A 115,343-nucleotide genomic window follows, 5' to 3' on the forward strand; every position below is an offset into this window, starting at 1 on the left:
TGTATAGGGCCAAACTCATAGTAGCAAGCAATGCATTGTGGTACCCACAATACTCAAAGGCCGATTTCCGCTTCAACGGAAACCGGCCTTTTGCTTGTTGGTGGCAGCGCCCCCAACCCCCTTTGATCGCACAATAAATTGTGCGGCTACGCGTCCTGCGGACGCTTCCGGGAGCATGGAAAGCTCAACGCTGCCCATGCTCTTTTTCTTTCTCCGCTTCGCGCCTGCCGGTACCAAGTAGATGATCAACGTTTGCTTTCACGGTCAAAATCTCTTTCATCTCATCGCGAGCCTTGCGATAATCGGCGTAGGTCACCTTTTTCTCTGCCAGAAGCGCCGCGTATTCAGCCTGCAAGCTCTTGACAGTGGGAAGTTTTTTCACGCCCAGCTCGTCAAATACTTTCTTCGCCGCCTTATGCAAAAGAATGTCGCCCTCATGTCCTGCTAGGAACTTTTTTGAATACCCCGCCTTGCGGTAGGCGACGTAGGTGTCGCGGGTTTTGGCGTAATTAATAATCTGCGTTTTCAGAACGGCGATTGCGGCCAGCCGTTTTTCAGCCGCTTTGATTTGTGCGGAAAGCTCATTGTACCGGGCGGTTGCCGAAGCCGCTTTAGCGACCAGTGCATTGTACTCCAGTAGATTGTGCTCGGTCAGATAGTTCAATGTCTGCGCCATCTGTTTGAGGTTAAACACCTTGGCCCAGCGTTCATAACCGACGCCTTTTCTGGCGCGGATCTTGGCCTGAATATCCACCAACAGATTGACCTTTTTATCCGGCGCGGGCCAGACTATTTTTTTGCGCGGCTGATGTGCCTTTTCACCGGAAAGAACGGCCCGAAGTTCTGCTTCACTGTAGCCGTTGCCCAGCGTATCCAGCCGGATAAACCGCTTTTGATTCTTCCCGCGCAGTGCGGGAATTTTCCCCGGTTTGATTTCATATCCGGCATCCTGCAAGAGTTTCAGGAGCGCGTCAAAATAGGCGGGCTTTTGAGCTAAAGCCGTGTCTATTGCCACACGCAAAAGTTCCCGGTTTGAGGGCTTTACCCGATCACCCAGCCACTTATTATAGCTCTTGCCATGGTACTTCGGATTTTCCACGATGGACAAACCGTTCTCGATGCACAGCGTATCGTTCAGCCGCCGCACGGCTCTGGTGTTTCCCCAAAAGTTTCGGAACTTTCGGGTGCAGTCAAGGGACATGGAATTCCAGATGATATGATTATGAATGTGGTATTTGTCAATGTGAGTGCAGGCAATGAAAGCGTGGTTCCCGTCCGTAAAGCGTTTGGCAAGCTCACAGCCGATCCGGTTTGCTTCCTCCGGCGTGACCTCGCCGGGGACAAAGGACTGCCGGAGATGGTAGGCGATTACATCGTCCGCGCCGCGCGTCCTGCCGGTGAGCGCGGCATACTGCCGTTTGGAAAAAAGGGATTCGGCGTCGGCTGTCCGGCTATCGCATTCATAGCCCTGCCCTACGGACACTGAAAAGGGTAACCTATCCATGAGTAAAATTACCAATAAAAAAGTGTAGAAAAAACATAGCCAAGCCCTAAAATATAAGTTGAATTTACCGAAACAAACTTATAGAAAAGGAGAACTTGACCATGCTAAACAATCAAGAATATATTACTGCAGAATTAGAAAAAATACTATATGAAATTTTACCTATAACAAGTAAAAGATTGAAAAATCTAGTTTATATAATTATAGGGATAATATTATCAGAATCAATTGTAATCTCAGATATATCTAAGAAATTGAAAGATGATTTCACAGATGCAACTGAAGAAAGTAAAATAAAAAGAATAGATAGATTTTTTAGATCTTCACCAGTAAATCCAGACTACCTGTATTCCTTCTTCATTGAAGAGGTACTAAAAAAATATGTAAAACGAAGTAACAATAATAAGGTAGTTATAATATTTGATCATACAACAATTTAAAGTGGACCCCTTTGTCAAGACAATTTTTTAGTATATTTATAGTTAGGTCAATAAACGTGTATTCTAGTAAATTGTCTAATAATATTTAAGATTACTTTCCTTTAGATATTCTCAACTTGTAGATAAATATTTTCATACTTAACGCTCCGCCATAATCTTTCAATAAAAATATTATCATATGCACGTCCGCGATGATCCATACCGATTTTGGAACCTGCATTAAGAAACAAATTTGTATATTTGGAGCTTGTAAAATGGCTTCCTTGGTCACTATTCATGATTTCTGGAGATGTCCGTTTTAAAGCATTTTTACATGTTTCTAACACAAAATAAATTTCGAGGTTATCATCTACTTCCCAGTCTATAACAAAGCGCGAACACCAGTCAATAATTGCAACTAGATAAAGCCAGCTTCTATGTATGGGAAGTAGGATAAGCAATGGGTGTGGCCAATTAGATGACTTTCCCCAGTACTCTCCTCCGAACCACACGTACACCTCTCAATGTATGTGGCTCTCCACAAATCATATTCCTTAAGATTAAGGCTGCTCAATATTATTATTGGATTTCTCAATGCCTCACGCACCCTTCCTAAATATATTGAACATGAATTGCTGTTTTCCTTCGCCATGTAAGAGGTTTTCCCTCTCCCGGACTACTATGAAAACTCCGTTACCTTATTATGAAAAATTCCATAACTTAGGTAATCCCCATTTAGAATCGTAAAAACAAGCTTATTGGGGTAAAAGGAGCATCCGTGTCATGTACTGAAAAGTAAATGTTATAATATGGAATTGCTATTTATGAGAACATAAAAACTATGTAATATCAGTGAATATGTCCATGAACAAATCAACTAAACTATGGTAATTAATATAACAAAAAGACGCATCAGCGATTGATACGTTTTTTAAGAAAATTACGTACTAAATTATACATTAATCATTATCCATGATATGCTTTATCTACTTGTTTTTACCATATCAGTAGCAAGTGATAAGCCCGCTTACTTCTTTGCTTATTATACTCACTTTATTAAAACTAAATAGTTATATAGATACAATATTTATTGATGCTAGTTTGCTGCTACTTGATTCTTCTTTAGTTTACTATTAAAAATAATATATAGTATTACTCCAGTTAAAAAGGTAATTATTTCTGTAATGGTCATAGACCATATAACACCATGCAATCCAAAAAAATTATTCAATACTATTATGACAGGAATAAAAAGAATTCCCTGTGTAATTGACATAATTGTTGATGGTGTTCCTTGACCTGATGCTTGAAAAATTCCTATAAATAATGTTGTAAATCCATTGAAAAATGCGGAAATAAGCATGGCAGCCATGATATAAACCCCAACACTTAATACTGCTGCATCATTAGAAAACAGATGAATAATTACATTTCTAAAAATATAAACTAAAGTAACAACTCCGCCTGATAATCCCAAAATCCATAAAGCTGATTGTTTTATACTGTCTTTTAATCTCTTAAAGTTTTCATTAGAAAAATTATATGCAATTAAAGGAATAATTCCTAGCGCGAGCCCCATTGCAATAAATTCTGGTACTTGTACAATTCTCAAAGCAATCCCAAAACTAGCTACTACACTTTCTCCATATCTAATTGAATAATTATTCAAAAGAAGAGTTGTAATAATTAGAAAACCAGCTAGGAACAATTCAGAAACCCCAATTTTGTATATCTCTATTTTATCTTTAAGAGAAATATTAAAATTCTTAATAAATCCTTTTAAATTGTCACTTTTTGTTTCCAAGTAGTAAACATAGTAAATAGATGAAGCTATATTAGCTAAAATCATTGATAATGCTACCCCTACAACATTAAATTTAAATAATAGTATAAATAATGGATCAAAGATAAGACTAAAAATTGTACTTACAACCATTCCGAACATTGATTCTTTTGATGCTCCTTCTGCTCTCACAACTTGCTCCAATGCAAAGTTCATTACAATTGCAAAACCACCAATAAACATAGTTAAAGAATAACTTTTTGTATAATTAATAATAGCAGAAGTATCTGCCCCCATAATCTTAACAATAGGAGTAAGTGCTATTGTTAAGATTATTCCAAGCAAAATTCCTATGATAATACTACTATAAAAAGTATATCCTGCTATCTTCTTAGCTTTCTCTATATTTTGTTTTGCAACAAGACGAGTTATAAATGTTCCGCCTCCAGCTCCTAACATATTTCCAAAAGCCATCAATATAGTGAAGATTGGTAGTCCTAAAGTAACAGCAGTTAACATATCTGTATTGTTTAATAGTCCAATAAAAAAAGCATTAATAACGTTATATATTGTACCTACTGACATACCAATCATCATAGGAATAGATAAATGTGCAATTGCCTTAGTAATTGGTGCATTTTCTAAATAATATTCGTTTGACAATTTTTGTTTCACAATTTCATCCTCCACAATAAGTATTCTTAGAATTCATATTCTTAGAATTCTAAGTTTTTAGGTATAAGTTATTATATTAATAACTTATAAATTTCTATCTACTTTCAATAGCAAAGCTAACAACGTCCCTTTTTCTTGATCCGTCAAGCTTTCAATAATATTTTCCTCTGTCTCAACCACTGATTTGTTAAAATCTTCTATTAATTCAGCACCTTTAGGCAATACATATATATATTTTTGTCTCTCATTCTCTTTAGGAATTCTTCTTTCTATATATCCTTTTTTCTCTAACCCTTGAAGCATACTTGTAATGCTTGCTTCTGTACGTTGAAATGCTCGTGCCAAATCTTTTTGAATAATACCACTGTCTTGATGTTCATAAATATAACCTATCATACGTCCTTGTTGAGAATTTAATCCTAACTTTTTTACTTTTTCATCAGAACTGAGTTTCATTTTTATCGCAATACTTCTTATTAATTGTGAATATGGCGTTTGTATAGAGTATCTAGAATTAGTCATTCAAATTCCTCCTAAAATTCACTTAGAATTCTAACTGTTTATAGTTTAACAATTATAATTCAAAGTGTCAATATTTATTTTATATTTATAATATTTCTTTCATTAATTATATACAAATTTTTATATTTATAGGATTTGTCATCAACTTTCTTAATATAAACAAAATAAAAAGGCGAACCTCCTCCAGTTTCACCTAGACTTGATTCTCCTCCTTACTTAGATGCATTATTAAGTTATCATTGTAATCTAAAATGTTATTTTTAGGGTTATTAACTTCTTTCTAAAGCACTTTTGCTCCTATTCTTGAATAGTTTAACTTTATATTCTTTATTTGTGATATGGTTCAACACTCATAATTCTAATTTATTTATATGGTTAATTCGCATTAATTTACAATTCTAAATTAGAAGAAGGATTATCACGGCTTCAATGTGAACTTGTTGCTGGAAGAAACAATATAAACACAGAGAATATTTCTTGGTTTCAGTATGATTTATTAGAATCTCTATATCATACAAATGGAAGCCGTCCTGCAGAATTAAGTAATACAATAAGTGATATTCTTAATCTCTCAATTGATGAGACTTTAGAAGTTTTTATTGATAAGGCGCTAAAAAAAATATTATATACTATTTCTGAAGTAAACTTAGGTTATATTAAACTTGGGCAATCTCTTGACACTCTGTCGGGTGGAGAACTTCAGAGACTAAAAATAGCTGTAACTCTTTTAAATAATACTGGTGAAATTTATATATTAGATCAACCAATCACAGGTTTACATGAGTCAGATATAAAAAAATTGATACAACTATTTCACAAATTAATTAATAAAGAAAAAACTGTTATTATACTAGAACATAATTTAAGTATAATGTGCCATGCTGACTGGATTATTGATTTAGGTTCATTAGGTGGATTTAATGGCGGAGACCTTATATATATGGGATATCCCAATGGTATTACAAAATGTTCTTCATCTTTTACTGGAAAAAGATTATTAGAATATATATCTTAAAAATGTATTAGATGAACTTTATGACTAATCTACTTCTTTCTGACTAATAGGGCTAATACCAGCAGCTGTGTCATGTACTGAAAAGCATATACCATATAAAGGCAATTTCTAAGTGTAGTAGCTATATGTATAAAAATAGGCCATATACTGGAATTAATATCCTGATGTGGCCTTAGTTAGTAGTCGACTAAGTCAGAGGGATTACTCCCTCTTTCTCGTCTAAGAACCGTACATGTCCCTTACAAGACATACGGCTCAAGCCATCTTTTTATCTCAAACAAGTTGATATTTAAATTTCACAAACTCCTTTTTCATCAATTTGTATCCTTCTTCGCTGTTGGGCTCTACTTGATTATTCTTGAAATGGTTGACGATTCTTGGTAAGTCTTTTCCTTCCCCATATTTCTCAAGTAGTTTTAGATGTCGCCGATAACAACTTTGATGTAACAATTCTAAGTTGTCATAACATTCAACTCCGCCTAATACACTGGGCACAATTTGATTAATCTTTAAAGGCTCTACTTCACCATCAACACCAGCTGTTTTTTTACCTTTGTTAATTTGGGTTATTCTCTTTATTGAAAGTAGTAAATTAGCTTTACTTCTTATCATTAGTCTTTGGAGTTTTCTTACTTTCCTTCTCTGTCCCAACTGTTCGGCACGAAAAATCCGTTGGCGAAGTTTCTTCACATATTCATTTATTTTCTTCCAGCCAATTAGCGACCAATCCTGCATATGTGGAGAAACAGCCGACGTATTAAATTTATTAATAGTTTTCATAACATGTTTCTCCTTAAAAAAGTTACCTCTTTACGTTTTCTTTCGTGTTGATGACCATGTGGAAGTCAACTCTCTTTCGAGTGAGTTATAAAACCCTATCCAACAGGTTATTCTTTCCCCTGGACTTTCGTCCTATTGGCATTCGCTTTCTCCACAATCCTTTACCCTCTGGTATTGTAGCTTTCTTTCGATTGCCCTACCTCTTTCGAGGAACACAAAGGGCTTACCAAGTTTCACTAACATTAGATTCAAATGGTTAAGCATCCTTCTCTACTCCGATGGATATATGGGTTACTGCACGACTGGATTGTTATTCAGTCTTTCCTATCCACATTAAGCTTGCTACTCCGCAGTACGCTTATCTTCTTTAACGAAGATTACAAAGGTTCAACTCTCGTTTATGCTTTCCATTCTTCCCCTAACCCTGCACCGCTCCTGCGTAAAGCAGTGACATTAGGTACTTAACTCTCATGCAACCTACAATCCAATTACTCAGAATGCAGTTTTGAGCGGGGATGCGCTTAGTAACTACCGCAGTTTCTTACGAAACACTAATAATTAGCGACTTCTTGTCACACAACAATATATGAAGAATGCGTACTAATAATTATACCTATTAACTTTAGTCATTGCATCTTCTCCACTTTAAGCCATTTTATTGAATTGAGTTCATAAGCTTAAAGAAATATTTTGACTCTTTGGTTTTATAAAGATTGTACCAGGAATCTAAGGTTTGCGGTAAGAATACATCTAGAATTTTCAATACATGCAACGCAAATTCAAGGGGAGCTATTCCAGAAGCAGTAATCAAACTTCCATCAGTTACTACACATTCCTGCTTATAATACTTTTCTCCATCATAGCTTGGGCAGACCATTTTAAGATACCCCAAGTCATTGCTTGTATGAGCTCGCTTATTCAATACTCCCCCCATAGCAAGTCCTATTGTAGCACCACAAATTGCCCCTACAACAATACCTTTCTCTAAATATTTTTCAGCCATTCTTATAATGGGAGCATGAATTGCTTCTGTCCATGTATTCCCACCAGGTAGAATCAAAGCAGCAGTATCTTTAACACTACACTCCTTAAGTTCAATTTCTGGCAATATTTTCAGACCTCCCATTGTAGTAATAGGGGTCTTGGTAATTCCTACAGTTACTACTTTTAGCGGCATTAATCCCTTTTTGTAGTACCTTCCCGAATTGATTTCAGTGCTTAAATAACCTATTTCCCAGTCTGCCATTGTATCAAATACGTAAAGATATACTGTATTCTTCATTTTCTATTCCTCCACATTCATTTTATTGTTGCTATTTGTTACAGGATGGTCTCAAACTCCATCTCGATCTATTATATATTATCTTCACTGACGAATTCAGTCAGTGAAGATAATGGGCCATCAAATCTCTAAGAATTGCTGCCATAGCATCTTTAAAACTATTTGGTTCAAGCACCTTTATTGATTTACCATATTGAAGTAGAATATGAGGAACATAGGTATGTATTGAGTCTTCATCCATTAAAAAATTAGCTCTGCATTCAGTTCGTTCTATCAGATGATATCCTAAAAACCAATGTGCACAAAGGTCATTCAATGCTTCTGATTTGCCCTCAATTACTAAAGTGCAAAGTCCTAATTTGCTTTCCACATTGGATAATAAGTTTTTTGTAAAAACTCACGTGCCGAAAAAGCTTCAGGACGCTTAAATGAATTTTTAGTGCTTATAATATTTACTATTCTATCTACCTTAAAACTGCGAATTTCATTCCTAAGATGGCAAAATGCAACAGTATACCATTTATTGTTCCAGTAAAGCATCCCATAGGGGTCAACAACCCTGCGCTTAGGATGCCCTTCATAACCTGTACAGTATTCAATTTCCACAGAGCATTCATTAGCAACAGCCTGCTTCCATTGCAAAAGTGATTTTTTCTCTTCAAGGTCAAAAAACAGGGGTGTTCGGATAAAATTGTTAAGCAAACTATATCCGCCGTTATGACCAGGCTCCGATATTATTGGCACTCCACTAACACATACCCTCTATTACTTCTTATACAATAATATAGCCCTTTATTTCTTATATTTACTTGTTATATTAAATGTTATATATACTATATACTTATTATACATTACATATTATAGATAACATTATTAAGCACATCCTTTCTTAAACATTATATAAAAAGAAAGATGACACCTGTATGTCATCATAGAAAAATTGACACACTAAAATTATTATGATAATATATCTTTTAGATACATATCTAAAAGATATATTAAGGGAGATTAATTATGAAAAGACAAAGTATTAGAAAATTAACTTTAATAACTGCAATGTTACTTTTTCCAATAACTATTTACTACTTTTCACCAGCTTTAATTATCATGGGAGCAATGGAAAGAATAATTAACGGGAGTTTTATTGTATTTCTAGTAATGATAATAGGTTCTATATTTTTGGGAAGACTATTTTGTGCTTATTTATGCCCTATGGGTGGAATGCAAGAATGTGCCATGCTTGTTAATAGCAAAAATCCAAAGCAGGGGTGGAAAAATAATATAAAGTACGTAATTTGGCTAGTATGGATAATAACTATAATTACTTGTTTTATATTTAAGAAGCAAGAATTAACAGTGAACTTTTTCTATATGACAGACCATGGAATATCCATAGCAAATATATATGATTATGTTATATACTATATAGTAGTATTTTTGGTTTTTATTCCTTCTGTTATATTTGGTAAAAGAATTTTTTGTCACTACTTTTGCTGGATAGCACCATTCATGGTGCTAGGAATGAAACTTGGAGATGTACTTCATATTAAAAGGGTTAGGCTACATGCAAATAAAGATATGTGCATAAACTGTCATCTATGTGACAAAAGCTGCCCCATGGGTCTCAATGTATCTGAGAAAGTTCGAACAGAAATAATGAATGATAGGGAATGCATACTATGTGGAGCATGTGTTGATAATTGTCCTAAAAAAGTAATTTCTTATACGTTAGGTAAAAAAGGGGAAAAAATAAATGAAAAAAACAAGATATGTGCTGCTGGGGCTTCTTCAGGAGGAAGAACTAAGCGGATATGAAATGAAAAGAGCCATAGATATACGAATGTCCTTCTTCTGGCAGGAAAGTTTTGGGCAGATATATCCAGAACTTAACAAAATGATTAAAGAAGGACTAATTGATTTTTCTAACAACACCTCAACTGAAAAAACAAAACGTGAAAAAATAAGATACAAAATAACTTCTAAAGGTGAAAGTGAATTAAAGAAATGGATGGAAGCAGAAAATGAAAAAGACACTGTTAGAAGTGAGTTCCTTCTAAAAATGTTTTTATCAACTGACAAAAATGCGGAGGAAATGCAAAAACATGTAATTAAGTTTAAAGAACAATCACAGCAAAAATTGGATCTGTTCAATTTATTTGAAAAACAGTTAAATCAATATATAGGTGTGCATAACAATCACAGACAAATACTATCTGTATTAAATTTAGGCATTCGTCAAGCAAAATTATATATTGAATGGAGTAATGAAATGTTAGAACAACTAGATAAATAGAAAAATTTTCCATTAAATACTATCCATAGTATAAACCAGTTTCTAAGGAATCAGTCAATAATCAATTCACAAAATAATGATATAATTATATTATTATTTTGTGATAAGCGAGGTATAGTATGCTGGAGATATTTATTTGTGACGACAATAAATCTTATAGAGATAAAATTAGACAAATCATTGAGAACACTATTTTGAGGGAATCTTTAGATTTGAATATACCCCTCTGCACTAACAGCCCAATAGAACTATTAAAATATTTAGGAGATCATGCATCAACTGGAATTTACTTTCTGGATGTTGATTTAAAAAGTAATATGAATGGAATAAAGCTTGGTGAAAAGATAAGAGACTTAGATCCCTTTGGATTCATAATATTTACAACTATCCATATGGAAATGAGCTATCTCGTATTTAAATACAAAGTTGAAGCAATGGACTATGTTGCTAAGGACGAAGATGACTTTAAAGCACGGGTAACAAGTTGTCTTATGAAGGCCTATAGCATTTATACTAGAGAAAATCTTAGTGAAGGATATATTAAAGTAAATGAAGATTCCAGAATAATAAATATAAAATTATCTGATATCTTGTTTATTGAGACAAGCAGTACCCCACACAAGATAAGAGTCCACGAAGAAAATAGGCAAATAGAGTTTTATGGAAATCTTAAAGACATGGAGCAAAAACTCACTCCAAACTTTTACAGATGTCATAAATCCTATATTGTAAATAAAGACAAGATTGACGAAATAGATTTGAAAAATAATAAAATCATCATGATAAATGGAGAAGACTGTCTTGTTTCTTTTAGATATAAGAGAGGTCTTATAAAATGATCATTAAAAAATTTCCCATAAGCAAACTTTTTACAGACGTGCTCTTCCCTTCACTGCAAATTAGCTTATTATGTTGTATTTCAATATACATATTATTTAAAGATAAAGTTACCTTAAATGTAATGAAAAAGTACTTTGTCATATCCTTTGTAGTTGGAGTGGTGCTTCAAACTGGTTCATACATCTTAATACTCCCTATCTTTACGATCCTAATAATATTTTTATTAAAAAATAGTAAAGACATAAAAAGTACCATAGAAATACTCATAACCATTTTTACAATATACTTTATTAACATCATGTATAACGGAATTTTAAAATTAGATGTTTATAAAACAATCTCTTTTAAAAATTACATTACTGAACTCATAATTATACTATTTTTTACACTTTTAATATATGCAATAAAAAAACATATTCCTCATAAATTTGAGAATTTCAAAAAAGTTTCACTGCAGCAAATAAGATATAGGATGATTCTCAGTATAAGTATTCCTATATCTTTGAGTATATTTTTAATTTATCCTCTGACAAACTTGACAAGTTACACTGGAATATTTTTTATAATTGAATGCTATCTTCCACTTGGAATTCCTCTTATTTCAATAATACTCATACTTATAATAATTTATAATTATGACAGGAGTTTAAAAATTGAAATGAATTTAAAAAGAGAAACTGAAGAAAAAGACAGAATAGAGGAATATTCACATGTGATTGAAGAAATGTACAACGAAACGAGAAAATTCAAGCATGACTATATAAATATGCTCCTTCCTCTTAAGGAATACATAGATACTTCCAATGTCAATGATCTCAAGGATTTCTTTTATGACAATGTGCTCAATATAGACAAAGATATAAAGTGGAATAACACAAATATAGATAAGTTAAAACATATTAAGATACTGCCTTTAAAGGCCCTGATTTCTACAAAACTAATAAAAGCATTATCTTCAAGGATAAATATAAAATTAGAAGTAGTTGAAGATATATCTCAAATATCTATGAATATAATGGATTTATGCAGAATAATTGGAATACTTTTGGATAATGCAATAGAAGCATCAATAAAGTGTGATTTGCCTAAACTATATTTCTGCATTTGTGTAAAAAAGGATTATGTAGTTATAGCACTTCACAATAACTTCGGGAATACAAAACCAGTAATACACAAAATATATGAAAAAGGTTTTTCAACTAAAGGAGACGGAAGAGGCCTTGGCTTATATATCTTAAAAGATATTATAGATACAAAATACAATAATGTATTTATAGACACCTCTGTGGAAAACAATATGTTTATACAAGAATTATGGATTAAGAATATACATGGGGCATCCTAACTAGGGTGTCCTTTTCTTTAACGTAAATTTTTTAATCTTAACCGTATCAGCTTCTGCTACTTATGAATTCAGGACATCCTCTTTGGACTAATACATAAAATATCCACTAATACCTGTTAATATGTAGTAGAAGTTCTGGTTTGCAAACAAAAATTAATCTTTGAAGAAAGGATAAAAAATGGAACCAATTTTAGAAGTAAAAAATTTAAGTAAGTACTATAAAAGTAAAAAAGTAATTGACAGCATCAATATGAAGGTATTCAAAGGAGACATCTATGGTTTTATAGGTCCAAATGGAGCTGGCAAAACAACAACTATAAAAACTATTTTGCGTCTACTAAAACCTTCAAGTGGTGACGTCTTCATAGGTGGCAAAAATGTATTTAAAAATGGAGAAAACAATCCTTCAGATATAGGAGCCATGATAGACTATCCTAGCTTTTACAACAACTTATCTGGATATAAAAACTTAATGCTATATGCAAATGTCTTGAATCTCAGCAAAAAGAGAGTTTATGAAGTTTTAGAATTAGTAAAATTGATGGAGGATAAAGATAAAAAAGTAAGTAATTATTCTATGGGAATGAAGCAGAGGCTTGCAGTGGCAAGAGCATTTTTATCAAAGCCCAAAATTGTAATATTAGACGAGCCAACTAATGGTCTGGACCCAGAGGGAGTAAGAGATATGAGAGATTTAATTAAAAAATTAGCTAGAGAAAATGGTACAACTTTCATATATTGCTCTCACATTTTAAATGAAGTACAAAACATATGTAATAGAGTAGCAATGATAAATAAAGGCAGGATAATCATTGAAGACTCTATGGAAAATATGCTTAAAAGTGCTAATTCTCTAGAAGATTATTTTATGAAAGCAGTGGGACTTTGATATGATTAAAAATGAATTTATAAAATTTTTTACTCCTTTAAAAATATCAATATATGGAGGTATCATACTTATATTCATCTTATTGAATGATGTACTATTTGCAGATAAAGCCTCCGCCATAGTTACTTTTCATACTTTGCTTTATAACGATATATCTTCACTTATATTTATGCTTCCAATAATTTTATCACCGATAGTTTCAGATATGATTACACGTGATTATGAATGTGGCTGCATGAAATTTTTTATAATTTATAAAAGCAAATCAAAAGTACTTTTATGCAAAATAATTTCTCTTATCCTAATAACAGGCATTATGATAATTTTTACATTTACTATTTTGAATGTGATTTATATTTTCAAAGATTCAGTGCAAATTGATATATTTTTAGATATAAAAATGGGATTGCTATTTTTAACTGCACTTATGCCAGTACTACTTATATATGTTTTAATTTCTATACTAACTAAAAACAGCACTATAATATCATTGCTTGTGTTTCTTCTAATTGTAATGTCAGACTTTATTCCCAAGACAATTGGGAATATAACTCCACGAAGATTTTTATGGGAATGCCTTTTAAAGAATCAAATTGATAAATTTTCTATAATCTTATTTTCAATATACACTATAGTTCTTGTATTTTTGAACTTTAAGTTATTCAACAAAAAGGAGCTGATACATTGATACTTAAACTTTTTAAAAATGAAATCATAAAAATGCTGCATTCTAAAAAGTTATATGTACTTATGGTATTTGTCATATTCATGATTGCAGCAATATGTTATATGATATATTTAGATAGAGGGCATATAATGAATAATGCACCTATAGCACGTAACTACAGCAATCAGCTTAAAATGGATATATTAAATATGAATAGTGTAATATTTTTAAAACAATTCAGCACAGAATTTATATTTAGGACAGTAGTACCCTACTTTGCATTCTTTATGACTGTATTTTCAGTTAGCATATTTGGTGAAGATTTTTTTAGTGGGAACATGAAATACTTTGCAAGATTAACTAAAGATCATGTTAATGTATTTAAAGCCAAAGTACTTAGTATCATTTTTTATTCAGCACTAGTAGTTATTTTGACATTGATATTAGGATTTACAATAAGTTCCTTTGTTTTTAAATTGAGTTTTGATGGTTTAGGAAAAATTGTATTAATTTATTTATCTGCAATAATTCCAGTTGCTTCATTTGGATTAATCATAGGAATAATATCTTTGTTTTTTAAAAACACGACAATTAGCATAGCTATAGGTATTGTAAGTTCAATATTTTTAACTGTTTCAGACAGACTTACAATCACAAGTAACTTTTCACCTATAGGAGTACTTGGTCTTATGGAGAAGTTCAGAGCTAACAATATATCGTTGATCTCTTTGCTGATAGTAAATGGAGTATCAGTCATCCATTTGCTAGTTGCTTATTTCATAGGAAAAAAACTGTTCAAAAATAAGGAATTTGTCTGAAATTTTCCCAATCATTTTTGATCTTCCTTCATGGAGTTTATTTCTTCAAATCTTTTCTCTGCTGCGTTTATTGCCTCTACACCTGCTTTACATAAGACATTAATACCCTTAACAATAGTTACAATCACAAATGCTTCTACTAATTCTTCCATAGTCAAGCCTGCTTCTATGGCAGCAACGGCATGTGACTTTGCACCACTTACTTCATCATCTAAACTATCTAATATGGTAAAAATTAATTCTCTTGTTTTTTTAGGTAAATGTCCTTCTTGAACTGATTCACGCATGGTTAAATAACCCTTTAATCCATCAGGACAATATTTAGATAGAGCTTTAGCAAAAGGCGGGTCCCATTTTAATTCATTCTTATAATAATCAAGTATACTTTCTAAATCTTTCACAATTAATTCCCCCATTTTCATAATATATTATTTATTCCTTTATTCTACATTTTCATTATAGTATAAAAGATATTTTAAATATAGGGTTTTCTAACTTAAAAATCAACTTATACGCAGGCATACTTTTATTGTGATACTTCTTTTTTGTGTATCTAAAATTCAAAAAGCTGCTGACAAAATATTTTATCAACAGCCCTACTAGTACAAAATACTATATTGTTTAATTTTTAATTAATTTTATCACCATGATACTGCATTCCATAACCAGGCATGTTAATGGTAATGCCTGTAATTTGTCCATTTGAATTTTTATCAAATGTAGTATCCCCATATAAAGTTCTCATAAAGAATTTATCCTGAGATTCAGCAAAAAGCTCATATTTTTGATTTGCTCCATCTGCTAAATAATAAAGGTGCCCATCTTCATTTGTTATTGAAATATTTCCCATATCCTTAGATTTATATTTACCTGTATATTTATTTAATACACTATTATGAAGTTTTATAACATTCTTTGCCTTAGGCATACTATAGCTATTTCCAAGTGCTATATTTGAAAGCGTATATGTAAGTGGATTTATAGTATAGTATCCTGAATTTGTAAGTATGATTATACTTAAACCTTTATCTGTATACCTTGCTATATTGCTTGTAAATCCAAGTATATTTCCACCATGAAAAACTTCATGACCATTATCTCCATCAGCTATCATCCAGCCATACCCATAGTAGATGCCGCTTCCTTTTGCCATTTCAACATACTTTGAAAACATTTTGTCCATAGTTTTCTTGCTTACAAGCTTTTCTGTATCAAGTGCCATATTCCATCTATATAAGTCTTCTGTAGTAGAATATAAATTACCTGCTCCATGTACACCATCAACTATAATTTCATCGCTTATTGGTGTTACATCCAAATATCCTTGATATCCACTTGAATTATACATTTTTTCTTTTCCTATATAGCCAATTCCTGTATCATTCATATTTAGTGGTTTAAATATATTCTTATTTAAATAACTTTCATAATTCATTCCACTTACTTTTTCAACTATATATCCAAGCAATAGATATCCTGAATTAGAATACTCAAATTGAGTACCTGGTTTAAAATCAAGAGGCTGATTCTTAAAAAAGTTAATTGCAGTATTTATATTTTGCAAGTCCTCAGGCTTCATATTCAAAAATCCAGGTATCTCATTTAAACTTTTAATACCGGATGTATGAGTAAGTAAATTATAGATAGTTATTTCATCTCCATGGGGAAAATCAGGTACATACTTTGAAAGTTTATCTTGTTCACTTAAGAGTCCCTTTTGTTCAAGCTGCATTATTGCCATTGCCGTAAATTGTTTTGTCATTGAACCTATCAAGAATCTAGTTTGAGATGTATTTTTGATGTTTTGTTCAAAGTTTGCCATACCATACCCTCTATTTAAGAGTATATTTCCATCTTTAGCAACTAAAACACTTCCATGAAAGTTATCTGATTTTTGTAAGGCAGTTAAATAATCATTCAACTTTGCAGCAATTATTTTATCATTTGTATAAACTAATTGCTTATTGAAGCTATCTTCAGTATTTTTTTTCATATCAGATATTTTGACTATCTGAGTAGTACTGTCCCAATCAACTAATTCATTAAATGCTTCACTAAAAAACTCAAGTGGTACAAAAACTTGTCCATAATTTATTATTGGAATTGTGGAAAGCGTAATAGCCTTACCATTAGCAGTTACTTTCTCATCTCCACTTTTAAATGTAACATTTAAATTAGAACCTTTTATTGTAATATTACCGTCTTTAACCTGTAAGACAGCATCACTTCTGATTTGTTTAAGTATTGGAATAAGTGGCATCATAACTTTTGAATTTGAATTTACGTATGGTTTTGGATCTAATATAATTGCTTTATCATTTATCTTTACTACAATTGAACTAGTTTTAGATTCAGTTATAGCTGTTCCGGTCCCAGCAATTACTTGTGCACTTACAGGCGTTACAGCTGAATAAGTGACAAGAGTAAGCGATACAAGAAGACCTGATATACACTTTTTAATCATTCACACATTCATCCTTTCAAATTTTTGATTGAGGGATTGCATTTTACAAATCTGACTTACCTTCAATAAAACTCCCCTCTTATCAATATATCATTAAATGATACATTATAAATAAAATATATCATTTAATGATATATATGTCAATGTATAGCTTTATTTCCTATATGCCTAAATTATACCGTGATTTCGATAAGTAATATTAAAGAAAGTCTTAAGAAAAACTTAAGATTAATTCCCCCATTTTTGATATGTATCCTCTAACTTAAAAATCAACTTATACTTCGATATTTTTAATTATTAAAAATATCCCAAGTATAAGTTGATTTTTCTTTGGAAACTCTATAAATTTTACTTAGAAAATATTAAAGGTTTTTTTCTTTCTGGTGGAGTCAATTTAGTTTTCATATATCCCATGCTCATGGTAGAAACCAATTCATACTTTTCAGGTACCCCATGTTTTTCTTTAAATTCTTTTGTATTTAATAGAGCCTCTGCAAATCCAATCCAGCAAGTTCCAATTCCCATGCTGTGAGCTGCAAGCATAATATTTCCTGCTGCAAGACTGCAGTCATAAACATGCCAGTGAGATTCTTTATTTCCGTAAATAACTAGTACTGTACCTGCATTATTAAATATATTATATTTAGGATTCTTCAACCAACTTTCATATTGACTTAAGTAGGGATATTTTTCAATATTGTTCAATAAATACTGTTTCGTAGTTTCAGATAAAGAATCTATTTCACCTTTGTCCTGAATAACTACAAATCCCCATGGTTCAAGACCTGATCCAGTTGAAGCTTTTGTTCCAAGCTCTATAAGATTAGTTATAGTTTCTTTAGATATTACTTCATCTGTATATGCTCGAACACTCCTTTTACCGTTAATGCATTCTAAAACTTCCATTTTATTACCCCTTTCAACACATGTTTTATAAATCTTTTAATAACCAATATTCTATGTTTCTAATTTGTTTATAGTTTATTTTTCTTTTATTGTCAATAAAAAACACAAGAAAATTTATAGGAATAATTTTTATATATGATTCAAATAATTAAATTAATAACTATTTTTCAATAAAAAGTGAAGGTGATATTAACAATGGGTTATTATGGATATGGAATGATGGGATACGGCTGGGGACTTCTTATGATGATATGTATGATTGCCTTAACAATTTTAGCTGCTGTGGCTCTTATACGCTACCTTCATCAATCAAGCAAGCCAAATAACCAAACATCTGGAAACAATAATGCCTTAAACATACTTAATGAAAGGTATGCCAGAGGAGAACTAACTGAAGAAGAATATAGAAATAAGAAAACACAAATTCAATCATAACATTATGTAAAAAATACCAGTAAGAATCACCTGGTATTTTTTAATTTCATCCGTATTATTTCTCTTTCATCTTTTCTGCAAAAATAGCATCAAGCTGTTCTAAGAAATTGATTATATCTGAAAATATTACTGACTTTTTGGATGACTGCACATTTAAATCATTAATCTCGTCTTTTACAATTTTTGAAGAGCTAATTATTTTTCTTATATCATTTGATATTTCTTCAGCTTCCCTTTTATTACTGCTTATAGAACTATTGATTTCTCCCGATTTTTCTTTTACTTCCTCGGATGAATTAAGAATTTCCGTAAAAACTTGTTCTGTACTTTCCGCCGAGGATATTCCTTCCTTTAAAGCTGATCTTGAATTTTCTACAGATCCAGATAAATCTCCCACATTTCCATTCATATCTGCCATCTTTTTATTTATACCTTCTACCAGCTCCTTAGTTGAATCTGCAAGCTTTCCAACTTCTTCAGCAACAACTGCAAATCCTTTTCCTGCTTCTCCTGCTCTTGCCGCTTCAATATTAGCATTTAAAGCCAAAAGATTCGTCTCATTAGCTATATCATTTATACTGCTTGACAGCTCTCCTATGTCATTGAAGGAATTTTTAAGTACTGTAAATGTATCTGCAAATTCCTTCATGCTGTTTTCTATATTATTCATTTTATCTTTTAAATCACCAATGATAACTTTCGCATCGTCTAAAGACTTTATAGAGTTATCTGCAGCAGAATTTATATTATTTGAACTTTCCGCAAAATAATTAAAGTTATCATTGAAGTTATTTAGCACATCTCCAATTTTACTTATACTTTGAGAAACGTGATTAAATGTATTTGAAACATCATATACAGCCTTTGATATAGTAATTTCACTGTCCATAAGGTTGGACATTCTTTCTTGTACATAACTTAAACTATAATTAATATATTTATTCTCATCAACATCATCAATTGACTTAATTTCTCTTTCTTCACTGCAGCAATTACTATCTACCATATCCAATTCTTCATTTTTTTTAAATATTCTAAGCATACATGTTCTCCCTTGTATTTATTCAAAAACACCAACTACCATAGTTTGATTAAAATGATAATCTCCTATTTGTTCACCATAGCTTGCAAATCCTACATAATCTCCAAGTTCACCTAATTGTTTTGCAAACTTCTCTGCGAAACCTTCCTTTTGAAAAAGCATGGTTCTCGCAATACAATTGATCACAATGGCACATGAGATATGATCAAAATCATTGTTTATTTTAGCTATGGTGGATTTTAATATTTCTTTATAATTATCAGGCTCAAGTAAAACCACACTGGTATTTTTATATATTCTGCTGTAATAGGAAATTGCCTTATCATCAATTAGATTCTTATTCGCTGAAATGTATAGATCATTACCTACAACTCTTCCCAATGGATGGGTTGAAAATAGTTGTTCAAGTCTATTTACAGGAACATTTAATCTTTCAGCAATAACTTCAGCACAGGGTCTTTCATTGAGTTCATACACAATTCTTTTTTTTGGATCTACTTTAGTAGCTACAAAAGAATGCTTTGTTTTTTTAAATATATTTTCCTTATATATTTTTATTTTTCCACTCAAGTTTCTGATTAACACAAATACACAGTTATTACTATATACCTTTCCATTTAATCCTACATAAGTAGTTTGAAATTCCCCATCATCTGCTGAAGTTCCTCCAAATAAAGGTATTTCATATACTTCTAACAAAGAATTAATAGTTGACAAGATCTTTTCTTCACTATTAGTTGTCCCAACACAAAATTCAAGACATACTGTATTATCTGTATCCTTTAATTTACTGATGGACTCTTGTACCCTCTGAATATACTTCACTGGATACTTATCTATATCTTCAATTACACCGGCAAAACATTCTATGCCATCTTCAAAACTCATGGCAAGCAGTGCACCACTCGTAAGTCCATACCTGCAAATTTCTTTGTATGCAGAAGAACCAATTAATATGGAATTGGGAAATTTGTCATGTAGTAATTTGCTAAATTGTTCAAATCGACCCTTACTCGTAAAGTAAACTATCAACTTAGGATTAGCAAAATCTTGAGTAGCTTCTTCTAATGCTGACTGGAGATTATTAGATTTTCCTATTCCAACTTTCGTCTTAATCATCTTTAAATTTCTCCTTTTTCTCAAAGTATATATTTATCAAGTGATTCTTAGGTTCAGATGGAGTTTGCTTATAAAGATGACTTTCTCCAGCTGAACCTTATTAACAGTATTCTTAGTGTCTTTAGCACTTAGAATACGTTATTCTTTAGGGGAAGAACTTATCCAGGGACATAGCTGCTCTTTACTCCCACTTAGAGAAGTGGGAGTATTAAAGTAGGTAGTCATCGGATAAAATAAGTTACATTTTTTATAGTATAATTGTAATCCTTTACTCTCTAAATTTCTACATTTTTTGATAATAAAAAAAGATTACCTTTTTAACTATATACAAATCATTAAAAAGTAATCTTTTCATTAGATTTCTTTTACATATCTTTCTTACCATATACTTTTACGGATATAGAATAGGAAACTACCATAACTAAAATTGTTATTAAAAATAACATAATAGGCAAGTACTGCAAAATAATGTGCATATATTGTACAGCTAAAGGAGAAAGTTTTAATTTCGCAAATTTGGATCTGACAATAATTTCGCCAGCAGGTGCTAAAAAAATTAAAAGCATGAGAATACGTGACTTCTCCACTCCAAATTTATAAATAACAGGTAACATAACACTTATAAACAAAAAACCGCCTGCCATGGCTACTCCATTGACTGTAAATATTTCTATGACATCTAAATTATGTTTATTAATTCCCTGGGCAAATCCCAGAGCTGTTGCTAGTAATGCCCCAATAAAAATTACAATAATGGAAACCAGATATTTTGAGAGGACTACATCTCTTCTTGTAACCGGCATGATAAGTGCATATTTATCCCACTTTGCTGTATTGTCGTATGACATGGTATTTATAACAAGTATACTTCCAATAAGTATTATAAATACATTCCAAACCTCCATATTAGTGCCCCATAAAAAATTTAATAAGCTAAAGACCACAATTCCAATATACAAAGATTTTCCACTACTTTTTAAGTTATACAAATCCTTTAAAATCAACCCATTCATTATTTATCACCTCTCGTATAAAATAGCCTGATATTCGTCTGCCATAAGACTTGTTACATATCCTTTAAAATCATATTAATATGTAAAAATGGATAAATAAACATTTTACATATCCTTATTACCATATACTTTTACAGATATGCAGTAAGAAGCAATCATAATTAAAATTGTCATTATCAGCATAATAAAAGGGAGGTACTGTAAAACAATATCCATATACTGTTTCACCAAAGGAGAAAAACTTAATTTTGCGAGTTTAGATCTGGAAATACCTGTGATACCAGCAAATGCTAAAAAAAATACTAAAAATATAACAATACGTGATTTTTCTACTCCAAATTTATAAATGACAGGTAATACAATGCTTATAAACAAAAATCCAACTGCCAGAACGAGTCCAGTGGCTTCAAATATCTCCACCATATCTAAGTTATGCTTATAAATTCCCTGGGCAAAACACAGAGCTACTGCGATCCCTGCCCCAATAAGACTTAAAATAGTGGAAACCAGATATTTTGAAAGTACTACATCTCTCCTTGTAACTGGCATAGTCAGTGCATATTTATCCCATTTTACCATATTGTCATATGTTATAGTATTTGTAACAAGCATGCTTGCTAAAATTACTACAAATCCATCTAAAAAAGCCATATTATTTTGTTGAAAAAATAAAACTCCAAAGCCTACAATCCAAATGATTAAAAATTTACTAGTTTTTTTTAAATTATATAAATCTTTTAAAATTAAACCCCTCATTATTTATCACCCCTAATATAAAATAGCATGATATCTTCTATGGAAGTATTGTCCACCACAAGTTTTGGATGCTTATTTATAAAATCATATTTGTCATTTATTAAAACCTCATACCCAAATTGATTTTTTCTGTAATTTATAAATTCTTCTTTAGAAAGATTATTAAAATCTGAAGTTCCACACTTCAATATACCCATATTTTCTCTCAAATCATCCTTGCTTTTACTGAAAACTACCTGTCCATCATGAATGAAAGTAATGTAATCTGCTATCTTATCTAGATCACTGGTTACATGTGATGACAGCAAAATAGAATGTTCTTCATCTTGAATAAAATCCAAAAATATATCAAGAATTTCTTCCCTGGCAACAGGATCAAGACCTCCTGTTGCTTCATCCAAAATCAGAAGTTTTGGCTTGTGTGAAAGTGCAGCAGCAATACACAGTTTCATCTTCATTCCTCTTGAAAATTCTTTTACAATCTTATCTTTAGGTATTTGAAATTTATCCAGGTAATTAAAAAAAAGACTGCTGTCCCACTGCTTATAAATTTTTGCCATGAATTTTGAAATGTTTTTTGCATTTAAAGTGTCATGAAAATTACTTTCATCAAAAACTACACCTATCTGTTCTTTTATATACTTTTCATCTTTTATATTGTCACGACCAAATATTTGAATTTCTCCACTTTCCCTGCTAATCAAATTTAAAATAGCCTTTAATGTAGTAGTTTTTCCTGCACCATTCTCACCTATAAATCCTACGATACTTCCTTTAGGTACAAAAAATGAAACATTTTTCAAACTAAAATTTTTATAAGTTTTGTTTAATCCCCTAACACTTATTGCTTCATCCATAATTATTCTCCTTTATATAATAATTTTAGAATATCTTCTAGTTCCTCATATCTAATGCCGCTTACCTTTGCAAGATCCACAGCTTTTTGTAAATGTTCTTCCGCAAGGCGCAGCTGTTCTTCTTTTATAATCTCCATATTCTTGCCTGCTACAAAACTTCCCTTTCCCTTTACTGTTTCAATAAAGCCATCTCTCTCTAAATCTGTATAGGCACGTTTTGTAGTTATAACACTGATCCTCAGTTCTTTAGCCAAAAGTCTCATGCTGGGCAGTGCATATCCTTCAGGCAGGGAGCCACTTATAATCATGTTTTTTATTTGGGCTGATATTTGTTCATAAATTGGTTTATCGCTGGAGTTGCTTATGATGATATCCAACTAATCACCCCTTATCTCAAATTATGTATTTCGTATATATTGTATATATCATATATATACAATATATTAATATGTACGCTCTGTCAATAGAAAAACATAAAAAAATTCTCTACTACAATTATTACACCGTAGTAAAGAATTTCTAGACTCTCTTATTTACTTATAAGTTTGGAAACTTCATCTTGAATTTCACTGCTTACAGCAACTGTTCCTCCTAAAATGGTGACATCTTTTGGCGTATTTTTTATATAAATTCAAATAATTTTTACTTAGATTTTTATACTTAAATATTCTCTTCTTTAAGCATTCGCATAAGTTCATTTAAATCATCAAAACTCAATATGCCTTTAAGATAATTAAGTACTATCTTAGCTTCAGCAGCTTTTAATTTTTCCACAGCCTCTTCTGTTTTTGGATAATTAACTATAACTTTTATAGTCATAACCATACCCCTCTTAGCATTTCTACCATAATATGAGATTAATTTTAAAAGGTGATTAATATTATATAAATAGGAAGGGGGTAATCACAATAAGGGCTGCCATATATTCAAGAAAATCAAAATTCACAGACAAAGGAGAATCCATAGAAAATCAGGTAGAGATGTGCCGGGAATATTTAAATAGGATGTATGACAATATTGAGGAAATAATTGTATATGAAGATGAAGGCTTTAGTGGTTCTAATGTTAAAAGACCTCAATTTCAAAAATTGATGTCAAATATAAAGAATAGAAAATTTACTCACTTAATATGCTACAGACTTGATAGAATATCAAGAAATGTAGCTGACTTTGCAGGTACTCTTGAAATTCTAAATAAATACAATGTATCTTTCATTTCTATTAAAGAACAGTTTGACACATCTTCTGCCATGGGCAGGGCCATGATGAACATAGCTGCAGTATTTGCCCAACTAGAACGAGAAACTATAGCAGAAAGAGTTCGGGATAATATGCTGGAACTTGCTAAAACAGGTAGATGGCTTGGAGGTACTCCACCTCTTGGATTTAAATCTGAGCCTGTAAAATATGCAAATTCTAATGGTAAAGGGAAAAAAATGTTTAAGTTAAGCAAAGTACCAGATGAAATAAATCTTGTAAAATCCATTTATAACCTATATTTAAGTAAAAAAAATTTTAGTTCCACTGCAAGTTATCTTTGTAAAAATAAGTACAAAGGTAAAAACGGTGGAGAATTTTCCCGGGGAACTGTACAGCAAATAATACTAAATCCTGTATACTGTACAGCAGATGAAAAAATATTCACCTGGTTTAAAAGTAAAGGAGCTATAACTTGTGGAATTCCTGACGGAAAACACGGACTTATGGTATATAATAAAAGGGCCGGCGGCAAGAAAGAAAACCCTATAGATAAATGGATTGTATCTGTGGGCAAACATGAAGCCGTTGTAAGTTCTGATATATGGGTAAAGTGTCACAATATACTAGATGAAAGTAAGAAAAAATCTTCTCCTCGCTGTGGTACTGGCAGAAAATTTTTGCTTTCAGGGATGATTATTTGTGGCGAATGCGGCTCAGGCATGTCCTCCTGGTCTCATTACAATAAAAAAAAGAATTTTTTAGAACGCTATTACCGATGTAATTTAAAAAATAGAGCCAGCAGCAGATGCAAAAATAAAATGTTAAATGCCTATAAGGCAGAAGAATATGTAGAAAAATATTTTTTGCATTTGGATATATCTGCACTTTTACGTATTTATAAATCAGATCCGTCAAATAAGATAAATAGAGATAGCTCTTCCAAACAAATACTTAGATTTAAAAAAAAGATTGATGCTAATAACAGAATTCTTAAGGGTTTGATTAAAAAATTCTCCCTTCTGGATGACAATATAGATATTTTACAAATAATAAAAAAAGAAATGTGTGATATAAGAAAAGAAAATGTGGATTTGGAAAATAAAATAACTAAATTATCAACTTCTACAAATTCAACTGTCTGTTCTAAAAAATTTTTAAATTCAATAAAAGATCAGCTTTTGGATTTTAAAAAATTCTTTGCTTCCATGGATATTGATAGTAAAAAATTGCTTTTAAACTCTTTAATAAAAAATATAGTTTGGTATGGTAAAGATGAAGTTCTACAAATAAATCTTATTGGATGTGATACTGATATTAAGAAGACGTAATTTCACGGATTGCGTCTTCTTGTGCTTTTGATATGGCAGCTTCTGCACCCTGACCTGTTGTTAGATCTATATTTATCCCCTGTTCTTTAAACATTCCCTTATTTATTGCCACATACATAGGTGCATAAAATACAGACCTTGCTACCTCGTTCAATTTTACTGTAACTAACGCCTTGCTATCTTTCTTACCACCACATCCTGTAAAAAGAGTAACTATAAATATAAAGGAGAGTAAAATACAACCTATGCAAAACTTCTTTCTAGTCATAAAATCCTCCAAAAAACATTAATATTTATATTATTAATATGAAGAATACTACAATTATGTTAAAATGTTTAGAAATTCTATCATCTCTATAGAATTCCTAATTAAAAGTTAACTTATACAAATCATATTTTTACAATAGCGAAGCTCTTTTAAATATTTTGCATATAAGACTTAGTAAAAAATTCGTAAAAAAATCTAAGGACTTTCGAATTGTTTGAGGTACGAGTTTTCAAAAGTCCTTAGATTTTAGAATTGTTTACTTAGCCTTATCAAAATATTTAATCGAGCTGAGGATTGTAAAAAATATGTGGAGTATACGTTGATTTTTTGCTTAGAACCCCCATATTATTTGGTTCCACTTTGAGCAAGTGCTGCTTGAGGTACTAATTTCTCTTTTGGTTTTTGGACTGAAGTTTCATTTTCCATAGATTTAAAGGCCACAGACAGCATGAGTTTTAATCTATTTAACTGATTTACTTCACTTGCTCCTGGATCATAATCTATAGCAGCAATATTACTTCCCTTGTATCTTCTCTTTAATTCCTTTATCATTCCCTTACCTGTTACATGGTTAGGCAGACATGCAAAAGGCTGCATACATACGATATTTTTAGTTCCACTTCTTATAAGTTCTATCATTTCAGCTGTCAAGAACCAACCTTCACCAGTTTGATTTCCTATAGAAAGTACTTTAGAAGCATACTTCGCCAGTTCTTCAATGTCTGATGGTGGAGTGAACTTTTTACTATTTTCAAGAGCTTTTCTCATATGCCTTCTAAAATATTCGATACATTTAATTGCCCATTTATTTACAATATTGTCCTTATAACTTCCATCCAAATATTTGTATTTGAATTCAGCATCATAAGCACAGTACAAAAGAAAATCTGTCAAGTCCGGAACTACTGCTTCTGCACCTTCTTTTTCCAAAACATCTACAATATTGTTATTAGCTGTAGGGTGGAATTTAACTAATATCTCCCCTACTACTCCAACTCTAGGCTTTTTAACTTTATTTAATTCAAGATTGTCAAAGTCTTCTACTATGCTGTATATATTTTTCTTAAATTGGCTGTGACTTCCATTTCTAACATTTTCCTTGCACTTATCAACCCAATTTTTATAAAGTGTATTTGCAGATTCCGGTATCTTTTCATACGGCCTTACCTTATACAACACTCTCATAAATAAGTCTCCGTATAAAAGTGCCATCATGGATTTATTTACAAGTCCTAGAGTAATTTTAAATCCTGGATTTTTTTCTAATCCCACTGTATTTACAGATATTACAGGTATATTTTCCATACCAGCTTCTCTAAGCGCCTTTCTTAAGAAACCTATATAGTTTGTAGCCCTGCATCCTCCCCCTGTTTGAGAAATTATTAAAGAGGTATTATTTAAGTCATATTTCCCAGATTTTAATGCTTCTATCATTTGTCCCACTACTATTATGGAAGGATAGCAGGCATCGTTATTTACATATTTAAGTCCCTCATCTACTGCTTTCTTATCTACAGAAGGTAGTACCTCCAGGTTATATCCAGATGCTTTAAAAGCTTCCTGCAGAAATTGAAAATGTATAGGTGACATCTGTGGACAAAGTATAGTATGCTTTTTCCTCATTTCTTCAGTAAACAGTACTTTTTTATAATCAGTTCCAACTTTATGAGGTTTAAAACCAGATTTATCTCTCTCTTCAATAGCTGCCTTAAGAGAACGCATTCTTATTTTAACAGCCCCTAAATTACTACCCTCATCAATTTTAAGTACTGTATATATCTTTCCGTATTTATTTAATATTTCCTGAGTTTGATCTGTAGTTACTGCATCTAATCCACAGCCAAAGGAATTTAATTGTACAAGTTCTATATTGTCCTGTTTAGCTACAAAACTTGCTGCAGCATATAATCTAGAATGATATACCCACTGATCTACTACCCTTAAAGGTCTTTCTACTACTCCAAGGTGTGCCACAGAATCCTCAGTCAAAACTGCCATACCGTAAGATGTTATTATGTTAGGTATACCATGATTTATTTCTGGATCAATATGGTAAGGTCTTCCTGCAAGTACTATGCCCTTTTTACCTGTATCTTTAAGATATTTTATTACTTCTTCACCTTTTGACCTTATATCATTTTTTACATTTCTACTCTCTTCAAAAGCTTTTGCCACTGCAGAAGATATTTCCTTTTGAGGTATATTAAACTCTTTAAGTTCTTCTCCAAGTCTCTCTGCGAGCTTTGGCTCGTTATTCAAAGACAAGAATGGATTTTTAAAATTGATATCTTTCTCCTTTAGTATATCCATATTGTTTTTTATAACTTCAGGATAAGATGTTACTATAGGACAGTTATAGTTATTATCTGCCTTTTCTTGTTCTTTTTTCTCATAAGGTATACATGGATAGAATATAAAATTTACTCCTCTATTTATAAGATCCATTATATGTCCGTGGACCATCTTCCCAGGATAGCAAACTGACTCAGAAGGTATTGTTTCTATTCCAAGTTCGTAAATTCTCTTTGACGAACGGGAAGATATTTCTACTCTAAATCCTAGCGCGGTGAAAAATGTAAACCAAAATGGATAATTTTCGTATAAATTTAACACTCGAGGTATCCCTACTATCCCTCTTTTTGCTTCGCCCTTTTTAAGCGGAATGTAATTAAATATTCTTTTGTACTTATAGGCAAAAATATCAGGTACATCTTGACTTTTACGCTCTAATCCTGCACCTCTTTCGCACCTGTTTCCAGATATAAACTCTTTTCCGTCGGAAAACTTGTTTATAGTCAAAAGACAGTTGTTAGCACACTTTCCACATCTTCTCATAGATACTTCTGATGTAAAATTACCTAGTTCATTTTCACTTAAAAGTGTACTTTCACACCCAGCCTGATATCTTTCCTTTGCAATAATTGCAGATCCAAAAGCTCCCATAAGACCTGCTATATCAGGTCTTACTACTTCCCTGCCAGATATGATTTCAAAGGCTCTAAGTACAGCATCATTATAAAAAGTTCCTCCTTGTACTATTACCTTTTCTCCAAATTCTTTTGAATTTCTCATCTTTATTACTTTAAATAAAGCATTCTTTATAATTGAATAAGAAAGTCCTGCAGATATATCTCCTACTGAAGCTCCTTCTTTTTGAGCTTGTTTAACTCTCGAATTCATAAATACAGTACACCTGGAACCCAAATCCACAGGTTTTTGAGAAGTTTCTGCAGCTTTTGCAAAATCTTCTACACTCATATTAAGTGATTTAGCAAAAGTCTCCAAGAAAGATCCACATCCGGATGAACAAGCTTCATTTAAAATTACGCTGTCAATTACCTTGTCCTTAACTTTCAAGCATTTCATATCCTGTCCACCAATATCCAGTATAAAATCTACTCCAGGCTGGAAAAATTCTGCTGCCTTATAGTGGGCAATAGTTTCAACTTCACCTACATCTACATGCAGTGCTGCTTTTATAAGATTTTCTCCATAGCCTGTAACTGCTGAACTTACTATATGTGCACCTTCAGGCATCTTTTTATATAGATCCTTTAATATTCTTACAGACGACTTTAAAGGGCTGCCTTCATTACCCTTGTAGAAAGAATAAAGTAAATTTCCTTCTTCATCTATGAGTGCCGCCTTAGTCGTAGTTGAGCCTGCATCTATTCCAAGATAACAGCTTCCTCTAAATGTATTCAAATTTGCTCTTTTTACCACACTGGTACTGTGTCTTTTCTTAAATTCATTTAATTCGTTCTCATCTTTAAATAATGGCCTTATGGTTTGTATTTCATCTGCTGAAGAATTGCTTAAATTAGGAAGCCTGTCTACTAAATCTTCAGCAGAGATAACTTTTCTATTTTTAGAAGAAATAGCTGCTCCAAGTGCTACAAACAATTGAGGATTTTCAGGAAAAATCACCTGCTTATCCGTAAGCTTTAAAGTTTCTATAAATCTTTTTCTAAGTTCTGATAAAAAATACAGTGGTCCACCTAGAAATGCCACATTACCTTTTATAACTTTTCCGCAAGCAAGTCCACTTATTGTCTGATTTACAACTGATTGAAATACAGATACTGCAATATCTTCTTTTGCAGCTCCCTCATTTAAAAGAGGTTGTATATCAGTTTTGGCAAATACACCACACCTTGCTGCTATAGGATAAATCACTTTGTAATTTTTAGCTAATTCATTTAGTCCCTGCGCATCTGTTTGAAGAAGAGATGCCATTTGGTCTATAAATGCGCCCGTTCCACCTGCACAAGTTCCATTCATTCTTTGATCAATTCCACCATCAAAAAAGGTTATCTTGGCATCTTCACCGCCTAATTCTATTGCCACATCCGTCTCCGGTATAAATTGTTCTATAGTATTAGTACAAGCTACTACTTCTTGAATAAACGGTATGTCAAGCCACTTAGATACAGATAACCCACCTGAACCCGTAACCATTACAGTGATATTTGAATCCTTTAATTTTTCATAGGCGTCTTTAATAACTTTAGCTATAGTACTTTTTATATCAGAAAAATGTCTTTGGTATTTATGATATACTATACTATCTTTAATATCTGATATAACTATTTTTACTGTAGTTGAACCTACATCAAGACCTACATGAAATAAATTTTTCATAAGCAATCACCTTTTAATAAAATAATAATTTGAAATTGTACATTGATATTGTAATATATTTTCACTTAATAATAAACAGGAAATAATAGCTTTTATCCATATGCTTTATAGTATGTGCCATCACAACCCATATTTAGAAAATAATTCTACGAATATGCCGCATAGTTACAATACAATTTGGATTTAAACTGTGTTCAAACCTAATTCAGTAATTATATTATAACACATGTTACCCCTTAATTAATTTTAAGTTTAAAATACTACCATAATATAAATTGATATGTGAGTATTTTCATAGTTATGTGTTGAATTTTGTGCTGTTATAGTTTTTGCGTCAGGAACAATAAATTACGAGCCTTCATATAATAAATCATAGTCTGTAATAAGACTTTTGAAAGAAAATGCTTAAGTCTAATGAATGCCAATTAATAACTGTAAACTGGCGGGAGATGATATTTTGAGTAAATTAACAGTAAAAGATGTATTTATGAACTACCATTCACTTAAAGGATTTACTAAAGCCTTGACTGATATAAACTTTTCTGTAGAAGAAGGAGAATTTTTAAGCATAGTAGGTCCATCAGGCTGCGGAAAAACTACACTTTTAAATATAATAGCAGGTCTTATAAAACCTTCTTGTGGTGAAATATTTATAGACAATGAACCCTTAGCTTCTGCTTCCTCAAAACTTGGATATATGTTTCAAAGAGATCACCTATTTGAATGGTCCAGCGTGTGGAACAATATAACTCTTGGTATAAGAATACAACATAAATCACCAGACTTATACAAAGACAAGTTAACTTCTCTACTTAAAAATTATGGTCTCATAGACTTTGTAAATTATTACCCGGATGAACTATCGGGGGGTATGCGTCAAAAGGTTGCCTTAATAAGAACTCTTGCCCTAAATCCTGAAGTTCTACTTTTAGATGAACCCTTCTCAGCACTGGATTATCAAACTAGATTAAATATAAGCGATGAAATATTTAAAATATTGAAGAAGGAAGGGAAAACAGTAATAATGGTAACTCACGATATAGCAGAGGCTATATCTATGTCAAATAGAATAGTAGTACTTTCAAAAAGACCTGCTAAAATTAAAAAAATATTTGATATAACTTTCAGTGAATCTTATAATTCTCCTTTAAAATGCAGAGAAGATCCAGAATTTAGAATTTACTTTAACAGCATATGGAAGGAGTTGAATTATTAATGCTGGATTACAACAAGGAACACCAAATATATATAAACAATATAGTAACTAGAAAGAAGAAAGTCATATTAAGCAGAATCATAATTTTAATAGCTTTTTTTGCATTATGGGAAATAGCAGGCGACCTTGGATGGGTAGATCCTTTTCTAACCAGTACACCCTCTAGAATGTGGAAAAACCTTATAAAACTCTATGCAGAAGGAACTCTATTTAGACATATTGGCATAACTTGTTATGAAACTATACTGGGATTTTTACTTAGCACAGTTCTTGGAACTATAATTGCCATACTTCTCTGGTGGTCTGACTTCATTTCAGATGTACTTGACCCTTATATAGTTGTACTAAATGCACTTCCTAAAATTGCCTTAGCACCTATAATAATATTTTGGGCAGGAAATGGTATGTCAACTATCATTGTAATCACCATATTAATTTCTGTAATTGTGACCATAATAAACGTATTTCATGGATTTAAAACTGTAGATAGAGATAAAATCAGGCTTCTAAAAACTTTTGGAGCTTCAAAGCTGCAAATTCTCACCTATCTTATAATACCTTCTTCGGTACCTACTTTAATATCTGCTCTAAAAATAAACGTAGGCCTGTCCTGGGTAGGTGTAATAATGGGAGAATTTCTGGTAGCAAAAGAAGGCCTTGGTTTCTTAATAATATACGGAGGCCAAATATCACAGTTAGATACAGTAATGGTCAGCATAATCATACTTTCAATTTTAGCTTACCTAATGTACAGAGCAGTAGAGTTTGCAGAAAAAAAGCTTACAAAAATAATGCTTCATTAAATTACAAGATTGTAAATTAAATCAACTTATTTCCATAATGTTTTTATAACCTTCAATCCATTAAATATTTTAATAAACCTAAGGTTTGGCATTTTGAAAATCTAAGAATTTTATCTAAGCTCGTACTTCAAACATATTTAATTTTCTAAGGTTTTCCAAAATGCCTTACATAGTTGATTCTCAAATAGTCCGGTGGAGCAATCAGACGCTTTTCTTACAATTCATTATTGCCATGGTTTATGCAAAATTCTCAAATAGTGGTTCAATATACCCTTTAATAAATTCTAATCTATCTTTAGCATTTGGTATAAAAAGAGAAGCAATAGCTACTATCATTTTTTTCTTCGTATTGACATAAATCACATTTCCACCATCGCCCATAGCTGCATAAGCATGTTCTTTGTCATCAATAATCCACCACAGATAGCCATACGACAGCTTCCACTGGTTACATATACTATGTTCCTTTGTACTCTCATTTATCCAATCTGATGAAATAATTTGTTTACTCTTCCATATTCCCTTATCTAAATATAATTGGCCTACCTTTGCCATATCCGTAGTAGTCAGATTAAGACCCCATCCTGCTGTATTTACTCCAGCCCTGTCAGCAACCCATCCTCTAACATTTTTTTCTTTATACCAGTCAAGTTGTTCCTTCTTATTATGAAAAACTATATTGCCTTCCACATGAATGTCCAGTGGTAAAAATAAATATTTTGCTGCAAAATCAAGCACAGATTGTCCAGTTGTTTTTACAAGAATACCAGACAAAATATCTGGTCCTATGAGAGGAGTGTATCTAAATTCTCCTATTTTTCCTTTGCCTCCTAATAAATCAAGTGCACTATTTACCCAGTTATCGCTTGCAAAATATTCTGCGTATGGTTCTGACTTATATTTATACGGAGCTGTCATTGTCAGCATATCCTTAAGTGTAACATTCTGTATCGTTTTTTCTCCTCTTTTAACTGCATAATCAGGGAAAAAATCCAGCACCTTCTGGTTGATATCTTTGATATAACCTTTATCTATGGCAATGCCAATCAATATGGAAATAATACTTTTGGTCACTGAAAAAACATGGAAAGTGTTAGTAGCAGTACATTCGTTAAAATAGTTTTCATATAGTGTTTTACCATCTTTTAATACTATTATTCCTCCAATATTACTATAGCTGCTATTTATTATCTTTTCCATTTTCGTCTTCAATAGCATATAAGATACCCCCTATCTTGGAATTTCGATTAACTATAAGCTCATCTGGTATTTTTTGAAACTTGATTTCTTCCATATCCTCACCTCTAAATTTATTTGCAGCATGTTAGAAATGAATGGGCTCAATAGGAAGATAGATGTCCACTTCATGGATATGACTCTCATTGGCATAAACATCGTTACGGTACACTTCAAATGGACAATAGTTTCTTGGAACATAACCACTACCTGTTATCCACTCCTGATACATGTAATTCCAGGCATCACTGTACTGTTCCTGTTGAATCTGAAAATGTCCGATGGCATACAGACCACCTTCTAATTTCATCCTTCCAAGAATTCCGTCTTCCTGAACCCGAATGTCGTTCGGTACCGTTAGACACAAACTGGTGCGGAACTGGCTCTCCTCTCCAAATTCCGGATTGTCATGATACATGGCAAGCAGCCAATTCTGGCCATCCACGAGAAGGTGCTGTTTCTTTGCATAAACAAATAACGTCTTTATCAGATTGGCATATTCTTTTGCTAATGTCTCATAGGTACCTGTATGCCTTACATAAACAACCTGTTTTTCCTCCAGATTTTCTATGGTAATCTTCCCGGTAACAGAAAATGGATTACTCGCCCATTCTTTCTTTGCCGTATCCTTATTGTACTCAGACAATAAAAAAGATTCTTTGCAATTCTTGCTATATTCATTCCGGTATTCTCTTGGACTAATGCCATAATAATTCTTAAATGCCCGAGAAAATACAGCTGAATCCGAAAGCCCAAGTTCATAAGCAATGTCCGTTATATTTTTATCTGCCCGGTGTGCCAACAGAAACAATGCTCTCTCCATGCGAATTCGGTTCACATAATGTGCTAACGGTTCATGTAACATACCCTGAAAGATCCGGCTGAAATGATATTTAGAAAATCCGGCGGCATTGGAAAGTTCCTCAATGGACAGAGACTGTCCTAAATGATACTCGATGTAATCCTGCACTTTATGAATTCTTCGTATGTATTCTTCCTGACATTTTCGGTCTGACATATGAAGACTTGCAAAATGTTTTTTCAATTTTACCTCATCCCCCAATTCTCTATATGAGCAATTATAGCTTACTATAAAAATACTGTATCACTTGTTTAAAATCCTTTAGATTCTATAATAATATAAAGTTTCTAAGTACATTTTTAAAATATAAATGGAATATTTTTAGAAAATATGGATATAAATTTACTAGAGAACTATGAAATTCCATAGAAACTGAGGAGGATCAAAATGAGCTACTTTCAAAAGGCTAACGAATACTACAATGACAGAGATTACAAAAAAGCTATTGATATGTATGAAAAGGCAATACAATTAAAAGATAATGAAGCATCCTCACTGTATAATTCAGCAGTATGCTTCATAAAACTTAAAGATTATAAAAAAGCAATTAACTTATTAAATTCTGCTCTAAATATAAAGAGAGAAAGTAAATACTTTTTTAACCTGGGATATTGCTACACTATGCTAAAAGATAACAAAAAAGCCCTCATATATTTTAACAATGCATGGTGCCTGAATAATGAGGACTCTGATTGTGAAAAAGCAATAAATGCCATATTGAAAAACTATATAACAAAATCAAAATAAGTAAGTACCACTCTAACATAATATGAGTGGAACTTACTTATGCTACCATTCTCCTGCTATCTGTGCATCTTTATGATCAAGTTGAAATCTCCTGCTGTCAAAATAGTTTCCCCCTTTGTAAAAGGTAGTATCCACATTTATCCACTTGCTTTCCTCAGGAATATATACTTGATTCCATGCATGGCTCACCCAGCTTATTCCATTAAATCCCTCTCCAGTTATAAGCCTTACTTTCATGTTATTGGCTCTAGCCATAGCTACATACAAACAAGAATAGTCAAAACAAATTCCCTTTTTAGAATAAAAAGTTGGGATTGCACCTGATTTTACATTGAATTCATTGTTCAACACTTTATTTGCCTTTTCATGATCATAGCTTATATTAGTACCTATCCAATTATATAACATCTCTGCTCTTTCATTGGTATTACCCCCTTCTGAGGCAAGTGCTTTAGCTAAACTATTTATTTCACTATTGGATTTTACTCCTTCATCTAAAGTAACTCCATTATAATAAACTACTGTATTCGCTTCATTTTTAACTCTATCTAATTGATCTACATTTTTTGTTTCATTTGAATTTGCATTTCTTATTACTATTTTAAAAGAATTATTTATTACATTTGGCAGTTGTTTTGCAATAGTAGAATTGGTAACAGGGATAACTACTTCTTTGCAAATGCTCTTATAAGGCTTTGAGCCCTCTAAGTATGTGCTCAATTTAGGACTTACATTTAGTATAGACATTATATTTAACACAAATACAACTAAAAGAGCATAACATACTGCCTTAGGCAGCTCAAATACCATTCCTGCTATTCTCTTGAACATATTTCCCTTTGGCCTTAAAAACCTATCTATACTATCTAATACAGGGTAGAAAATAATACGATTTACTAAATTAAAAAATAATTTTATTATTCTATAACATATAAATATTAGAATGGGAAGCAGAACTGCATATACTATAAAGTTATTGTTATCAAAATATTGTGTGAGATTTTGAGGTATTAAATTATATATCTCTTGGTATATACCCTGGTCATGCTGTATAAATATCTTTTTACCAAAATATATCCCTATTATCAGAGATATTATAAATGAAATGCTTCTGCTTACATCATCAATATCTAATTTTAAATCATTAGAAGAAAACTTAAATAAAAATCCCTTTATGATGGGATATAAAAATATTACCCCTATCATTAAAGTTATAGGGTTTACTTTCATAATAATAATCACCTCTAAATGGCAAAAAATTTATTAATAGTGATTGCACATCACTTCATATACAAGCATTCTAATCTTTTAATAATTCATTTAATGTATTCTTTATGTCTGTCCATAAATACCCCCTTCTTAAAAGATATTCTCCAAGCCGCCTATATATTTTATTTCTATCTGTTTCTGATTTAGTTATTATTCTATACCTTTTACTTGCCAGATTATATAGTTCATCTTTACTTTTTTCCTGCATATTTTCTTGAAAACTTTGCTTTTTCTCATCTTCTAGCTTGGCATACTTTTTTATGACTTTATCCGATACTGTCCTTGCCTTTTCAAAACTATATCCGCTTCTTGCCAAGTAGTTTCCCAATTTTTCATATACTTTTCTTAAGTTGTTTTCACTTTTTATAAGCATAGCATACTTTTTTTCTGCTATGTTAAAAGCAGCTTTTTCCTCCTGTTCTTCATCTATAAGATCTAATCTTTTACTTATAATATCCTCACTTATTCCTTTTTTAATAAGGGAATATCTTATTTTATTTTTACCTTGAGAATAAATTTTTTCTTTTATATAAAGTTCTGTGAACTTATCATCATCTACGAATTTGTATTCTTTTAAAAACTTTATAGTTCTTGAAATAGCATTTTCATCATATTGTTTCTGAGCTAATTTATCCTTAATCTGTTTTTCTGTTTTATAAACTTTCTCTATAATTTTCAATGCACAACTTTTACATTTTATAAAATTATCTTCTTCAATTATACTTTTTAAATAATTCATATCAACAGACGTTCCCTTTGATATGCCATAACTATACACAAGTTCTGCACTACAGGCAAATGCAAATTCTTCATTTATATATACATTTACCCTACCTTTATTTTTCTTTTGTAATTCAATTTTAGTTACTGTATAATTACTCAACCTAGCCCTCCCCCATATTATACATAATTTCATTAGTGGAAACTGCTGCGTTTAGATTCTCTTTTTAAAACATGAACCGTTGGATCTTTTAAGACAGCTCTAGCCACTTCGTATATATTTTCTCTAGTTATACTCTCAATTTCATCTATATCATCAACACATTTATATATACTTTCACCTTCTATAGCCTGATGTAAAACATAGTTTCCTATATCCGTGACATCTTCAAGGGTAAACACTACTGCAGTTTTTAATATCTTCTTCATTAAGTTTATAGTATTATCATCAAATTTTATTTCCTCATTCTTTACTTTATATATGCATTTTTCTATAGTATCCATAGCAGATTTTATATTCTTTTCACTGACTGAAGTATATATATATAAAGTCTTTACTCCCGTAGTTAAATCCAAATCCGTATATACGTCATAAGCAAGTCCTTTTTCCTCTCTTAGTTTTCTAAATAAAATAGAATTGCTGCTTTCACCAAATCTATGATTCAATATTTTAAGTGCCAATTCCTCTTTTTTATTTAATCCATAAAAAGTAAAAAGATACACAATAGTACTCTGTTCTATATCTTTTTTATAAGAAACTTCCCTACAGGGTATATTTTGTTCAATTATTATGTCGTTTCTAGTAAATTTTCTGTACTTCCAGTCTTTAAAATATTTCCATATCAAATCATAAATCTCTTCGTGTTCATAAGAAGAAACCACGGTTATGAAGCAATTATTAGGAACATAATAATTATTATAAAATTCTATTAAATCTTTCCTTGTAAATTTAGTTACTCCCTCTTCATCTCCTGCAGTATCATATCTCAATGGACCTTTTTTAAAAGCTAGTTTATTTACTTTTTCAAAACTATAAGTTTCTATATCATCTTTATTGCTTTTTATTTCTGATAATATAACTTCTCTTTCCTTTTCAATTTCTTCATCCGGAAATACAGAATTTATAAACATATCAGAAATAATTTCCACAGACTTTTCTAATTCTTCCCTTAATGATGTAATACTATACACTGTAGAATTATTGTCTGTATATGCATTATATTCTCCCCCCAGGATTTCTAAATCATTGTTCAACTTTTTATTGTCTCTAGACTTAGTACCCTTAAAAAGCATATGTTCAATAAAATGTGATATACCCTTTTCCTGAACACTTTCATATATAGCTCCTATTTTAATTCCAGCATGAAAAGCCGCTATATAAGTATCTCTTTTTATAGTAATAAGTTTTATACCATTAGGTAAAACTTTTTGTCTAGCATCAAACATATAAATTCTCCTCTTTAAATAAAAACTATCGTACATTATATTATAATTTATATACAGTCAAATAGAAAGAGCATAAAATTAGACTAATTGTCAATTACAGAAAATTAAATTAAAATTTGATAATATGTATATACTATGATATGATAAACTTTGTTTTGTAATATAAAAAAGAAAGAGGAGTTTTAATGGAAAATATTAATTTTAGTGATTTAAATTTAGATCCTAAGGTTCTTCAAGCAATTGATGATATGGGATTTGAAGAACCATCTCAAATTCAAGCTGAATCAATCCCTGTAATACTAGATGGAAATGACGTAATTGGTCAGGCGCAGACAGGTACAGGAAAGACCTTAGCTTTTGGAGCACCTATGTTAAGCAAGATAACTACCAAAAGCAAACACATCTCAGCTCTTATAGTTACTCCCACCCGAGAACTTGCAATTCAAGTAAATGATGAGTTGTCCAGAATTGCTAAATTCAAAAAAGTAGCCCTATTACCTATATACGGTGGTCAACCTATAGACAGGCAGATTAGATCTTTAAAAAGAGGTGTGGATGTAGTAGTAGGCACCCCTGGAAGAATACTTGATCATATAAAGAGAAAAACTTTAGATCTTAGTAATATAGAATTTTTAATATTAGATGAAGCAGATGAAATGTTGGATATGGGTTTTATAGAAGATATAGAAAACATAATAAAAGCCACAAATTCTGACAGACAGACATTGCTTTTCTCTGCTACTATGCCAGATCAGATAAAAAAATTATCTTCCAGGTATATGAAGTCAAATATTAAGAGTATAAAAATAGCTAAGAACACATTAACTGTAGATAAAACAAAACAATATTACTATGAGATAAAACAAAAAGATAGATTTGAATCTTTATGTAGAATTCTAGACGTAGATGAACCTTCTAGTGCCATAATATTTTGCAAAACTAAACGTGGTGTAGATGAATTAGTAGAAGGTTTGCAAGCTAGAGGATACAATGTAGAAGGTATGCACGGTGACATGGGACAGAACCAGAGATTAAATACCCTTAGAAAGTTTAAAGAAGGTTCCCTTGAATTCTTAGTTGCCACAGACGTAGCTGCAAGAGGTATAGATGTGGAAAATGTTTCCCACGTTATAAATTATGACCTTCCACAGGATACAGAATCTTATGTTCATAGAATTGGAAGAACCGGAAGGGCAAACAAAGAAGGTATTGCCTATTCTTTAGTAACACCTAGAGAATACATACTTTTAAAGCAAATAGAGAAGTTTACTAAAAGTAAGATAAAAAGGAAGGAAATTCCTACAGTAGATGATATCTATGAAGCCAAGTATAAAAATATAGAAGAACAAGTTAGAAACATTATATCTGAAGACAATTATAAAAATTTTATTCCTATAGCAACTGAATTAGATGAAGAGTACAATCTAGTAGACGTAGCAGCTGCTCTTATGAAAATAATTTTTGATAAAGAATTGAGCTTTGATTATAAAGAAAATTCCTTAACTGTAGATGAAAAAGATGTTAGATTATTTCTCTCAATAGGTAGAATGGATAATTTAACTCCTAGAAAGCTTTTAAAATTTATAAGTGAAACTTCTTCAGTTGAAGCCTATGAAATAGGTGATATAGATATACTAAATAAATTTACATTTATAAATGTCCCAGAAAGAGTCTCTTCTATTATATTGAAAAAGACTAATGGTAAAAAGCTTCAGGGAAGAAGAGTTTCGGTTGAAGTGGCTAAAAGCAAAAAATCTCATTAGTTCACTTTAAGTATACTGTTTAAACGTCTTATAATAAAACAATTAAGCCCTATGTCCCAAGGAATACGTCTCAATTTAAGGGTTTTGGGGCTTTTTGTAATTTAAAAATATTGTTTCTAAATTATAATTACAAATTTTTATATACAAAAATTATATATAAATATATAAAATCACAAAAATTTTTATCATAATAATATTTACCATGATACTTCATATTAAATAGATTTTAAAATAATAATTTAGTAGAAAAGGAGATTTGCAATGTCTAAAATATTTTTTAAAGGCAGTTGTATGCTGAATCCTGTACCTTCAGTACTTATAACTTCAAAAAGTAAAAATAGCGATATAAATGTGTTCACTGCTGCCTGGGTAGGTAATGCGTGTACCAAACCCCCTATGATTACTATAGCCATAAAACCAGAAAGATTGTCTTATAAATACATAAAAGAGACAATGGAATTTGCAGTAAACCTTCCTTCTAGAAATTTAACCAGAATTGTAGATTTATGCGGTGTAAAATCTGGCAGAGACTTTAATAAAATAAAAGAATGTAAATTAGAATTAGAAAAAAGCGAAAAAATATCCGTTCCTTGTATTAAAGAATGTGCTGTTAACATGGAATGCAAGGTTAAAAGCATAATTCCTCTTGGAAGCCATCATTTATTTATAGCTGAAATTTTATCAGTTCATGTAGATGAAAATCTAATAGACAATAAGGGTAAAATACATTTAGAAAAAGCTGATCTCATATGTTATTCTCACGGAGAATACTTTCCTATAAATTCAAAGCCTCTAGGCAAATTCGGATTTTCAGTAAAAAAGAAGAGGTAGTTTTAAATTAAAATACAGAGTTTCTAAGTAGAAAGTTAACTTATACCAGCCATATACTAACAAATTTCATCACACTAAAAACTTTTTATAAGTCTAAAGCTCGGTATTTTGAAAATCTAAATAAGCTTATATAAACTCGTACCTCAAACATATATAGGCTTCTAAGATTTTCTAAAATACCTCACTAAGACTTATAAAAAAAGTTTTTAAATGTGATTTCAATTTTGTTAGTATATTTTATGTATAAGTTAACTTTTATATTAAAAACCCTATAAGTATTCTAACTTAAAAATCAATTTATACGCAGGAATATTTTTACAATAATGAAGCTCTTTTAAATATTTTGTATATAAGTCTTAGAAAAAAATTTTTAAAAAATCTAGAACTTTTGAATTGTTTGAGGTACGAGTTTTCGAAAGTTCTTAGTTTTTTTAGAACTTTTTATCTAGACTTATCAAAATATTTAACCGGACTTGTGTTTGTAAAAAATGTTCGAAGTATAGATTTATTTTCCCTTAAAATACCTACATAGATATTTTATTCTCCTACATCTACCCATTCTCCTTTTGTAAGCTCACTTATTTCTGATGGACTTATTTTAAGTGCATATTCTTTAGATCCTGCTGCAGGATAAACATAATCGAAGTCCTTTATTGAATCGTCCAAATAAATTTTAATATTATTTTTTAATCCAAAAGGACACAGGCCTCCCACAGGATGACCTGTAATTTGGAGCACCTCATCATGATCTAGCATTTTTGCCTTGATTTTAAAATTCTTTTTAAATTTCTTATTGCTTACTCTAAGATCTCCTCTCATAACTATGAGTATATCCTCATCTTTAAGCTTAAATGCTAGAGTCTTTGCTATATACTTAGGATCTGTATGTATAGTCTCCGCAGCCTCTTGAACAGTTGCTCCACTTGACTCCAACTTAAATACTGGATTTTCCAATCCCTTCTCTAAAAAATAATTAACTACATTTTCTACACTCATATTTTTATCCCTCCATTTTTTGTCTGATGACTACCTACTGTAACACTCCTGCTTCTATCAAAGTGGGAGGTAACAGTAGCTACGCCCCTAGATAATTCATCTAAGCTTAGTGAGATACGTAAAACTCTAAAGAGAAAGCGACTATCATCAAATCAAAGATTTGGGATATCTGCTTGCACACAGCGAAAGCGACTATCACCAAATCAAAGATTTGGGATATCTGCTTTTCCCACTAAGTAAGATTCATTGATACTCAAAAAAATCTTCCTGTAGATAAGCCTACAGGAAGATTAATATTCTTCCACTTCTTATCTTTCAGGTAATACCTGCTGGAATTGGCACCGTTGGATTACATCCAGGTTGCCGGGCTTCATAGGGCCAGTCCCTCAGCCGCTCTTGATAAGAACTTATTATTTAATTTAATAAATTGTAGCAAACTGCTAATTATTTGTCAACATGTTTTCATCAATTTAACTTATAAAAATAAAACATTCAACACACTTATTTTACAATAATTTTTCAACCTGCACATCATAACTTCCATCAGGAGATGCCACAGTTGCCTTTTGACCTACTTTTAGTTTATAAAGTGCCTTTCCTAAAGGAGACTCTATACTTATCTTCATATTTTTAACATCTGCTTCTACTGTACTAACTAAGGTAACTTCTTCAGTTTCATCTACGTCACAAAACTTTACTAATGCGGTTTTATTTATATCAAATACATCTGCTTCTGAAGAACTCTCTATTATTACTGCATTTTTGAGCTGAGTTTCAAGTTCCTGTATTCTAGTCTCAGTCATAGATTGATCATCTTTTGCAGCATCATAATCTGCATTTTCACTTAAATCACCTTGTGCACGTGCTGCTTTCAACGCTAACTTGATTTCTACTCTTTTAACTGTTTTTAAATATTCTAATTCATCTTCTAACTTTTTTTTACCTGATTCTGTAAGAATCACATCTTGCATAAAAAAATCACCCACTATTCTAAATTTTATCTGATGGCTACCTACTTTAACACTTCCACTAAGTAAGATTCCTTGATAAAGCTTTGCTGCGAAACTTGATAAATTTTGTATAAGTTTAATAGCTTTTATACATTTATTTACTTTACTATTTTATTATAATATTACTAATTAAATAATACAAGTTAAATGATGAAATCGCTTATTATACATACTATTTAAGTCCATATTCCGCAAATAATATGACGTTAAGATCATATTGACATTAAAATATTTATCATTATATAATATTATTGGAAGTAAATTTTAAAAGACATTCTCACAATGAATTTGTGTGTAATGAGAGCATATAAATCTAAGAATTCTTACTTGGGTTTTATGTGCTTTTTTTGATGAATAAACTATGAAATTAAATAGAAATTATATATAGGAGGCTTTTACTTATGAAAATAAATTTGAAAGATATTTTTCTTATACTAGTAGGTTCACTTTTCGTAGCTTTTGGCACTTATTTTTTTCTAGCTCCAAATCATATAGCAGCTGGAGGAACAAGCGGTATCGCCATAATTATAAACAGTATATTTCCAAGTATTCCAATAGGTCTTTTAATGATGGGCATGGAAGTTATACTTTTTACCATTGGTATAATTGTAATAGGACCTGTGTTTGGTGGTAAAACCATATTTTGTAGTTTTTCTATATCTGCTCTTGTACTTTTAATGGGAAAAATATATCCTAATATAAAGCCTTTCAGCAATGATACTTTAATTCAACTTATATTAGGCATACTCATATGTGGATTAGGTATGGGAATTGTATTTAACTTAAACGCCTCTACTGGTGGGACAGATATAATTGCAAAAATAATAAACAAATATACTCAAATAAGCATAGGCAAATCTATTCTAATGGCAGATATCGCAATAACTATAGCAGCAACCCTAATACTTGGAGTAAGTAAAGGAATGTATGCGATTCTTGGAGTAATATTGAATTCTACTATAATTGATAAAGTTATATTAAGTTTGAACTCCTATAAGCAAGTTGCTATAATAAGTAACAATGGTGAAAATATAAAAAAATATATTGTAAATGAGCTATCTAGAAGTGCAACTATCTATTACGCCAAAGGAGCCTATAAAAATAGCAATAAAGAAGTTATAACCACCATTTTAGATAGGAAACAGTTTTTAAAGTTAAAAAATTATATAAAAGTTTTAGATGACAAGGCCTTTATTACTGTAAATGATGTAAATGAAGTACTAGGAGAAGGATTTACTCGTATAATATAAAAAACTGTGTAGTTTTTTATATTTAATTTTCATTGTAGAATAATAATCCAACTCTTGGTAATAATTTAAATTAGTACTTAAACTAGAGGAGGATGTAAAAATGGCACTGCCAAATCACATAGGTATAATTCCAGATGGAAACAGGCGCTGGGCAGTTAAAAGAGGGTTAAGTAAAGAAAAAGGATATAATTTTGGTCTAAAACCTGGAATAGAATTATTTAAATTATGTGAAAAATTAGGGATAAATGAATTAACCTATTATGGATTCACTACAGATAATACTAAAAGACCATCAATCCAGACCAAAGCCTTCACCAAAGCTTGTACAGAAGCTGTAAAAATACTTTCAAAAGAAAATGCTTCTCTTTTGGTAGTTGGAAATTCTGACTCTCCTATGTTTCCAAAAGAACTTCTTCCTTACATGGTTAGAAAAGACTTCGGTAAAGGGGGAATAAAGGTTAATTTTTTAGTAAATTACGGATGGGAATGGGACTTAGGTAAAACTAAAAATTTATCAACTACAAATAGACATTCCGTTATATCCAGTCTAAATTCCCACGATATATCAAGAGTAGATTTAATAATAAGATGGGGTGGTAGAAGAAGACTCAGCGGATTTTTACCAGTTCAATCTGTATATTCAGATTTTTACATAATAGATGACTATTGGCCTGATTTTAAAATGGAACATTTAATGCATGCTCTAAAATGGTATAATGACCAGGATATAACTTTGGGTGGCTAATTTTCTCCCAATTTAAATATAGGGTTTCTAGATTGAAAGTTACCTTATACAAAGCATGTAATGACAAATTTTAGCACCATAAAAACTTTTGACAAGTCTAAAGCTTGGCATTTGGAAAATCTAAGGACCTTAGATAAACTCGTACCTCAAACATATCTAAGCTCCTAAGATTTTCTAAAATGCCTCGCTAAGACTTATAGAAAAGTTTTTAAAGGTGCTTTCAATTTTGTCATTACATTTTATGTATAAGTTTAAATTTCAATTAGAAGTCCTATATAGATTTAGATTTATATGAGCACTCTAACTTAAAAATCAACTTATATGCAGGCATATTTTTACAATAATGAAGTTCTTTTAAATTTTTGTATATAAGTCTTAGAAAAAAATTCGTAAAAACTTAGAACCTTTGAATTGTTTGAGGTACGAGTTTTCAAAAGTTCTTAGGTTTTTTAGAATTTTTTACTTAGACTTACCCAAATATTTAACGAGCTGAAGATTGTAAAAATATCCGGAGTATAAGTTGATTTTTTACTTAGAATACCTATAATCATATTTATTCAACTTACATATAATAAATTGTGTGTTTATTTTCCTATCATTTAGCTTATATTGAAGTCAATTTTCTTTATCAATTGAGAATACATATCGAAGTAGTTTTCTATTGACTTATAATGATTTTTGTCCTATTATAATAGGTATTAGTTCTTATCACTTGATAACTGCTAAATTTTAGAGGAGATGTTTTTTAAATGGATGAAAAAGTAAAGACAGCAAGACTTTCTATAATTTCTAATACATGTTTAATAACTATGAAGTTAATAGTTGGGATAATTACAGGATCAGTTAGTATCCTATCAGAAGCCATACATTCAACTATGGATTTAATTGCAGCTATAATATCGTTTTTTTCTGTTAAAATATCATCCAAGCCTGCAGATGCAGAGCATCCTTACGGGCACGGTAAGTTCGAAAATGTATCTGGTGTAATTGAAGCACTGCTTATATTTTCTGCATCTGTATGGATAATAGTAGAAGCTATAAAAAAGATAGTAAGCGGAGGAGAAGTAGCTTCGTCCAGTCTAGGATTTTTTGTTATGTTTTTTTCTGCTGCAATAAACTCTTTAGTATCCAAAAGATTATATAAAGTAGCTAAAAAAACTGACTCTATTGCTTTAGAAGCAGATGCCCTTCATCTTAAAACAGATGTATATACTTCCCTTGGAGTTGGCATAGGGCTTTTTCTAATATGGATTACAAAACTGCATTTTCTAGATCCTGTAATAGCCGTAATTGTAGCTTTATTTATTTTAAAGGAAGCTTTATGTCTGTTAAAAAAAGCTTTTAATCCATTAGTAGATGTAAAATTATCTGATAAGGAAATCAGCATTGTAAAAGATTGTATATCTAAATACAGTTCCGGATATTGCAGTTTCCACAGATTAAGAACTAGGAAATCTGGGAATAAAAGATATGTAGATGTGCATTTAGTATTTCCTGAAGATATGCATATAAAGGTTGCTCATAAATTATGTGATGACATAGAAAATGAAATGAGTCACTCACTTCAAAATACGGAAGTAATGATTCATCTGGAATCCTGTGACGATAAATGTACTGGCTGTAGACTTGCTGATACAACAAAATGCAAAAATAGATAGGATTTTCATCCTATCTATTTTAATTTCAATTTTTATTATTTATCTTCTACTTCATTTAAAGCTTTAACCAAACTGTTAACATCAATACCATGTACTGCAGCAGCTTCTTCAACTGTTTCTGCTAAAGATGCAGGACAGCCTATGCATCCCATTCCGAAATTCATCAATGTTTCAGCATATGCTGGCTTCATTTTTACTATTTCACCTATAGTTGTATCTTTAGATATATTTGCCATAATTTTTAACCTCACTTTTTAATTTATATATTCATTTAATTTTTTAATATACTTTTTGTTAACAAATTCTAATTCTAAGATAGTGCATTTAATGCCCTTACTAAATTATCTGCATTTAATCCATGTACGTTTGCAGCTTCTTCTAATGTCTCTCCTTGAGATTCACCACAAGTCACACATTCCATTCCAAAAGTCATCAATCTTTCCGCATTTTTTGGATTCATTTTAATAATTTCAGCTATAGTCATATCCTTAGTTATTTCAGACATATTAAATACCTCCACCTACATTATTATAATTACATTAAATATATTTTATACAATGAACTACCCTATGCACAAACTTTATCAATTAACCTTTCCTATTAGGAGTTTTCTAGTAGATATCGGATAAATATAAAACTAAAGTCTGTACCTATTATTTAAGTACATTATTACCTAATAGATATTGTCACCATCATAATACTACTAAACTTGTCATATATCAAGTTTTATATATAATTCTCTGCTATTTATTATTTGTTCTTTCTCAAATTGTAAATTACCAGTTTCATATTATAATGTGCAGCAATTATATATTCTACTTCTACCCTTTTCATGCCATTTATCAGAATAAAATTATTTTTTATCCATAAGCTTAAAATTCGAATTAGTAATTTCAAAATTACCTTTTAATCCATCTGTAATATAAACTTTTTTATCCTTTGTAATAAATATAGCCTGTAATCCATTTTTTTTGTTTACATAGTCCATTCCCTTATCCACTCCTAGATAAAATATATTTTTAGTCATGGCATCGGCATCTATGGAAACATCTGTGACCAAAGTAACACTAGCTAAATTATTATCCATAGGATACCCTGTAAAGGGATTTAATATATGGTGATATTTTTTTCCATTTTTTTCGAAGTACCTTTCATATATGCCTGAAGTTACTACAGTTTTATTTGTAACATTTAAGCCTCCAGCAGGATCTCCTCTTGTTTTAAAAGGGTCTTGTACTCCTATATTCCATGGTTTTCCGTTAGTATTAGTATTTATAGCTAAAATATTCCCTCCCAGGTTCACAATGGCGTGTTTAACTCCATTTTCTTTTAATATTCTCGCAGCCTCATCTGCAGAATACCCCTTTGCAATTCCGCCTAGATCCAAAGACATACCCTGTCTTTTTAGCATTACCTTACTATCCTTTTCATCTAATAGTAGATCTTTATAATTGATAAGTGATTTCTTTTCATCTATTTCGCTTTGAGAAGGAAGTCTCGCATTATCTGTTCCTATTCCCCATAATTTAACTAAAGGTCCAACTGTTATGTCAAAAGCCCCTGATGACTGCTCTGAATAGTATTTTCCCTTTTTTAAAACATAAAATGTATCCTTGGATACTTTGACAAAATTCTTGCCTGCAGCATCTGCCACTGCATCCAATTCTGTGCCAGGTTTATTTACACTCATCTTATTTTCAATTTCTTTAATTCTGGTAAAAGCTTTGTCTATAACTGACTCAGGTTTATTGTCATATACAGTTATAGTACATATAGTACCAAGCATATATTCAGTTTTTGAAACAGGCTGCACATTGTCTTTTACACAAGCAGTTAAAGGAATCATAGAAACTATAATTATGATAATTAGAAACACATTTAGTTTTCTATTATATTTCATATCATTTAACCTTTCCAAATAAAAAATTATTTACTTCAGCTTTATAGGCAAACCACAAGCTACCATATATACCTCATCACTAAAGCGAGCTATAAACTGATTCACCCTTCCTAAAATATCTACAAATATTCTACTGAGCTTATACTCAGATACCACACTATATCCTACTTCATTAGTAACAATTAAAATATGCTTGTCACTATGTTTTATAGAAGATATTATATTATCTACTTCCTTAATTATATCCTTTTCTAATTTTTCTATGTCATCAGATGTAATATTGTCAAAGTCATAGTTTTTTTCAAAAATTATATTAGTTACCATAGTTCCTATACATTCTAACATTATGTACTTACTGCTGGATTTTTCTATAGCCTTATCTAACTTAGTAAAGCCTTCATAAGTTCCCCATTTCTGATTTCTTCTTAGTTTATGCTTTTCGATCCTCTTTTCCATTTCACTGTCCGTAACTACAGCAGTTGCTATATAAAGTACGTCATCTTGATTTTCAAGGATTTTCTCTGCAAAGGTACTTTTTCCACTTCTACTGCCGCCTGTTATTAAAGTTATCTTTCCCATATTTATCCTCCATCATATGCCAAGAACCTGTTTATAATACCTTAGTAATTATAACAGAAGCTATGAGCATAGTAAGTATTTCTACCATTTCATTATCTGCACCAAATAAGTCCCCTGTAAGGCCTCCAATTTTTTTGTTGCAAAATACATTTATTAAAATTGCCATAATTAAAGCAGCAAATATCATTACAACAATATACTTTGGATTCATACCACAGATGCAAAACAGAATGGCAACAGTTACAACAAGTGCTAAAAACATCTGAAGCTTTCCTATATTGCCTATAAAGAAATTTCCTGTTCCTGTTTTCTTAGCCGTTCTACCTATAAAAGCTATAAATACTATTGAAAATCTACCTATAACAGGTGCAGCTATTATTATAAAAGAAAATATAGGCACTATAGAACAAAGGAGACTGTATTTTAATATTATGTCCATAACTATAGTAGCACACGCATAAGTTCCTATTCTGCTGTCTTTCATTATCTCTATAATTTTGTCATTACCTTTAAAGGCAAAAAAACCATCACTCATGTCTCCTAGTCCATCTAAATGCAGTGCACCCGTAAGCATTATACCCAGTAAAAGTATGATAGCTACACTTACATTTACAGGGAGTACCATTATACATAGTTTGTACACTATCCATTGAATCCCCCCTACCAATAGTCCTATGACTGGCATAAAGACAGTGCCTCTCCTAAAATTTTCTTGTTCACAAGAGAAGCTTTTATTAATTGGAATTCTAGTCATAAATTGAACCATTAAAAAGAAATCATTTATTAAATTCTTCAAAGTAATTCCCCCTAGTATAATCTATAGTATATTTGATATAAACAGAGTTCTTGGCATCAGATGGAGTTTTGACTCCACCTGATGCTTATTAACAGGATTCTTAGTGCTTCAGCACTTAGAAGGCGTTATCCTTTAGGAAAAATCGTTATCCAGGGACGTAGCTGCTCTTTACTGCCACTTGGAAAAGTGGCAGTATTAGAGCAGGTAGTCATCGGATAAAATTGCAATCAATTTTATGTATTAACGTGGGTGATACTATCTATAAATAGATTACTATATTCATACTTAACTAGAGTAACGTCTCCATTTTTTGAAGCAAATTTCCAGAAGAAATCCAGTATGCCATTTAAAACATAACAATAAACTGATCTTATAACACCGCTGTGAGTAACTATCAAAACGTTATCTTTGTCTAACTTTAAAATATCATCCATAAAGCTTTTTACTCTAGAATAAAATTCAACGTAACTTTCTCCTTCTGGTGGTGATACACTTTTCCAATCGTTACTCCACTTTTTCCATTCTTCAGGGTAAAGTTTCATTATTTCTTTATAATTTTTACCTTCAAACTTTCCAAGATTCATCTCATTTAATCTTTCATCTATAATAATCTTCCTAGAATTATCTTCTAAAATTATCTTAGCTGTCTGAGATGCTCGTTTTCTGTCACTTACATAAACATTATCAAATTCTATATTACTTAAAAGTTTTTTTGTCTGTTCAGCCTGACCTAAACCCTTTTCATTTAAAGGTACGTCAAGTCTTCCGTAATAATATTTATTATTATTTTCATTTGTCTGTCCATGTCTTACAAAATAAATATTCATGAGTTTTACCCTCCTGCATAAAGCCAGCAATGCACGCTAACTTACCTTAGTTATTATATAATATTTGAGTAAAATATACAAATTCTAAGGATAATGTAAAAAAATAAGAGGGAAAATCTTCTCTCTTATTTTAAATGAGAAATAGGTATAAAGTATGTTAATTTATTAACTTTTATAAGTTAATAATACCATAATTTTCTCAATAATCAAGTCTTTTTTAATATAATGTATACTTTTTATAACCTTTTATTAATTTATGATCATTTTGTTACAGTTACGTATTGTATATTTCTTAACTGTTATATATTTATTATCTTGATAAATATAAACATCTAGCATTCATTGCAGTAACTACCATAAATTTGGCTTTGACAACTAATAATTTTTATTATATAGTAGAGTAGATTATATAATAAGGATGGTGCATATGGATAATTTAACTTCTATTTTTAGAGAAAAAAAGCTAAAACTTACTCCACAGCGTATTGCTGTATACAAATATCTACAATCTACCAAGAAGCATCCTTCGGCTGAAACCATATATAAGGCCCTTCAACTAGAATATCCTACTATGAGCCTAGCAACTGTTTATAAAGCTTTAAAAACTTTAGTTGACGTAAACTTAGTACAGGAAATCAATATAGGAGAAGGTAACTTTAGATATGATGGAAATGTTCATCCTCATTCTCATATACAGTGTATAGTTTGTGAGAAAGTAGATGACGTAGAAGGAATTTGTTTTGCTAGTTTAAATGATAAAATCAAAGATTGTGTTGACTACGAAGTATTGAGTAACCAGGTTTATTTTTATGGAATATGTAAAGACTGCCAAAAAAACTCTAAAGAATAATGCTCGTAAGCATCAAAAATCTAGGGCAGTTACCTTTCATAATTAAGATAACTGCCCATTTTTAGGAGGATTCATCTACTACTTCATTCCATTCATTTTTAGTGTATTTTCCAGAAAGTATACTGTCAACCTTGCTTGATATATTATTTTTAAAGCTTTCTGGTACATTATATATAAATGCTATGTTGTCTTCCGTGCTGTTTTCTAAGTGGATTATTACACACTTCTTTATACCATCTTTTGGAATGTCTGAGCTTTTAAATCCTGTTACAAAACCTTTGTCATTTAATTTTTTCTGAGGATCTTTTCCAAATGCAAACTTTATAAATTCGTTTGTCTCTTCTGTATTCTTACTACTTATAAGAACACTCATTATGGCATCTGACATAATTGGAACTTTTAACTGACTTTTAGAATTTGGGCTATAATACTCAAAGCATTTTATATTTTTACTTTTTAAATTGTTCACATAATATGAAGATGCTATTATTACTGGAATGTCTCCTTTATCAAACTTTTTTAAACTTGATTCATTTCCTATCTCAAAAGTATCCTTGTTTATAGATCCATTTTTTACAAGATCATTTAACAAATCGAAACTTTTTTGAACCTCAGTTAACTTTTTGTATGCAGAAGGTCCGCTGTCATATATATTTTCAAGTTTCTTCATAGTAATTGTATTGCTTGATATGATAGAAAATAGAGTATTATTAATATCCATTCCTTCATTAAGAACTACAGGTACTCTCATTGATTTAGAGTTCATTGTCTTCAAAGAAGCATTAAATTCATCTATACTATTTGGCATTTTTAGGTCTAATTTATCGAAGGCACTTTTATTGCAGAGTATCTCTATAGTATAAGGCATTACAGCAATTCCATAATATCTATCATTAAATCTACCATAAGATTTTACTGAAGTATAATATTTATCAGTTAATTTATTTTGTTCATACATATTTCCCATATCCGCTAAAAGTCCTTTTCTGACTAACTTTAGCATGTCATTTCTTGAAGCAATTACAATATCTATGTCACTGGATTCACTTACATTTTCATCCACTTTTTCCCCTATAGCATTATTTATGTTTACCTTTACTTTAGGATTTTTCTTTTTATATTCGTCTGTTAAAAACTTTATTATATTTAAAGATTCTTTATCCTTTACACCTATATATATATTTATCTGTCTATTTTTTTTGAGTGTCTCTGTATTTTTCCCACATGCAGATAAATTAAATAACAATATTATCATTAATAAAAATGTAATTGTCTTATTTTTGAGCATAAATTCTATCATCTCCTTTAAATATAATTTAAGCTCTTTTTCTATAAATTTATTTTGTACATAATAATTAAATATATAATACATTCATATAATTAAGTGGAGGTGAAATTTATGAAATTTAGGATAATATTTCTAAAGAAAAAATATATCTACTTTTTTATATTATTATTGATATTTATATCAGCGGTCATAATTTTTATAGTATCCAGAAGCTCTTCTCCTTCATTTAACACTATTTCAAATAATAAAAAGATAAAAGCAGATTTTAATGGTGATGGAAAAGATGATATATTATCTATTGTGCGCAATGAAAATAAATATTCAATGAAAGTAATAATTGGAGATAAGTCTTTTAATTTTCAAACAGATAGAAATTCCCCTACAATAGAAAGTTATTCTCCTTATTGGCCCATTAGAATAATTCTTATGGATGTATCCAGAAATAAGATTCCTGAAATATTTGTACAAGGTTCCATTGCAAATAAACCAGTCCAACGTATTTTTACATTCAATAATAACAAATTTGATAATATATTTTCAAATTATAATAACATATTGGGATTTATAGACTGTAAAAACAACAAGACACCAAAAGTAATATCTGGTAAATTTCAAGGAGACAACATGACACTTTCAAATTACATTTTTTTAAACTATAAATTTAAAAATTACAATTATGAGAGTGACAGTACTTTTATGGGAAAGGATACTATATGCGCATTTATTAAATTAATTCAGGGGCTTCCTCAAAGTGAATCCTACAAGCCTAAAGACATATTTTATTCTAGCATATCCAATGAAAATATGTCTCTAATAGGTAACATGTCCGGCGAAAACAACTCCTATGTATTTCAGGATGCACTGTTCATGGAAAATAAATGTGATGCAAATGGAAATACCTCTGAGTTATCCTGGACATTAAATTTTAAAGCTATCTCTAACACAGATACAAACATAGTAAAAAATTATACTCTAAATTTAACTCTCTTACCTGATAAAAGTAGTGAAAAAAAATACCATTTTAAAATTGCATCTATGTATAGAATTAAATAAAAAAGGGACCGTTCACGCGGTCCCAAGGGGGATGGGGGGTTATTACATCAAATAACATTTTTATTACTTGATGCTAGGAGATTTAAATCTCCTAATTACATTTATTATAATGTCCCATTCTGAACAAATTATTCATAAAAATTAAAATTTTTAATATCTTTTATACAATTCTTCTAATTCTTTCTTTATATTCTTTCTAAGCTCTATAGGTTCAATTACTTCCGCATTTTTTCCAAAGCTCAGTATCCATTTTTTAATATCTTCCAATTCATTCAAGTATATAGTAAAAAGTATTTTCCCCCCTTTAAGTTGGTCTATATGCTGATGTATATGCCATGTAGTATCTTTTATAAAAGCAGCTTCCTTTTCGCTAAATTTTATTACTACCTTTATTTTATCGCCCATAAATATACCCCAGTTCTTGTCCAAATATTCTTTTAGTGAAAATGTGTGAGGTCTCATATATATATCTTTACTAATTTTCAAATTTTTTACTCTATTTAGCTTAAAGCTGCGTATATCACCTTTCATATGGCAATACCCTATTATATACCAATCTCCTTCTTTAAATATCAAATCGTAGGGATCTATTTTTCTCATAGTTAAATTATTTTTATTTACTGAAAAATAATTTATACTTAAACTTCTCCCCCTGCTCATAGAATAATTTATCTTAGATATCTTGTCTTCTAAATTCTCCATACTTCCCACATAATTTATCGAGAAATTCTTATTACTATTTATTTTACTTAAATCCTTATTTTTATTTACATTTATGCTTTTTACTTTAAAAATCGCATTTTTTAAATCCTTTTCATACACAAAACCATTTTTTGATGTAAGTATTTCCTCCGCCATAAGAAGAGCTTCTAGTTCATTTTCACTTAGGTTGGAAGGTTTTATATAAAAATTTTGGTCTATATAAAATCCACCATTTCTTCCTTTTATTGTATATATAGGTACACTTGCTTCATTTAAATTCCTTATATATCTATATATGGTTTTCTTATCCACTTCCAAAATTTCAGATAATTCTGATGCAGTAGTTAAACCTTTATATTGCAGCATTATTATAATTTCTAATAAATTAGAAATTTTAGACATAGTCCTTACCTCCAATATATTTACTATTTATAATAATTTATATCGTTACTTTTTATAAATTTTTTAGTAAAACTTTATTCTAAATTAAACTTGTTTTGGTTTAATCTAGAATTTTAGCTATAAGCTTTAATTTTAGTATCAATTTTTTTACCTATGAATAATATATATTATAAATTAATTATGTTTAATTTAAATAAATACAAATCTATTTACTTAAAAATAAGGGGTGAATATGATGTCAAAACACCATCGCAAAAATTACAATACTGGTTTCAATTTAGGTGATATTCTAAATAATATAGATATAACTCAACTTGTCTCAATAATATCTGCCCTAGGTGGTAACTCCAGAAACTCTTCCAATGACCAATTAGGTGCAATGTTGAGCAATCTAAATTTAGGGGATATTTCCAAGAAAAACAATGTGCCTGAGTTTAATCAATCCAATATAAACTCTCAACTTGCAGAATTGGAAAAGAAATTGTCTCAAACGGAAGACAATAGCAGTGGGAAAAACGAGATATTAGATGCAGTAAGACAACTTCAAAATTCTCCAGATGCAGCTAAAATATTAAATAGTTTTATGAATTCCAATAATAATAATAAAAAATAATTAAATTACTTTTTCATTTAAAAAATACTATCAAATTAACTAATTTGATAGTATTTTTACATGATTACATCATATTAAGTTTTTGCAGTAAAAGTGCTGCCACTGTTACTGAATTAAATGCACAATGATTGAACACTGCATACCAGTATCCCTTTTTATTTATTAAATAGCAATTATAAATGCCAATCCATAATATTATAGGGAATGCATTTAAACTAAAATGAATTACTGCAAATATTAAGCTACTCAAAATTGCGGCCAGATATACTCCCATTCTCTTAGTAAATATTTTTTTAAATAAAAGCCATCTAAATACAAATTCCTCAAGTATAGGTGCAAATATTATAACTACAGGTACCATTATCAAAAATTTGTTTAAAGGCATATTAGCCATATGTGTAACTATATCCTGCTGTTTTAATTCAACCCTAAAATTAGAAAGTATAATAGTTTCAGTTATAGATATACCTACAGTTATCAAATAAAATACCACTACTGCTGCTAAAGCTTTAAAAAATTTAAATCTTCTTATATCAAATTCATATGGTCCATCCCTATGTTTTAAATATCTCATATTTAAAAGTACAAATACGAAAGGTATAAAGTTTTCCGTAAATATACAGGTAATTACATAAGCTATTCCAATCAACACCAATAGTAAATTACTCTTCTTTTTATCCCTCCAAAATTTCGAAAACACTAAAAATGGTGGTACATATACAATTGAAAATACAAGGACATCCTTTATAATATCCAATCTAAACATGGCTAATTTCTCCTTGCTATTATTTGCTTGCCTCAACTTAAATTTTATTCTATGAATCCTGCACTAATATTTTATCTTTAATAAGAACTTATTGTAGACTCCAAAACTTCTAAAATTTTCTCTTTTCCTTGCTTATTTAATGCAGAAAAAGTTAAAATCTCATCTTCCCCACTCATTTCTAAAGTATCTCTTATAATTTTTAAATTCTTAGACAGTTGATTCTTAGACACCTTATCAATTTTAGTAGCTACAATAGCAATATCATAGTTGTAGTGCTTAATCCACTTATACATAGTTATGTCATCAGCTGTTGGTTTATGCCTGCAATCTAAAATAAGCACTATCTTTTTTAATTGCTGTCTAGCATTTAAATACTTTTCTATTATGCTTCCCCAACTTTCCTTTTCCTTCTTGGAAACTTTTGCATAACCATATCCAGGCAGATCTACAAGATAAAAGTCATTATTTATTAAGAAAAAATTTATTTGCCTGGTTTTCCCGGGTGTAGCACTAACCTTAACTAGCTTTTTTCTATTTGTTAAAGTATTTATAAGTGAAGACTTTCCTACATTAGATCTACCCACAAAAGCTACTTCCACTCTGTTATCCACAGGATATTGTCTAGGACTTACTGCTGAAATTATAAATTCTGACTGTTTTATTTCCATAAATAATACCCCTCTTAATTATCTCTTAAGATTGCATTTTCAAGTACAGTATCTATATTATCTGCAAGTATATATTTCAATTTGCTTTTAACTGTCTTTGGAATTTTCAAAAGGTCTTTTTCGTTTTCCATAGGTATTATAACCGTATCTATACCTGCCCTATACGCTGCAAGACTCTTTTCCTTTAATCCACCTATAGGAAGAACCCTTCCCGTTAATGTTATCTCTCCAGTCATAGCTACATTGTGTTTTACCTTATTTTTGTTAAGTGCGGATATCATTGCAGTAACCATAGTAACTCCTGCAGAAGGTCCATCTTTTGGTACTGCACCTTCTGGAACATGTATATGCAAATCATAGTTTTTATAAAATCCACTTTCTATTCCATACTTATGGGAATTAGCCCTTATATAACTGTACCCAGTTTTAGCTGATTCTTTCATCACATCACCAAGTTGGCCTGTTAATTGCAGCTTACCATTTCCAGGCATTACGCTTACTTCTATAGGAAGAGTATCTCCTCCATATCCTGTCCATGCCATTCCCGTAACTACTCCTACTTTATCTTCCTTATCTACCTTATCATAAGTAAATATTTCAGGTCCAAGGTAAGATTTCACTTTAGTTACAGTAACATTTATATTTTTTTTGCCCTTTTCCATAATCTCTGCTATTGCTTTTCTTATAATGGATGCAACTCTCCTCTCAAGACTCCTAACGCCTGATTCTCTAGTGTAATTGTCTATTAGATTGTATATAGCTGAATCCGAAAAAATAATTTCATTATCCACTACTCCATTTTGTTCTAACTCTTTAGGTATAAGATGTTCTTTACATATATGGAGTTTTTCTTCACTAGTATACCCAGATACCTCTATTACTTCCATCCTATCAAAAAGTGGTCTTGGAACAGTTTCAAGGGTATTTGCAGTAGTTATAAACATTACATTTGACAAATCAAAATCTAACTCAAGATAATGGTCTCTAAATGTACTGTTTTGCTCACTATCCAATACTTCCAGAAGAGCATCTGCAGGATCTCCTCTAAAGTCACCACTCATCTTATCTATTTCGTCTAATAAAAATAGTGGATTTTTAGATTTGGCCTGTTTCATTCCATATATTATTCTTCCTGGAATGGCCCCTACATAGGTCTTCCTATGTCCTCTTATCTCAGCTTCATCCCTTACTCCTCCAAGGGACATCCTTACAAAATTTCTATTTAAAGCATGAGCTATAGACTTTGCAATAGAAGTTTTTCCAACTCCAGGAGGTCCTACAAGACATAGTATTGGACCTTTAAGTGATTTACTCATTTTTTTAGCTGCTAGATATTCAATTATTCTATCTTTAACATCTTTTAATCCATAATGTTCTTTTTCAAGTATTTCTCTAACAGACTTTATTTCTAAATTATCCTTAGTCTGAGCATTCCAAGGTAAATCAAGTATCCAATCCAAATAAGTCCTTATTACTCCACCTTCTGCAGAATAGGTACCTGTATTTTTTAATCTATCTAATTCATACAATGCCTTATCTTTAACATCTTTAGGAAGTTTTGCTTTACTTATTTTGTTTTTATACCTTTTCATTTCCTTTTTATCTTCGTCATCTTCACCAAGTTCTTCTTGTATTGCCTTTAGTTGTTCCTTTAAATAATATTCCTTTTGAACTTTATCTATCTTATTTTTTACTTTTACTCCTATTTTTCTTTCTAACTTTAAAATTTCTATTTCATTTACGAGTACGCTTAAAAGCTTTTTAAGTCTTTCTTCTATGTCATAGCATTCCAGAATTTCCTGTCTTTTTTCTTGCTTTAGCATTAAATATGAACTTACAGTATCAGCTAATCTTCCCCAATTATTTAATTCATCTAAGGTTATTATAGTTTCTACTGGTATACTTCCAGATAATTTTATGTATTCATCAAATTTATCTTTAATAGTACGAGCTAGGGCTTCGCAATTTTTATTGTCATCGCACTCTTCTACATCTTCCAAAATCTCCACTTCTACTTTAAAAAAGGGATCTTTACTTATACACTTTTTCAATACTGCCCTTGTTTCACCTTCTACAAGTACTCTAACTGTGTCTCCCGGCAATTTCAATATTTGTTTTATATTACAAATGGTACCTGTTTCAAAAATATCTTCTTCTTCTGGCTCTTCAATTTTAGCTTCTTTTTGAGCGGTTAAAAATATTTTTTGATCTACAAGCATAGCTTCTTCTAGTGCAAGTATGGATTTTTTCCTACCTACATCAAAATGTAAAACCATGTATGGAAATACAGTAATACCCCTCAATGGAATTAGAGGAAGAACTTTTAAGTTTTTATCCATCTTTCTCTCCTCACTTTAAATAGTTTAAATTCATATATCCGCATTTTATATACTTAACTATTGCTTAAAAGAGAGTACCGAAACCAGTACTCTCTTTTTAATAACCTATGCAGTTTCAGGGCCCTTTCGTGTTCTTGATTTTTTTAATTTAATAGGCGTCCTCTTTCCATCCTCTGCCTCTATAAGTTCTGGCTTCTTTGTATCCACTGCATTCTTATCAATTATTACTTTAGCTATTTCCTCTTTTGAAGGTATATCAAACATTACATCCTTCATAGTTTCCTCTATAATAGCTCTCAGTCCTCTAGCTCCTGTATTTCTCTTTAATGCTTCATCTGATATAGCTTCTAGTGCATCTTCTTTAAATTCAAGTTCCACATCATCAAATTCAAAGAGCTTTTTATACTGTTTAACCAGCGCATTTTTAGGTTCCTTTAATATTCTTACAAGAGCACTCCTGTCTAATGCCTCCAAAGTTACTATAATAGGAATTCTACCTACAAATTCTGGTATAAGTCCAAACTTTAGAAGATCTCCAGGCATTATATCTTTTAAAAGTTTTCCTATGTCTTTTTCCTTTTTAGATTGTATTTCTGCACCAAAACCTAAAGTACTTACTCTAGTTCTACGTTCTATTATATTGTCTATACCATCAAAAGCTCCACCGCATATAAATAATATATTTGTAGTATTTATTTGAATAAATTCTTGATGCGGATGTTTTCTACCACCTTGAGGTGGCACTGAAGCTACTGTACCTTCTAATATCTTTAACAGTGCCTGCTGTACGCCTTCTCCTGAAACATCTCTAGTTATAGATGGATTTTCTGACTTTCTTGCTATTTTATCTATCTCATCTATATATACTATTCCATGTTCAGCTCTTTCTATGTCATAGTCTGCATTTTGTATAAGCTTTAACAATATATTTTCTACGTCTTCACCTACATAGCCAGCTTCTGTTAAAGTAGTCGCATCTGCAATAGCAAAAGGTACATTTAAAAATTTTGCTAAAGTTTGAGCTAACAATGTTTTTCCTGATCCCGTAGGACCAAGTAATAATATATTACTTTTTTGAAGTTCCACATCATCATTTTGATTATTTGAATTTATTCTCTTATAGTGATTATACACTGCTACAGACAGTGATTTTTTTGCATCTTCCTGACCTATTACATATTGATCAAGGTAATTTTTTATTTCTACAGGTTTAGGTATAGAAGTCATATCTATTTGAACATCTTCTTCAAATTCATCACTTATTATTTCAGAACATAATTCTATACATTCATCACATATATATACACCTGGTCCTGCAATTAATCTTCTAACTTGATCTTGTGTTTTACCGCAGAATGAGCATTTAAGTTGTTTTTTATCATCATTTTTGGCCATTTCCACACCTCACTAAAGGTTATTTCTTTTTGGTAATAACTTCATCTATCAATCCGTATTCTTTTGCTTCTTCTGCTGTCATAAAGTTATCTCTCTCTGTGTCTTTTTCAACTTTTTCCAGGGGCTGCCCTGTTCTTTCACTTATTATAGTATTTAACTTTTTCTTTATGTCTAATATTCTTTTTGCATGAATTCCAATATCAGTTGCCTGACCCTGGAATCCTCCAAGTGGTTGATGTATCATTATCTCTGCATTTGGAAGTGCAAATCTCTTTCCTTTTGCACCAGCTGTAAGCAAAAATGCTCCCATGGAAGCTCCCATACCTATACATATAGTGGACACATCTGACTTTATATACTGCATTGTATCATAAATTGCCATTCCTGAGGTTATTGATCCACCTGGACTGTTTATATAAAGATATATATCTTTGTCGGGGTCTTCAGCTTCTAGGAATAACAGCTGTGCTACTACCAGACTAGCTGAAACATCATTAACCTCTTCACTCAGCATTACTATTCTATCTTTTAAAAGCCTAGAATAAATATCGTAAGACCTTTCCCCTCTACTTGTTTGTTCTACAACTACTGGTACTAAACTCATAAACTCTCCTCCTCTTATATAACCATTTAAGGCAATTAATATATATTAAAATTAATTTATATCAACCTATAAGGATGAACCCTTTGAATTTTTTTATTTTAAACTAATTGCCAGAAAAGCTCCTGGCAATTAATTTAAATATAATCTATGCTGTTGCTTTACTACTATCTACTAACATTTTTACAACTTTTTCATTAACTACATCTGTCTCTAAATATGATTTTTGATTATTAAAAATTATTTTTGCAGTTTTTTCTGCTTCTTTATTACCATATTGTGCAGCCATTTCTTTTGCTCTTTCCATAAGTTCATCATCAGTTGCTTCTACTTTTTCTACTTTTGCTATTTCACCAATTACTAAATCTGTTCTTACTCTTTTTTCTGCTGATTCTTTCATATATTCTCTTACTTTTTCTTCAGTATTATTTGTATATTGATAATATGTCTTAAGATCTAATCCCTGATATTTTAATCTCAATTCTAAATCTTTAAGCATAGTATCTACTTCTTTTTTTATCATAACTTCTGGTATGTTGATTTCTGTATTTGAGCAAACTTTATCTAAAACTGCTTCTTCAAATTCTCTTTTAGTTCTAAGTTCATTTGCTTCTTTTTTCTTATTCTTTATATCTTCTTTAACTTTATCTAAAGTATCAAATTCTGATATATCTTTAGCAAATTCATCATCTAATTCAGGTAGTTCCTTAATCTTTATTTCTTTAACAGTAACTTTAAATACAGCTTCTTTACCATTTAGCTCTTCTCTTCCATATTCTTTAGGGAATGTAACATGAACATCTTTTGAATCACCAGCATTAAGTCCAATTAGCTGATCTTCAAAATTATCTATGAAAGTACCAGATCCGATTTCTAACTGATAATCCTTTCCTTCTCCACCTTCAAACTCTTTGTCATCTACAAATCCATTAAAATCTATTACTGCTATATTTCCCTTTTCTATACTTCCACTTTCTTTGGTTTCTATTCTAGCATTCTTTTGCTGCATTGTCTTTAATTCTGCTTCTACTTCTTCGTCTTTTACGTCATATGTATTTTTCTTAACTTCTAAGCCCTTATACTCTCCAAGTTTAACTTCAGGAAATACAACTATTTTTGCAGTATATATGAATTCCTTTCCTTCTCCTATTTGTACTATATCAATTTCAGGATAATCTACTGGTTTTATATCATTTTCCTTAATGACTTGTGGATATGTATCATCACAACAGAAATTTATTGCATCTTCATAAAATACGCCTTCACCATAGTACTTCTTTATTATATTCATAGGGGCTTTACCTTTTCTAAAGCCAGGTATATTAAACTTTTTTGCATTTTTAGCAAATGCTTTTTTCATGGATTCATTAAATTTCTCTGCTTCTACAGTTATTTCCAATTTTACAACATTTTCTTCTATCTTTTCCTTCTTAACATTCATTTATAAAATTCCTCCTACTAATTACTATACATGCTTATATCAACTATGCTATTATACCATATATTTATAAACATTCCTATATGATGTGAGCATTGCCTTTCTTTACTGCCTAAATTGTAAAACTCAATATTGATATTTTATATAATTGCACTATAAAATTCAACTAATATTTTGATATACATACAATAATTATATTGTAAAAGCTAAATTCATAGTTTTACTCTATATATTTCTTATTATTGGGAATTAAAATTGGTATTATAATTATATACCAAAAATCTCAAAGTTTATAGTTTTTTTTAATTTTTACAAACACTTTTCAATATAATCCTTAGATTTCTTTAAATCATCATAGTTTTTATAATTGTCACTGTACACTTCAATTATACCAACCTTATTATAATTTGCTTCCCGCAGTTTACAAAATAGCTCTTTATAATTTATATCGCCTTTACCTGGAAGCAAACATGAACTTATTGAATTTCTATCGTTTATATGTAAATTTTCTATAGCTCCTGACATAATATCTATATATTCTTCAGGTAACCTTCCGGCTCTATAAGCTTGCTTTATGTCCAGTGTAAAGTATAGGGAATCCTCATATTTTTCTCTAAGTGTATATAAAAAATCAATATTTCCTGACATACACCAAAATACATTTTCCTGACACAGCTTTATGCCTTCTTCTCCTGCTGTATATAATAATTTATCATAAACATCAAAAACCAAATCATAGTTAATTACATTATAGAGTTTTTTATGCTTCATTCCATGAAACGTATAGCACTTAGCTCCAACTTTTCTAGCTAGTTTACATACTTGTTTAAACTGCAAAAATGCATCATTTCTTCTCCTCTTATATTCATCAAACAGATTAGGTTCAAAAGAAGAAGAAAAAGCATGAACAGAATTTATGTTAAAATTGTTCTTTAATTTCTGTTCCAAAAGTATGTCTCCAAAACTTTCACTATATTCACTGATACTGTTTAAAAATATTTCTCCTAAACTAAATCCTAAATTTTTCATCAAAGCTATACTATTTTCCGTATTTACATTTGGGTAAAAGCTAGCTGATGACAATCCTATATCCATAATTCCTCCAAAACTATCACATGTTTCCATCGCAAAAATAACCAGTAGAGGGCTTCACCTTCTACTGGGTAACGGAACCTGACGCCGTTAAATAAACAGTTTTACCATCTACAATGGCCGTAAGTCCCTTTTCACTTATTCCCTGAAACTTTATATCTTCACCTTCTATATTCTGAACCATAACATGATTTTTATTCTGCAAGCTTTCTATCCACATGTATTTTGTTGTTTTCCCAATCCATGGAAGTTGACTTACATAGGCAATATTATTGTCATCTATAAATTTAGGTGAAGAACACCATACATATCCTGGATTATTAGTTAATTGAGAATCTTTTGCTATTACAGTTCCTGTAGTAGATACATACTGTGGATTTGTTATATCCTGCTTATTTCCATTTGCATCCACTAACAATATACTCTGAGATTTATCATCAAATAAAAGTGCATTCTTACCTGATGGGCTTACATCATATGTACCACTGCTATCTGCCTTAAATACTTTGTCGTTACCCTTGCCTTGATATATTAAACTTACATCTTTTCCACTACTCAATTTTATTTTATATGAATTCTGACTTGCTGCATCTTTAGACTTAGTTTGAGTATTTGGTTGAGATGACTTTTGGCTATCTGCATTATTCTTTGTCTGTTTGTTTTCAGAAACAATATTGTTCTTTACTTTACTTGTTTCCTTTACTACATCTCTAAATGCTCCCCTTATGTAAACTACAACTAACACTGCTACCATCAGACATGCTACAATAAGTATAACTTTATTTCTCTTATGCCGCTGCATTTTCTTTTCATATTCTTTGCTAAAAATACTTGGTTTACCCACTAAAAAACTCCTCCTATACTTAGTATTAATAACTATGGGAAGTTAAATCACCCATTACAAAAGTGGTGATTCCCTGATTAATATTCCCAAAGGATTATCCATTATATAAAATTATACGCAATGAAAAATCATTATAATCCTTCATGTACATAATAAATAATATTGTAGGAATTCATTACTTATTATACCTCAAAAATCTTATAAATAGTAATAATTTTTTGTAAAACTCCATAAAATTGTGAAAGGTAAATTTAAGCTATTTACTTAAATAAGCCTATTCCTAAAAACACAGTTAATGTGCTATAGAAATAGGCCTATTTAAGTAATAAATTCACAATACACAGTTGACGATTTTGGTAGGTTTTTCTCCGTGAGTATTATGAAAAATCTAAAAACTAAGTAACATAAATATTATAATTCTTAGTTTTTCTGTAACAACAGAAAATCTATCCTTAATTGTGAATTGATTTTTTCCCCCTATTTGAATATTCTACTTCCAGGCTTTACATATTCTTGTCCTTGCTTACACATAGGACAATTTTCCTTATCATAAGTATTTATACTAAGTTTTACCGCACTATAAATTGGGTATTCTATTTTGACACCTTCCGCTCTTCTGTCTACTATGCAGCATATACCTACAACCTCTCCACCTAATTCCTGAATTACCTTAGCAACCTCTAAAGAAGATTTTCCTGTAGTTACTACATCTTCGGAAATTATAATTTTTTCTCCCTCTTTTATTTCAAATCCTCTTCTTATAGTCATATTTTCATTTTGCCTTTCAGCAAATATTCCCGGTTTACCTGTTTGCCTTGCAAGTTCATAGGAAACTAATATTCCACCCATTGCAGGTCCAACTATTTTATCATATTCTACATTCTTTAGTTTGTCTGCAATAACTGCTATTACATCTTTTGCCTTATCAGGATACTGTAAAAGCTTTGCACACTGACAATACCTGTCACTGTGTTTTCCTGAAGAAAGTAAAAAATGTCCTTCCAAAAGTGCTCCCACTTCTTTCAATGTATTTATAACTAAATTATCCATAACTATCCTCCTAAATTATTCCTCTTATTTCACTTAAATCTTTTATATTTTCATCTTTCATATATTTCTCTATACCATCTATTATATCCAAACATATATCTGGTTTTATAAAGTTTGCAGTACCTACCTGGATTGCATAAGCTCCTGCCATTATAAATTCTATTGCATCTTGAAAGCTTACTATTCCGCCTATTCCAACTACAGGAACTTTTACAGCTTTTGAAACTTCATATACCATTCTTAATGCAATAGGTTTTATTGCCGGACCTGACAATCCAGCAGTTATATTATTAAATACTGCTTTCCTGTTTTTAATATCTACAGCCATAGCCTTAAATGTATTTACAAGGGATAAACTATCCGCTCCTGCTTCGCAGCACTTATAGGCCATATCTACGATATCTTCAGCATTAGGAGATAATTTCACCATAAGTGGTTTTTTGCAGACTTTCCTTACAGCACTTACTATTTTATAAGCTACCTTTGATTTTATTCCAAAAGCCATACCCCCACTTTTTACATTAGGGCAAGATATGTTCAATTCTATAATGTTCACATCCGAACTACTTAGCTTCTCCACAGATTCAACATAATCATCTATAGTACTTCCACCTATGTTAGCTATAATAACTGTATCAAATTTTTTCATTTTAGGAAGTTCAAAATTTATAAAATGTTCTACTCCTGGATTTTGAAGTCCCACACTATTTAATATACCTGATTTAGTTTCATAGCTTCTTATGCCGTCATTTCCTTCTTTCCTTTTTAATGTAAGACCCTTAGAACATATTCCTCCCAATTTTGATACATCATAAATTTGATTATATTCTTCACCAAATCCAAAGGTTCCAGATGCTCCGATTACAGGATTTTTAAAATTCACACCGCATATATCTATCAATTGGTTAAACTTCCTTTCCCCTTCTATATTTAGGCATTTGAAAGAAAGTAGTCCAGTATACTGACTAGTTATTTCTTCAAAACGCCTTAAAGCATTACAGTACTATATCGCTTCCTAAGAAAACTGGTCCATCTTTGCATGCTCGTTTATTACCTTTAATAGTACTACAAGTACATACAAGACATGCTCCCACTCCACAGGCCATACGATTTTCCATTGAAACATATACGGTTACCTGCTTTTTTCTACACATACCTATTACTTTTTTCATCATAACTCCCGGTCCACAGCATAATACAGTATCATAGAGTTCAGGTCTAAATTCATCAGTTACATAGCCCTTTGTACCCTGGCTTTCCGTTTCTGTAGAAATGTGCATATCATCTACAAAAGATTTAAATTTATCTATAGAATACACACAATCTCTAAACCCAGCATAAAGATCTAATTTGCAATTCTCATGTTGTTCTCTTATGCTTTGAGCAAGATAAAACATTGGGGCAATTCCTATACCTCCTGTAATAATAGCAGTTTTTGTTTTCAAATTTTCTATATCAAATCCATTTCCTAAAGGCCCTAAAAGTTTTACTTCATCACCAGTTCTCAATCTGCTTAACTTTTCAGTACCTTCCCCTACTACTTGATATAAGAAAACTATTTTATTTGTATCTAAATAATGTATGCTTATAGGCCTTGAAAGCAGCGGTTCTAGTTTCCAACATCTCAGCATATAAAACTGCCCTGGTTTGCCCTTAAACTTTCCCTGAATTTCAAGTTTATAAATACCTTCAGCTGCTTTTTCATTTTTATATACTTTTTCAGTGGTATAGCTTAACTCGTTTTTCAATACCTTTATTCTCCATTTCTAAATATTTTTTGATATTTTAAATATATCATCTCTAATTCTAATACACTCTTCTCTAGCACATTCTCCATAATTCTTTTCACCGTTTTTCCTTTTTCTATATGCTAGAAGTATTCCCCTTGAAGAATTCACTATACCGCCATTGCCTTCTTTAAGATAAGCAGCAATGTCTTGTGCTGTTCCACCTTGGGCTCCATATCCAGGTATTAAAAAAAATACACTGTCTAGATTCCTCCTAAGCTGTACCCCCTCTTCCTGATGAGTACACCCTATTACCCCACCTATGGAACTGTAGCCGCATTCTCCTAAATATTTCTTTCCAAGAAAATTTACTTTTTCTCCTACTACATTGTAAAGTTTTTTATCTTCTTTAGTATCTATGTATTGAATATCTTCTGCTCCTCTATTTGACGTACGTATGAGCACAAACATTCCCTTATTGTCATTCTCGATGTAAGGTAAGTAAGGTTCTAATGTATCAAATCCCATATAAGGATTTAAGGTTATGAAATCACTTTCAAATTCGCCTTTAAAATGTGCCTTTGCATACATTTCTGCTGTTTTTGCTATATCTCCTCTTTTGATATCTGCAATCGTTAAAACCTTCTTATTTCTTATATACTTTAAGGTTTTACTATAGGCCCTGAGTCCTTCCATACCCAGGGCTTCATAGTATGCAATTTGTACTTTATAACAGGCAGCTACATCGCAAGTACTGTCTATTATAGTTTTATTAAATTCAAATACAGTATCTTCTATATTTTCATGTGAATTTAGTACATGTTTTGGTATATATTCTAATGCAGTATCTAGTCCCACACATACATTTCCCTTTTTTAAAACATCATCGTACAATTTATCTATAATCATAAAGAGCCCCCTCTTTAAATATAACTTTTCTTTAATTTAAAGATATTTCGATAAATTCTCATATATCTGGTCACAATATTCACATCTATAGGACCCTGTTTTTTCGTCCACCAGATTAAAGATATGAGGTATATTTTTTTCTACAGAAGTAACACATCTTGGGTTTTTGCATTCTATTATATTTTCAATTTTATCTGGAAGTTTCAATTTTATCTTTTTATATATCTTTTCATCTTTTATTATATCAATTGTAATGTTAGGATCTATAAATCCAAGTACTGTAAAATCCAGTTCCAAATTATTTTCTATTTTGATTATATCTTTTCTTCCTAATTTTTCACTTACCGCATTCATTATAAGTGCCACAGAATACTTTGCCTTGTTTAGTTCCAGGTAATTAAATATTTTCATCCCGTATCCTGCTCTTATATGGTCAATTACGATACCGTTCTTTACACTATTTATTGTAAGCATATTTATCTTCCTCCCCTACCTAATTCCAAGTAATTTCAACATTAATGCCATTCTCACATACATACCATATTTAACTTGTTTAAAGTAACAAGCTCTTGGATCACTATCTATTTCATATGGAATTTCATTTACTCTTGGAAGTGGGTGAAGTACTATCATATCTTTACCCGCTTTAGACATTTTATCTTTACTTAATATATATATGTCTTTAAGTCTTATATAATCTTCTTCATTAAAAAATCTTTCTTTCTGTACTCTGGTCATATAAAGTATGTCAAGAGAACCTATAGCATCTTCTAAATTTTTAGTTTCACTGTAGTTAACACCTTTTTTATTTAATTCCTTCTTAACGTAATCAGGTACTTTCAATTCTTCCGGGGATATAAGAGTAAAACTATTGTTTTCATATCTAGACATGGCGTTTATGAGCGAGTGTACTGTTCTTCCAAACTTCAAGTCACCGCAGCAGCCTATTTTTAGATTGGATAATGTTCCTTTTATAGATTTAATGGTTAAAAGATCTGTAAGTGTTTGTGTTGGGTGTTGGTGACCACCGTCTCCTGCATTTATAACAGGTACTGTAGAATACATAGATGCAATCTTAGGTGCCCCTTCTTTAGGATGTCTCATAGCTATAATATCTGCATAACATCCAATTACCCTTATTGTGTCTGCTATACTTTCACCTTTTGAAACAGAACTTGAATTAGGTTCTGAAAAACCTACTACCTTTCCACCTAGCCTAATCATAGCAGATTCAAAACTAAGTCTAGTTCTGGTACTTGGTTCATAAAATAAGGTTGCTAGAAGCTTTCCATCACATACCTTTGAAAAATCCTTCTCTTTTGAAATTATTTCATTTGCAAGTTTGAATATCTCATCTAATTCTTCTATTGAAAAATCCATTATATCTATTAGATGTCTTCCTTTTAACATTGATAATTCCTCCTTCTCAGCCTCTCCGTGCTAAATTTAAAGGTGTAAAAAAATGCCTTCCTTTGCGGAAGGCATTATTATACCATAATATAATAATTTTATATTCTACATATGCCTTCCCAGTCTCACAGGACTAGTTTTAAAGGTCTTTCATTATTTAATTTTGACTGTACTTAGGATATCACAGTTTTAAATCAAAGTCAACATGTTATTTCAATTTTGAGGCTGAAAGAGCTGCTCCAATAGCACCTGCATATCTTCCAAATTTATTACTTTTAACAGGTGATTTTAATTTTTTAGAAAGGATGTTTATTATATACTCATTTTGACTTAAACCACCAGTTAAAAAATAATTAAATTCTTCTCCATGCTTTTGACATAGAGATTTTACTTTACTTGTAATAGAATCAACTACTCCAAAAGCTATATCTTCTCTTCTGGTACCATTTCCAATTAAACTTGTTATTTCAGACTCAGCAAATACAGTACACATAGAACTTATAGTAACTCCATTGCCGCTTTTAGCTTTTTCGCATAGTTCATCTATGGTAAACCCTAAAGTGCCAGCCATTAGCTCTAGGAATCTTCCTGTACCTGCTGCACATTTGTCATTCATAGTAAAATTAGTAACTCTACCACCTTTTATGGTAATTATCTTGGTATCTTGACCACCTATATCAATTACCGTACAATCATCTTTTAAAAGGTAATAAGCACCTTTTCCGTGGCAAGTAATTTCAGTTATAGTTTTATCAGCATAGGGAACGGATACTCTTCCATACCCTGTAGCTACTATTTTACAATTATCTTTCTCTAATCCTATTTTTTTTAGTCTATCTTTTATGACACCAGCAGTTTTCACACTGCTCCAACCTGTTGGAAGCGTGAAGGTTCCCTTAATTTCACTGTCATATAAACAAACTTTTGAAGCAGTAGAACCTATATCTATGCCTACGTAAATCATAAAATTCCACCTTTTATATTAAGTTGAGTTATTTATAAATAAGGATTCACAATTTTTTTATCTACACAGTGAAAACCTAAGGTTTTTACATTATGCTGTCGTGCCATCAGCTTTATTTCTTCTTCATCCTTCTTGCTATACATTATAGATATGCCGCAGCAGGATGAAATTTCCCTAGGTGTAGGTACAATTGTATATTCTAATTTACTCCCTTTTAATAACTTTTCCATCTTCATCCCTTCAGTATGAGATGGAAAAAGTATATAGTATCTTTTATTTCCCATACTATAAATCTCCTACATTATATCATCTCTAAAAATGCCTCTACTCTTGTTTTTATCTGTCCTGAATCCTCTGTAGAATAATCCGTTTCTATCTGAATTAAAGGTATATCTTTTTCTTTTAACACTTTTTCTACATCCTTATGTTCTACTGCATAAGTATGGCAAAATGAAAGATTAAAATCTATTACCCCATCTACATGATATTCATCTACATATTTTATTATATCATCAATTCTTCCTGTATTTGGAGTAAAGCAGGCACAGTTTATCTTCATATATCTGTCAGCCAAATTTTTTACTAAATCGTCTATAGTTTCTCCCTCTTCACAAACTTCATTTTCAAAATATCTGGTTCCTGTACATGTTTCTTCAACTACTACCTGTGCATTTAACCCTTCTATAATAGAATGAAGTTTCCAGTTAGGCAGTGCCATTGGGGTTCCTGTTATCATGATCCTTTTTTTACCCTCGTCTACGCCTTTTTTAACTCTTTCATCCAATTCATCGCATAGTTCATTTAATTTTTCTACAAATCTATCTGGATCATCATAGAAGGCAATTTGTGATATCAATAAAACATCTAGTCCACTTATTGGAGACGGCTTATATTTTCTCAGATCATATAATCTTTTAAGTGCCCTTCTCTTAGCATTTGCAGTCTTTATGCCTTGTCTTAAACTTTCTACAGTTATCTTATTGCCCGTAAGTTCTTCCATCTTGCTTATAAATTCCTTTATTTCTTCTTCCCAAGCCTTATAATTTTTTTCTCTTTTCATCTGTGGTAATTCCATAACATGAACTGGCACATAGTCATTTAATATTTCCCAAGCTTTTTTCTTTCCATCACAGGTTGTCTCTCCAATTAGCATATCACACGATTGAAAATATGGACACGTTCCTCCAACTTTTGCACCCATAAGTGCCTTAATTAAAGGGCATAGGTTCCTTGGTAAAACCTTTTCACCATCTTCAACCCAAAATTGTGATCCTGAGCAAAGTCCTACCCCTATTGCTTTTGCTGCAAGTATAACTTCATCAGGAACAAACACACAAAATGTTCCTACTACTTTTCCACCTTGTGCTTTATAGTCATCCAGTTCCTGTATTCTTAATCCATGAACTTCAGCTACTACAAGATTAAAATAATTCATTCCCTCTGGCCTATTTTTTTGGGTTAAATAAACACCACCATATAATTCTGGAAGTACTGCACATAATTTATCATGCTTTTCTAAATCTATTCCCAACTTACTCCATAATTCTCTATAATCTGCCACTACATATTCCCCCTTAACTCTAGATATTATAACATTTAATTTTATGATATCACATTTAACTCTATACGCTTATTTGATTTGCAAATAGTTGGATCAACGACTATAACATGTTTTTATACATGTTTTCTATATTGAAAATTGTCTTATACCAAATCGCATAATAACAATTTTGAATTGGTATCCCTATAGTGTTACTCTGAAAAATATACATATATGTAACAATTTAAATTTTATGTTTAACATAGTATGGCAGCTGTTTTAATTTATAATCGAATATAGAATTTATAACTTAAAAATGAGCTTATGCGCAGGCATATTTTTACAGTAATGAAGCCATTTAAATATTTTGTATATAAGTCGTAGGAAAAAATTCGTAAAAAATATAGAACTTTTGAATTGTTTGAGGTATGAGTTTTCAAAAGTTCTTAAATTTTTTAAAATTTTTTGCTTAGACTTATCAAAATATTTAACCGAGCTGAAGATTGTAAAAAATATTCGGAGTATAAGCTCATTTTTACTTAGAAACTCTATAAAAGTATATTTATTTTACTACATCACAATGCTCCATATCTATTTCAGAAAAGTGTCTTATATATGGTTTTTTATAAGTCAATTTCCATCCAATTCCACAAATTAGTCCTATTACAGCATTTACAGCTCCTATTACAAAAACTTGGTTGGACCAATTAAATGAAACAATAACCATACCTACACTTCCCATAATCATTGCAAATCCACCTATAAGTGATGATGCTGAACCTGTATCTTTTTGCTGCTGCTCAAGCATCAAATTAGTACTTGGTGGACGCAAACAGCATGATGCTATAGTAGATGGTAAAAGAGATAATGCAAATACCCAAGGTTTGCTGTTATCAAATATACAAACTAATATACCGCTAGCTACCATTACAATAAAACAAACATCAATAATAAATTCACGTTTAAGACGACCTGCAAGCTTAAGATAAAGGAATGGACCAAATAACATTCCCACTGCATTTAAAGTAAAATAATAACTGTACACTTGGCTTGTAAGCTTAAAACCTTCTTGATATATATAGGATGAGGCAGATATAAAGGCCATACATGCTATATTTACTATAGAGAATATAAGTAACATAGAAGAAAATCCTGGATTTTTAAGTACTACGCCTAACCTTCCCAATGTCTGCATTACTGTACCTTTATTATAATTTGTTAAAGTTTCATTTAGCAATATAGAGCCTACTAGAGATGCTAATCCTATGATGGTAAGACCTACGAATATTCCTCTCCATGAAGTCACTTTTAAAATCCATGAACCTAAAACTGGAGCTACAGCTGGAGAAATTACTGTCATAGATTGAACAATAGATAAAACCGATTCTCGTTTTTTGCCACTGTAAACATCTTTAACAATAGCTGTAGCCACTGCACTAGCTGCACTTCCTCCAATCGCTTGAATAATTCTAGAAAATATTAAAAGGGGCATATCAGGAGCAAATACACACATGACACTTCCTATTAAATAAAATACAAGGCCCATAATAAGTACTGGTTTACGTCCATATTTATCACTTAAAGGCCCAAATACAAGCATGCCTATGCTAAAAAATACAAAAAACATTATAAGCGTAAGGTTAGTAACAGCCTGCGATACATGGAAATATTCAGACATCATAGGCAGGGCTGGAAGATAAAGGTCCGTAGATAAAGGCACAAAAGCACTTAATAAAGAAATAAGAATTATAAGGCCTTTATTTCCTAGATATTTTTGTTTTACTTCATCATTTTTAGATAACTTTGACATATAACTTTTTACCATAGATACCTTCCTTTCAGATTTATATATTAGCGTATAAAAATAAGCCCTACGGGCTATTATGTCAATCTATATATGTCATTTACCATATATAGCAAATCATAACATAATTCATAATACGAAATAATCAATTCACAATGAACGATGATTTTCTGTTGTCACAAAAATTTAATATTCATGCTACCTAGTTTTTAAATTTTTTATAACATTAGCGGAGAAAAGCCTGCCAAAATTGTGAATTGATTTGGATTTCATTATTTTCTAATTATTGAAAATATATAGCCGTGAATAATGTCATCTATTTCTGATACTTATCCGCGGCTGCTGAATTTCTGCCTTTTAAATATTGTCTTGATCAGTTAAAATAACGGGTCCATTTTTCGTTATAGCAATAGTATGCTCATACTGTGCTGAAAGACTTCCATCTGCAGTACGTGCTGTCCAATCATTACTATCTACTACAGCTGAGTAAGTACCTATATCTATCATAGGTTCTATAGTAATTACCATACCCTCTCTAAGTTTAAGTCCTCTTCCCGGTTTACCATAATGAGGTACACATACATCATCATGCATTACTTTTCCTATACCATGTCCTGTATAATCTCTTACTACTGAATATCCTAATGGCTCTGCATAGCTTTGTATTTCATGTCCTATATCGCCTATTCTATTTCCAACAACAGCTTTCTTTATACCTCTGTAAAGACATTCTTTTGTAACCTTCATAAGATCCCCGGCTTCTTTAGATATATTTCCTACTGCATAAGACCACGCAGAATCAGCCAACCATCCATTTAAATTTACAACCATGTCTATAGTTACAATATCCCCTTCTTTTAAAGGTTTGTTGTTTGGAAATCCATGACAGATCTCATCATTTACTGAGGCACAAGTAGCATATGGAAAACCCATATAACCTTTTTGCTCAGGTGTTGCCCCATTTTCTTTTAAATATTTCTCCGTAAAAGCATCTATTTCCATAGTAGTTATACCCGGCTTAATCATTTTTCTAATTTCTTTATGACACGATGCTAGTATCTTCCCTGCTGCAGCCATATATCCTATTTCTTTTTCAGTTTTTATATCTATCAAATTTCTCGCCTCTATCTTAAAATTTATCATATAATTATTTTAACATATTGATCCATAAAAAACTTATACCGATTATTAATTATTATATACTACAGTTTGCATATTTTCTACAGTTTTGAACTATAAACCTTCAAAATACTTTACAGCCTGATTATCAAACTATTTTTTTGTTCTCAACTCCGCTGTATAATTTAAATCCCTGTCCTAAAACTTCATGGGTATCACTTATTATTATAAATGAGTCTTTATCGATATTTTTTATGAAAGTTTTAAATCTGTTCAATTCTGATTGATCCATAACCACCATTAAAACTGTACGTTTTTCTTCAGTATAACCACCAAAGCCAGACAGCACGGTAACACCTCTGTTTAAATCCTCTAATACAGCTTTTTTAATTAGCTGTGATCTATCAGAAACTACAAAAGCAACCTTTGATCCACTAAACCCTAATTGTACCAAATCAATAGCCTTACTAGTTATAAATATGGATATAATCGCATAAAGTGCTTTTTCTCCACCAAATACAAACCCAGCACAAATAATTACAGAACCATCTATTAATCCCTGAGAATTTCCAATGCTCAATGCCGTATACTTGTTGATAATACTAGCTATTATTGAAGTTCCTCCTGTAGATCCATCGCTTTTAAAAACTAGTCCAAGTCCTATACCTGATAATAATCCTCCATATATAGAACCTAAAAGTGGATTTAATGTAACAGCATGAACATTGGTGGTAAAAAGTATACATAAAGGTAAAACTAAAGAACCAAATACAGTTCTTAACGCAAATTTTTTTCCTAAAAAAGCTAATCCTACAAAAATCAGTGGAATATTAGCACACCATTGGGTAATGGCAGGCTCTACACCAAATACGTGCTGTACTAATATGGATATTCCAACCGTACCACCAGAAGCTATTTCATTTGGCTTTAAAAACAGATTAAATCCAAAGGCTGTTATTATGCATCCTAAAGTCATTTGTAAATACTGTTTTATATATTGATACATAGTACTTTTATTGGTCCAAACATTATCCTTTGTCATTTCCAATCCCCTTTCTATAAACAGAGTTCTAAGTGCTTCAGCACTTACAAGGCGTTATCCTTTAGGAAAAATCATTATCCAGTGACGTAGCTGCCCGCAACGTACACTCGGAGAAAAGCAGATATCCCAAATCTTTGATTTGGTGATAGTCGCTTTCGCTGTGTGCGTGGGAGTATTAGAGCAGGTAGTCATCGGATAAAAATCATCTAAACTTTTAAAAGCCCTATAGTATAAAACTATAGGACTTTAGTAAACACTTTATTATCTTCTGAATCCTCTGTTGTTCTGCTGTTTTCTTTTTCTTCTACAATCAGGACATCTCTGAGGTTCATTTTCAAAACCTTTTTCTTTATAAAATTCTTGTTCGCCTTCAGTGAATACGAATTCTTCTCCACAATCTTTGCAAACTATAGTTTTATCTGCCATTTAAACATACCTCCTTTTCCAAAAATCAAGATCTAAAACGATTCACAAATATATTTCTAAAAGAGATATGTTGTTCATCCAATCAAATCTAAGCATCAGCTATTACTAATACTCATTCAGTGTATCATACTAGTACTTAATTTGCAATATAATTGAACTCATTTTAATAAACTTCATCAATTATATAGCTGCTCCTATTCCTATTTCTTTTAGCCTGTTTTTTTAAAGTACTCATATATTCACCAATTTCATCTACATCTTTAAATCTATCGAAATTTCCATACATTCCTCCAAATGCAATTGACGTAAGTGGAAAAATGTCTTTATTACCTTTTCGATCAAAAGATTCTATGTAATTATTTTCTTTATCTTTTTCATTAAAAAAATTAAGTATTTTCAAATCAAATTCCTGGGTCATCTCTTCACATAATTTATAACATTTAGCAGCAGTATCTTCTATTATGCACACAAAGTCATCTCCTCCTAAGTGTCCTATAAAGCTATTGTATGGAAAAGATTCCTTAATTTTATTTTCTAAAAAAATTGAAGTAAATTTTAATACCTTATCTCCATTTTCAAAACCATAGGTATCATTATATACTTTAAAATTATTTAAATCAGCATAAAGAAGTAAAAAACTATTTTTATAGCCAATCATATCTTTAAGAGTTTTATTTATAATTGCATTACCCGGTAGTCCAGTCAAAGGATTGAGATTTTTTGCATAATTTTTTTCAAATTCCACTGTATATTCAAGTAAGCATTTAACTGTTACAATTCCACAATATTTGTTATTCTTTGTAACTATGACATAATCATAAATCTTACCATTTTCTCTTGTCATTGCAGTTTTTGATACTTCACTTATAGAATCATAATAGTCTACTATAAGAGGTGAACAATCCATAATTAAAGATATAGGTCTTTTTAAGAACACTGAGATTCCATATTTTGTAGCAAGCATAGAATCAAGATTGTGTTTCATAATTAAACCTGTTGGAAAATCTTCATTTACTATACATACTCCTGTAACACTTGATTGTTCAAAAAATTTTTTTATATTTTCACTTTTAGTTGATACCGAAAATGTTTTATTTTCTTGGGCAATATCTCCAATATAACTTTTTTCAAATTTAACTTTGTTATCAGATATTTTATTATAATCAATTATTTTTTCTCTTACATTTTGTGGAATATCTAAAAATGTTCCTGCTGGTCTTTGAAGAAAATATCCCTGTCCAGCACAAACACCTATTTTAATTAAGGTTAAAAGTTCTTCTTTCGTTTCAATTCCTTCTGCAATAAGTTTCATATGAGTAGCTCTAGCTAAGCTTACAAATGTTTTCATAAGCTCCTGCTTAAATGAATCTTTATCTATATCTTTTACAAAAGATATATCAATTTTAACATAATTAGGTTTTGTTTCCATTAAAGTTTTAAGGCCTGAATACCCTGCCCCTGTGTCATCAATTGCAATTTTATATCCCTGATCAGTATAATTTTCAAGGGCAGTTTTAAAACTTTTATAATCTTCTATAGCAGTTTTCTCCGTGATTTCAAATATAATTGAGTCCGGAGACATATTGTGCTTCTTTAAAAATTCTTTTGTAAATCCGCTTTTAAATCTCTCATCTCTAAATATTTTAGGATCTACGTTTATAAACAGCAGCTTATTTTTATCAATTTCCTTTGCTTTTTCGATAGCCTTCACCCTGCACAAAGATTCAAGCTCCCATGTTTTATTATATTTTTCTGCAGTGGAAAAAAGCTTGCTTGGAAAATATAAAGGTGAGCCTTCAGGTCCGCGGCTAAGTGCTTCGTATCCTATAATAAAACCATTTTTTAAAGAAATAATAGGTTGAAAAACAGTACTTATACTCTTTTCCTCTAATATTTTATCAAGTTCATTATCTATACTCATTTATAGCACCCCATTAATTTAATTTTAAAAAAAGTATACATTTTACAAGTTAAATATAAGTTAAATATTCTCTAATTATCAGTTAAAAATATTCGGACTCCAATTTTATAAGTACCCTATTTTTCTTCCTTAACAGTAACACTTTTAGTTTGTATTACATATTTTACAGGCAATGTTTAATACAACATTGCTATATAATCAGCAAAGGTTATAATTACCTTAAATATATCAATTTGAAAGGAAGATAACGCTGGATAAAGAAAAATATCATTATGGAAGTATCAAAAAGCTTTGAAAAGATAATAAAAATATACTGTTACTTTTATTATTTGTTGAAAATATGCTTATATATAATAATAATATATTAATATATTATTGTAAAAGTACAAGTATGAAAATTGAATATTTTTTCCTACAATGCAGAGAATAATCATAAATTATAAAATAACTTTTTAGGAAAGAGGTCTTTAATTGTGAAGAAGTTTTTTAATTCTAAAAACACTTCAGATCCTATTTATGTACAAAAGTTATCTGATGATAGATATAATTTGCCATTAAATAAATCTCTTTCAAATAATTTAAACCTATTATACAAAGTATTTTCAAATTGTGCTGATGTTGTTTATCATAAATTTGTTATAGATTCAATAGAAGAACGTCCATGCGTACTTATTTTTATAAATGGACTTTCGGATATAAGATCAATTAACGAAAATGTACTACCTTCAATTATGAATATAAAAGAAATTTCTCAAGATAATTTAAGATCTAATGGTACTCTAGAAATAATTAGGAAACGTTTTCTTCAAACTGCAAAAGTAAGTGAACTAGGGACTATTGGTCAAGTTACAAATTCTCTTTTAAATGGAAATAGCATATTTTTACTAGATGGTGATGATAAAGCTTTAGAAATGAAAACGCCAGGATGGAAGGAAAAAAACGTATCAGAAACAAATGTTGAAAGGGTTATAAGGGGACCAAATGAAGGCTTTACACAAAATATTTCTATAAATATCTCTCAACTTAGGAGAAAAATTAAATCTTCAGAACTAAAAGTTGAAGAATTTACAATGGGGAAACAAACACTAACAAAAATAAGCATCACCTATTTACATGGAATAGTAGATAACAATATTGTTGAAGAGGTAAAAAAAAGACTTTCTAAAATAGATATTGATTCTGTTTTAGAAAGCGGCTATATAGAAGAGCTTATAGAAGACACTCATTTTACATTATTTCCACAAATTCAGCACAGTGAAAGGCCAGATAGAGTGGCTGCTGGCATTTTAGAAGGTAGGGTAGCACTCTTAGTAGACGGTACCCCCTGTGTTTTGATACTTCCTGCTACTTTAATTCAATTTTTACAAACCAGTGAAGATTATTATGAAAGATATACCACTACCATATTTGTACGCTTTATCAGATTAATTTTCTTCATAATTTCGATGCTGCTCCCTGGATGTTTTGTTGCAATTATTTTATATCACAAAGAAATGATACCTACACCTTTACTCGTTAGTATTATGGGAGCTGCCCATGGGGTACCTTTTCCTATTTTTATTGAAGCATTATTAATGGAAATAGTCTTTGAAGCACTTAGAGAAGCAGGTATCCGTCTTCCTTCACCAGCTAGTCAAACTGTAGGTATTGTCGGTGCACTTGTTATTGGAGACGCAGCCGTTAGAGCTGGCATTACTTCTCCTATTATGGTTATCGTTATAGCCATTACAGCAACAGCTTCTTTTAGTATTCCATCTTATGATATGGGTTACGCCATTCGTGTTTTACGTTTTGCCATGCTGTGCTTAGGAGCATTTTTGGGGTTATATGGAATTTTATTAGGCATCATTATACTTTTAATTCACCTATCATCATTGAGTTCTTTTGGTATAAATTATCTCTCTCCACTAGCACCTTTAAATTTAAAGGATTTGAAAGATGCTTTAATAAGATTTCCATGGCCTTATATGAAATGCAGACCTCATTATGCCAATTCTAATAACTTGCAGCGACAAAAAACTTTTTGTAAAAACAACAAAGACGAGAAAGGATAATAAAATATGAAGTATAAATCAATGCTATTTTATATTTTAATCTTTATATTTTCAATTTCACTTTACGGCTGCAGCACAGATAAAAGTGAACTAAACGAAATTAGCCTTGTAGTAGGCATGGGTATTGATAAAATATCCAGTGATAACTCCTTTGTTGTAACATTAGAAATTATCAATCCAAACGGCACAAAAGACGACAATAATGCATTAAAAAAAGGAAATAATTCTATTATACAAACAAGCACGGGGAATTCTATTTTTGATGCAGTTCAAAACTTTTCAAAAAATAGTTCTACCCTGTTGGACTTTTCACATGCTAAAGTAATCATTTTATCAAAAGAATTATGTGAATCGGAATCAGGCGTTTCTGAAGCAATGGATTATTTAAATAGAAATCGTCAAATGCGAAGTACTAATTGGATACTTGTTTCAAATAAATCAGCTAAAGAAATCTTAAAAAGTAAAATTCCTAATGAAGGTGCTATTTCAAATGGCATAAACACTATGATGAGTTTATTTGAAAGGAACGGACCTATTGTACCCATGACCATAAATAGCTTTATTATAGAATCAAAAAAAGAGTCAAATTCATCCTTTGCTCCTGTAATTGATATAGAAAAATCAAAAGATAGTACCGCTCCCAGAATTACAGTGGAGAAAATGGCTATTTTGAAAAACAACCGCTTAATAGCAATACTTACAAGTGAGGAATCTAAAAATCTTTTCTGGATGGCAGACTATACAAAAGGCCATACAGATATATTTCCCCTTAAATCAGCTAAAAATAATACAAATATAACCACTAGGGTTTTTAAACAATCCACCCAAATAATTCCTCATTTAACTGAAGAAGGTTTTAATATGGAAATTCGATGTAAGGGCAGTGCCTTTATTGAGCAGGCAGGAAATATTGATATGAGCCCTGAAAATATATCTAGGTTTGAATATGATATTGAATCTGTACTAAAAGGTGAACTAAATAAATTGATAACAAAGTCACAGAAAAATCTAGATACAGATTTTGTTGGTTTTTCAACAAAAATATATAGTAACTATCCAAAGGAATGGCTTAATATAAAAAAAGATTGGGATAAAATATTTCCAAATATAAAATATAAAATTAGTTTTGAAATTAAATTGACTAATATAGGAATAATTAAAGATCCTGTTGTAAGAAATGAGGAGGAAACAAGTAAATGACCGCAATTGTAATTATTTCAGCAATTCTAATAGTACTGCTTGAGGGAATATTTCTAATAAAAAAAAGTATGTGGAAAGAATTTCTATGTACTGCATTTTTGCTTATAATATCTTTGTTTTTTCAAATTGGTAAAGGTTTGGGCATTCCAGGTCCTATAGACTTAATAGAAAGCTTATTTAAACCTATTGGGGAAACATTTTTAAATAGATTATAAATTTCACATTGAGGTGAATAGATATGCGTGAAAAAGAAGTTATCACTACAAATCAATTTATATGGATGCTTTTTTGTATCATTACATCTTTCAGTGGATTACAAGTAATTAGACTGCTAATTTTTCAAGCAAGAAGGGATGCCTGGCTGTCTGTAATTTTAGCCTGGATTTTAGATGTACTCCTGGCTGTTGTCTATGCTTACATGGGCATAAGATTTCCAGGTCAAAATATGGTACAATACAGCGTAACTATTTTAGGGAAAAAACTAGGTAAGATTATAGGAATATTTTTTCCTATTTTCTTTTTACTGGTATCTGCTGTACTGCAAAAATCACTGAGTATAATTCTTAATATGGTATTTTTCCCCAAAACCCCCACAGAGCTAATTCTTATTTCAGCTTATCTTGTAATTGCATATGCTGTCTTAAAAGGAATAGAAGCAATAGGAAGAATATGCGAAATTTTGGGGCCCTTATTTTTATTTGCCCTTATTTTATTCTTTCTATTTGCCATACCGGATATACAACTAGATAGACTTAAACCACAGCTAGAAATGGGCTTATATCCAGCTTTAACAGGTACCCCTCTAATTTTATCCTTTATAGGAATATGTATTATTATGGGTATGTATATTCCCATTTGCAATCATCCAGAAAACGGATTTATTGCAAAATTTACTGCAGTTAGTTTAGGTACTTTGGTCCTCGTGATGCTGGTTATAAGTGCAATAGGCATTTTTAGTTATCCACAAGCTAAAAACATGATAAATATCAGCCTTGAACTTACAAGATTTGTTCATTTAGGTCGGTTTTTTGAACGGGTGGAAGCTATCTGGCTTATGATTGTCATCGGTGCAGCAATTACAGCATCTTCAGCTATGATATGGGCCTTTAGTGTTGGTATATCTCAAATTGTAGAACTAAATACATATAAACCTGTTGTATTTCCTGCTGTACTACTCTCTTTTGTTATTGGTATGACTTCCTTTAAGAACAGCTTGGAATTGGTGAGCTTCAGCTTTTATTCATACCCTTTTCTGTCTATATTTGTTGGAACAGGATTAGAAATATTTCTCTTCCTTGCAGCTTTAATCTTGAAGAAAAAGGGCTAACTTAATCATCATCTTTATCTACTATATTTTTTACTTTATTTTTATATTTGCTAAAGAGATACTTTTGAAAAAAATAAAAGATTAAAAAGCAGGTTAAAATTAAAGATACTCCTATAATAATGGAAATTAAATTATTGACACCTATTCTATCCATACTTACGCCTCCCCTCTTACAATATAATTCCCAATATTGTAGATTTCATTAATCTTATAAAGTTTCAACTATAAACCCTCATATAGGTATACTAACTTAAAAATCAACTTATACGTAGGAGTATTTTTACAATAATGAAGCTCTTTTAAATATTTTGTATATAAGACTTAGGAAAAAATTTTTGAAAAATCTAGAACTTTTGAATTGTTTGAGGCACGAGTTTTCAAAAGTTCTCAGTATTTTTTCAAAATTTTTTACTTAGTCTTATCAAAATATTTAACGAGCTGAATGTTGTAAAAAATATCCGGAGTATAAGTGATTTTTCGTTTAGAAACTCTATATTTAATGTTTCTTTAATTGTGCTTCATAAACCTTTTTTATTTTCTCAATAATACTACATTCATTAAAACTTCTATCGTAAATATTAGAGACCTTCATTACTCCCATAATGCTGTTAGTTAAAAAAGCACTGTCTGCGGACATTAAATCTTCCTTTCTGAATTCACCTTCAGTAACATCAAAGTTATCTATTATAAACTTTCTTACTGTACCCTCAAGTAATCCACACTTTTTAGATGGAGTATATATTTTTTCATTCTTTGTAAAAAACACATTAGATACACTTCCCTCTGATAATTTATCCTCTGTATTAAAAAACAGCACCTCATTATATCCCTCATCAATACATTTTTCATGTTCCAATATATTTTCTAAATAATTTAAAGATTTTAAGTATGTAAGCCGAGAAAATTCATTTCTCCTAACAGAACTTATTTTAACATTAAAACCTCTTTTATACTGTTCCTCAGTATAATTGTTTTTTCTAGTATTAAACAACGTATTTTTCTCTGTAACTACTAACTTCAACACACAATTATTACACTGAAGCTTGTTAACAGCATCCATAACTTCATTTTCAGTAATTTCTTTATCTATTCCTATAATAGAAAGACCTTTATTTATTCTATATAAATGATCTTCAAGAAAAAGCGGTTCATTGTTTACGAGCATAGTTTCAAAAAGTCCTCTTCCAAAATAAAAGCCGCTGTCTAAGAAAACTTTATCATCTTCTACCATATTACCATTTAAGAGCATCATAACTGCCATTCACCCCTTTACAACTTACAACACTTTCATCAAAGCTCTAGCCTTATCAAGTGTTTCATCATATTCCGCTTCATCATCAGATTCCCAGGTAATTCCTCCACCAACACCTAAATAAGCTTTTCCATTTTTCATAAGTATAGTTCTAATAACTATATTTAAATCTACATTGCCATCAAAACCTAAATATCCTATGCATCCTGTATAAATATTTCTTCTAGTAGGTTCTAATTTCTCAATTACCTCCATAGACCTAACTTTAGGTGCACCAGTTATAGAACCACCTGGAAAACATGCTTTTATACAATCTACTGCTGTATACTTATCTTTTAATTTTCCTACAATAGTTGATACCAAGTGAAATACTGTACTATATTCCTCTAATTTAAAAAGTTCTATTACCTTTACAGAATAAGGCTTACATACCTTGCTTAAATCATTTCTCTCCAAATCCACAATCATTAATAACTCAGATCTATCTTTTTCACTATCTATAAGTTCTTGTCTGTTTTTTAAATCTTCTTCTTCATTTTTACCTCTAGGTCTTGTCCCTTTAATGGGCCTTGTTTGAACAAGGTTATTTCTTATTTCTAAAAATCTCTCCGGTGAAGAAGATATTATACTAAAATCTTCAACGTTCATTAATGCAGCAAATGGTGCTGGATTTATATGCCTTAAATCTTTATATACTTCATAAGGATCTTTTTTTGTTTCGCAGCAGAATCTTTGAGTCAGATTGGTAATATAAATATCCCCATTTCTTATAAACTGTCTGACCTTTTCTACAGTTTCTATATATTCCTCCCTGCCAAAGTTTGATACAAATTTTGTATCACTATCATTTACTTTTCTATATTTAATTTTATGTCCTTTGGATATTTTACCTTTTATTTCATTAATGCTGTCTTTTTCTGACTTTAATATACCTAAAGAAGTAATATAGGTCTTCTTTTTTAAGTTATCTACTATTACTGCATTATCATAGAAATAAAAATAGCAGTCAGGTATTTTTATTTCTTCTATAGTCATAACAGGAAGCTCTTCTATAGTTCTCCCTATATCATAAGAGAAATATCCCATAGCCCCAGCTATATATGGAAACTCTGTATTATTTTCAATTTTGTACTTTGCAATAAGTTTTTTTAGTTCGTCAAAAGGATCACCATTAAGTTCTTTTTTATTTATAGTACAAATATTATCTTCATATTTAAAAGTAGTAAAAGGGTTTAATCCTATAAAAGAGTATCTGCCTAAATCTTCAGCACCCATGCCGCTATCTAAAATGGTAACTGTTCTATCTTCTTTAAACAATGAGTAAATATCAAAAGCATCTAATTCTGTTTTTATTTCTTCAATGAAGAACTTCATACAATTCCCCCTTACTAAACATTCTTGCTTCTTCTATAAAATTCTTAAGCATTTCATGTCCACATTCTGTGAGTTCTGCCTCGGGATGAAATTGTACTCCTTCAACAAGATACTTTTCATGCCTAACGCCCATTATAACCCCATCTGAAGTTTCACAGGTTATATTAAGACACTTAGGAAGTGTTTCCTTTTCTATTACCAACGAATGATATCTTGTAACCTCTACAGGATTTTTGATTTCTTTAAATACTCCTATATTTTTATGATGAACTTTAAATATTTTACCATGTACAGGTTCCTTACCCTTTATTATATTACCACCAAAAGCATACCCGATACATTGATGTCCAAGGCATATACCTAAAATAGGAATTTTACCACTAAATTTTTTAATTATATCCACGCAAATACCCGATTGCTCAGGGGATTTAGGTCCTGGAGAAATTATAATTCCTTCGGGATGTATTTTTTCCACATCTTTCAATGTTAATTTATCATTTCTACAAACCTTAACCTCTTCATTCAGTTCTTCCAAATATCTTACTAGATTATATACAAATGAATCATAGTTATCAATCATAAGAAACATGAATTCTCACTCCTTGGCATTAAATTATATTGGTTTTAACCTTATCCATTTACATTTCAATATAATCATTCTTGCAATTTTAACTAATTTTGCCATAGTTCTTTTGGTTAGTTTAATAGGTCATCAGCAGTTCTAATCAATTACCTCCCTTATAAAATATTTTTATTATATTTAAAAATAAAAAAGACATACAGTGTATTTAATTTATCCAATGTTATCATCCGCAAACAACTCGCCTGCTTTACAAAAGTTGCAAGTTTTATGCTGTGTATAAAGAACTCTTTGGCCTTAATCCATTAGAGCTCTTATGTACATAGGTTTGCTAAACCCTGGATAAGTTTTATACACTATATGCCTTTATTTTTAAATTCCATTATTAACAAAAGATACTAATTAAAATCTTAAATTTCTATAAATAATTATATCATATCTCAATAACTCATATCAATATTATTCATTGCCTCAACAGCTACACTTGCACCCAATTCATATTTATTTGTTAAAGCTTCATCCGATAATTTTTCATTTAATAAGTTTCTCTAAGTATAATAATTTGATAAGTAATTAATTTTATTTTATGCATAATTTTCTCTGAATATAAGGCTGTATAATTGGTTATCACTATATAATAGAGGTGATTATATATGACAAACATAAAAAATAATAAAACCCCTCATATTAAATTTAAACATTCTAATGATAAATTTAATATGGAAGCTGCAAGAGAATTAGGAATTGATTTTCCTAATTTTAATCAAACAACCTCAAAAATTATATATGCTTATGAGCTGGGATTAAATGATAGGCTCTAATCCTATCTGCGCTGAAAAAATCAAAATAAAAGGATGGCGATATTTGTCCATCCTTTTACTCTTATCTTTGAGGGGATATCAATTATATCAATTATGTACTACACTTTATTGTTTTCATTTTCGCTAAGGCTATTTTCCTTAGGACACTTATAATTATATTAGTTATTTGTTACAATTTAATGTCCTATAAATAAAATAACTATTTATTTTTTGAACACTATGTAAACAATATAAGAACACTTGATAATATTATCCAGTTACTTCTTTTATTTATCCGATCGCTACCATTGCTAACACCCCATCTTCTATCAAAGTGGGGGATAAGCACTGCTACGCGCCTGGATAACGATTTCTAAGCATCATGTTGAGTCAAAACTCAACATGATGCCAAGAACTCTGTTTATAGTATAATAATTTGAATTTCGTACATTCTATTATTATAAGGATATCAATGTATTAAAGCTACTAAATGTTTACGTTTTAGATAAACCAGAATATTCTTTCTTCAATACGTTGATAATTACCTTTATGCTGGGGATGACGAATCCCCAGCATTTAAGTTATTTATAGTTAGCTTTTTATAGTAATATTATTTTCTTTCATCTAAAACTTCTTTTAAAGCATTAGTTCCATTTACTGCTGAATTTCTTTTCCATGTAAAAATAAGCATCCTAAATAACGGACGCTTATTTTTATATAATCTGCCTATGCACTAACAACCTTGTTACGACATTTTTTAGCTTCATATAAAGCTTCATCTGCATTCTTAATAAATTGTTCAATAGATAACATATCAGACGGAATAACAGTACAAATTCCTAAACTAATGGTAATATAATTGGAAATAGAAGAATACCTATGTGGAATAGCTAACTGCTCAACCTTTTTTCTCAATTGTTCTGCAAATTCCAGCACACTTTCTTTTTTCATATAGGTAAGCACAACAGCAAATTCCTCTCCTCCATATCTGGCAACAATATCTGAGGAACGCCTCGCAGAAGATGAAAGTACCCTTGAAACTTGCCTTAAGCAATCATCTCCAGCTTGATGACCATAACTATCATTAAATGCCTTAAAAAAATCAATATCTATCATAATTAATGACAGTGGTATAAAATAGCGTTTGCATCTATCCCATTCTGCTTCTATTGTTTTATCAAATACAAAACGGTTGAAGATACCTGTTAAACTATCAATCTGAGAAAGTTTTTCTAATTTTTGATTCACCCGTTCTAATTCATCATTTTTTTTCTGTATTATTTTTCTATTGTTAAAATCATCTACTTGATTTTTATATCTCATACACAATATCATCCAGGATATTATTAAAAAAGTAGTACTATTAATACAGTTTGCCCACAATATATCACTGGATTTCTGAAAATATGGCAGGAGAAAAAGAAATGGTAAATGGACAATCAAATACATAAGCAATAATGTAATTGGTTTAAAAATCGGAGTTACAGCAACTGCTATAATTGATATGGCATATACAATAATCTGCCCAGAAGACAACTGATCTAATAAAGATATACCTGCACACCAAAACAGTATCATGATTGTAAAAGATACTCCAACAACATTAATGCTTGTTCCATGTTTAGAAATGTTATTTTCTAATTTAACAAATATAATTAAATATACGATCATCGTCAAAATTAGTAATATATCCATAGCTGCATAATACATGTGGGTTTTTGGGGGAAAAGTATTTTCCCTTATAGTAAACAAAATTACAAGCTCTACAACTTCTATAACAATGAAAGTTACTGCTGTAATTTTTCCCCTGGTTAAATTAATCTCATTAATATTTACAGCAAATTCTTCTTTGTACTTGTCCAATACTGATGTCAATATAAAACTTCTTATCAATCTGAATATTTTAAAAAACATCTTTTTCACCTTTATTTGAAAAATTTTTATATCATAGATTACTTTTATCAATTAGAGTATAAATAAATTATATCATCATTTATAAGAATTTTCTCCTACTATTTATTCTTCTTTTATCCATACTTATCAATGTTAACATCATATTCACTTATTTGTAATAAAGATGTCACAGAGCAGTGAGATTATATGATAAATCAAAGAAATATCTATAGGAGGTAATTAAAAATGTTAAAAAGAAACCTTAAAATAATATCCGCTTTAGCCCTTGTGGTATCAATTGGTACAGGGTTTACTACAGTTAATGCAGCTTCACTTTCTAACAAGACAGGAAAATCAGTATACTGTTCTAGTAAAAATTTCAAAACAAAAAATAATGAAAATTTCTTAAAAACTAAACTTGATCCTCTAGTAACTGCAGGTACCATCACTCAAGATCAAGAAACTGCCGCATTAAATCTTCTAACTCCTTCTAAAACTGATAAAAAATCAAATACTCAAAATTTATTAAAGTCTAAGCTTGATACTCTAGTAACTGCAGGTACTATTACTCAGGATCAAGAAACTGCTGTATTAAATCTTTTCACTTCTTCCTCAACTGATACAGGAAATAAAAATACTAAAAATTCATTAAAGTCTAAACTTGATTCCTTAGTAACTGCAGGTACTATTACTCAGGATCAGGAAACTGCTATTAAGAATTTATTTACTTCTAATAAGGGCACTCAAGCTAAAAAAGAAAAGTCTACAGGCTCGTTGAAGACTACTCTTGATTCCTTGGTAACTGCAGGTACTATCACTCAAGATCAAGAAACTGCTATATTAAATAGCAGCAGTCAAGAGAAATCTGAAAGAAAAGCTGAAATGGATAAAATCAAAAATATGACTCAAACTGAACGTAAAGCTTATTTTCAAAGTAAAAAGACTTTAGGAAAAACTAACTTCTTAGACTCTCTAGTAACTTCAGGCACTATTACCAAAGATCAAGAAACTGCTATAAAAAATTTACTTACTTCTAATAAAAATGCGAATGTTCAAGCTAAAAAAGAAAAATTTACGAATTTGTTAAAGACTAAATTTGATACTCTTGTAACTTCAGGCACCATTACTCAGGATCAAGAAACTGCAATGATAAATGCTTTAACAGTTTCTACTAGTAAAAGCACAAAAAATTAGAAATAGTTTTAATAACAAATGCGATCATTTTATATGGTCGCATTTGTTATTAAATTTTTTATATAATTCAGCTAAGGAAGAAGAAATAAGAAATAATTGTGAAGCCTATATAGTGATTCTAACTTAAAAATCAACTTATGCGTAGAAATATTTTACAATAAGCAAGTACATTTAAATATTTTGTATATAAGTCTTAGTAGAAAATTTGTAAAAAAACTTAGGACTTTTGAATTGTCTGAGGTACGAGTTTTCAAAAGTCCTTAGGTTTTTGTAAATTTTCTGCTTAGACTTATCAAAATATTTAACGTACTTGTGGTTGTAAAAATATTCGGAGCATAAGTTGATTTTTCATCTAGAAACTCTATAACTGCTAATTGTGAATTGATTTGGCAGCTCTAATTATTTCATCAGCTGCTTCGGAGCATAATCCGGCTAAATCTTCTACATGCAGCTCTTTAACTGCAGAACAATCGTAAAGAATAGTGGCATCTGCTGGAAACTCATCATCTGCTGTCCATAGACCAAATACCATAGGCACATTAGGTAATATATTAATCTTTATCCCCACATCTCCAACATCAAATTTTTTTCCACCTAGCTTAATACCGGCTTCTAAGAAAAGATCTCCCTTATGCCCAAAAAATTCAACTAATCTATTTATACCTAGATCTGCAAATCCCTGATAAGCATGGCCAACTCCCTCCAATTCTCTAAGAGGCACCCATTTATTTGTTAAGCTGCTGTTAGTAGCCCTGTATAGATAACTAAGCATAAGCATTTTTAGCATAAGCATTGTATTTACATCTACAGATGGATCTTTATCTTTATTATTCTTTAATACAATATTCCCCTCTGGATAAGAAATTAAGTATTCTTTGTTAAAACATACTAATGTAAATTGTTTTTTTTCAGAATCATAATAAGCCCTACTTCTTTTAGCCACCTCTTCTGGATCATATTTAACAAATTCCTTACACATATTTTCATAACAAATCTCATAATTATTTTCTTTATTCATACTCTCACCCCTTAAATACATAATAACATATTATTGTGGTATTATAAATCATATAAACTTACAGGTAAAAACTGCCGAAAAAAGTAATGAAATTACGGCTATTCCAGAGCTTTTAAAATTACTACATATTAATAGATGCATTTTAACCTCTTCATTCAGTTCTTCTAAATATCTTACCAGGTTATATACAAATGAATCATAGTTATCAATCATAAGAAAATTGAAATCTTAAATTTCTATAACTTATAAGTAAGTATACATAAAATGATTTACATGCCCAGCAGATCCTCTAAATTGATTTCATGTCACTTGATATCTTAAGTTCAATACCACTTTTCTTTTCCTTCATCATCAGATCTATCAGATATACTATTTGTGCTCCAGCTTCTACTGGGGGGTACCATTTCTATATATATTGGAAATCACAGTTCTTTGAGATTCAGGTTTTTTAGTACTCGATCTATAAGCCATATAACTGCTCATACTTTCACCTGTTGCAAGTCCAGGTCTTTCACCTATGAGAATAATAGTAACTTTTGCATTTAATGCTTCACTTATTTTATCCATAGTAGCTACCCTAGCATATTTTACAAATATAGGAGTGCCTATTTTATATCCTTTTGCTTTGAGTCCATCAATTATTATACAGTATATGTCTTCTAAATTAACTGTAATAGCCGGTGAACTCAATCCATCTCCAGCTATTATCTGAACATCTGGATTCTTTATACAGTTCTTCTTTATATACTCTATAGTTTCTCCAGAAAATCTTCTTCCAAGGTCAGGTCTTTGTATATATTGTTCTTTATCTTTTACCATAGTTTGAGCCTTTAAAAAATTAAGCTTATCTATAATGCTTTCATCTACATATGACCAAACTGCGTCCATTGCTACTGCGTGATCTGCCCTCAATTTTAAAAAAGTTTCAGTTTTATACCTACTTCCCGCCCTACCCACACAAATTCTTGCATTTGTTGATTTTTTCATACGCTTATATATTTCATAATTGCTATCCACAATTTCACCTCACTAAACCATTGATTTTTTTAAAAACATTGAAGCATCCCCTGCTATATCTGTAAGCTTTCCATCTTGTAAGATACCAAGTTGTTCCAATCTTCTTTCAAATTCTTTAATGGGAGTTTTTCCTGTAATTTCTCTAAGGGTTGCAATATCATGATAACTTGTGGATTGGTACATAAGCATTACATCATCAGCACAGGGAATCCCCATAAAGTAAGCACAATTAGCATTTGTTAAAAGCATCGCCAAATTGTCCATATCATTTTGATCTGCTTTCATATGATTTGTGTAACATACATCAACTCCCATAGGTAAACCTGTAAGTTTACCCATAAAGTGATCTTCAAGTCCTGCTCTTATAACCTGGCTTCCATCATACAAATATTCGGGGCCTATAAATCCTACCACTGTATTTACTAAAAATGGATTATATCTTTTGGCAAAACCATAGCACCTTGCTTCCATGGTAAGTTGATCCGCACCATTGTTTCCATCTGAGGAAAGTTCTGAACCCTGTCCCGTTTCAAAATACATAAAATTTGTTCCCTTTGAATACTTATTTTCTCTCATTAGCAAATAGGCTTCATCCATAAGGGCAGTATTTATGCCAAAACTCCTGTTAGATATTTCTGAGCCTGCTATACTTTGAAACATCAAATCCATAGGTGCTCCCCTCTTTAAAACTTCCATCTGAGTGGTTACATGGGAGAGTACACAATTTTGAGTTGGAATATCCCATTCAGAAGTAAACTCTTTAAACTTACCCAAAATTCTATATACACTATCTATGCTGTCATTTACAGGATTCAATCCAATTACGGCATCACCTATACCATAACTCAACCCTTCCATAACTGATGCCATTATCCCCTCTATATCATCAGTTGGATGGTTTGGTTGAAGTCTTGAGGAAAGAGTTCCTCTTTCTCCAATTTTAGTATTACAGTATGCAGTATTACAAATTTTCTGTGCGGCATATATAAGATCCATATTGCTCATAAGTTTTGTCACTCCGGAAATCATTTCGGCAGTTAGCCCATCTCTTATTGATTTTATATCCTTCTCTTTAGCACTTAATATAAACTCTCTAAGTTCTCCCACTGTCATATGCTTTATTTTATTATAGGCAAACTTATCTATGGAATCTTGTATAATTCTTGTTACCTCATCTTTTTCATAGGGAACAACGGGATTATTTCTAAGATCTTCTAAAGTTATATCTGCCAATACAATTTTTGCCGCAATTCTCTCTGCAGTACTGTAGGCAGCTATTCCTGCAAGGTCATCCCCAGATTTTTTTTCATTGGCCTTAGCCAGTAAATCTTTTATATTCTTAAATTTGTACACTTTATTAAATAAAATAGTCTTTAAATTCATAAAAATCACCTATCTTAAACATATTTAAATTGCCCTATCCTGTTCTGTAATTTTTTGTGATACCTCCTTTGCCAGTGATGCTTTAGTAAATCTTGAATATACAAAATAATATACAATAGCTAGTACATAAGCACCTATTACAAAAGATATAGTTGATATATTTGAATATCCAACAGTTACAAGTAAAATTACATCAAGTACAAGAGATATTATAGGAAGTGTAATTGGAACTTTATATGGTCTTTCTAAATCAGGTTCTTTTTTTCTTAAAATTAATAGTGCAACCATACTTACTGCATGCAGTGCAATAGCTCCAAAACTTGAAATTACTATAATTACTGAAGTACTATTTAAAAGTACAAATATCATTCCTATAAGACTTGGTATAACTGTTGCGGCTACAGGTGAGGCTTTCGAATTCACTTTTGATAAAAATTTAGGTAGATATCTTGATCTAGACATTGCAAATATCTGCCTCGAATATCCAATTATTATTCCATGGAGGCTGGCTACAAGTCCAAATAATCCTATAAAACTCATTAATTTGGAAAATGCATTTCCTTTTCCATATATTACATCAAGTGCATCAGGAAGAGGTGAATCAGTTGAGCCAAGCGCCTTAGCATCCATTACTCCTGCAGTGCATATAAAGGTAACAAGTGCTAGCACGACAAGTGTAAGTATTGCAAGTATAAAACTTTTAGGTACATCTTTTTTGGGATTTTTACATTCTTCTGCAGACATTGCTCCACCTTCTGCAGCTAAATAGAACCATATAGCAAATGGGATGGCATTAAATATTCCCCCAACACCTCCTCTGAAAGCATTCTGTCCTACTATCCTTGTAATATCAACATGGGTAAAACTAGCACCTACAAATATTACAATTCCTACAATGGCAACAATAGTAACTATGGTTTCAATTATTGCTGCAGTTTTAACTCCACCACAATTTATAATTACAAAAATTCCATAGGATACAAGAGCCGCCACAGTTATTGGTACAGCGGGTATTATAAAATGAACATAGGCACCAATAGATATAGCTATAGCTGGTGTAGCAAATAAAAATTCAACTATAGAAGAAAATCCTGCCAAAAACCCTCCAAATCTCCCCATAGCCCTAGTTGCATATTCCGCAGATCCTCCTGCATCAGGTATTGCAGTAGCAAGTTCTGCATAACTGAACATAAAAGCAGTATAAAAAAGAGTTACAATTACTATTGCTATTATAAATCCTAACGGTCCTACAAATGCCAGTGCATTATTCCATCCAAAATACATGCCTGATATAACCATACCAACTATAATAGCCCAAAGTTGAAATGGTGATAATGTCTTTTTTAATTTACTTTGCATTAAAAACCCTCCTAAAACTATTCATAATTTTTATTAATAAATTAATTGCTAAATATTAAAGTCTTTACAGCAACAGGTATAATTCCCCCTACAGGTTTTCCAATATCTATATAATCTCCATTATCAGTTGAGATTCCATCTATACATATTACTTTTCTAGAAAAATTACACTTTGTCTTTATTGTTTGTCCAAGTGCCTTTGCAAAATCATTTTCTACCACAATTATAATTGGGTAATATTTTATGGCCTCAAAACATTTTATTATTCCACCAGCTATTACCTGTATTTGACTATAAGAAGGACTTATTGGTCCCTTAAAAGAAATAGCTACTATAGAATCATCATACATTTTAATTTTTTCTGAAACATATTCATAGATGCCATCCTGGTCTTCTAATAAATCATCTGTCATTTTTATAATAGGTATATTTTTTATTGGCAGTATCTCTTCATCAAAAATTATGGTACTTCCGCTTATTTTTATAGAATGACTTCCTGCACCTATTACTGTGGCCCTTATTTTTTCTCTTGACTCCAAAAATTTATATTTGCCTTTTTTTAAAACACTTCTTATATAAACTCCTAGAAGCGGACCTATATCTTTGTACTTTAAAGTATCCTTCAGTGTATTTACCTCATCACTATATACAAATTCCGCAACACCTCCTGAAAACATAAATATTTGTGCCATTAATTCTTTATTTTTATGCTGAATAAAAAGTTCTCTTTCTTCTGAAGATAAATTCATGTTACTCCCAATCTTAAGAATAATATCTGCAAACTTACTTACAAGTACAGTTAAATGACAAAGTTCAGGTTTACTTCCAATATTAATATTTAAATCTAAGCTTTCTAATAACTTTTCTATCTTTTCAGATATATAAATTACATTACCTTCATCATCAAATTCTATTAATTTCCCCCCTATATGGAGGGCAAAGGAATCCACTATTTTTCCTTCATTAAAAACACATGCATTAGTTGTACCACCTCCTATATCAAAATTTACAACTTTTCCAGAAGTATTTTTAGATACCTGGTAAGCTCCAGACCCATATCCTGCAAGTATTGACTCCAAATCAGCCCCGGCAGTTGCTACTACAAAATCCCCTGCAAAATCTGAAAGAATATTTAAAACCTGCTGTGCATTTTCTTTTCTTGCAGTTTCTCCGGTTATTATTATTGCTCCGGTGGAAATGTGTTCTTTTTTAACATTGGCCCTATCATATTCCTCCTGTATTATGGATTTTAGTTTTTCTAAATTTATACTTTTTCTGGATACAAGTGGGGTAAGATGTATTTTGCCTTTATAAATTATTCTTTTATCTACAATTTTAACTTTTGGTACAAAAAAAGAACTTGCTGTATTTTGTATTGTAATTTCACTAAATATAACTTGTGTAGTGGTAGTGCCAATGTCAATTCCTACACTTAGTATTTTGTCATTCACTATTTTTGTACACCTCCTTTTAATGTATCTGAAAATAAATACTAAGCCAAAAGCAATAATGCTATTTTACATAAACCACGGAAAAATGATTTACACTAAAAAAAATAGCCTAAAATATCTAAAATATTTTAGGCTCCGTTGCCCTTCTAACTATTTATAAGTTTTTAAACAAAAATTATAAATTTTGTTTAAAATGCTCCATTGCATTTCATTTATAATTTATACACAGTTTATCATAATAATTTATCAATGTAAAGAGTATTTTTATAATAAATTAATAAAAATGCCTTTATTTATTTAACTGTTTTTCAATATACATTCTTATACTAATTTTTGAAGCAAAAAACTACTTTTGTTCCACTTTCATTTGACTCAATATTTATATCTCCATTTAATTTATCTTTTACTATACTTTTTACAATGTCTAGCCCCAAACTCTCATTTCTAATTAAATTCATATCAAATCCTTTTCCATTATCTATTACTGATATATTGGAGTACATAATACCTTTTTTTATAATTATCTCTATACCCCCCTCTTTTTTATCTACGAAAGCATGCTGAAGAGAATTTTGAAGCAATTCATTTAACACTATAGCTATAGATGTAGCTTTATCCGAATTTACATAAAAACTATCTCCAATAAATTTTATATCTATCTGTTTATTGTATTGAATAAAATTTCTAATGGAATTATCTTTAATTTTAGATAGTATATTTTTTATATCCACATCATCAATTCCATTTTGGGCCAGTACCTCATGGGTTGTAGCTATACTAAGTATTCTACCTATGCTTTCTTTAAATGCCTTTTTGGCTTCTTCGTTATTTATTCTTCTGGATTGCAGCCTTAAAATACTTGCTATAGTTTGAAGGTTATTTTTAACTCTATGGTGTATTTCCCTTATTGCCACAGCTTTTAAAATAAGTTGTTTTTCTTTTTCTTTTATATCTGTTATGTCTTTAATTAACATAACAACACCGCATATGCTGTTATGTTTCCTAAGTACAGCATACTTTATCTGGAGTGAAAAATCTGCTATTGAAACTTCAGATAATATAGAGTTGTTCTCCTTCAATACTTTACAAAAACTAATTTTACTTAAAACAAGGTTATTAAATTTCATTCCTACTATCTTATCTTTATAACCAAGTTTTATATACATATCTTCTGCAATATGATTAGCATAAATAGAAACTCCATAATCATTAAATATAATAATAGCATCATTAATCAGATTAAAATCTACAGTATTAGGCAGCTCTGGACTCCTTAAGTTCATAAGTGTCTGACTTAGCTGTTCTGTGGTTTCAGATAGTATTTCCATATTTCTATTTTTACTTAAATCTTCAGTTATATCTTTTTCCATTATAAGCACACCTATTACTTTATCCTCATTATTTTTAATAGGCACTGTATTTTGTTTTACTACTCTATTTTCCTGGGTAATGGCTTTTAAATCTGAAGTCCCCATTCCTATTTGAAGAGTTCTAAGTGCAGCTGGTTCATTTTCCATTAAAGCAAGTTCACCTACTACGGTTTCCCTATATAAAGATCTAGTATTTGAAGGCTTAGCTTCCGAAACTACAATGGCGATTCCTGATTCTCTAGTTAAACAATCAATAAAAATATCTGCTTTAACTAAATTGGATATGCTTTGAAGATAATTTTCCACGTTCTTTAAAATTTTTATATCTTCCTCCAGTAAATTTGTATATGTTCTACACAATTTTCTAAGCATATTAATCTACCTTTCTATATCCTCTCATTAAACTTATTGAAGTCTGTAAAATAGAACACTGCCTATCCATGCTAAGCTTTCTTATTCTTTTATAGGCATCTTCTTCTTTTATAGAATACCTATCCATTAACATCTCTTTAGCCTTGTATATTACCTTCATATCTTCAATTTTTTGCTTTGCATCAGCTGCCTCATTTTTAATATTTTTTATTTCCTTACTTTTTGACATGGCAATTTCAATTTGTGGAATTAAATTTATTTCATCTATTGGTTTTACAGCGTACCCTATAGCCCCTACTTCTTTTACCTTATCCAAAAATTCTTTTCCACTGTAAGCTGTAAGCATAACTATAGCATCTGCCAGGTTTTCATTTGTTATGATTTGGGCAGCCTGTATACCGTCCAGATTTGGCATTTTTATATCCATAATGACTAGATCTGGCCTATTTATCTTGCACAATTCAACAGCTTCAAATCCATCAGAGGCTTTTCCAACCACATCATATCCAGAACATGTAAGTATTTCAGAAATATCCATTCTAGTAATGGGTTCATCTTCCGCAAGCACTATCTTACCTTGCATATAATCCACCCTCCCTTTTAATTAAATTGGAAATCAAACTACCTATTAATTATCATTTTATCATAAAATAATAATTATTTTTCATAATTTAAAACCTATATTATAATTCCTCATAATAAATATTTTTGATTTCCTCTAAAGTAAATTCTCTAGGATGATTTATTATACTTGGTTTTGAAACTTTCATACAATTTTCTGACATCCACTCAACGTCTTTTTCTTTTACTCCAAGTTCCCCCAAAGTCACATTTAAGTTAATCTTTTCAAGAAAACTTCTTATGGCATCTGCACAATTTTTTGCACTACTACATCCTATTAACTTTGATATATCATCATATTTTTCTATATCACTTTTCCAGGATTTTTCAACAATAATTGGTGTAAGTGCTGCAAGACCTTTCCCATGAACAGCATCATATAAGTCACTTACTGGATGTTCCATACCATTTATCCGATGGCTACCAGCCATAATACCACCATCGCACACAGCCAAAGCGACTATCGCCAAATCAAAGATTTGGGATATCTGCTTGCACACTGCTAAAGCACTAAGAATCCTGTTGATAAGTTTCAGATGGAGGGAAAAAACTCCACTTGAAACCAAGATTAAACTCCTTTTTAGTATCTACAACAGCTTCTTCAAATCTTATAAGAACTGTATCAAGATCTTCATAAGATATTATCGCTGAATGTAGGTGATCCAAGAATCCATAGAGTAATTGCAACGACAGCTTTTACTAAATATCCTCTCTCATATACATAAGTTTCAAAAACTTAGAAACATGTTTCTTTTACAACATTAGAACTTATTGATAATTTATTACTAATTAGTACATTTATTTATCAATTAATCAATTATAGAAGTTAGATAAACTTTTTAAACCTGTAGCGTAGGCAATCTCAAGAATTCTTATATCTCCTTGTCTTTGCCCTCACTAAAATACTAAATACACTTGCATTTATTTAAAATATATGATAATATTTATTTATTAATAATTTGTATTGATAAAAGGAGATGTTAAAATGGCATTTAATTGGAAAGAAGAATTTAATTTAAATATCGATGAAATAGATAAACAACATAAAAAGCTAATGGCAATAGGAAAAAAAGCCTATGATATTGCAATAATAGATGATGGATATGATAGATATGATGAAATAATGACAATACTTGATGAACTTTTAGAATATACAAAATATCATTTTGAGTATGAAGAAAATATGCTAAAAAAATATAATTATGATCATATTCATGATCAAGAAGAAGAACACGGATTTTATATATATAAAATAAATGAAGTTGCTTCTAGAGAGGATATAGATGATAATCAAAAAAAAGTAATATTAGAAATTATAGATTTTTTATCTGAATGGATTAGTAACCATATTATGATAGCAGACAAAAAATATGCAGTATTTTTAAAAACTATTTAATCAAATGATTCTTAGACTCAGGTGGAGCTTGCTTATGATGAACACATCTCTCCATCTGAGTCTTATTAATAAAAATCATACTAGTAATTTTAATTTCTATTATTCACACCTGTTAACTCTGGCTTTGATGTCTTTAGATTGAACAATGATTGAACAATTGAGTAGGCCACAAGACATACAGCGCCAAATACAAATGGAAATCTCATAGATGATATATTAAAAGTATTCTTAACAAAAGCAAAGAAGAAGCTTGAAACAAAACCACCTATGCTCATAAATGCAAGAGCTATAGAAATTGCAAAAGGCTGTGCTGACTGAGGCACCGGCATACCAACATACATAATTACAGCTGGCACCACAAGTCCAAATCCCATTCCAACAATAGTTGCTGCAACAGTAAACATAAAAACGCTATTACCATAGATCAAAATCACAAATCCTATAGCATGGAGAACCGTTCCTATAACTATGGTGTACTTTGTAGCTGCATGATATATTTTCCCAAAAATCGCACCAGTGAACATTCCACCTATAGAGAACATAGTAAGTGCCATCGCTGCACTAGCCGGAGTTCCTAATTTATTGTCAACTATTAAAGATGACATACCCGTTAACATTGGGTAATTTATTAAAGTATAAACCAGGAAAATTATTGACCATACATATACCATACCAGGCATCTTTACTTTTTCATTCTTTGCCTTTTCTATCTTAGGAGGCTCAGGTAGCATGAAAATAACTATGATGAGAGATATAACAGCCAAAAGATAAGCTAAAAAGGTACTTCGCCAGTTAATAACACATAAAATTCCTCCAAGCAGCTGAAATACGATACCACCTATATTTTGAATAACACTATTGTAACCCATGAGATTTTCTATATCTTTTCCTTGAAAAAAGTTCATAATAAGTGCTGATGGAATTGGAGATATTAAACCTACCCCAGCTCCCAATATAGCCCTCATAATAAGAATTACGACAAAGCTATTTGCAAAATAAGGAACAGTACCACCAATGATAGTAAGAATTATTCCAATAATTGTAACGCTCTTAAATGTCATAATATTTCCAGCTAATTTTCCTCCTATCATTGAAAACGGAATCGTAGATAAACATGGTAATGTAGCTATAAGTACCACTACACTAAAATCTATTTTGGGGAAGGCCTGACCTATACTTGCAAGTGCAGGAGAAGTTGCTCCTTGTGCCATAACCAGAAATGAAAAAGAAAATATTGCAAATATAGTTGCTGATTTACCTTTACTCATAACTTTAAACTCCCTTCTTCGCCTTTGATTTTAAAAAACCTCCCATATAAATTTTTATACTTTAGAAATGAAAGTAATGCCAATCAATTGGAAGTTTCTTTGTATTATTATTTATTTAATGGTTGTCCTAATGTTGCTAAAATAACAGCCTCTATGTTCTCACGTTTTGCATTAGGTGGAACACTACATCCTGAATTCATAATGAAACCAGTATCACCAAATATATCAATAATTTCCTTAGCATACTTATAGCATTCTTCAGGTGCTCCTACTGATGTAAGTGCTGGTGGAACGTTACCTGTAATGCACATTTTATCTCCAAGTATCTCTTTCATCTTTACATTGCTGGTTATATGATCAGGATCCCATACACATTGAGCTTTTGGAAATTCTCTAAAGTAAGGAAGGAATGTTTCCCAGTTACCATCCATATGGAACCAGGTCTTTACATTATTTGCCTGCATTGCAGGTACTACCTTCTGATAATATGTAAAATAGAATTTTTCAAAAACTTTTGGGGATATAAAATCACATCCTGAACGAGTTCCTCCTATAAATCCATACACTCCCGGTAAAGCTTTTATTGCCTTAACCGTATTTTCTACTTCTTCCTGTTCTATAATATCTAGAGCAGCTCTAACCTTATCTGGCATGCGGTACAGATCTCTAAAAAATTTTGGCAATTTACGTGCACCACTTAAAGTTTCAAAAGGTGGCATAGGTAACAATCCGCCAGCCATTCCAACACTTGTTTTTCCAAGAGCAGCTATTTTTTCATTTACCTTACCCATATATTGTGGATCTGGTTGAGGTAATTTTTCTGGATCAAAGCCAATTCTGTTAAAAAGCTCTTGTTTAAGTACTCCCCATCCTTTATTTATAATTGTGTCGTAGTCTTCTTCTGTCATAGGTCCCTGCTCATCAATCTGCCAAAGTGCATCTTTAGCTATATCACGTCCTGGAACCTTCATTTTTGCAAACCACATAGCTGCAAAATTCTGCTGCATGAAATCCATAGGTACTCCAGTTGCTGCAGGAACTGAATCCATTTCGTCAAGTATAGGCAATTGAGCAGCTTTTATAAGATTTTCCTCTACCAGTTCCTGCCTGTCCCACCAATCAGATATAGTCATTGTTGGATCTATAAATTTAAAATACATCTGCCCGGAAAGCATAATTGGAATTCTATCCGGTTTCCCCATGTTTAGTGCAGCTAACATTCTTTTATCACGTATTGCAGTCATCTCTTTTGGCGTCATGTTATTTCACCCCCATAATTTTTTTGAAATAAACTTGAAAGTTTTAAATCTTCTGTATATATATAGTATAATATTTATACGTTTACATTTCACCCTACATGATGTAGAAATTTATGATAATATTTTATACATTTATGTAAGGTAAAATTTTTGTATGCTAATAAATAGAAATTAAATATTCATTTATTACTTTACACTTCTAATTTTTTATATGTTTTAAATTTTTCTAAATTATTTTCATTTAAAATAATTATTCTTGCTCCTTTAGCAAATCCTTTTTTTCCATAAGAGTTGTATCCTGTCTTACGCCCGTATCCTAAAGTAATACCATTTAAATCTCCTATATAATCGTTAGTATGATCATGCCCTACAAATACTCCTTTCACATCCCCCATTTCAATAAGTGCAGAAAACAATCCACTATCAACAGCCTGTGGAGATTCTTTTTCATTTCTTTCCCCTATGGCTTTTCCACTTTGCCATACCTTATATTGCTGCTGTAGTGGAATATGAAAAAACATAAATGATGGAATTATCTTGCCAAATTGTTTTTTTAGATCAGTAGATAATTTTTTATACCAATCTATTTGTTGTTTTCTTATATACCCATACCCTTTTATGTCATAGCTGCCTGAATCAAGCATGTAAATGTTAAATATAGGCTTATCATTTTTAGAGTTCTTGATGATGAGGTTATAATCTCCTGCTCTACCAATTACACTTGAAAAATTTTGACTAAGATTATACTTGTACGACATATACATTTTCATCTGATTTTTTCTATTTACCATACATAATTCATCATCATGATTACCTAAAACTACTGCCCAGGGTATTTTTCTATCTTTCATTGGTTTTGCAATATTTTCAATTGCCTTTTTAACTTCTTCTTTTAGTTTACAAAACCTACCATCTATAATATCTCCAGTTAGCACAACAAGATCTGGATGTTCAGTGTCTAACACATTTTCCATAAGTCTTATAGTTCTTTTATTTTTCAAAGAATACTCATGCAAATCTGTAAATTGAACAATTTTAAATTCCCCATTTTGATTGAATTTTAAATTAATTTTCTGTGAAATTACTTTATACTTTCTTTTAAAAATACCATTAAAAAAAGTTAGTATTGATTTTAATACATTATCTATCATTTTGTACCCCCATAATTAAATTTCTAGACAAAAATAAAAGGAAGCCTTTCTGCAGATAAAGCACTTCCTTTGTTAATATATATAATCCACCTTATATTTTAAAATTATGCCAGGAATGTTTATTTTATTACCTATGAGATAGTCCAAATTTAAATTGAATTTGAACTATCTGCTAATGGACAAATTAAAAATGTTATTCATTATTCTCTTTAATAATTGGCTTTCCATCTTTATCAACCAACAACGTTAATCCCCCTGCATATCCATCATAACTAAATAAATATTCAACACCTGTTTCTTTATCTACTATCACCTTATATCCAGATGTAGTACCCTCCTTAAAAATTACCTCAAATCTTTTATTAGACTTTTCCCCAAACATTCTTTACTTCCTCCCTTAATTAACTTTGTTTCACACTAGCCTACTATCATGAATTACTTTTTAATCTTCTATATTTTACAAACAAAAAGAGTTTTCCAAACAATAAACATTAAAAAGCACCTTCTTTCAAGATTGCAGAAATTTACCGCTGCTCATTAATCTATAAGTAAATTATATCATTTTATACAATATCTCTCTATTACTTTTTATGACAGTTATCCACACTTCTCATCGATAGTCTGCATCTCCATTACCATAATACCTTTCCTTTTTAATTGCTACTTTAAATAGGAATAGTATATAACATTACTACAAATAATATTAAAAAGAAATTTTATGAAGTAATATCAAAAAATATAGGTGAGGTGTTAGTATGAGTGATAAATCTAAAGTTATAAAGGTAAAGAAAAATCCTCAGGGAGATATAACTGATGTAATGCTTGAAAATGGAAATGTATATTCAATAGATGAAGCAATAATGATGGTAAAGGATGGCTTAATAGACGGCATAAACATTGGAAAAGCCAAAAATGGTAGAGAATATTTAAGAAGCAATCCTAATGGGGATGAAAATGATAACCTAGACAATAAACCAATTTTTTAACCTTTAAGTAAAAACGTGTTAAACTTTTTATCTACACCTAAATGAAAGAATATCGAAATAAGAGTAAAGTGCCTGTTATACTAATTTCTTAGTGCAATAGGCACTTCATAATTATATAAAATTCGACGTTTAATATTACGAGCGGATTCTTCTTTATAATGAATGATGTTATAATATAATGTATAATAATTCTATCATAGAGAGGACGTGTCAAGCTTGTATATAAATGAAACAAAGGTCGTTGTTAGATATGCAGAAACTGATAAAATGGGTATAGTCCATCATTCCAATTATTATATATACTTTGAAGAAGCTAGAACAGAGTTTATAAAAAAGATTGGTATAAGTTATTCACAAATGGAGAAAGACGGTATAATGTTTCCTCTAGTTGAAAGTAACTGCAGATACATACAGGGTGCAAAATATGAAGATAAACTAATGATAAAAACTTGGATTAAAGAATTAACACCAGTTAAAGCGGAATTTAACTATTCAATTATTAGAGAAAATGACCAAAAGGAAATTGCAAAAGGAAGCACATTACACACTTTTGTTGATAATAATTTTAAGATAATTAATTTAAAGAAAAAGCATACGGAACTATTTGAAAAATTACAGTCACTAATATGATAAAAAAGCAATTGGCTTCTATGAGAGATCAATTAATAAAAACAAGAATGGACATTTCCACGAATGTGGAAGCATCAATGGTCATTGATCCCGGCAAAGGCTGTGAAATAACTGCAATATCCAGCATTTCGTTTTCATCAATCCAGTGAGGTGTATCAACTTTATATTTTCATCATATTCTAGACTTGTGGCTGCACTATGAAGGTGTTAAAATTTATATACGTAGCAGTATAATTTTATCAGTAAAAAGGATGTGTTTAAGATTTTTAATAATAAGAATATAGAAAAATATTCATCAGCAGTTACCCTATCAGATATGGAGATTTTCATATTTCCCGAACTTCTATATAGTCTCTTGCTAGCAAACATAATGTCTCCAATTATATGGGAGTGGAAGAAGGATGAGTGGTTTAAGGATATTGACAAATTAAATCCATATAGGAAGATATTAAGACTTAAGCAGTATATAATGGATAATTATGATTTTAATCTGGATATTGATACATGGGGAATTACAACTAAGGAGAAGGAAATAGCACGTTTTGAACCCTTTATGAATGTTGAAACAATAAGCAGAAGTAATGCCTTGTTTGGTTATGAAGGAGACAAATATTATTTTAGTATGGATATTAGACGGCATTTTGGTCTTGATAAATATAACTCTAATATGATTCCTTATTGGAAGACTGAAACCGTGGAAGCAATGAATGCATTCAAATACAAAAAAAACTATGAAAAAGGTGCAGGTGAATGTGTGTCCTTATCTACTCTTTATGCCGCTGCACTGTTTATAATATGTAAAATACCACTTAAAGACATATACCTGCTTGCAACACCACTTCATTCACAAAATTTTATAGATGTAAAGGGTGGAATAGTAACAAATAATAGAAGGATTGTTACTAAAAATATGTGGTTTAACGGTACTGAACTTACAGTAAAAGCTCAAAGAGCAATACGAAACGAACAAATTACAATTATCTCTCATAGCACAGGTTTTGTCCATGTGGTATATCCCGAAGCAACCATAGATCATGGGGTATATACGGACTTTGAAAAAAAGCTCAAGAAATTCCTTGTACATGATATAGATTATGAGATATTATGCAATTTTCTTAGGCAGGAGAGCCATCTTCAGAAATTCTTTCAGATTAAGCATGAGTATCACGGCGGTCACAGATATATTCCCGCTGAAAAGGCCTATGCTTATGAACATACTAGTTCTTTTAAGATCAATAAGAGTACGAGGGACAAACTGCTGTCTGAGATTGATGAGTATGAATTTTCTCAGGAACCCATACAAAACAGGATATGCCTTAATAACTTTGATGAATTTTTTAAAAAACACAAGGTAGATTTTAATGATGAGAAGGATATTATCAGTGTAATGGATCAACTTAACTGCCCTAATATGCCGCTAAAGGAGATTTTAACTTCATTATATGAATTTTGCAATATAGACCCAAGGCTTCCTGGAAAGAATAAAAATTTTATTAAGTCAGAACCAATACAATTATCGCCGGAAATGAACAGAGAGGATATTGTTAACTATTTAGAGTCTATTAGGGACAAAAACGTTTCTGCAGATCTTGCTTTTTACGCATTAAGAGATTTTTCCAGAACTGAATGGGATCCTTTTATCAAGGCAGCCTTAGAGCGAAATCCTGTTTCAATTAATATGTATCAAAACTTAAGTGAAGATGAAGTTGTAAATATATTGGAGAGTATGCCTAGCGTATCCATATATAATGGCTCCCGGATGGCTCAACCGGATGAAGTATGCAACTACCAAAGGGGAGATGGTTTTGAAAAAGCTATATGTTTAGCTAATATATTAAAGTATAGAAATAATTCTCGAAGTATACGTATTAGGGTCCTAAATGATCATGTTGAAATTAATCTTAATAACAGAATTATTAATTGGCCGTCAAATAAAGGCTTAAATGGCACCATAAAACTTTAAAGTTTGTTTCTATTTATTAAAGTGATATTCATATAAAAATAATGGGTATAGATTTGGTTTTTTACACAAATCTATACCCATTCCCTATTTGAATAATTATATCTTCTTTGCAAGTTTTCAGCAATCTTGCTCTATTTAATCTATTTTGTTTTAGCTGTTGAATCTCTTTTCTATTTGATTTTGCAGCATACTTTTTTCATTATAATATTTCTCTTCCATTTCATTTAATATATACTTTTTAACCCAAACATTATTAGCAAATACTGTTGCCACCCCTAAATAATAATATTGAAGACCTTTATTCCCACCAATATCATTGAGATATTGGTTATATTGCTCGAAACAATACTTAAATTTTAAATTTTTATCTTTATTAGTTTTTATTATCTCCCTTATTGAATTAATCCAATATATTGTACAAATAATAATTTTCTTATCTGTATTATTTTTACTATATTTTAAGAAGTTTTTCAATGTTTTAATATAACTATCATTATCTTCACTATCTAAACTATTAGCTTCATTATCTATTAAGCTAGTCATTGTTGATTCCAAATCTCTTAATTTATGATTAATTTTGGAATCCATTCCGTCTAAATTCTTATTTAATTCTTCTATTTTAAATTTCATATCATTAATCTGATTCAGTCTGTTCGCTGCTACATTTATTTCTTGTGATACATCTGCAAGATTATCAAATGCATCCTCAAATTTACTCTTTGTCTCTCTCGATACGTCTACAAGATTATCAGATATATTTACAAGTTTGTTCTTTGTATTATTAGATTTCTGCTCTCCATTTATTGTCACTATTATAGCAATTATTGATAATATTATTGATGATATTGCCACTGCAAAAGACACTTCATCTACAAATTTAATATTCCAATAACACGACGTTGTTATAAAAATTGCTATAACTACTATACTAATGATTATAATGTATATTATATGTAATTTTAATTTTTCATGATCTACTATGCAGCTTATATCTTCTTGTTTCATATTAATCACCTCATTACATAATATTCTTAAAAATATAATTAATTCCTTTTTTTAAACTTTTCTAAAATTTATTATTTTTATTTCAAATTTTGATTAACACAATAATTTAATTTAATTTAACTTTATGTTAATATTTTATAATTTAATCAAAGGATAATAAATATTTTTGTCGAATATACATACTATTCACACTAATTATTATCTTTGGAGTTGTACTTAATATATTCAACATTTTGAGGCAAATTTTCTTTATGTTCGGCAAATTTCAGTCAAATTTTAAGGAGGTATAAATTATGCAGTGGTTTAAAAATTTAAAGATGATACAAAAATTAATATCTTCATTTGTTCTAGTGGCCTTATTTATTGGTGTAGTTGGATTTATTGGATTGCATAATATGAAAATCATATATTCTAATGCTAATTCTATGCATGATTATAATCTTAAGTCGATAGAAAGCTTAATGACTGTGAAACAAAATTTTGCAGATATTCGATCAGATTTATTAAAAATTGTTTATCAACAAAATTTAGGTGATAAAAATAACTTAAAAAAAGAAATTAATGATTTAAGTACTAAAAATGACTCAATTATAGATAATTATGAGAAGACATTATTGTCTAAGAATGAAGATTCAATTTTTTCACAGTTAAAAAAGGATAGGAATACATATAAAGAGGCATTTAATATTATATTAAAATTTATTGATGAAAATAATTATAAAGACGCACAAGAAAATTTTTCTGATATCACTAAGGCAAGAACGAAAATTTATAGTGATATGGATAAATTAATAGCAGTAAATTCTAATGAAGCGGATAATGCAGATAACCAAAATCAAATTACATATACATCATCTTTGGTTATTACCAATATAATAATTATAGTAGGGTTTGCTGTTGGAGTTATTATTGGTTTATTTATAGCATTTATGATTTCAAAAGAAATTACTAAAGTTTTAGATTTAGCAAAAGCTTTGGGAGATGGAGATTTAACTAAATCTATAGAAGTGGATAGCAAAGATGAAATAGGAAACTTAGGAAAAGCTTTAAATAAAGCTTGTGAGAATATGAAAGAATTAATAAGTTCAATAATGAATAGTGCTGGAGATATAAGTTCTTCCAGTGAAGAGCTATCTGCAACTACTGAGGAAATTACATCTATGATGGAAGCCGCAAATGAATCCACTCAACAAATAGCGCAAGGTGCACAAGAATTAAGTTCAACAACAGAAGGAGTAAACGCTTCTATGCAGGAGATTTCTACTTCAACTAATGAATTATTAGATAAATCAATAAGTACCCAAAATTCTTCAAACGAAATAAGTAAACGTGCAGTTGAAATAAAAGATAAAGCGGCTAAAAATATAAAGGATGGAAATGCAATATATAAAGAAAAACACGATAATATTATAAAATCTATTGAGGACGGCAAAGTTGTTGAACAAGTTAAAATTATGGCTGATTCCATTGGAAGTATAGCGGAACAAACAAATCTCCTTGCACTAAATGCTGCAATAGAAGCTGCAAGAGCTGGGGAACAAGGAAAGGGTTTTGCTGTAGTTGCAGATGAAGTAAGAGATTTGGCAGAACAATCTTCTCAAGCTGTAGTAAGTATACAAAGCATGGTTTCTCAAGTAAAAGATGCTTTTGATTCTTTATCGAAAAGTGGACAAGATATCTTAGATTATATATCAAATAATGTAAATTCTAATTATAAACTTCTTATGAATACAGGCATACAATATGAAAAAGATGCTACATTTATAAAAAATATGGCTGAGGAAATTTCAGCTTCATCAAAACGAATGGATAATGCTATAAGTACTATAAGTGGCTCAGTTGAAAATATATCAGCAACTTCAGAAGAATCAGCAGCTAGTTCAGAAGAGATAATGAGCAGTATAAATGAGATAACAAAGGCTGTAAATGAGGTCTCTGAATCTGCTCAAAGTCAAGCTGAACTTGCACAAAAACTTAATGAAATGGTTCATAAATTTAAAGTATAAATTTTAATTTATAAATGGGATATCTCAAATTTAAGATATCCCATTTTATAATCACAATTTTGAATATGCTGTATAAAATGCAAGTAAATTTTTAAAGTCTATATTCAATAATGCTATCTGGCGTCTTTCTCGGTCTTGGATTTGGTTTTTCATCAGGATATCCAAGTGCAATAGCCCCAACTAGCTGTGTTTTTGCACCAATATAATTTACCAGTTCATCATATGCAAAACATGTATTTGCAATCCATAATGTACCTACTCCTAAATCTTCTGCCTGTAACAACATATTTTCAATAGCTGCACCTATAGAAAGTGTATCTACAATTTCTGTAAATCGTTCATCCGCCGTAGTAATATTTTTAAATGGTGATTTACCATTTGTATTAAAAACCATAATGATAATTGGAGCTTCTTTCATAATTCGTAAAGTATTCTTTGCATCTGGTATTCCATCTTTTGAATTAGGCAATAATGCTTCTTCATTTAATTCACGCTGGATTCCAGCGTCCATTTTTGATAGAAGTTCTTTCTTTTTAATTCCTCCAAGCACAATGAACCTCCAGGGCTGTCTATTTTTCCCCGATGGTGCAGCTCTTCCAGCATCCAATATTTTATTAATAATATCTATTGGTATTTCTTTAGGTTTATACTTTCGTATACTCCTTCTATTGTAAATTGCTTCTATGCTCATTCATTTCACCTCATTAAATTTAGTTTTACAAATCAATATACATTTGGGCAACATTTCTCCTGCAATTACAGAACTGTCAATTACATCATTTGTGTTTATATATTTTTATGATAGTTGTGTTATTAGTCAATAAAAAAGGCCTGACAATATCGTCAAAGCATTGGTACTGATGTACCTATTGAGATTTAAACTCCCTGACTCTGGATTTTCGGGAAACATATTTTGATAATTTTAAATCCCCTATTCAGCATATATGAGATATCTTAAAAAACTGCACAAGTACAAAGGTACATATGTGCGAAATGTTTATAGTGGTTTTTGCTGCTCTATCGTTTTTGATAGATTTGATAAATTTAATTATCGTACTTATAGATAAAATAAAAAGGTAGCCTACCTCCGCAATTGGTATGGCTACTTTTTTATAATCTCAGCTTTACTAGTTGCCTGAGTAACTAGTATTATATACTACAGGGCGTTAGCAGCACCCTGTTTTTATTATGTCTATTGTTAAGTTAATTATACAATACATGCTGCTAAAGTCAATATAGAATGTTACAGATAAAGTTAATTTAATGCTATATATAACTAATATCAGATATAAAAATTGAAAAAATAATAGATAGACCAGCTATACTATTTAAGGATGTACCTGAAGATACGCCCCATATTGACATAGTACCTACTTAGAAAGTAACATGTATAATGTAAGTATTGCGAGATGATAAAGAAGACAGAAACAACGGATAAAATATAAGGGGGAAACTATTATGCTATTTGATTTTGTAGCAATAGATTTTGAGACAGCAAATAATAATTTCAACAGTGCCTGTTCACTTGGAATTGCTGCTGTAAAAAATAATGAAATATGTAAAAAAGATTACTTTTTAATTCATCCACCAACTCTTGATTTTAATAAAAAGAATATATCTATAAATGGAATAACTCCTAAGGACATAGAGAATTCACCTATTTTTCCTGATATATGGAACGATATACATACTTATTTTGATGATAATATAATAATTGCTCACAATGCCGCATTCGATATGTCAGTACTAAAAAATTGTTTATCAGAATATGGTATTTCTATGCCTGATTTCAACTATATCTGCAGTATACCTATATCCACAAAACTATGTAGGGGGAAAGGAATTGGTAAGTCCTTAGAAGATCGTGCCAAATATTTTGGAGTAGATTTAGGACATCATCATAATTCTTTAGATGATGCTGTAGCATGTGCCAACTTAGTAATTGAATGCATAAAACGTGCTCATAAAAAAAGCCTTGAATCTTTTTGTCATACATATACTAGCCTTCCAATAAAAACTTTTAAAGATCTAAATCCTCAAAAAGGTTTTATTAAGAACACTAAAAATAGTTTCACTAATAACAAATTCAATACAGTTAAAATATCTGAAATTAAACCTGATAATAACAATATTATTGATACATCCAATCCATTTTATAATAAAAATGTAGTCTTCACAGGTGAACTTGAAAGCTTAGGTAGAAAAGAAGCTATGCAAAAAATAGTTAACTTAGGTGGCACATTAAAAAGTGGGGTATCTAAAAAGACAGATTACTTAATAGTTGGGACTCAGGATAAATCTCTTGTAGGTGAAGATGGGATAAGTTCCAAAGAAGAAAAAGCAGCTGAATTGAATGAAAACGGATCTTCTATAAAAATTTTAAACGAATCTGAATTTCTAGAATTGATCAAAACTCCCAATAAGGAAAATAGTTTTGATGATTCCAATGAAGTTGTTGATTTAAATTCAACTATTATTTTTAACACTTTAGATGATAAGATAAACAAGTTAAGAGAATGGAAACTTTTAAGTCGTACAGCAGCTGATTTAAAAGACATATATTATAAAAATAAAAATGAAACTTATAAATGTGACATCATAGGATACACAACTAAGAAAACAAATTTAAATTGTTTAAGTGAATTTTATGAAACCATAGTAATAAAAGTTAATGATAAAATTATAAGAATAGCTCCAGCATATTTATTAGATATGCAGAAAAAGGATTTTTTTCTTTCTTATAACAGTGTACAACCTATAGGTTAAATAAATAATTATAAAGGTAAGTGATTAAAGTGATACACTATTTAAAGAGTATACCTGGGCCTCAATTTCTTGTACTATTTTTTAAATATGTTTTATGCGTTATTCTTTTTACTAGAATGTCTCTATTTTTTACTAGAATTAGATTAAGACATAGATATCATGAAGAGATACTTCAAGAAGATTTAATAACACCAATAGAATTAATAGTACTAAAAGATAACAATGTATGCAACGAAATTATTGAGTTCTATCTTTATAAGCTATGGAAAGACAAATATCTTTCATTAGAAGGTGAGAAAATTAATTCTTATTTAAAAACAAATAAAGATAGTAAAATCTCCTTCTTGGTTCCAGATGAAATAGAACTGGAGATTTTAAAACATTATGATAATGGAGATACCCCAGATAGTATCATGCATTCAGAAATTTTGCTTGAAAAAGTTGAAAATCTCATTAAAAAAACTAGAAAAAAACTAGAGAATAAAAAATGTGTTAATAACAATTCATTCAATGGTAATGAAAAAATTATATGTACAGTAGGCTTCCTAGCTTTAACAATCCCAGTTATAATCAAACTTTGTCTAGGCATTATTAACGGAAAACCTATTTTGGGATTAGTAGTTCTTTATATATTGATGTTATTTATTTACTCCTTAATTAATAGAGTCAGAAATAAACCATTAATAATAGATGAAATGGAATCAAAATATCCAAAGGTTTCTTCGTCAAACGCATCAGATGAAGAATTAGACTATTATATGTGTCTATATGGACCAACTTCATTGATAAATTATCCTGAAACAATTCTATTTAGCTCTATAATAGCAAATCAAAATCATTATTCTTCTATTGATGATTCTTCTTCAAATAATACTTCAAGAGGAGGATGCTCATCTTGCAGCAGTTGTTCTTCCTGCAGTAGCTGTAGTAGTTGTTCATCATGCGGTGGATGTGGTGGAGATTAATATGTTTTGTGTACCAACCAGCCGATTAACCTTGCAATGTCATATAACAGCAAAATGTAATCAAAGGTGCAAACACTGTTATCAAGAGTGCTATGCAGGAAAAGAGCTTTCATTTAATGAAATCCTTAATATTTTGGAACAATATAAAGACCTATTAAGACTTTATTCAAAAAGTAAAAATAAAGATTTTATTAGAGGACATATA

At 30.6% G+C, this 115,343-nt stretch carries 108 protein-coding genes, 6 pseudogenes and 1 riboswitch (1 of these 115 cut by a window edge); of the genes and pseudogenes, 37 read left to right on the forward strand and 77 right to left on the reverse strand.

Annotation, left to right across the window (positions count from 1 at the left end; all coding sequences use genetic code 11):
• Positions 1–184: 184 nt before the first annotated feature.
• Positions 185–1,468 (reverse strand): annotated as a pseudogene (locus tag WY13_RS13305) (relaxase/mobilization nuclease domain-containing protein); the annotation flags it as partial.
• A 137-nt stretch (positions 1,469–1,605) separates the two neighbouring features.
• Here WY13_RS13305 and WY13_RS13310 point away from each other — a divergent pair.
• A complete protein-coding gene (locus WY13_RS13310) occupies positions 1,606–1,944 on the forward strand; it encodes a hypothetical protein (RefSeq protein ID WP_063556116.1) in 339 nt (112 codons plus the stop codon).
• A 116-nt stretch (positions 1,945–2,060) separates the two neighbouring features.
• Here the strand turns inward: WY13_RS13310 and WY13_RS13315 are convergent.
• From WY13_RS13315 to WY13_RS13325, 3 genes and pseudogenes are all read right to left on the reverse strand, one after another.
• A pseudogene (locus tag WY13_RS13315) lies at positions 2,061–2,441 on the reverse strand (transposase); the annotation flags it as partial.
• 578 nt (positions 2,442–3,019) lie between these two features.
• A complete protein-coding gene (locus tag WY13_RS13320) occupies positions 3,020–4,381 on the reverse strand; it encodes an MATE family efflux transporter (RefSeq protein WP_063556118.1) in 1,362 nt (453 codons plus the stop codon).
• Positions 4,382–4,465: 84 nt separating this feature from the next.
• On the reverse strand, positions 4,466–4,903 hold the full coding sequence (locus tag WY13_RS13325; protein WP_063556119.1) for a MarR family winged helix-turn-helix transcriptional regulator: 438 nt from the start codon (positions 4,901–4,903) through the stop codon (positions 4,466–4,468).
• A 799-nt stretch (positions 4,904–5,702) separates the two neighbouring features.
• Here WY13_RS13325 and WY13_RS21835 point away from each other — a divergent pair.
• Positions 5,703–5,918, forward strand: coding sequence for a hypothetical protein (locus tag WY13_RS21835; RefSeq protein ID WP_063556120.1), 216 nt, complete (start codon positions 5,703–5,705; stop codon positions 5,916–5,918).
• 525 nt (positions 5,919–6,443) lie between these two features.
• On the opposite strand, the pseudogene WY13_RS21090 reads toward WY13_RS21835, so the two are convergent.
• The 3 genes and pseudogenes from WY13_RS21090 to WY13_RS22205 all read right to left on the reverse strand — a co-directional run.
• Positions 6,444–6,698, reverse strand: a pseudogene (locus WY13_RS21090) (reverse transcriptase N-terminal domain-containing protein); the annotation flags it as partial.
• Positions 6,699–7,353: 655 nt separating this feature from the next.
• Positions 7,354–7,980, reverse strand: coding sequence for a type 1 glutamine amidotransferase family protein (locus WY13_RS13340; RefSeq protein WP_063556122.1), 627 nt, complete (start codon positions 7,978–7,980; stop codon positions 7,354–7,356).
• Between the two features lie 100 nt (positions 7,981–8,080).
• Positions 8,081–8,739, reverse strand: a pseudogene (locus WY13_RS22205) (helix-turn-helix transcriptional regulator); the annotation flags it as partial.
• Positions 8,740–8,994: 255 nt separating this feature from the next.
• On the opposite strand from WY13_RS22205, the gene WY13_RS13350 reads away from it, so the two are divergent.
• The 7 genes from WY13_RS13350 (at position 8,995) to WY13_RS13380 (ending at position 14,832) form a co-directional block, all read left to right on the forward strand.
• Complete coding sequence (locus WY13_RS13350) at positions 8,995–9,795, forward strand: 4Fe-4S binding protein (protein ID WP_082848508.1); 801 nt, start codon at positions 8,995–8,997, stop codon at positions 9,793–9,795.
• The gene (locus tag WY13_RS13355; RefSeq protein WP_063556124.1) at positions 9,734–10,273 is read left to right on the forward strand and encodes a PadR family transcriptional regulator; all 540 of its coding nucleotides are present in this window, start codon (positions 9,734–9,736) and stop codon (positions 10,271–10,273) included. The genes WY13_RS13350 and WY13_RS13355 overlap by 62 nt, the downstream gene beginning before the upstream one ends.
• A 119-nt stretch (positions 10,274–10,392) precedes the next feature.
• Positions 10,393–11,112 carry a LytR/AlgR family response regulator transcription factor gene (locus WY13_RS13360; RefSeq protein ID WP_063556125.1) on the forward strand — a complete coding sequence of 240 codons (720 nt, stop codon included), beginning with the start codon at positions 10,393–10,395 and terminating at the stop codon, positions 11,110–11,112.
• Positions 11,109–12,458 (forward strand): sensor histidine kinase, encoded by a 1,350-nt coding sequence (locus WY13_RS13365; RefSeq protein WP_063556126.1) that lies wholly within the window; start codon positions 11,109–11,111, stop codon positions 12,456–12,458. Before WY13_RS13360 ends, WY13_RS13365 begins: the two co-directional genes overlap by 4 nt.
• A 178-nt stretch (positions 12,459–12,636) precedes the next feature.
• Positions 12,637–13,347: an ABC transporter ATP-binding protein gene (locus WY13_RS13370; protein WP_063556127.1), complete on the forward strand. Its 711-nt coding sequence runs from the start codon at positions 12,637–12,639 to the stop codon at positions 13,345–13,347.
• Between the two features lies 1 nt (position 13,348).
• Positions 13,349–14,035: an ABC transporter permease gene (locus WY13_RS13375; RefSeq protein WP_063556128.1), complete on the forward strand. Its 687-nt coding sequence runs from the start codon at positions 13,349–13,351 to the stop codon at positions 14,033–14,035.
• Positions 14,032–14,832 (forward strand): hypothetical protein, encoded by an 801-nt coding sequence (locus WY13_RS13380; RefSeq protein ID WP_063556129.1) that lies wholly within the window; start codon positions 14,032–14,034, stop codon positions 14,830–14,832. Before WY13_RS13375 ends, WY13_RS13380 begins: the two co-directional genes overlap by 4 nt.
• A gap of 11 nt (positions 14,833–14,843) precedes the next feature.
• On the opposite strand, the gene WY13_RS13385 is transcribed toward WY13_RS13380, so the two are convergent.
• From WY13_RS13385 to WY13_RS13395, 3 genes are all read right to left on the reverse strand, one after another.
• Positions 14,844–15,233, reverse strand: a complete 390-nt coding sequence (locus WY13_RS13385) for a carboxymuconolactone decarboxylase family protein (protein ID WP_063556130.1) — start codon at positions 15,231–15,233, stop codon at positions 14,844–14,846.
• 227 nt (positions 15,234–15,460) lie between these two features.
• A complete protein-coding gene (locus WY13_RS13390) occupies positions 15,461–17,296 on the reverse strand; it encodes a serine hydrolase (protein WP_063556131.1) in 1,836 nt (611 codons plus the stop codon).
• Between the two features lie 348 nt (positions 17,297–17,644).
• Complete coding sequence (locus WY13_RS13395; protein ID WP_063556132.1) at positions 17,645–18,202, reverse strand: nitroreductase family protein; 558 nt, start codon at positions 18,200–18,202, stop codon at positions 17,645–17,647.
• Between the two features lie 195 nt (positions 18,203–18,397).
• Between WY13_RS13395 and WY13_RS13400 the strand changes: the two genes are divergently transcribed.
• Complete coding sequence (locus WY13_RS13400; RefSeq protein ID WP_082848509.1) at positions 18,398–18,637, forward strand: SHOCT domain-containing protein; 240 nt, start codon at positions 18,398–18,400, stop codon at positions 18,635–18,637.
• A gap of 55 nt (positions 18,638–18,692) precedes the next feature.
• Here WY13_RS13400 and WY13_RS13405 read toward each other — a convergent pair whose 3' ends face one another.
• The 7 genes from WY13_RS13405 to WY13_RS21095 all read right to left on the reverse strand — a co-directional run bounded on the left by WY13_RS13405 (position 18,693) and on the right by WY13_RS21095 (position 24,243).
• Positions 18,693–19,679, reverse strand: a complete 987-nt coding sequence (locus WY13_RS13405; RefSeq protein WP_063556133.1) for a methyl-accepting chemotaxis protein — start codon at positions 19,677–19,679, stop codon at positions 18,693–18,695.
• A gap of 18 nt (positions 19,680–19,697) precedes the next feature.
• Positions 19,698–20,798, reverse strand: a complete 1,101-nt coding sequence (locus tag WY13_RS13410; protein ID WP_063556134.1) for an FIST signal transduction protein — start codon at positions 20,796–20,798, stop codon at positions 19,698–19,700.
• 365 nt (positions 20,799–21,163) lie between these two features.
• Positions 21,164–21,811: an ABC-2 transporter permease gene (locus tag WY13_RS13415; RefSeq protein WP_063556135.1), complete on the reverse strand. Its 648-nt coding sequence runs from the start codon at positions 21,809–21,811 to the stop codon at positions 21,164–21,166.
• A gap of 105 nt (positions 21,812–21,916) precedes the next feature.
• Positions 21,917–22,567, reverse strand: a complete 651-nt coding sequence (locus tag WY13_RS13420) for an ABC-2 transporter permease (protein ID WP_063556136.1) — start codon at positions 22,565–22,567, stop codon at positions 21,917–21,919.
• The gene (locus tag WY13_RS13425) at positions 22,567–23,424 is read right to left on the reverse strand and encodes an ABC transporter ATP-binding protein (protein ID WP_063556137.1); all 858 of its coding nucleotides are present in this window, start codon (positions 23,422–23,424) and stop codon (positions 22,567–22,569) included. Before WY13_RS13425 ends, WY13_RS13420 begins: the two co-directional genes overlap by 1 nt.
• 2 nt (positions 23,425–23,426) lie before the next feature.
• Complete coding sequence (locus tag WY13_RS13430) at positions 23,427–23,801, reverse strand: GntR family transcriptional regulator (protein WP_013240153.1); 375 nt, start codon at positions 23,799–23,801, stop codon at positions 23,427–23,429.
• A gap of 283 nt (positions 23,802–24,084) precedes the next feature.
• The gene (locus tag WY13_RS21095) at positions 24,085–24,243 is read right to left on the reverse strand and encodes a hypothetical protein (RefSeq protein ID WP_156499044.1); all 159 of its coding nucleotides are present in this window, start codon (positions 24,241–24,243) and stop codon (positions 24,085–24,087) included.
• A 101-nt stretch (positions 24,244–24,344) separates the two neighbouring features.
• On the opposite strand from WY13_RS21095, the gene WY13_RS13435 reads away from it, so the two are divergent.
• Complete coding sequence (locus tag WY13_RS13435) at positions 24,345–25,952, forward strand: recombinase family protein (protein ID WP_431602467.1); 1,608 nt, start codon at positions 24,345–24,347, stop codon at positions 25,950–25,952.
• On the opposite strand, the gene WY13_RS13440 is transcribed toward WY13_RS13435, so the two are convergent.
• Both WY13_RS13440 and WY13_RS13445 read right to left on the reverse strand, forming a co-directional pair.
• Entirely contained in the window at positions 25,939–26,220 is a 282-nt protein-coding gene (locus WY13_RS13440; RefSeq protein ID WP_063556138.1) for an ABC transporter substrate-binding protein, read from the reverse strand. The genes WY13_RS13435 and WY13_RS13440 overlap by 14 nt on opposite strands.
• Positions 26,221–26,565: 345 nt before the next feature.
• Entirely contained in the window at positions 26,566–30,861 is a 4,296-nt protein-coding gene (locus WY13_RS13445; RefSeq protein ID WP_063556139.1) for a 2-hydroxyacyl-CoA dehydratase, read from the reverse strand.
• Positions 30,862–31,318: 457 nt separating this feature from the next.
• On the opposite strand from WY13_RS13445, the gene WY13_RS13450 reads away from it, so the two are divergent.
• Together WY13_RS13450 and WY13_RS13455 are read left to right on the forward strand one after the other, a co-directional pair.
• On the forward strand, positions 31,319–32,077 hold the full coding sequence (locus WY13_RS13450; protein WP_063556140.1) for an ABC transporter ATP-binding protein: 759 nt from the start codon (positions 31,319–31,321) through the stop codon (positions 32,075–32,077).
• On the forward strand, positions 32,077–32,880 hold the full coding sequence (locus WY13_RS13455; protein WP_063556141.1) for an ABC transporter permease: 804 nt from the start codon (positions 32,077–32,079) through the stop codon (positions 32,878–32,880). The genes WY13_RS13450 and WY13_RS13455 overlap by 1 nt, the downstream gene beginning before the upstream one ends.
• A 237-nt stretch (positions 32,881–33,117) precedes the next feature.
• On the opposite strand, the gene WY13_RS13460 is transcribed toward WY13_RS13455, so the two are convergent.
• On the reverse strand, positions 33,118–34,098 hold the full coding sequence (locus WY13_RS13460) for a serine hydrolase domain-containing protein (protein WP_063556142.1): 981 nt from the start codon (positions 34,096–34,098) through the stop codon (positions 33,118–33,120).
• Positions 34,099–34,204: 106 nt separating this feature from the next.
• Positions 34,205–35,161 (reverse strand): AraC family transcriptional regulator, encoded by a 957-nt coding sequence (locus tag WY13_RS13465; RefSeq protein WP_242866498.1) that lies wholly within the window; start codon positions 35,159–35,161, stop codon positions 34,205–34,207.
• A gap of 204 nt (positions 35,162–35,365) precedes the next feature.
• Between WY13_RS13465 and WY13_RS13470 the strand changes: the two genes are divergently transcribed.
• Entirely contained in the window at positions 35,366–35,725 is a 360-nt protein-coding gene (locus WY13_RS13470) for a tetratricopeptide repeat protein (protein WP_063556143.1), read from the forward strand.
• A gap of 42 nt (positions 35,726–35,767) precedes the next feature.
• Here WY13_RS13470 and WY13_RS13475 read toward each other — a convergent pair whose 3' ends face one another.
• The 3 genes from WY13_RS13475 to WY13_RS13485 form a co-directional block, all read right to left on the reverse strand.
• Positions 35,768–36,955, reverse strand: a complete 1,188-nt coding sequence (locus WY13_RS13475) for a transglutaminase-like domain-containing protein (RefSeq protein WP_063556144.1) — start codon at positions 36,953–36,955, stop codon at positions 35,768–35,770.
• Between the two features lie 70 nt (positions 36,956–37,025).
• Positions 37,026–37,877, reverse strand: coding sequence for a recombination regulator RecX (gene recX / locus WY13_RS13480; RefSeq protein WP_063556145.1), 852 nt, complete (start codon positions 37,875–37,877; stop codon positions 37,026–37,028).
• A gap of 32 nt (positions 37,878–37,909) precedes the next feature.
• Positions 37,910–39,160 (reverse strand): M16 family metallopeptidase, encoded by a 1,251-nt coding sequence (locus WY13_RS13485; protein WP_063556146.1) that lies wholly within the window; start codon positions 39,158–39,160, stop codon positions 37,910–37,912.
• Between the two features lie 185 nt (positions 39,161–39,345).
• Between WY13_RS13485 and WY13_RS13490 the strand changes: the two genes are divergently transcribed.
• Positions 39,346–40,923 carry a DEAD/DEAH box helicase gene (locus WY13_RS13490; RefSeq protein ID WP_063556147.1) on the forward strand — a complete coding sequence of 526 codons (1,578 nt, stop codon included), beginning with the start codon at positions 39,346–39,348 and terminating at the stop codon, positions 40,921–40,923.
• Between the two features lie 261 nt (positions 40,924–41,184).
• Positions 41,185–41,754 (forward strand): flavin reductase family protein, encoded by a 570-nt coding sequence (locus WY13_RS13495; RefSeq protein ID WP_063556148.1) that lies wholly within the window; start codon positions 41,185–41,187, stop codon positions 41,752–41,754.
• A gap of 537 nt (positions 41,755–42,291) precedes the next feature.
• Here the strand turns inward: WY13_RS13495 and WY13_RS13500 are convergent.
• Together WY13_RS13500 and greA are read right to left on the reverse strand one after the other, a co-directional pair.
• Complete coding sequence (locus tag WY13_RS13500; RefSeq protein WP_063556149.1) at positions 42,292–42,750, reverse strand: YbaK/EbsC family protein; 459 nt, start codon at positions 42,748–42,750, stop codon at positions 42,292–42,294.
• A 305-nt stretch (positions 42,751–43,055) separates the two neighbouring features.
• A riboswitch (SAM riboswitch) is annotated at positions 43,056–43,156 on the reverse strand.
• 100 nt (positions 43,157–43,256) lie between these two features.
• Positions 43,257–43,721, reverse strand: coding sequence for a transcription elongation factor GreA (greA, locus tag WY13_RS13505; RefSeq protein WP_063556150.1), 465 nt, complete (start codon positions 43,719–43,721; stop codon positions 43,257–43,259).
• 440 nt (positions 43,722–44,161) lie between these two features.
• Between greA and WY13_RS13510 the strand changes: the two genes are divergently transcribed.
• The 3 genes from WY13_RS13510 (at position 44,162) to WY13_RS13520 (ending at position 47,413) form a co-directional block, all read left to right on the forward strand.
• Positions 44,162–45,010 (forward strand): YitT family protein, encoded by an 849-nt coding sequence (locus tag WY13_RS13510; protein ID WP_063556151.1) that lies wholly within the window; start codon positions 44,162–44,164, stop codon positions 45,008–45,010.
• Positions 45,011–45,110: 100 nt separating this feature from the next.
• Positions 45,111–45,755 (forward strand): undecaprenyl diphosphate synthase family protein, encoded by a 645-nt coding sequence (locus WY13_RS13515; protein WP_063556152.1) that lies wholly within the window; start codon positions 45,111–45,113, stop codon positions 45,753–45,755.
• Between the two features lie 749 nt (positions 45,756–46,504).
• The gene (locus WY13_RS13520; RefSeq protein WP_063556153.1) at positions 46,505–47,413 is read left to right on the forward strand and encodes a cation diffusion facilitator family transporter; all 909 of its coding nucleotides are present in this window, start codon (positions 46,505–46,507) and stop codon (positions 47,411–47,413) included.
• A 35-nt stretch (positions 47,414–47,448) separates the two neighbouring features.
• Here WY13_RS13520 and WY13_RS13525 read toward each other — a convergent pair whose 3' ends face one another.
• The 5 genes from WY13_RS13525 to cobS form a co-directional block, all read right to left on the reverse strand.
• Positions 47,449–47,649, reverse strand: a complete 201-nt coding sequence (locus WY13_RS13525; protein ID WP_063556154.1) for a DUF1858 domain-containing protein — start codon at positions 47,647–47,649, stop codon at positions 47,449–47,451.
• Between the two features lie 74 nt (positions 47,650–47,723).
• The gene (locus WY13_RS13530; RefSeq protein ID WP_063556155.1) at positions 47,724–47,918 is read right to left on the reverse strand and encodes a DUF1858 domain-containing protein; all 195 of its coding nucleotides are present in this window, start codon (positions 47,916–47,918) and stop codon (positions 47,724–47,726) included.
• Positions 47,919–48,266: 348 nt separating this feature from the next.
• Entirely contained in the window at positions 48,267–49,313 is a 1,047-nt protein-coding gene (locus WY13_RS13535; RefSeq protein WP_063556156.1) for an FAD:protein FMN transferase, read from the reverse strand.
• A 30-nt stretch (positions 49,314–49,343) separates the two neighbouring features.
• Positions 49,344–49,892 carry a bifunctional adenosylcobinamide kinase/adenosylcobinamide-phosphate guanylyltransferase gene (gene cobU, locus WY13_RS13540; protein WP_063556157.1) on the reverse strand — a complete coding sequence of 183 codons (549 nt, stop codon included), beginning with the start codon at positions 49,890–49,892 and terminating at the stop codon, positions 49,344–49,346.
• A gap of 31 nt (positions 49,893–49,923) precedes the next feature.
• The gene (cobS, locus tag WY13_RS13545; protein WP_063556158.1) at positions 49,924–50,688 is read right to left on the reverse strand and encodes an adenosylcobinamide-GDP ribazoletransferase; all 765 of its coding nucleotides are present in this window, start codon (positions 50,686–50,688) and stop codon (positions 49,924–49,926) included.
• An 81-nt stretch (positions 50,689–50,769) separates the two neighbouring features.
• On the opposite strand from cobS, the gene WY13_RS21550 reads away from it, so the two are divergent.
• Entirely contained in the window at positions 50,770–50,907 is a 138-nt protein-coding gene (locus tag WY13_RS21550; protein ID WP_204377966.1) for a hypothetical protein, read from the forward strand.
• Positions 50,908–50,921: 14 nt separating this feature from the next.
• Here the strand turns inward: WY13_RS21550 and cobC are convergent, their stop codons facing one another.
• Positions 50,922–51,515 (reverse strand): alpha-ribazole phosphatase, encoded by a 594-nt coding sequence (cobC, locus tag WY13_RS13550; RefSeq protein WP_063556159.1) that lies wholly within the window; start codon positions 51,513–51,515, stop codon positions 50,922–50,924.
• A 427-nt stretch (positions 51,516–51,942) separates the two neighbouring features.
• On the opposite strand from cobC, the gene WY13_RS13555 reads away from it, so the two are divergent.
• The gene (locus WY13_RS13555) at positions 51,943–52,365 is read left to right on the forward strand and encodes a Fur family transcriptional regulator (RefSeq protein WP_063556160.1); all 423 of its coding nucleotides are present in this window, start codon (positions 51,943–51,945) and stop codon (positions 52,363–52,365) included.
• 61 nt (positions 52,366–52,426) lie between these two features.
• On the opposite strand, the gene WY13_RS13560 is transcribed toward WY13_RS13555, so the two are convergent.
• Positions 52,427–53,653, reverse strand: coding sequence for an ABC transporter substrate-binding protein (locus tag WY13_RS13560; protein ID WP_063556161.1), 1,227 nt, complete (start codon positions 53,651–53,653; stop codon positions 52,427–52,429).
• A gap of 111 nt (positions 53,654–53,764) precedes the next feature.
• On the opposite strand from WY13_RS13560, the gene WY13_RS13565 reads away from it, so the two are divergent.
• Positions 53,765–54,706, forward strand: a complete 942-nt coding sequence (locus WY13_RS13565; RefSeq protein WP_063556162.1) for an FG-GAP repeat domain-containing protein — start codon at positions 53,765–53,767, stop codon at positions 54,704–54,706.
• A gap of 150 nt (positions 54,707–54,856) precedes the next feature.
• Here the strand turns inward: WY13_RS13565 and WY13_RS13570 are convergent, their stop codons facing one another.
• Positions 54,857–55,810, reverse strand: a complete 954-nt coding sequence (locus WY13_RS13570; RefSeq protein WP_063556163.1) for a helix-turn-helix transcriptional regulator — start codon at positions 55,808–55,810, stop codon at positions 54,857–54,859.
• Between the two features lie 235 nt (positions 55,811–56,045).
• Here WY13_RS13570 and WY13_RS13575 point away from each other — a divergent pair, with 235 nt between their 5' ends.
• Positions 56,046–56,423 (forward strand): hypothetical protein, encoded by a 378-nt coding sequence (locus tag WY13_RS13575; RefSeq protein ID WP_063556164.1) that lies wholly within the window; start codon positions 56,046–56,048, stop codon positions 56,421–56,423.
• Between the two features lie 64 nt (positions 56,424–56,487).
• On the opposite strand, the gene WY13_RS13580 is transcribed toward WY13_RS13575, so the two are convergent.
• From WY13_RS13580 to WY13_RS13685, 22 genes are all read right to left on the reverse strand, one after another.
• Positions 56,488–57,189 carry a CPBP family intramembrane glutamic endopeptidase gene (locus WY13_RS13580; protein ID WP_063556165.1) on the reverse strand — a complete coding sequence of 234 codons (702 nt, stop codon included), beginning with the start codon at positions 57,187–57,189 and terminating at the stop codon, positions 56,488–56,490.
• A gap of 77 nt (positions 57,190–57,266) precedes the next feature.
• The gene (gene yihA / locus WY13_RS13585) at positions 57,267–57,857 is read right to left on the reverse strand and encodes a ribosome biogenesis GTP-binding protein YihA/YsxC (RefSeq protein ID WP_063556166.1); all 591 of its coding nucleotides are present in this window, start codon (positions 57,855–57,857) and stop codon (positions 57,267–57,269) included.
• A 14-nt stretch (positions 57,858–57,871) separates the two neighbouring features.
• Positions 57,872–60,196, reverse strand: coding sequence for an endopeptidase La (gene lon, locus WY13_RS13590; protein WP_063556167.1), 2,325 nt, complete (start codon positions 60,194–60,196; stop codon positions 57,872–57,874).
• A 105-nt stretch (positions 60,197–60,301) separates the two neighbouring features.
• Positions 60,302–61,591, reverse strand: a complete 1,290-nt coding sequence (gene clpX / locus WY13_RS13595; RefSeq protein ID WP_063556168.1) for an ATP-dependent Clp protease ATP-binding subunit ClpX — start codon at positions 61,589–61,591, stop codon at positions 60,302–60,304.
• 19 nt (positions 61,592–61,610) lie between these two features.
• Positions 61,611–62,195 (reverse strand): ATP-dependent Clp endopeptidase proteolytic subunit ClpP, encoded by a 585-nt coding sequence (gene clpP / locus WY13_RS13600; RefSeq protein ID WP_013240188.1) that lies wholly within the window; start codon positions 62,193–62,195, stop codon positions 61,611–61,613.
• 145 nt (positions 62,196–62,340) lie between these two features.
• Positions 62,341–63,633, reverse strand: coding sequence for a trigger factor (tig, locus tag WY13_RS13605; RefSeq protein WP_063556169.1), 1,293 nt, complete (start codon positions 63,631–63,633; stop codon positions 62,341–62,343).
• 306 nt (positions 63,634–63,939) lie between these two features.
• Positions 63,940–64,725, reverse strand: coding sequence for a sugar phosphate isomerase/epimerase family protein (locus WY13_RS13610; protein ID WP_063556170.1), 786 nt, complete (start codon positions 64,723–64,725; stop codon positions 63,940–63,942).
• Between the two features lie 61 nt (positions 64,726–64,786).
• Positions 64,787–65,566, reverse strand: a complete 780-nt coding sequence (locus tag WY13_RS13615; protein WP_082848511.1) for a hypothetical protein — start codon at positions 65,564–65,566, stop codon at positions 64,787–64,789.
• Between the two features lie 477 nt (positions 65,567–66,043).
• On the reverse strand, positions 66,044–66,616 hold the full coding sequence (gene pyrE, locus WY13_RS13620; protein ID WP_063556171.1) for an orotate phosphoribosyltransferase: 573 nt from the start codon (positions 66,614–66,616) through the stop codon (positions 66,044–66,046).
• Between the two features lie 10 nt (positions 66,617–66,626).
• A complete protein-coding gene (locus WY13_RS13625; protein WP_063556172.1) occupies positions 66,627–67,517 on the reverse strand; it encodes a dihydroorotate dehydrogenase in 891 nt (296 codons plus the stop codon).
• A 94-nt stretch (positions 67,518–67,611) separates the two neighbouring features.
• Positions 67,612–68,364, reverse strand: a complete 753-nt coding sequence (locus tag WY13_RS13630) for a dihydroorotate dehydrogenase electron transfer subunit (protein ID WP_063556173.1) — start codon at positions 68,362–68,364, stop codon at positions 67,612–67,614.
• Between the two features lie 18 nt (positions 68,365–68,382).
• Positions 68,383–69,252 carry an orotidine-5'-phosphate decarboxylase gene (gene pyrF, locus WY13_RS13635; protein WP_063556174.1) on the reverse strand — a complete coding sequence of 290 codons (870 nt, stop codon included), beginning with the start codon at positions 69,250–69,252 and terminating at the stop codon, positions 68,383–68,385.
• A gap of 36 nt (positions 69,253–69,288) precedes the next feature.
• Complete coding sequence (locus WY13_RS13640) at positions 69,289–69,726, reverse strand: aspartate carbamoyltransferase regulatory subunit (RefSeq protein ID WP_063556175.1); 438 nt, start codon at positions 69,724–69,726, stop codon at positions 69,289–69,291.
• 15 nt (positions 69,727–69,741) lie between these two features.
• The gene (pyrB, locus tag WY13_RS13645; RefSeq protein ID WP_063556176.1) at positions 69,742–70,662 is read right to left on the reverse strand and encodes an aspartate carbamoyltransferase; all 921 of its coding nucleotides are present in this window, start codon (positions 70,660–70,662) and stop codon (positions 69,742–69,744) included.
• 208 nt (positions 70,663–70,870) lie between these two features.
• A complete protein-coding gene (locus tag WY13_RS13650) occupies positions 70,871–71,626 on the reverse strand; it encodes an acyl-CoA dehydratase activase (RefSeq protein WP_063556177.1) in 756 nt (251 codons plus the stop codon).
• Between the two features lie 32 nt (positions 71,627–71,658).
• Positions 71,659–71,910, reverse strand: coding sequence for a DUF3343 domain-containing protein (locus tag WY13_RS13655; RefSeq protein ID WP_063556178.1), 252 nt, complete (start codon positions 71,908–71,910; stop codon positions 71,659–71,661).
• Between the two features lie 17 nt (positions 71,911–71,927).
• Entirely contained in the window at positions 71,928–73,187 is a 1,260-nt protein-coding gene (locus tag WY13_RS13660; protein ID WP_063556179.1) for a double-cubane-cluster-containing anaerobic reductase, read from the reverse strand.
• Positions 73,188–73,728: 541 nt separating this feature from the next.
• On the reverse strand, positions 73,729–74,991 hold the full coding sequence (locus WY13_RS13665; RefSeq protein WP_063556180.1) for a multidrug effflux MFS transporter: 1,263 nt from the start codon (positions 74,989–74,991) through the stop codon (positions 73,729–73,731).
• Positions 74,992–75,327: 336 nt separating this feature from the next.
• Complete coding sequence (map, locus tag WY13_RS13670; RefSeq protein ID WP_063556181.1) at positions 75,328–76,083, reverse strand: type I methionyl aminopeptidase; 756 nt, start codon at positions 76,081–76,083, stop codon at positions 75,328–75,330.
• Positions 76,084–76,237: 154 nt separating this feature from the next.
• Positions 76,238–77,131 carry a YitT family protein gene (locus WY13_RS13675; protein ID WP_063556182.1) on the reverse strand — a complete coding sequence of 298 codons (894 nt, stop codon included), beginning with the start codon at positions 77,129–77,131 and terminating at the stop codon, positions 76,238–76,240.
• A 261-nt stretch (positions 77,132–77,392) separates the two neighbouring features.
• The gene (locus WY13_RS13680; protein ID WP_013240204.1) at positions 77,393–77,557 is read right to left on the reverse strand and encodes a zinc-ribbon domain-containing protein; all 165 of its coding nucleotides are present in this window, start codon (positions 77,555–77,557) and stop codon (positions 77,393–77,395) included.
• A gap of 163 nt (positions 77,558–77,720) precedes the next feature.
• Positions 77,721–79,478, reverse strand: coding sequence for a GGDEF domain-containing protein (locus tag WY13_RS13685; RefSeq protein ID WP_063556183.1), 1,758 nt, complete (start codon positions 79,476–79,478; stop codon positions 77,721–77,723).
• Between the two features lie 473 nt (positions 79,479–79,951).
• Between WY13_RS13685 and WY13_RS13690 the strand changes: the two genes are divergently transcribed.
• Genes WY13_RS13690 through WY13_RS13705 form a run of 4 tightly spaced genes read left to right on the forward strand, consistent with a single transcriptional unit; the run spans position 79,952 to position 84,059 of the window.
• Positions 79,952–81,532 (forward strand): spore germination protein, encoded by a 1,581-nt coding sequence (locus WY13_RS13690; RefSeq protein ID WP_082848512.1) that lies wholly within the window; start codon positions 79,952–79,954, stop codon positions 81,530–81,532.
• A gap of 6 nt (positions 81,533–81,538) precedes the next feature.
• Positions 81,539–82,732, forward strand: a complete 1,194-nt coding sequence (locus WY13_RS13695; RefSeq protein ID WP_063556184.1) for a Ger(x)C family spore germination protein — start codon at positions 81,539–81,541, stop codon at positions 82,730–82,732.
• The gene (locus WY13_RS13700) at positions 82,729–82,947 is read left to right on the forward strand and encodes a hypothetical protein (RefSeq protein ID WP_063556185.1); all 219 of its coding nucleotides are present in this window, start codon (positions 82,729–82,731) and stop codon (positions 82,945–82,947) included. Before WY13_RS13695 ends, WY13_RS13700 begins: the two co-directional genes overlap by 4 nt.
• Before the next feature lie 23 nt (positions 82,948–82,970).
• A complete protein-coding gene (locus WY13_RS13705; RefSeq protein WP_063556186.1) occupies positions 82,971–84,059 on the forward strand; it encodes a GerAB/ArcD/ProY family transporter in 1,089 nt (362 codons plus the stop codon).
• Position 84,060: 1 nt separating this feature from the next.
• Here WY13_RS13705 and WY13_RS21100 read toward each other — a convergent pair whose 3' ends face one another.
• From WY13_RS21100 to WY13_RS13720, 4 genes are all read right to left on the reverse strand, one after another.
• Positions 84,061–84,213 (reverse strand): hypothetical protein, encoded by a 153-nt coding sequence (locus tag WY13_RS21100; protein ID WP_156499045.1) that lies wholly within the window; start codon positions 84,211–84,213, stop codon positions 84,061–84,063.
• Between the two features lie 342 nt (positions 84,214–84,555).
• Positions 84,556–85,320: an aminotransferase class IV gene (locus WY13_RS13710; RefSeq protein WP_242866499.1), complete on the reverse strand. Its 765-nt coding sequence runs from the start codon at positions 85,318–85,320 to the stop codon at positions 84,556–84,558.
• 15 nt (positions 85,321–85,335) lie between these two features.
• On the reverse strand, positions 85,336–86,685 hold the full coding sequence (gene pabB, locus WY13_RS13715) for an aminodeoxychorismate synthase component I (RefSeq protein WP_063556187.1): 1,350 nt from the start codon (positions 86,683–86,685) through the stop codon (positions 85,336–85,338).
• Positions 86,669–87,274: an anthranilate synthase component II gene (locus WY13_RS13720; RefSeq protein ID WP_063556188.1), complete on the reverse strand. Its 606-nt coding sequence runs from the start codon at positions 87,272–87,274 to the stop codon at positions 86,669–86,671. The genes pabB and WY13_RS13720 overlap by 17 nt, the downstream gene beginning before the upstream one ends.
• A 644-nt stretch (positions 87,275–87,918) precedes the next feature.
• On the opposite strand from WY13_RS13720, the gene WY13_RS21105 reads away from it, so the two are divergent.
• A complete protein-coding gene (locus WY13_RS21105; RefSeq protein ID WP_154104926.1) occupies positions 87,919–88,086 on the forward strand; it encodes a hypothetical protein in 168 nt (55 codons plus the stop codon).
• 705 nt (positions 88,087–88,791) lie between these two features.
• Here WY13_RS21105 and WY13_RS13725 read toward each other — a convergent pair.
• Entirely contained in the window at positions 88,792–89,979 is a 1,188-nt protein-coding gene (locus WY13_RS13725) for a GGDEF domain-containing protein (RefSeq protein WP_063556189.1), read from the reverse strand.
• Between the two features lie 225 nt (positions 89,980–90,204).
• On the opposite strand from WY13_RS13725, the gene WY13_RS13730 reads away from it, so the two are divergent.
• Positions 90,205–91,152, forward strand: a complete 948-nt coding sequence (locus WY13_RS13730; protein ID WP_063556190.1) for a hypothetical protein — start codon at positions 90,205–90,207, stop codon at positions 91,150–91,152.
• Between the two features lie 370 nt (positions 91,153–91,522).
• Here WY13_RS13730 and WY13_RS13735 read toward each other — a convergent pair whose 3' ends face one another.
• From WY13_RS13735 to WY13_RS21555, 10 genes and pseudogenes are all read right to left on the reverse strand, one after another.
• Entirely contained in the window at positions 91,523–92,170 is a 648-nt protein-coding gene (locus WY13_RS13735) for a DUF3786 domain-containing protein (protein ID WP_063556191.1), read from the reverse strand.
• A gap of 138 nt (positions 92,171–92,308) precedes the next feature.
• Positions 92,309–92,383 (reverse strand): annotated as a pseudogene (locus tag WY13_RS21840) (aminodeoxychorismate/anthranilate synthase component II); the annotation flags it as partial.
• Positions 92,384–92,459: 76 nt separating this feature from the next.
• Positions 92,460–93,157, reverse strand: a pseudogene (gene eutC, locus WY13_RS13740) (ethanolamine ammonia-lyase subunit EutC).
• Positions 93,158–93,199: 42 nt separating this feature from the next.
• Entirely contained in the window at positions 93,200–94,570 is a 1,371-nt protein-coding gene (locus WY13_RS13745; protein WP_063556192.1) for an ethanolamine ammonia-lyase subunit EutB, read from the reverse strand.
• Between the two features lie 24 nt (positions 94,571–94,594).
• On the reverse strand, positions 94,595–95,929 hold the full coding sequence (gene eat / locus WY13_RS13750) for an ethanolamine permease (protein WP_063556193.1): 1,335 nt from the start codon (positions 95,927–95,929) through the stop codon (positions 94,595–94,597).
• Between the two features lie 41 nt (positions 95,930–95,970).
• On the reverse strand, positions 95,971–97,380 hold the full coding sequence (locus WY13_RS13755) for an ethanolamine ammonia-lyase reactivating factor EutA (RefSeq protein ID WP_082848513.1): 1,410 nt from the start codon (positions 97,378–97,380) through the stop codon (positions 95,971–95,973).
• Positions 97,381–97,706: 326 nt separating this feature from the next.
• Positions 97,707–99,122 carry a sensor histidine kinase gene (locus tag WY13_RS13760; protein WP_063556195.1) on the reverse strand — a complete coding sequence of 472 codons (1,416 nt, stop codon included), beginning with the start codon at positions 99,120–99,122 and terminating at the stop codon, positions 97,707–97,709.
• Between the two features lies 1 nt (position 99,123).
• On the reverse strand, positions 99,124–99,705 hold the full coding sequence (locus WY13_RS13765) for an ANTAR domain-containing response regulator (RefSeq protein WP_063556196.1): 582 nt from the start codon (positions 99,703–99,705) through the stop codon (positions 99,124–99,126).
• 100 nt (positions 99,706–99,805) lie between these two features.
• Positions 99,806–100,213, reverse strand: coding sequence for an iron-containing alcohol dehydrogenase (locus tag WY13_RS13770; RefSeq protein ID WP_242866500.1), 408 nt, complete (start codon positions 100,211–100,213; stop codon positions 99,806–99,808).
• Positions 100,214–100,253: 40 nt separating this feature from the next.
• Complete coding sequence (locus tag WY13_RS21555) at positions 100,254–100,430, reverse strand: hypothetical protein (protein ID WP_156499046.1); 177 nt, start codon at positions 100,428–100,430, stop codon at positions 100,254–100,256.
• Between the two features lie 298 nt (positions 100,431–100,728).
• On the opposite strand from WY13_RS21555, the gene WY13_RS13775 reads away from it, so the two are divergent.
• A complete protein-coding gene (locus WY13_RS13775; protein WP_063556197.1) occupies positions 100,729–101,139 on the forward strand; it encodes a bacteriohemerythrin in 411 nt (136 codons plus the stop codon).
• An 89-nt stretch (positions 101,140–101,228) separates the two neighbouring features.
• Here the strand turns inward: WY13_RS13775 and WY13_RS13780 are convergent, their stop codons facing one another.
• From WY13_RS13780 to WY13_RS13795, 4 genes are all read right to left on the reverse strand, one after another.
• Positions 101,229–102,407: an MFS transporter gene (locus WY13_RS13780; RefSeq protein WP_063556198.1), complete on the reverse strand. Its 1,179-nt coding sequence runs from the start codon at positions 102,405–102,407 to the stop codon at positions 101,229–101,231.
• Positions 102,408–102,514: 107 nt separating this feature from the next.
• Complete coding sequence (locus tag WY13_RS13785) at positions 102,515–103,666, reverse strand: uroporphyrinogen decarboxylase family protein (protein ID WP_063556199.1); 1,152 nt, start codon at positions 103,664–103,666, stop codon at positions 102,515–102,517.
• A gap of 191 nt (positions 103,667–103,857) precedes the next feature.
• A complete protein-coding gene (locus WY13_RS13790; RefSeq protein ID WP_063556200.1) occupies positions 103,858–104,817 on the reverse strand; it encodes a metallophosphoesterase family protein in 960 nt (319 codons plus the stop codon).
• Between the two features lie 193 nt (positions 104,818–105,010).
• Positions 105,011–105,199, reverse strand: coding sequence for a DUF6440 family protein (locus WY13_RS13795; protein ID WP_063556201.1), 189 nt, complete (start codon positions 105,197–105,199; stop codon positions 105,011–105,013).
• A gap of 373 nt (positions 105,200–105,572) precedes the next feature.
• Here WY13_RS13795 and WY13_RS13800 point away from each other — a divergent pair, with 373 nt between their 5' ends.
• From WY13_RS13800 to WY13_RS13810, 3 genes are all read left to right on the forward strand, one after another.
• Positions 105,573–105,803, forward strand: a complete 231-nt coding sequence (locus tag WY13_RS13800; RefSeq protein WP_063556202.1) for a DUF3892 domain-containing protein — start codon at positions 105,573–105,575, stop codon at positions 105,801–105,803.
• A gap of 216 nt (positions 105,804–106,019) precedes the next feature.
• Complete coding sequence (locus WY13_RS13805) at positions 106,020–106,433, forward strand: acyl-CoA thioesterase (RefSeq protein ID WP_063556203.1); 414 nt, start codon at positions 106,020–106,022, stop codon at positions 106,431–106,433.
• A 253-nt stretch (positions 106,434–106,686) separates the two neighbouring features.
• Positions 106,687–108,396, forward strand: coding sequence for a hypothetical protein (locus tag WY13_RS13810; RefSeq protein WP_063556204.1), 1,710 nt, complete (start codon positions 106,687–106,689; stop codon positions 108,394–108,396).
• Positions 108,397–108,546: 150 nt separating this feature from the next.
• Here WY13_RS13810 and WY13_RS13815 read toward each other — a convergent pair whose 3' ends face one another.
• A complete protein-coding gene (locus WY13_RS13815; protein ID WP_063556205.1) occupies positions 108,547–109,401 on the reverse strand; it encodes a hypothetical protein in 855 nt (284 codons plus the stop codon).
• A 293-nt stretch (positions 109,402–109,694) separates the two neighbouring features.
• Here WY13_RS13815 and WY13_RS13820 point away from each other — a divergent pair, with 293 nt between their 5' ends.
• Positions 109,695–111,407, forward strand: a complete 1,713-nt coding sequence (locus tag WY13_RS13820; RefSeq protein WP_063556206.1) for a methyl-accepting chemotaxis protein — start codon at positions 109,695–109,697, stop codon at positions 111,405–111,407.
• Positions 111,408–111,498: 91 nt separating this feature from the next.
• Here the strand turns inward: WY13_RS13820 and WY13_RS13825 are convergent, their stop codons facing one another.
• The gene (locus WY13_RS13825) at positions 111,499–112,098 is read right to left on the reverse strand and encodes a nitroreductase family protein (RefSeq protein WP_063556207.1); all 600 of its coding nucleotides are present in this window, start codon (positions 112,096–112,098) and stop codon (positions 111,499–111,501) included.
• A gap of 767 nt (positions 112,099–112,865) precedes the next feature.
• On the opposite strand from WY13_RS13825, the gene WY13_RS13830 reads away from it, so the two are divergent.
• From WY13_RS13830 to WY13_RS13840, 3 genes are all read left to right on the forward strand, one after another.
• The gene (locus tag WY13_RS13830) at positions 112,866–114,173 is read left to right on the forward strand and encodes an exonuclease domain-containing protein (protein WP_063556208.1); all 1,308 of its coding nucleotides are present in this window, start codon (positions 112,866–112,868) and stop codon (positions 114,171–114,173) included.
• Between the two features lie 116 nt (positions 114,174–114,289).
• Positions 114,290–115,138 carry a hypothetical protein gene (locus WY13_RS13835; RefSeq protein WP_156499047.1) on the forward strand — a complete coding sequence of 283 codons (849 nt, stop codon included), beginning with the start codon at positions 114,290–114,292 and terminating at the stop codon, positions 115,136–115,138.
• Positions 115,026–115,343, forward strand: partial view of a radical SAM/SPASM domain-containing protein gene (locus tag WY13_RS13840; RefSeq protein ID WP_082848514.1) — the start only. 834 nt of this gene lie beyond the right edge of the window; only the first 318 of its 1,152 coding nucleotides appear in the window; it begins with the start codon at positions 115,026–115,028; its stop codon lies off the right edge, out of view. The genes WY13_RS13835 and WY13_RS13840 overlap by 113 nt, the downstream gene beginning before the upstream one ends.

This window comes from Clostridium ljungdahlii (genome assembly GCF_001636845.1).
Taxonomy (GTDB): domain Bacteria; phylum Bacillota; class Clostridia; order Clostridiales; family Clostridiaceae; genus Clostridium_B; species Clostridium_B ljungdahlii_A.

What these genes read in the sequence shown, in the direction of transcription:
- WY13_RS13310 (WP_063556116.1), top strand. Translation starts at nt 1,606, where the DNA reads ATGCTAAACAATCAAGAATATATTACTGCAGAATTAGAAAAAATACTA.
- WY13_RS13325 (WP_063556119.1), bottom strand. Translation starts at nt 4,903, where the DNA reads ATGACTAATTCTAGATACTCTATACAAACGCCATATTCACAATTAATA.
- WY13_RS13340 (WP_063556122.1), bottom strand. Translation starts at nt 7,980, where the DNA reads ATGAAGAATACAGTATATCTTTACGTATTTGATACAATGGCAGACTGG.
- WY13_RS13350 (WP_082848508.1), top strand. Translation starts at nt 8,995, where the DNA reads ATGAAAAGACAAAGTATTAGAAAATTAACTTTAATAACTGCAATGTTA.
- WY13_RS13355 (WP_063556124.1), top strand. Translation starts at nt 9,734, where the DNA reads ATGAAAAAAACAAGATATGTGCTGCTGGGGCTTCTTCAGGAGGAAGAA.
- WY13_RS13360 (WP_063556125.1), top strand. Translation starts at nt 10,393, where the DNA reads ATGCTGGAGATATTTATTTGTGACGACAATAAATCTTATAGAGATAAA.
- WY13_RS13365 (WP_063556126.1), top strand. Translation starts at nt 11,109, where the DNA reads ATGATCATTAAAAAATTTCCCATAAGCAAACTTTTTACAGACGTGCTC.
- WY13_RS13370 (WP_063556127.1), top strand. Translation starts at nt 12,637, where the DNA reads ATGGAACCAATTTTAGAAGTAAAAAATTTAAGTAAGTACTATAAAAGT.
- WY13_RS13375 (WP_063556128.1), top strand. Translation starts at nt 13,349, where the DNA reads ATGATTAAAAATGAATTTATAAAATTTTTTACTCCTTTAAAAATATCA.
- WY13_RS13390 (WP_063556131.1), bottom strand. Translation starts at nt 17,296, where the DNA reads ATGATTAAAAAGTGTATATCAGGTCTTCTTGTATCGCTTACTCTTGTC.
- WY13_RS13395 (WP_063556132.1), bottom strand. Translation starts at nt 18,202, where the DNA reads ATGGAAGTTTTAGAATGCATTAACGGTAAAAGGAGTGTTCGAGCATAT.
- WY13_RS13400 (WP_082848509.1), top strand. Translation starts at nt 18,398, where the DNA reads ATGGGTTATTATGGATATGGAATGATGGGATACGGCTGGGGACTTCTT.
- WY13_RS13405 (WP_063556133.1), bottom strand. Translation starts at nt 19,679, where the DNA reads ATGCTTAGAATATTTAAAAAAAATGAAGAATTGGATATGGTAGATAGT.
- WY13_RS13410 (WP_063556134.1), bottom strand. Translation starts at nt 20,798, where the DNA reads ATGATTAAGACGAAAGTTGGAATAGGAAAATCTAATAATCTCCAGTCA.
- WY13_RS13415 (WP_063556135.1), bottom strand. Translation starts at nt 21,811, where the DNA reads ATGAATGGGTTGATTTTAAAGGATTTGTATAACTTAAAAAGTAGTGGA.
- WY13_RS13420 (WP_063556136.1), bottom strand. Translation starts at nt 22,567, where the DNA reads ATGAGGGGTTTAATTTTAAAAGATTTATATAATTTAAAAAAAACTAGT.
- WY13_RS13425 (WP_063556137.1), bottom strand. Translation starts at nt 23,424, where the DNA reads ATGGATGAAGCAATAAGTGTTAGGGGATTAAACAAAACTTATAAAAAT.
- WY13_RS21095 (WP_156499044.1), bottom strand. Translation starts at nt 24,243, where the DNA reads ATGACTATAAAAGTTATAGTTAATTATCCAAAAACAGAAGAGGCTGTG.
- WY13_RS13440 (WP_063556138.1), bottom strand. Translation starts at nt 26,220, where the DNA reads ATGACTAGAAAGAAGTTTTGCATAGGTTGTATTTTACTCTCCTTTATA.
- WY13_RS13445 (WP_063556139.1), bottom strand. Translation starts at nt 30,861, where the DNA reads ATGAAAAATTTATTTCATGTAGGTCTTGATGTAGGTTCAACTACAGTA.
- WY13_RS13455 (WP_063556141.1), top strand. Translation starts at nt 32,077, where the DNA reads ATGCTGGATTACAACAAGGAACACCAAATATATATAAACAATATAGTA.
- WY13_RS13460 (WP_063556142.1), bottom strand. Translation starts at nt 34,098, where the DNA reads ATGCTATTGAAGACGAAAATGGAAAAGATAATAAATAGCAGCTATAGT.
- WY13_RS13470 (WP_063556143.1), top strand. Translation starts at nt 35,366, where the DNA reads ATGAGCTACTTTCAAAAGGCTAACGAATACTACAATGACAGAGATTAC.
- WY13_RS13475 (WP_063556144.1), bottom strand. Translation starts at nt 36,955, where the DNA reads ATGAAAGTAAACCCTATAACTTTAATGATAGGGGTAATATTTTTATAT.
- WY13_RS13485 (WP_063556146.1), bottom strand. Translation starts at nt 39,160, where the DNA reads ATGTTTGATGCTAGACAAAAAGTTTTACCTAATGGTATAAAACTTATT.
- WY13_RS13490 (WP_063556147.1), top strand. Translation starts at nt 39,346, where the DNA reads ATGGAAAATATTAATTTTAGTGATTTAAATTTAGATCCTAAGGTTCTT.
- WY13_RS13495 (WP_063556148.1), top strand. Translation starts at nt 41,185, where the DNA reads ATGTCTAAAATATTTTTTAAAGGCAGTTGTATGCTGAATCCTGTACCT.
- WY13_RS13500 (WP_063556149.1), bottom strand. Translation starts at nt 42,750, where the DNA reads ATGAGTGTAGAAAATGTAGTTAATTATTTTTTAGAGAAGGGATTGGAA.
- greA (WP_063556150.1), bottom strand. Translation starts at nt 43,721, where the DNA reads ATGCAAGATGTGATTCTTACAGAATCAGGTAAAAAAAAGTTAGAAGAT.
- WY13_RS13510 (WP_063556151.1), top strand. Translation starts at nt 44,162, where the DNA reads ATGAAAATAAATTTGAAAGATATTTTTCTTATACTAGTAGGTTCACTT.
- WY13_RS13515 (WP_063556152.1), top strand. Translation starts at nt 45,111, where the DNA reads ATGGCACTGCCAAATCACATAGGTATAATTCCAGATGGAAACAGGCGC.
- WY13_RS13520 (WP_063556153.1), top strand. Translation starts at nt 46,505, where the DNA reads ATGGATGAAAAAGTAAAGACAGCAAGACTTTCTATAATTTCTAATACA.
- WY13_RS13525 (WP_063556154.1), bottom strand. Translation starts at nt 47,649, where the DNA reads ATGGCAAATATATCTAAAGATACAACTATAGGTGAAATAGTAAAAATG.
- WY13_RS13530 (WP_063556155.1), bottom strand. Translation starts at nt 47,918, where the DNA reads ATGTCTGAAATAACTAAGGATATGACTATAGCTGAAATTATTAAAATG.
- WY13_RS13535 (WP_063556156.1), bottom strand. Translation starts at nt 49,313, where the DNA reads ATGAAATATAATAGAAAACTAAATGTGTTTCTAATTATCATAATTATA.
- cobU (WP_063556157.1), bottom strand. Translation starts at nt 49,892, where the DNA reads ATGGGAAAGATAACTTTAATAACAGGCGGCAGTAGAAGTGGAAAAAGT.
- WY13_RS21550 (WP_204377966.1), top strand. Translation starts at nt 50,770, where the DNA reads ATGCTTATTAACAGGATTCTTAGTGCTTCAGCACTTAGAAGGCGTTAT.
- cobC (WP_063556159.1), bottom strand. Translation starts at nt 51,515, where the DNA reads ATGAATATTTATTTTGTAAGACATGGACAGACAAATGAAAATAATAAT.
- WY13_RS13555 (WP_063556160.1), top strand. Translation starts at nt 51,943, where the DNA reads ATGGATAATTTAACTTCTATTTTTAGAGAAAAAAAGCTAAAACTTACT.
- WY13_RS13560 (WP_063556161.1), bottom strand. Translation starts at nt 53,653, where the DNA reads ATGCTCAAAAATAAGACAATTACATTTTTATTAATGATAATATTGTTA.
- WY13_RS13565 (WP_063556162.1), top strand. Translation starts at nt 53,765, where the DNA reads ATGAAATTTAGGATAATATTTCTAAAGAAAAAATATATCTACTTTTTT.
- WY13_RS13570 (WP_063556163.1), bottom strand. Translation starts at nt 55,810, where the DNA reads ATGTCTAAAATTTCTAATTTATTAGAAATTATAATAATGCTGCAATAT.
- WY13_RS13575 (WP_063556164.1), top strand. Translation starts at nt 56,046, where the DNA reads ATGTCAAAACACCATCGCAAAAATTACAATACTGGTTTCAATTTAGGT.
- WY13_RS13580 (WP_063556165.1), bottom strand. Translation starts at nt 57,189, where the DNA reads ATGTTTAGATTGGATATTATAAAGGATGTCCTTGTATTTTCAATTGTA.
- yihA (WP_063556166.1), bottom strand. Translation starts at nt 57,857, where the DNA reads ATGGAAATAAAACAGTCAGAATTTATAATTTCAGCAGTAAGTCCTAGA.
- lon (WP_063556167.1), bottom strand. Translation starts at nt 60,196, where the DNA reads ATGGATAAAAACTTAAAAGTTCTTCCTCTAATTCCATTGAGGGGTATT.
- clpX (WP_063556168.1), bottom strand. Translation starts at nt 61,591, where the DNA reads ATGGCCAAAAATGATGATAAAAAACAACTTAAATGCTCATTCTGCGGT.
- clpP (WP_013240188.1), bottom strand. Translation starts at nt 62,195, where the DNA reads ATGAGTTTAGTACCAGTAGTTGTAGAACAAACAAGTAGAGGGGAAAGG.
- tig (WP_063556169.1), bottom strand. Translation starts at nt 63,633, where the DNA reads ATGAATGTTAAGAAGGAAAAGATAGAAGAAAATGTTGTAAAATTGGAA.
- WY13_RS13610 (WP_063556170.1), bottom strand. Translation starts at nt 64,725, where the DNA reads ATGGATATAGGATTGTCATCAGCTAGCTTTTACCCAAATGTAAATACG.
- pyrE (WP_063556171.1), bottom strand. Translation starts at nt 66,616, where the DNA reads ATGGATAATTTAGTTATAAATACATTGAAAGAAGTGGGAGCACTTTTG.
- pyrF (WP_063556174.1), bottom strand. Translation starts at nt 69,252, where the DNA reads ATGATTATAGATAAATTGTACGATGATGTTTTAAAAAAGGGAAATGTA.
- WY13_RS13640 (WP_063556175.1), bottom strand. Translation starts at nt 69,726, where the DNA reads ATGCTTACAATAAATAGTGTAAAGAACGGTATCGTAATTGACCATATA.
- pyrB (WP_063556176.1), bottom strand. Translation starts at nt 70,662, where the DNA reads ATGTTAAAAGGAAGACATCTAATAGATATAATGGATTTTTCAATAGAA.
- WY13_RS13650 (WP_063556177.1), bottom strand. Translation starts at nt 71,626, where the DNA reads ATGATTTACGTAGGCATAGATATAGGTTCTACTGCTTCAAAAGTTTGT.
- WY13_RS13655 (WP_063556178.1), bottom strand. Translation starts at nt 71,910, where the DNA reads ATGGGAAATAAAAGATACTATATACTTTTTCCATCTCATACTGAAGGG.
- WY13_RS13665 (WP_063556180.1), bottom strand. Translation starts at nt 74,991, where the DNA reads ATGGTAAAAAGTTATATGTCAAAGTTATCTAAAAATGATGAAGTAAAA.
- WY13_RS13675 (WP_063556182.1), bottom strand. Translation starts at nt 77,131, where the DNA reads ATGACAAAGGATAATGTTTGGACCAATAAAAGTACTATGTATCAATAT.
- WY13_RS13680 (WP_013240204.1), bottom strand. Translation starts at nt 77,557, where the DNA reads ATGGCAGATAAAACTATAGTTTGCAAAGATTGTGGAGAAGAATTCGTA.
- WY13_RS13685 (WP_063556183.1), bottom strand. Translation starts at nt 79,478, where the DNA reads ATGAGTATAGATAATGAACTTGATAAAATATTAGAGGAAAAGAGTATA.
- WY13_RS13695 (WP_063556184.1), top strand. Translation starts at nt 81,539, where the DNA reads ATGAAGTATAAATCAATGCTATTTTATATTTTAATCTTTATATTTTCA.
- WY13_RS13700 (WP_063556185.1), top strand. Translation starts at nt 82,729, where the DNA reads ATGACCGCAATTGTAATTATTTCAGCAATTCTAATAGTACTGCTTGAG.
- WY13_RS13705 (WP_063556186.1), top strand. Translation starts at nt 82,971, where the DNA reads ATGCGTGAAAAAGAAGTTATCACTACAAATCAATTTATATGGATGCTT.
- WY13_RS21100 (WP_156499045.1), bottom strand. Translation starts at nt 84,213, where the DNA reads ATGGATAGAATAGGTGTCAATAATTTAATTTCCATTATTATAGGAGTA.
- WY13_RS13710 (WP_242866499.1), bottom strand. Translation starts at nt 85,320, where the DNA reads ATGGCAGTTATGATGCTCTTAAATGGTAATATGGTAGAAGATGATAAA.
- pabB (WP_063556187.1), bottom strand. Translation starts at nt 86,685, where the DNA reads ATGAAGTTCTTCATTGAAGAAATAAAAACAGAATTAGATGCTTTTGAT.
- WY13_RS13720 (WP_063556188.1), bottom strand. Translation starts at nt 87,274, where the DNA reads ATGTTTCTTATGATTGATAACTATGATTCATTTGTATATAATCTAGTA.
- WY13_RS21105 (WP_154104926.1), top strand. Translation starts at nt 87,919, where the DNA reads ATGACAAACATAAAAAATAATAAAACCCCTCATATTAAATTTAAACAT.
- WY13_RS13725 (WP_063556189.1), bottom strand. Translation starts at nt 89,979, where the DNA reads ATGTTTTTTAAAATATTCAGATTGATAAGAAGTTTTATATTGACATCA.
- WY13_RS13730 (WP_063556190.1), top strand. Translation starts at nt 90,205, where the DNA reads ATGTTAAAAAGAAACCTTAAAATAATATCCGCTTTAGCCCTTGTGGTA.
- WY13_RS13735 (WP_063556191.1), bottom strand. Translation starts at nt 92,170, where the DNA reads ATGAATAAAGAAAATAATTATGAGATTTGTTATGAAAATATGTGTAAG.
- WY13_RS13745 (WP_063556192.1), bottom strand. Translation starts at nt 94,570, where the DNA reads ATGAATTTAAAGACTATTTTATTTAATAAAGTGTACAAATTTAAGAAT.
- eat (WP_063556193.1), bottom strand. Translation starts at nt 95,929, where the DNA reads ATGCAAAGTAAATTAAAAAAGACATTATCACCATTTCAACTTTGGGCT.
- WY13_RS13760 (WP_063556195.1), bottom strand. Translation starts at nt 99,122, where the DNA reads ATGCTTAGAAAATTGTGTAGAACATATACAAATTTACTGGAGGAAGAT.
- WY13_RS13765 (WP_063556196.1), bottom strand. Translation starts at nt 99,705, where the DNA reads ATGCAAGGTAAGATAGTGCTTGCGGAAGATGAACCCATTACTAGAATG.
- WY13_RS13775 (WP_063556197.1), top strand. Translation starts at nt 100,729, where the DNA reads ATGGCATTTAATTGGAAAGAAGAATTTAATTTAAATATCGATGAAATA.
- WY13_RS13780 (WP_063556198.1), bottom strand. Translation starts at nt 102,407, where the DNA reads ATGAGTAAAGGTAAATCAGCAACTATATTTGCAATATTTTCTTTTTCA.
- WY13_RS13785 (WP_063556199.1), bottom strand. Translation starts at nt 103,666, where the DNA reads ATGACGCCAAAAGAGATGACTGCAATACGTGATAAAAGAATGTTAGCT.
- WY13_RS13790 (WP_063556200.1), bottom strand. Translation starts at nt 104,817, where the DNA reads ATGATAGATAATGTATTAAAATCAATACTAACTTTTTTTAATGGTATT.
- WY13_RS13795 (WP_063556201.1), bottom strand. Translation starts at nt 105,199, where the DNA reads ATGTTTGGGGAAAAGTCTAATAAAAGATTTGAGGTAATTTTTAAGGAG.
- WY13_RS13800 (WP_063556202.1), top strand. Translation starts at nt 105,573, where the DNA reads ATGAGTGATAAATCTAAAGTTATAAAGGTAAAGAAAAATCCTCAGGGA.
- WY13_RS13815 (WP_063556205.1), bottom strand. Translation starts at nt 109,401, where the DNA reads ATGAAACAAGAAGATATAAGCTGCATAGTAGATCATGAAAAATTAAAA.
- WY13_RS13820 (WP_063556206.1), top strand. Translation starts at nt 109,695, where the DNA reads ATGCAGTGGTTTAAAAATTTAAAGATGATACAAAAATTAATATCTTCA.
- WY13_RS13825 (WP_063556207.1), bottom strand. Translation starts at nt 112,098, where the DNA reads ATGAGCATAGAAGCAATTTACAATAGAAGGAGTATACGAAAGTATAAA.
- WY13_RS13830 (WP_063556208.1), top strand. Translation starts at nt 112,866, where the DNA reads ATGCTATTTGATTTTGTAGCAATAGATTTTGAGACAGCAAATAATAAT.
- WY13_RS13835 (WP_156499047.1), top strand. Translation starts at nt 114,290, where the DNA reads ATGTCTCTATTTTTTACTAGAATTAGATTAAGACATAGATATCATGAA.